Origin of the sequence: Tumebacillus sp. BK434 (assembly GCF_004340785.1) — a bacterium.
In the GTDB taxonomy this organism is placed as follows: domain Bacteria; phylum Bacillota; class Bacilli; order Tumebacillales; family Tumebacillaceae; genus Tumebacillus_A.
Genome location: NZ_SLXS01000003.1, coordinates 313,068 through 428,410 on the forward strand (window position 1 = coordinate 313,068; position 115,343 = coordinate 428,410).

The following is a 115,343-nucleotide window of genomic DNA, read 5'->3' on the forward strand; positions in this document are numbered from 1 at the left end:
GCTCGCGGATGATGCTCGCGGTGTGCGGAGCGATGTGATGGGCGGTGAGTGTGAGATCGAGGCGCTGGGATGCGTGGCTGAGCGCGACGACGTCGAGCTGCGTCGAGGCGCCTGCGCCGCTCAGCAAGCTTTTGATGTCGGCGCTGTGCTCCCCTTGTGAGCCTTCGACCAGCAGCCACTCCACTCGCGCGTCGCGTTCGACGCGGGCGCGGGCGAAGGTGCGGCGCGTCATGGCGGCATCGTGCTCGCCGATCGAGGCAAGGCGCACCCGGGCGCCTGCTTTGGCAAACACTTCGGTGATGCTGACCGAAAAGGCGGCTTCTTCAAGCTGTGACACGTCGCCGGTGAGCAAGGTGACGTCGCTGTTTTCTTCGGCGACGACCAGCACGCGCGGGTGCAGGGTGCCGCCCGCTTTGGTGCGGTTCCACCACGCTTGGAGCGGGACTTTCAGGCGGATGTTTTTCGGCACGTAGAGAAACAGGCCCGCGTTCCACACGGCGGTCTGCCAAGCGGCCCACTTGTGCTCGGACGGCGGGATCAGCGTGGCCAGATAAGGGCGCACCAGCTGCGGGTAGACGCGGATCGCCAGCGAGAGGTCGACCAGCAGCACGCCCGCTTTGGCGAGCTTGGCTTCGAGGTGGTGGACGACGATTCGTCCGTTGGCGTAGCACAGGCGGTTGCGCCCGTTTTTCAGGAACAGGGTCTCCGGCTCGGACAGGTCGGGGCAGGGCGCGGGCGCTTTGTCCGCGTGGAAAAAGCCGGCGGGTCTGCCTGGCGCCGCTTGGCGTTTCGGGGCCGGGTCGGGCAGTCCGGCATACTGGTTGAGCGCGGCGAGGCGCAGGTCGCGCATCCAGTCCGGTTCGAGCTTTTTGGCGTGCAGTTGCAGCACGCGCTGTTGTTCTGCCGATTCGGCGGTCATGTCCGCTCGCCCCCTTGGGGTTTCAGCCAGTCGTATCCTTTGGCCTCGAGTTCCCGGGCCAAGTCTCCGCCGCCGCTTTTGACGATCCGACCGCCGAGCATCACGTGGACATGGTCGGGCTCGATGTAGTCGAGCAGGCGCTGGTAGTGAGTGATGATCAGCACGCCCATCTCCGGCGCACGAAGAGCGTTCACCGCTTGGGCGACCACTTTCAGTGCGTCGATGTCCAGCCCCGAGTCGATTTCGTCGAGGATGGCGATGCGGGGCTTGAGCAGGGACAGCTGGAGGATTTCGTTGCGCTTTTTTTCGCCGCCGGAGAATCCTTCGTTGAGGTAGCGGTCGGCAAAGCGTCCGTCGATCCCGAGCGCCGCCATCTGCGCTTCGAGCTGCTTGCGAAACGGCAGCACCCCGACTTCTTGGCCGTCCGGCTGTCTGGCGTTGACGGCGGTGCGCAGGAAGTTCGCGTTCGACACCCCGGCGATCTCGCTCGGGTATTGCATGGCCAAAAACAGCCCGGCCCTTGCCCGCTCATCGACGCTCATGCCGAGCAGGTCCTGCCCGTCCAGCGTGACGCTCCCAGCGGTCACCGCATAGCGCGGGTGTCCCATCAAGGCCAGCGACAACGTGCTTTTCCCCGTCCCGTTCGGGCCCATGATGGCGTGGACTTCCCCGCCTTTGATGTCGAGCGACACGCCTTGGAGGATCGGCGTGCCCTCGACGCTGACTTGCAGATTCTGTATGTTCAATTCTGCTTGCGTCAACGTTCATCCCCTCCTTCAGGTGAATCCTGACCACAGAAGTCAACTTTCTATGATCAGCATATGTACCGCGCCTGAGGGTGCTACAGAAAATAAAAAACCCTCAGAGAGCAAGTCTCTGAGGGGGAACAAGATTACGATTGTATGGTGACTCTAAAAACCAAATTCGAGAAATCCACATCACCATATCCATTGCTGCAATGCAAGATTGTCTCGCAGTTACTGATTTGTTCGATGACAATTCCTGCATTGTTGACCCATGCGTTTGGCTCATTTTCGCCCGGATAACACCACACATTCCAGATCCGTAAGATACCGTCTTGTTTTTTGGGGTAACAAACAAATGGTATTTCATTAGGAGCAAAATTCGTCCAAAAAATGGGCCGCTTCGCTTTTCCTTCTGAAAATTCCACTTCCCCTTTTCTTGAATCAACTGAGACCTCGATTCCTTGTTCAAGCTCCGAATTGGCGCTTATCAACTCAAGTGTTACTTGTTGCCCCTTGGAGACCGATGCTGTAAACCCCATGGAAACCAATTTGCCTTCATGCTCGAATGGTTTGCCTTGCGTCTCGATGAACATCTCTGATAATGCTTTGGACATACACTAGGTCACTCCATATACAGGTTCATTCATTCGTCATTATTTCCACCGATTGCTCAGGAGCCGGCGCAAACACAGCAAGAAAACCCGGCGCGCCGCACGCCGGGTTTTCTGCTTCTCCCGCTCCTCTGTTTTTGCTTGGGTTTTACTGGATGACTTCGCCGTGCCATTCCAATTCGGTTGTTGCCTGCCCTGCTTCCGTTTGTACCGCCAGATTCGTACCGATGGTCTGCTTGGGCTCGGTTTCCTTGGCCACGACAAAATCTCCGGTGGCAAGGCCAAGCAGCATGGCGATGAGGAACAAGATCACTCCGGGCCTTCTCATCTCTGCGACACCTCTGTTTTTCCGATTCTCAAAATGTGTATTCATGTATCAAGACGCGTAGAAGCTGCAGAGGGTTTCTCGATTCATGAAAAAAGGACATGCCAGGCATGCCCTTTTTCTCACGATCCGTCGTGGAGCTGATTGAGTTTTTCTTTGATCTCTTCGGCGAGCAACTGCAGTTTACCGATGTCTTCGCTCTGCATTTCGTGAAAGCGCTGGTGGAATTCGGATGCCATCTCGACGTGGCCGGAGACGATCAGCTTCTCGAGGTTGCGCAGGATGTCTTCCACGGTGTTGGACTTGGTCTCGAACAGGATCTGCGCTTCGAGGATCTCTTCGCGGATCACCGACATCTCGTTGTCGAGATGAAAGGACGCCTCGGCTGCGGCGACGAGGCGCTGGCGGACATTATCCGGGATGTTGCCGCGGTATTTGTAGTTCAGGGAATGCTCGATCGTCGCCCAGAAGTTCATCGCCAAGGTGCGGATCTGGATCTCGGCGAGCAGCTCCAGTTCCCCTTCGGCCGTCTGCACGGGGTAGCTGACGATGAAATGGTAGGAGCGGTACCCGCTCGGCTTGCGGTTGGTCACGTAGTCGCGCTCTTCGACGACGACCATGTCTTTGCGGTTGCGCAGGTGCTCGGCGACGCGGTGCATATCTTCGACGAACTGGCACATGATGCGCAGACCTGCGATGTCCGGGACTTTTTCGACCTCTTCGAGCGGGATGTTGAGGAACTTCGCCTTCTCGATGATGCTGGACACTTTTTTGACGCGTCCGGTCACAAATTCGATCGGTGTATACTCTTCTTTGCGCTTCAGTTCGGAGCGCAAGGAGCGCAGTTTGACTTTGAGTTCTTCGACTGCCTGTTCATAGGGACTCAAAAACGTAACCCAATCACGTCCGTACACTCGGGACGCCCCCTTCACTTGCGACGTTTCAAAGCTAAGTTATGTGGAACCATCCTCGTTTCATGCAGAGAAATGATAGACAAGATTCGACTAGAAGCGCTCCTGGCCGTATTCTTTGATGAAGGACGGGGTATGTACGCGGGCATACTGGATGCGACCTTCTTCGCCCGTCTGCCAATGCAGGGTCACCGGGGTCCACACACCGCGGTCTTTGAAGACGGCGACAGTCTGGTGGTAGCCTTTTTTGGATGAGTTCGGGTTGAGGATGTCCGCCTCCAGCAGGCGCGCGCCGAGGATGTCAGCATTTTCGGCGGTGAGGACCGTTTCGTTTGGCATGTATTCGATCAAAATGGACTGAATGGCGGTGAGATATTCCGGGTAGTTCATGTGGTGAAGCCTCCTTCGGGTCAAGCTTTTCTACAAGAGATGATAGCACATTTGGAGTCCATTTTCGATGCAGGATTTCCCGGTTGCGCCTTGAAGTGATACCTATACCAAATCCTACGTAAAGAAAGAAGGCGTTCTGATGCTCGATCCGAGAATGACGAAGCTGGCCGAGACGTTGGTGAATTTCTCGACGAATGTTCAGCCGGGCGAAAATGTGCATATCGACGTGACGGAAATCGATATGGCATTGGTGAAGGAGATCGTGAAGGCGGTACATAAGGCCGGAGGCAACCCGTTTGTGACGGTGCGCCATAATGAGGTGCAGCGCCAGTTGCTGATGAACGCGACGGAGGAACAGCTGCGCGTGTGGGGCGAAAGCGAAGCGGCTCATTTGGAGAAGATGGACTGCTGGATCGGGATTCGCGGCGGGAATAACATTTCGCAGCTGTCCGATGTGCCGGCGGAGAAGATGGACATGTACAACAAGGTCTATCGCAGCCAGACCGGGCCGAAGATCATGGCCTCCCGCTGGGTGACGCTGCGCTATCCGACCGATGCGTTTGCGCAGTCGGCAAATATGAGCACCGAAGCGTTTGAGGAGTTTTATTTTAATGTCTGCACGCTGGACTATGCGAAGATGTCGAAGGCGATGGACGCGCTGAAGGAACTGATGGATCGGACGGACAAGGTGCGCCTGGTCGGGCCGGGGACCGATCTGTCGTTCTCGATGCAGGGCATTCCGTCGGTGAAGTGCGACGGGCATGTGAACATTCCGGACGGTGAGGTGTATTCGGCGCCGGTGCGCGATTCGGTGAATGGCGTGATTTCGTTTAATGCGGCGACGAATTATCAGGGCTTTACGTTTGAGAATGTGCGCTTTGTGTTCAAGGATGGCAAGATTGTGGAAGCGACTTCGAATGATAATGAGCGCATCAATAAGATTTTGGATTCGGATGAAGGCGCGCGTTATATCGGGGAGTTTTCGATTGCGTTCAACCCGTTTATCAAGCATCCGATGCTGGACACGCTGTTTGATGAGAAGATCGACGGGTCGTTCCATTTTACGCCGGGGCAGTGTTATGACAATGCGTTCAATGGCAATAAGTCGGTGATTCACTGGGATATCGTGAACATCCAGCGTCCTGAGTATGGCGGCGGGGAGATCTGGTTTGACGATGTGCTGATTCGGAAGGACGGACGGTTTGTGGTGGCCGAGTTGGAGGCTTTGAATCCGGAGAATTTGGTTTAGAGATTAGAAGGTAGGGCCCCTCCTGTGGAGGGGCTTTTTTTGTTGGCGGCCGGCGGGGCTGGGTGGTCGGGTCCGGGCGGGAGTTGGCTGCTCAGTTGTGTTTTTCTGTTGGCTCCTGTTGGAGGCTGGTTTTGCCTTTGCAGAGGAGGAGGTAACCGCAGTAGCGGCAGGGGCTCTCGTTGGGTGCTTGGGCGTAGTCCGCTTCGCGGTCATGGAGGGCGATGTGGTCCATGGCGGTGCGGACGGTGGTCTCGAGGTGATGCAGGTCGGCTGCGCCGACCGGCACAGGCGACTCTGCGCCCAGTGCTGTGAAGTACAGGACGGAACGCTCGACCGGCCAGCCGAGGAGTTTTTGCACGACCAGGGTGTAGAGCTGCAGCTGCGGCGTGTAGTGCCCGGTCGTTTTGGCGAGCGATTTTTGGGTGATGCGGTTGGTTTTGTAGTCGATGACGACGGCCGCGCCGTTTTGCTTGCGGATCACTTTGTCCAAGACGCCGGTCACTTCGTGCGGGCCGAAGGTGAGCCGGAACATCAGCTCGCTTCGGGTCTCCGCTGCGCTCTGTACTTCTTGGAACAGCGGGCTGCGCAGGTAGGCATTGACGTCAGCCTGCAAGGCCGGCAGATGCGGTTCGGCTTCCGGGCCGATGAGGCTCCACTCAGCGAGGGCCCGGCGAATGAGCGGTTCGGCTTCGGCCGGGTCTTCCAGCCACTCGAATACCCGGTGTACCAGCGAACCGCGCTCGGTCGCCGCCAGTTGCGTGCGTTCGCGCTCGTCGGGCGCGATGATTTCTTCCGGTTCGCTGTGCTCGTGTTTTAACTCTGGAAGTTTGAGTCCGTAGCGGTAGAAGTACTGTCGCGGGCAGGACAGATAGGTCAACAGCGCTGAGACGGACAGCAAGATCCCTTGCGAAGCATCCGGCTGCAAGGGTTGCGTCAACGGAAACGCATGGTGCAGCGGCGCGTGTTGTTCGGTACCTGCTTCCAACACCCCTGCCGCTGCGACTTCCCGCATGGCGGCCGTTGCTTCTCGAAGCGATTCTGCCGCACTGGTGCCAGCGACCGCGGGCGGTTCCACGCCACGCTCTGCACTTCCGCCTGCGTGAATGGCTGCCGACTCGCCATCCGGCAGGATCTCGGACGACCACTTCACCTCCGGCCATGCGGACTGAATGGCTCCGGCCATCCGGGACAGCTCGCCGTCGGCGATGACGGTGATGAGCCAGTCGAACCAGCGGCTGTTTTCCATCGTCATCGCTTTTTTCGGCGCTTCCCGGGTGCCGACGAGGAGCAGGTAATCGCGCGCCCGCGTCATCGCGACGTAGAGCTTGCGGCGCTCTTCTTCGACCGCTTTGCTGCGTTCGAGCGCTTTGAGCCGGGGCGCATATCCCATGTCGTTCCACGCTTCATGCTCGGTGAAGGTCGGCACCAGTCCGCAGTCCGGGTCATAGCGGAACTTGCCGTCGCTGCGCAGGTTGAATTCGCGCGCCAGATCGGGCAGGATCACCACCGGGAACTCCAAGCCTTTCGATTTGTGCAGCGTCATGATCTTGACGACATCGCTTTGCTCAGACTCGACCTGCGCATCCGCTTCATCGACGCTCTCGTCGACCATCAGTTTCAGGTATTGCAAAAACGGCAGCACCCCGGCGCGCTCCGGCGTCTGTTCGCAGGCGAGCTCCAGCAGTTTGCGCACGTTGCCGACTTTTTGGTTGCCGCCGAAGGTCAGCAGCAGCGCCTGCTCATAGCCGGTCTGCTCGAGCATCCGCGTCAGCAGGTCACCGGCCGGCAGGAACGCTTTTTCCGCCCGCCACATGGCCAGCAAGCGCTCCGCACGCAGCAGTTTCTCCTGATCGTCGCCGGCCAGCCGGTGCCAATTTGCGGAGTCGAAAAATTGCCCCTGCTGCAACCCGGCTTTGCCCAGCCAGTACAACGCTTCATCAGACACGCCGAACAGCGGTGAGCGCAGCGCCCCGATCAGCGCGGTCACGTCGCGCGGGTCGACGACAGCCTGCAAGAGCAGGACGAGATCCCAGACTTCCTGGCGGCGGAAGAAATGCCTCGAACCGATGATGTAGTAGGGAATCCTAAGCTCCTGCAGGGCGTATTCGTAGTACGACAGATGCGTCATCGCAGAAAAGAGCAACGTGACATCGCGGTACTGCACCGGGCGCAGTTCGCCGCCGTCTTGGACGAGCGCTTCCTGTCCGACCATCGCTTGGATGCGGCGGGCGATCGCTTGCGCTTCTTTCAGCTTGCTTTGCGCCGCATCTTCGGCGGCGGCGAGGTGCAGGATCTCCACCATCTCCCGGTCATGCGCGGGCGGGCGCGTCGCGACCATCGCTTCATAGTCGGCAGCACCGCTCGGCCCGCCCTCCTGCGGCGGCATCAGGCGCTGGAACAGCCGGTTGACGAAGCGGATCACCGGCTCCTGCGTCCGGAAGTTGTGCGACAGCGCCACATGTTCGCCGCCGCGCGCGCGGATCTGCTCCTGTGTGGCGAGAAACACTTCCACATCTGCGCCCCGAAAGCGGTAGATCGACTGCTTGGCATCGCCGACGACAAACAGTTTCAGCTCAGGGTTGTGCGCGGTCAACGCGTCGAGCAGCCCTTTTTGCACCGGGTTGGTGTCTTGGAACTCGTCGACCATCAGGAAGCGGTAACGCTCCGCCAATGCTTGGCCGACGCCCGGATGGTGCAGCAACTGCACGGCCCGGTTTTGCAGATCGGTAAAATCGAGCCCGCGCGCTTGCTTCTTGCGCGCAGTATACGCAGTATGCACCTGCTCCAGCACCGCACAGGCGTCCTGCACGATGGCTCCCAGTCCGTCCGGCACCAGTTGTCCCATGATGCGCCCGATGATCGCTTTCAGCTCGTTGACATCCGCTTTCAGCTCTTTGATCAGCACACCCCAGCCGTTGACAAGATCGGACAAAAGCTCGGCGATCTCCGCCTGGTAGCCCAGCCCGGCCGCTTGCCACGCAGACAATTTTTCCAGAAGCGCGGGGTAGGCTGCCTGCAGGTCTGCGCCGCGTTTGGCTGAGCCTTTGGAGGTGTCTTTTGAGGAGAGGTCGACGGTAGCAAGGCGCGCCAAACAAGCGGTCAGGAGCTGCACCTCATCGTCGAGACCGTCCGACAGCTCGTCCAGCTTGGCGAGCGACTGCGCGGACATCCCGCGAAAGTCTTCAGTCTGCTCGCGAACGCTTTGGTAAAAGCGGCTCAGGTGCTCAACCAGCGGCTCGTAGCCGTATTCGGACACCAGCCGGATCACGGCGCCGTCTGCAAGCGCCAGCCCGGCATCCAGCACGTCGCGCAGAGCATCGTCCAGCGCCATGCGGGCTTCGCTTTCTTCCAGCACGCGAAACTGCGGGTCGACGCCCGCTTCCATCGGGTACTGGCGCAACAGGTCGGAGCAGAAGCCGTGGATCGTCGTGATCGCCGCCCGCTCCACCTCTTCTTTGAGCTGGCCGATTCGGCGCTGCTGCTCCGGCTCCTCGCGCTGCCAGCGGTTGAGGCGCTCGCGGATGCGCGCTTTCATCTCCGCCGCCGCTTCTTGGGTGAAGGTGATCGCCACGATCTGATGCGGGCGGGCCGGAGTGCCCGGTTCGCGGCCGCGATCTTCCGCTTCCAGCTCCAGCGGCGGTGGAACGAGCGGTCGCCCGGCGAGCATCGCCGTGTAGCGTTCGGTCAGCACCCACGTCTTGCCCGCACCCGCACCGGCCGAGACGGACAGGTGTTTTTCCACTTCGCGGATCGCTTGCCACTGTTGTCTTGTCGGACGCGGATCACTCATCGCCCGTCACCCCTTCCCCTGAAACTGCTTCGCGTGATGCGCCTGCTGCGCGGCTCAAAGCCCGCAAGCGGTCGTAGCGGCAGATCTTTCGGTAGTCGCAGTGCTCGCACACCGCATCATCCCCCGGCAGCACCGCAAACACGCCGTCCGCCATCTGCTCCCGATAGCGTTCCAGCGTGCGCTCGGCGTGTGCCAGCAGGTCTTGCCAAGCGGCCTCGTCGAGCTTGGTCTTCTTCCGCCCCATGCCGAGGCCGTCCAGGAATTCCGCTTTGACCAGCGCGCTTGTCGTCCGGTCCGCTTTTTCGATCGAAACGTAGACCGCACCGACAGCCGTGCCGTCCGGGAACAGGACCTGTTCGACCGCTTTCACATAAACGGGCAGCAGAAAATCAAGCCCTTGCTCGATCGCTTTGGGCATCGGTTTGGTGTTTTTCGTCTTGTAATCGACCACCAGAAACGTGCCATCCTCGGTGGCATCGATCCGGTCGATCTGCCCGCGGAACTTCAGCTTGCCGACGGTGATCGGCTCGGCATGCGACTTCGGGTCCTGCCCATGCTTGGCCTGCATGCCAAACGTCCATTCCAGATATTTCGGCACCAGCGGGAGCCCCATGCTCTGCCACGCTTTGGCTTCAACTTCATACCAGTCTGTCACCCGGCGCAGCAGCCGCTCTTTTTCCAGCTCCTGCCGCACGCCGGTCTGCGTGTTGCGGGCCGCTTGCGCCTTTTGCCATTCCGCCTCAAAGATTCCCGGCAGCTGTCCGCGCAGCAGATCCACCAGCTCCGGCGTCATCCGATCCGCTTTCGTCACCTGCCGATACAGCCGGTCCAGCACGCGATTGTACAGATTCCCTTTTTCCAGCGAAGACAGCTCTTCCGCTTCCGTCTGCTCGCGGTCGAGCAGCAGAACGTGCGACAGGTAGAACTTGTAGCCGCATTCGCCATAGCGGTTGAACTGCGACACGCTGTACACCGCCTCTTCGGAAAAAAGCTGCCCCAGCGCCGCCCGAATGCCCGAGTCGCCGAGCACCCCGTCATAGCGGGAACTGCCCGTGTGTTCTGCCCGCTCCCGTTCGCTCAGCGCCTGCTCGATCACCTGCAGCCAAAAGCCGTGCTCGACCAGATCGGGAGACTGTGCAGCCATCAGTTGCGCCGCCGTCCAGTCTCTGGCTTCACGGCGATTGGACACGTCCCCGGCCGCAGCAGGAAACAGAGCCGAGCCGCCCAGATAAGCATCGGGCTCCAGCTCCGCCTGCACGCTCGGGCAGAGTTCCAGCAGCTCATCCAAAAAGCGTGACACCAGCTTCTGCTTCGACCCGCCGACATACGACAGCCAGACGCCTTCCCGGGCGGTGTGCAGGCCCATCAGGAAAAACAGCTTCTGCTGCTCGGCCTGCACGTGCGGCGAAAACGCTGGCACCTGCCGGGCGATCTCCACGCGCAGCTCTTCTTGCAGCAGCCACGGCGCTTTCGTCGGCGACGGCCAGACCCCTTCGTTCAAGCCGACAAAAAACACATGCGCAAACGACAGCCCGCGGGCCACCGACGGGTTCAGCACCTGCACCCCGCCCCGCTTGCCGCGCTCGACCACGATCTCTTCGCCTTGCAGATGCCGCTTCAGAACCTGCACGAACTCGGCCCGTGTATAGCAGCCATCCTGAGCCGCACTCGCCTGCCGTTCCCCCGGTTCCGACGCCGCGCGCCTGCCATCAGCTCCCAGCACCGCATCCAGCCGCTCCAAAGCGCGCAGCACCGACTCGATCTTCTCCCGCGCCTGCAAGTCGCGCTGCAGATGCTCCGTCTCATACCCGGCATGCTCCCGATAGCGCAGCACCAACCGGCGCTCCAGCTCCGCACCCGGCAGCACCGCACGCAGTGCAGCGGCATGATGCGACCCGGCCGCAGCCGCCGGGATCACGTTCACTTTCTCCGCCAGCCACTCGATCCACGCCCGAACAGCCTGCAAATCATCAGCTGCTGGCAAGCCCCGCGCTTCCTGCGCCGCGATCTCCGCCGTCAAGCGGGCTCGCCAGCGATCCAAGCCTTTCACCACGCCGAGCTGTTTCGCCACTGTCTGCAAAACGGCAGGCGACATCGTATGCTCCCCGAGCAGCCACTCCGCAGCCGCCAGCTGCAGCAGCGCGTCGCGATGCCACTCCGCATCCTCCAGCCCGTACAGTGTGAGCAGGTCCCGCACCCACGGCACCTGATCGGCCGGCAGCGTGAGCGAGACCCGCAGCGGGATGCCTTCACGCTGCAGCACCCGGTGTCCGACACTGCCGCCGGACAGCTCCCGGTTGCACAAGACGGCGATCTCCCCCAGCGGCACGCCGCTGTGATGAAGCTCTTTCACCCGCTTCGCCACCCACAGCCATTCTTTCTCTTCGGTGCGGGCTGCAAACGCCTTCACCGAAGGGGCTGACAGCACCGGCGACGGGTGCGGGGCAAACAGCCGGGCCTGCACAGCCAGCAAATCACTTTGCACGCCTTCGCCTTCCGCCGCCCCAGTTTCGAACCTCGCCTGCAGCGCATACCGCGCGGCCAGCTCTGCGATCGTCCGCTCCATCATCGCGGCCAGACTCTCCAGCCAGGCCCAGCGCTGCGCCTGATAGGGCACATACATCTGCACGTTCGGGATCGCAAACAGCGGCTCCAGCACTTTCATTTGATGCGGCAGGAAGTCGGTATACGAATCCACAAACAGCATCTCCACGCCCGGAAACACCGCCTCCAGTCCCTGTTCCTGCAGAATGCGGGCGGCTTCCAGATACGACTCCTCCGTATCCAGCAGCATCGTCTCTCCCGTATGCAGTTCCCGCTGATACGCAGCGTAGACGTCGGCCAGCACTGCCATCTTTTCCTCATGCATCGTGCCACGGGCGATCGCTCCCAGCTGATCCGGCCCAACACCTGAGCGCCGCAGTTCGGCGATGTGTTCGCGAAAAGCTGCCACCACGCCCGGCGAGTGAGCCCATTCGGCCAGCGGGGCCCCGTTCCACACCCGGTCGATCCCGCGCAGCACGTTCGCGACCAGCCGTTCCGCGCCCAGCGCATCGAGCCGCACATACGATTTGCCGCCAGCCTTCAGCACCCGCTCCACCACTTCAAACAGGGTGAGCACCTGCTCGCCGACCATCCCGCCAAGCCCGTCCAGCGCCAGTTCGCGCACCACAGCACCCAGGCCCCGCGTCGGCACCAAATACAGCCAAGACGCCCCGCGCCCCGCCGCCATCTCCGCCCGCACCGCACCGGCCCACGCCTTCCGATGCCCGCTGTGCATAGCTCCTGCCACAATCTCCCGTACAGCTGTCAATTCCCGTTCCCTCCTTACTCCTTCCCCAGACTTCGCTCTCTCCCCGGCAAAACCCTGTTGGCAAATAAAAGAGAGGCTCCCAGAGCCCCTCCCGCAAAGCCAAGCTATTCCACTCGCAAATACCCCACCATCGGCCCGTTGGCTTCGATCGTCGCATGCGTCAGACAGACCACACGGTACGTGCCTTCCTGTTCCGGGGTAAAGGTGACGCTGGATACTTTTCCTTTTTCCACGTTGCCTTTCACGCCCAGCCCCTCGATGACGAACGGGTGCGCCTTGCCTTTGAGCCCGTAAAAATGCAAGGTGACCGGCTTCCCTTTCTCCACCGTCAGAAATCCGGGGTCCCAGCGGTAGGCCTCAATCTCCTTGCCGTCTGCCAGTTTGGTCTTGATCTCGTTGGTCACGATCCAAAACTCCTGCTTTTGCTGCACGCCGGTGTCGGTCACATGCGACGAATCAAGATACGGCTGCGTCTCCGCCGCCACCACATCAGCCTGCCCGGTCAACAGCGCGGCCAGCATCGCAGCGCCGATCATCATTTTCTTCATCCAACGCCCTCCTCATCAAAACTGTCTGCTCCTACTATCCCACCACGCTCCCTCTCCAATTCCAAAAAATCCCCGCAAAACAAAAAAGACAGCTCCCACAGGAACTGTCTTCATGCATCCATCCCACTTACTTCGGCACGACCACTTCGTACGGATCGCCGAGCAGTTTGCCGTCACCGTCAAACACTTTCACCAAAAACGCCTTCCCGGCGTACTGCTTCAGCATGCTGTACGGCATGGACACCACTTGCACGCGGTCTTTCTCATGCTTCAGGCGCACCTGCAGCTCCGACCCCTTCATGGAAAAACTGTCGAGGCTGCCGTTAAACACATACAGCCCGGACTCTTTCTTCAGGTCCACTTTCTGGTCGGTCGAAATCACGTCGACCGTATCCAAAAACTCCGGCGTCCGGTCCGGGTAGGAGAAGACCAGCCCTTCGACCGGCAACTCCACATTTTGCACGTCAAACTTCACTTTGACGACCTGCCCGAGACTGTGGTCGGGCGTCACGCGGCGGCTTTTCAGATCGACGAGGTAATACCCGTCACCGGCCAGCACCCGGAGCTTCTCATTGGGCAGCGCATGCACCGCCTGCATCTCCTGTACGCCCAACACCCGCAGCGTCGAAGTCAACCAGCCCGAATCGCGCACATTCCCGGAATTTGCATCATAGAACAGCACCTGATGATCCTCCGTGCCTTCCGGTGTGAAGTTCACCGCCAAGAGGTTGCTGTCCGTCCACAAGATTTGCCCCGCCGTCCCTTTCGGCAACACGGCGAGCTGCTGCGGCTTCATGCCCACCGCCGCCTTGTAGATCACCGGTGCCGGCAGCGGGTCGACAAACACCAGCTGCGAAGTAAACGAAGGATCGGCAGCAAACAGCGTCCACTGCCCTTCCTCCGACCAGTCCGATTTTTTCAAAAACGTCTCGGCTTTTCCGCGCTGCGTCCGCGTGATCTCCACGCCGTCCGATCCGTCATACGCCACTTCGCCTTTGCGCTGAATGTTCGCGATCATCCAGCGGCCTTCCACTTCGCGCACCGTCACTTCATACGCTTCGCTGGACGCCTTCTCCACCGGAGAGCCCCACGACACGCGCACACTGTACTCGATCTTGTCATTGCCTTTTGACGCATTGTAGATCGTGAACCCGGTCATGTGCGGGTTCGACAGGTTCGGCGTGACCACCGGGCGTTCATGCTTCATGCCGACCGTCAGAAAATCTTTCGCGTCCTCCGTTCGCCGCTGCAAGAGCAGGTCGAAGTACGTGCTGACCACATCATACGGCGCCAGGCTCTGCAGGCTATGGTTGGATGTGGGCTGGGAGAGCGTCTGCCAGTCCGGCACCTTGATCAGACCGTCGTCGCGAAACGGTGCGGTGATGAGCAATCCGCACCAGACCGCCACCGCGATCGTCAGTGCAGCCCCTCCCCGCCGAAACCAGCGCGAGCGCTGTTCGACCCGGGTTCTCCGGTCATATTCCTGCAGAACGTTCTGCTTAAATTTCATCGCATCGGCCGGCTTGTCATGCTCCTCCGGCTGCAAGACTTTCAGTTCCTTTTTTAAGTGATCCCACTGTCGTTCCGTCATCGCATGCTCACCCCTTCCTCTGCTGCTTTTCGTGCCATCTGTTCAAACAGCGGGTCACCGCCAAGCATCTCCTGCAGTTTCTTGAGCGCCCGGTGCAGCTTGGTGCGCGTCTTCGCCGACGTCCAGCCAAATATCGCGGCGGTCTCCTCGGTCGAAAACTCATGGATCATCCGCAGCACCACCACATCCCGGTCATCCTTCTTGAGCTTCAGCAAAGCTTCGCGCAAGGCGTCTTCTTTGGCGCTCCGCTCCGCCCGCTCATATAAAGACAACTCATCGCTGGCGATATCGTGCACTTCAGTGAGTGAGAACAAATTCTTAAGCCGCTTTGTCCGATACCAGTCAGCAACCGCCCGACGGGCGATCGCCAAGATCCAAGTCTTCGGAGCGGCCAGGCCTTGGAAGCGGTCGGCTCCGACCAGAACGCGGACGAACACCTCCTGCGCGATGTCCTCGACGTCCTGCCGAGCGCGCACTTGGTATCCGATATATGCAAAAACGTCCCGGTGGTAGAGACGGTACCATTCATCAAAGTCGTGTTCCACCATCGAGCCTTCCCCTCTTCCCCCATTGAATTTCATTCTCATCTACAAATATAGTCGGGGGCGTCACATTTTTTGTTACATCTTCTGCGCGAAAATTAATCCAATTTGAGAAATTTTATTTTTCTGATAAACAAAAAGACTGCCTGGCTAACAGGCAGTCCTATCGGCGCTTCTCCAGCGCGACCAGCACGGGCGGGTCGTTGCGCTGGTTGAGGAAGCGGTAGAGCAGCACGTGCGCCCGCTCCAGTTCCACCTCTTCCGCCCAGCGCAGCACCGCTTGCGTCTCCGCTTTGCCCTGCTCGTGGCCTGCATAGAGCATGACGGTCATCACGCCGTCTGGCGCGAGCAGTTCCAGTCCAGCGTCCAGCGCAGCCAATGTCGATTCCGCCTCCGTCACCACCGCCGGATCACCGCCCGGGAGATAGCCCAAGTTGAAGGTCACCGCCCGGACGCGCCCGTGCCAGTCTGCGGGCACAGCGTTTTGCATCGCCGCATGGCTCACAAGCATCAGCTCCACCCGCTCCGCCACGCCAGCTTCCGCCAGCCGGGCCCGCGCTTTCTCCAACGCGGCTTCCTGCACGTCAAAACCGATCACCCGACCACTTTCACCGGCGCGCTCCGCCAAAAACAGCGTATCGCTGCCTTTGCCGACCGTAGCGTCGATGGCGAGGCCGCCCGGCTGCAACGCCTCCGCGACGAGCTCCCGCACTTGCCGAAGCATCGGACGTATGATCATCTGCCGACCTCCATCTGCCGTGCGGTTCCAGCCATCGCGCTTGCGTTACGCTTGCGGGACATAGTACTTGCCTTGCCACGAATCCCGTTTTTTCAGCTCCGCGTCGATCCCGTTCAGCACCGACCATTTGTCGAGGGACCAGAGCGGGCCGATCAGAGTATCGGGCGGGCCGTCACCGGTCAGGCGGTGGATGACCATGTCGGGCGGCAAGATCTCCAGCATGTCACAGACCAGCTTGATGTAGCGGTCCGGATCGAGGAACTCGACCAGCCCTTCCTCGTACTGTTTCACCATCGGCGTATACTTCAGCAGATGCAGCAGGTGGATCTTGATCCCCTGCACGCCCATCTGCGCCACTGCGCGGGCCGACTCCATCATCATCTCATCCGTCTCGCCGGGCAGCCCCAGGATGATGTGCGAGCAGACTTTGATGTCCTGTTTGCGCAAACGCTCCACCGCATCCAGATACACGCCGTAATCGTGCGCCCGGTTGATCAGCTCCGCCGTCTGCTCATGAATCGTCTGCAAGCCGAGCTCCAGCCACAAAAACGTCCGCTTGTTCAGCTCGCCCAAGTACTCGACCACATCGTCCGGCAGACAGTCCGGCCGCGTCGCCACCGACAGCCCGACCACGTCCTCCTGTTCGAGGATCGTCTCATAATACTCCCGAAGCGTCTCCACCGGAGCGTACGTATTCGTATACGCCTGGAAATAGCCGAGGTATTTTGCTTTCGGCCACTTGCGGTGCATCTTTTCCTTTACATCATGAAACTGTGTGACCAGATCGTCCTTGCGGTTGCCGGCAAAATCGCCCGACCCCCGCGCCGAGCAGAACGTGCAGCCGCCCGTCGTCACCGCCCCGTCGCGGTTCGGACAGGTAAAACCGGCGTCGAGCGGCACCTTGAACACCTTTTCGCCAAACACCGAACGCAAGTGATAATTCCACGTATGATATCGCTTATCGCCCCAGAGGAGCGGTTCCTGCTTTGTCAGTTGAGTCATCTTCAGACTCCTTTCTGCAAAAATCCACAGCATTCCACGCCTATTGTAACATTCTTCTCCGCTCCCGAAAAATCCGCTGTTTCCCGGCCCATTTCTCGGTACGATACTGCCCGTTAGGACATATGATACAACAGATTAGCGGGTCATAATGCAAGTCTGGGAAAAACGCACCAAGAAAAGCAGCAGGCCTTACACGTTGGCGAGTAAAAACGCCCCTCACCGAGTCTCCGGTGAAGGGCGTTTTTCGTTTGCATCCCTGTTCGGTTCCTTTAGACTGCCCAGCTCATCAGACGAAAGACGCCGGCGTCTTTGCGCAGGATGCGCTCCCCGACTTCGTAGCCGGACGAGAACGACAGCTCCGACAGCTGGCCGACGCCTTGCACCCAGTCGCCGGCAAAATACGCATTCGAGCAGGCGTGGAACTGCACCGGCATCAGCTGCTGGTCGTCCTCCACCTTGATCTCCTGCGCCGCCGCCCGCTCCGTATAGCGCTTCGCCGCCAGCTGTTCCCGCCAGCCCGGCAAATGCTTGTCGAACAGTCGCTCGATCGCTTCCTTGCGCATCGCCGCATGTTCGCGGTCGCCGACCTCTTCGCTCTTCAGATACGCGACCGCCTGGATCAACTGGCCGCCCTCCGGCGTGCACGGCGTGTAGGCGGAGATGTCGGTCATGAACACGCGGGCGTTTTTATCATAAATGTAGGTGTAGGGGGTGTCGATCCGCTTGGTCAACCCGATGTCATAGACCAGCACGTTGTTCGGTTTGTGCAGCAGATACGGCGCGATCGAGTTCTCTAAGAGCGTGCCTTCGAAGATCTTGCCGAGCTCCTTCGGCGGCACGGCGAACACGAACTCATCGCCTTCGATCACCCCGTCCGGCGTCTCGACGCCCGCCACGCGGCCCGCCTCAAACAGCACGCGCTCAATCTTCGCCTTGGTGATCACCTTCGAGCCGTTCTCGACGATCACGCGCTCCAGCTCCGACACGAGCGAACCCCAGCCCCCGGCGATGTAGGAGACCGCTTTCGAGGTGCGGAACAGGCGCTGGTAGTAGTTGAAGAACACCGTCGACGGAATGCGCTCCGGCTCTTGGGTGAAGAAATTGCTCGACGCCAGGGTCAGCATCAGGTCCTGCACCTGCTGATGCTTGCCCGAGCGCTTCAGCCATTCGCCGATCGACACGCCTTCCTCGCCGCGTTCCAGCAGGCAGACCGTCTTCACCACTTCGATGGCAAATTTCGCCTTGGTCGTCCCGTTCAGCAAGACCTTCGTCTTGTACAAGCCTTCCAGAGTCGCCGGCATCTCGGTCATCTCATCGCCGAGGTCATAGCGCGCTTTCTTCGGGTCAAAATCGACCCAGCCGATGTTCAGCTGCAGTTCCTTTTGCAGCTTGCGAATGTAGGACGAGTCCCGGCTGTAGATCGCATGCGCGCCAAAGTTGAAATCAAAGCCCTTCAGCGGAATCGTCACCGCGCGCCCGCCAAGCTTCGGCGCTTTCTCCAGCAGCGTCACATCCTGCCCCGCCTTCGCCAGCCTCGCCGCCACGCTCAAACCTGCCAAACCGCCGCCCACCACTACCGTCCGCTTTTTCATAATCAAATCCCCCTCTAAGTAGAGACCTAAACTATTTATATATCCATACTTTTAATGAACTCAGTCTAAAATTTACCTAGTACAATTATATTACAGGTCTACGCAAGAGGTGTCCAGCCCCAGAAATATTTTATATTCTTTACATTTTCAAGGAGGATGTGGCTTGCCTCTTTATAATCTGTTCGTCATTCCTAAATTTGGATGTGTTTACATCGATGAGCACTAACACAACTACTTACGAAGGAGTGTGGTTTCAATCAAGCGATTGTTGGTGAGCATCATGATCACATGTCTGGCAATTACCGCCGGCGGATGCAGCGAAGACGAATCACTCACGGGTCAATCCTTTGCTCCAGCTGCACAACCGGCCAAAGAGTATGTCCTCGAAAAAGCTCTGCTTTCCACGGTCGATGACGTGAGTCATACTCCTCCTGGCCCCGTCGTAACGCAGCTCACGGGAACGGACGAACAGGGCAGAGACAAGATCGTCTGGCTTCGCGGTGACAAGAGCGGGAAGATCGATGTCGTTGGCTCAGTTCTGCTGAAAGATGGAATCAGCCAAGAACAGGTTCTCGCACTGCTTCAAGAGAAAGGGCACGATCGGCACAGCGTCGATCAGATCTTCGTTGCCCCTCTTGATAACAGCGGAAAGCAAATCGTCTGGCGAGTCACCCTTCATGGTCCCGACCAGCACTCCTTTGTGTTTGACTTTAAAACGGGTGAACTGCTTCTCGAAAATGATCAAAAGATGCCTTCATGATCAGCTAAGGCTGCCCGGAATCTCGGCAGTCTTTTTTTCGTTGGTGTAAAATAGAACCAAACAAAAGAATTCATAAGGGGGAGAACCGATGTCCAGCCGCAGAGAGCGCAAAAAACAAGAGACGCGCAACAAAATTTTCACCAGCGCCATGAAACTGTTTCAAGAAGGCGGCTACGATGCCACGACGATCGACATGATCGCCGAGCACGCCGATGTGGCGCGCGGCACCGTCTTTTTGCATTTTCCTTCTAAAGAAGCGATCTTAGCCCACTGGGGGCAGGACAGCTTGGAGGAGATCACCGAGCGCCGCGAGGAGTGGGACCTGCCGGAGCTGTCGGCCGAAGAAAAGGTGATGCGCCTGTTCAAGATCGCGCTCACCGCCAACCAGGAGAGCTTCGACCTCGTCAAGATCTGGGTCAAGTCAACGCTGGCCAACCCCACCGCGATGATCCACGAGCGGCAGAGCCCGGTCGCACTGCGCAACCTGATGTCAGACATTCTGGAAACGGAGCAGGAGGAAGGGCGCCTCAAGCAGAACATCGACCCGATCATCGCCGGTGACATGCTGGAGAACATCTACCTGCACGCGATGCAGGACTGGGTGTTGTCGGAAGGCAACTGGCCGGTCGAAGAGATCTTGACGACGAAGATCCACTACCTGTTCAACGGGCTCAATCAATAAAATAGCCCGTGATGTATGAACCGCCTGCGGAGCGAGTATCCTAGTCTGGGGAAAGTAAGGCAGGTCACCAAATTTTGTCTTGGCTTTCCGACCTAATTAAGATAAGATATATGTATGTATAAAAACTCTTTCTACATAGGAGGTAATACCAAATGGCATACCAACTGCCGGCACTTCCGTACGCGAACGACGCTCTCGAACCGCATTTTGACGCACTGACCATGGAGATCCACCATGACCGTCACCATGCGACTTACGTAAACAACGTAAACGCAGCTCTCGAAGGACACGACGACCTGGCTTCCAAGTCGATCGAAGAGCTGATCTCCAACCTGGATGCAGTTCCGGAAAACATCCGCACCGCAGTCCGCAACAACGGCGGCGGCCATGCGAACCACTCCCTGTTCTGGGAAATCCTTTCCCCGAACGGCGGCGGCGCTCCGACCGGCGCAATCGCAGACGCGATCACCGAAGTGTTCGGTTCCTACGACAACTTCAAAGCGGAGTTCACCAAAGCTGCGACCACCCGTTTCGGCTCCGGCTGGGCTTGGCTGATCGTTGACGGCGGCAAAGTGGCAATCACCACTTCCGAATACCAAGACAGCCCGCTGATGCAAGGCAAGACTCCGGTCCTCGGCCTCGACGTTTGGGAGCACGCGTACTACCTGAAGTTCCAAAACAAGCGCCCGGACTACATCGCAGCGTTCTTCAACCTGATCAACTGGGATGAAGTCAACAAGCGCTTCGCAGCCGCGAAGTAAGAGCAGCGCCAGCAAAAACGCCTCTCCGCAATGGAGAGGCGTTTTTTTGATCTTCATTTCATCAATCCTGCCTTGACGACCTGCAGCAGCTCCTCCTGCTTCGCCGGATGACAGCCGATGATGTACGGCTCCTCCTGCATCCCTGCAAACTCCTCACCGTCAAAATCGATCACCAGGCCGCCGGCCTCTTTCAGCAGCAGCAGTCCGGCGTACAGGTCATCGCCTTCGGAGTTGTACAGCACCACGCCGTCGAGCTCGCCGCGGGCCATCAGGCACCAGACGAGAGTCGGTGCCCAGACGCGCAGCACGCGCTTGGCGACTGCGTCGAGGTGGTGTTTCAACCGCATCGCCCGGGGGTCTTTTTGCACGGCATGGCCTTGAATCCAGCCCACGGTCAGCCTGTTCCCCTGCTTCGGCTCCTTGATGCGCAGCGGCTGCCCGTTGCAGGTCGCGCCTTGACCGCGCTCGGCGATGTACAGCTTGTCCAGCACCGAGTCATAGATCACGCCCAGCACCGCTTCCTTGCGGTAAAAGAACGTGATCGCCACCGCATACACCGGCAGTCCGATCGCGTAGTTGTTCGTCCCGTCCAGCGGATCGACCAGCCACAAAAAGTCGCCTTCCACGCCCGACCAGCCCGTCTCTTCGCTGCGAATCCCATGATCGGGAAACGCCGCGCGGATCTTCTCCAGAATCACCGCCTCGGCCAGCCCGTCCACCTCGGTGACGAGATCGCCGTGCTCATCTTTCTCCTCCACCAGAAACGCTCCGTCAAACCGCTCCTTCGCCAGCTTCCCGGCCGCCACAGCCGCCTCCGCCGCCACTTCTTTCGCCCGCTGCACAATCGCTTGCATCGCGCTCGACCTCCTTTTCGTTTCCATATTTTAACCGAAAACTTCACCCCTCGTCCATGCGGCTCATCACATAAACTTTCATATTCCCGATTAAATAATCACCCAAAAACTTTTATAAAATCAAAAGAGGTTTCCTGTAGCTTTATGTCGAAATTTGACGACAAAGATTCACATGTCTGCAAGTACACTGACGATGCCGTCCTGGGGTGAGAGAAGTGAACGAAGTGAAAGATCTCATGCTCAATATGCTCATCATCCTCCTGCCGATCTTTGTCTACCAGACTTTCTGGATCGACAAAGCGAGCCTGCCGATGGTTTCTTCCCGCAACCGCTCCGCCATCTCTCTGCTGGCCGCCATTGCGGCTCTTTGCTGTATGATGTTTCCCGTGCACCCGTACCCTGGCTACGTCTTGGACCTGCGGCTCGTCCCGCTGTTGATCGGCATCCTCTACGGCGGCTTCCGCGCCGCGCTGATGATCATCGCCGGCGTCTATCTGTACAGTTGGCATCTCGGCGTGCCCGGCTTCCTCGTCATGGCCATGACCTATCCGCCGGCGATCATCACCGCCTTCCTGCTCGCCGCCCGCTTCCGCCTCTGGGAGCGCCGCCGCAAGCTCACCACCGCTTCCTTGCTCGCCTTCCTGGCCGCGCTGCTCGTCAACACGGTGGTGCTGCTGTTCTTAGATGAACCGCTGCTGACCAATCCGCATCTGCCCGTCTTTGCCGCATATGTCGTGCTGCACGGCTTCACGATGTGGATCTCCGTCTACCTGATCGAAAACATGCGGGAAAAAGCCGCCTTGCGCTTCGAGATCCAGCAGGCGGAAAAGATGCGCATCATGGGCCAGCTCGCCGCCTCGATCGCCCACGAAGTGCGCAATCCGATGACCGTCGTGCGCGGCTTCCTGCAACTGCTCCAATCGGACCAGATCCCGTCCGACAAGCGCCAGATGTTCCTCAAGCTCGGCATCGACGAACTCGACCGCTCCGAGTCGATCATCTCCAACTACCTGGCCTTTGCCCGCCCGCAAGTCTCGCGCATCGAAGCGGTCGACGCCGCGGAGCGGGTCGAACACGCCGCCGGGATCATCTCGTCATACGCCACCTTGCGCAACGTCGAGATCAACACCCGCACCACCCCCGGCCTGTTCATCGAAGCCGATCCCGAGCATCTCTCACAAGTGCTGATGAACTTGATCAAAAACGGCATCGAAGCGATGCAGCATGGCGGCGTGCTCACGATCATCGCTGTGCCGGATGATGCAGAGAACGCCCGGATCGAAGTCGCTGACACCGGCGTCGGCATGACGCCCGACGAGACGTCACGCCTTGGCAACCCGTTTTTCTCGACCAAACAAGACGGGACCGGGCTTGGCATCATGGTCACCTACCAGATCATCCAGAGCATGAACGGCAAGATCGAGGTCGAAAGCGCAAAAGGCGCCGGGACGCGATTTATCATCACGCTCCCCCGTAAATCTGACTTACTAGCAGGCAGGAAATAGACTTACTTTGTCGAAACAATTCGTTCATTCCGAGTGAGGTGAACTACGTTGGCCGGCATACAAGAAGTCTTGCTCAACCTGCTTTTTATTTTGCTGCCGATCTTTATTTACCAGAACTTCTGGGTCGATAAGATGGGCACCGCCATGCCGCAGCGCAACGGCATCGCCATCGGCTCGCTGTCCATTGCATCCCTTCTGCTTTGCATGACGTTCCCAGTTTCGGTCATCCCCGGCTTCGTGCTCGACTTGCGGCTCGTGCCGATGCTGATCGGCATCTTATACGGCGGCTGGCGCGTGGCCGTCTGCATCGCCATCGCCCTGTTCGGCTATCGCGTCCTGATCGGGCAGCTCGGGATTGGCTTTCTCTTGATGTCGATCTCCTTCCCGGTCGTGATGGCGATGGCCGTTCTGCTCGCCAAGCGCTATTTGAAAATTGGGCGCCGTCAGAAGCTGATCTTCGCGAATCTGCTCCTGCTCCTCTTGTTGATTCCGACCAACCTGATCATCATGTACAGCTCGCAGGCCACGCCGTGGGCGAGTCCCTACCTGCCGTTTCTGGCCTTCTTCACGCTGATCAACCTGCTCGCCGTCTGGCTGGCCGTCTACCTGATCGAAAACATCCGCGAGAAGGCGCACTTGCGCGTCGAAGTGCTGCGCAATGAGAAGCTGTACGTCTTAGGCGAGCTCGCCGCAGCGATCGCCCATGAGATCCGCAATCCGATGACCGTCGTGCGCGGCTTTCTGCAGCTCTTGCAGCAGCAGAGCGTCCCGCCTGACAAGCAGCTAATGTATTTGGAGCTGAGCATCGCCGAGCTCGACCGCTCCGAGTCGATCATCTCCAACTACCTCGCCTATGCCAAGCCGCAGATCGACAAGCACGAAGGCATCGACGTCAGCGAGCGCGTCCGCTCAGTGACCGGCGTCATCAGTTCCTACGCCACGCTGCGCAGCGTCACCGTCGAGAGCCGGATCGAGGACGGCCTGCAGATCACCGGCAACCCGGAGCAGTTCTCGCAAGTGCTGATGAACCTGTTCAAAAACGGCATCGAAGCGATGCCCCAAGGCGGCACGCTGCAGGTCCGCGCCTACATGCGGGCGCGCCAGATCTGCCTCGACATCATCGACAACGGTGTCGGCATGACCGCAGCCGAACTGGCCCGCCTCGGCAATCCCTACTACTCGACGAAAGAGAATGGCACGGGACTGGGCCTGATGGTCACCTACCAGATCATCCACTCGATGTACGGACATGTGCAAGTGACAAGCGAAAAGGGCAAAGGCACGCAGTTCACGCTGACCTTTCCCCAACTCGAAACAAACGCTCTTCCCGAGTGAGAATCGGGAAGAGCGTTTTTAATGTCTGCAGGTTACAGCAATAACAGCACGGCCAGATTGGCCGCCAGCAGCAGCGCCAGATACAGCCCGTCGCGGCGTCCGACCGTCAGCTGATGATAAAACGTGCGGTTCAGCGTGCCGTCGAAGCCGCGCGCTTCCAGCGCCACCGCGACGCGCTCCGCCTTGCGGATGCCTTGGGCGAGCAGCGGGATCGTGTAGCGCATCACGCCTTGAATCTTGCCGCGCAGCCCGGGCACGCGCGCCACGCCGCGCACGCGGTGCGCCGCTTTGATCTGCGCGTACTCCTCCTTGAACAAAGGCAGGAAGCGGAACCCGGCCAGCAGCGCATAGGCGAACTTTGGCGAGACTTTCAACTGCTGCATCAGGCTCATGATCAGCTTCGTCACGTCGGTCGTCGCCGTGAACAAGAAGCCGTAGCAGACGAACGCCATCATCCGCAGGCCGATGTTCAAGCCGTTGTACAAGCCTTCTTCGGTGATGCGAATCCACGCCCACTCCCACCAGACCGTCTCGCCTTTGCCGTACGCGGCGAGCACCCAGGTCGTGGTCAGGAACAAGAGCAGGAAGGGCGACACGCGGACCAGAAACGTTTTCAGCGAGATCTTGGCCAGCGTCAGTGTGATGAGCACCGGGATCGCCAGCAGGTACAAGGTGGTCAGCGGGTCGCGCGAGAAGACGAGCAGGATCATGCACACGAGGTGCAGCAGCAGTTTCACCGACGGGTTGACCTGCCCGACAAAGCTGTTCGTCTCATGCATAGACACTTCCCTCCTCGAAAGCGGCTTTGCGGCGCTGATACTCGTAGGCGAGCGGCTCGATCAGCGCGGCGCGGGCGAGCAGTTGGGGCTGTGCAAACAGCTCCTGCGGCGTCCCGTCAAACAGCAGACCGCGCTCGGCGAACACCAGCACGCGCGAGGCCGTTTCGGCGACCAGTTCCACGTCGTGCGTCGCCATCATCACCGTCGTGCCCGCTGCGTTGCGCTCACGGATGCGGTCGACCAGTTCCCGCGTCGTGGCGGCGTCCTGGCCAAACGTCGGCTCGTCGAGCAGCAGCAGCTCCTGATTCTTGAGCAGCATCCCGGCCACGCTCAAGCGGCGCTTCTGCCCTTGGGACAGCGTAAACGGGTTCTTCGCAGCCAGCGCTTCCAGATGGAAATCGGCCAACAGCTGCGTCGCTTCCCGCTCCACCTGCTCCTGCGGCCAGCGGGCCAGCTTCCCGCCAAACGCGACTTCCTCATAGACGGTGTCGGCGATAAACTGGTGCTCCGGATTCTGAAAGACGAATCCCACCGTGTCATACAGCGCTTCCGGCTTGTACTTCCCGAGTTCCTTGCCCTTCAGCAGCACCTGCCCGCCGCTCACCGGCAGCAGTCCGCCCACCGCTTTCAAAAACGTGCTCTTCCCGGCCCCGTTCGGCCCCATCACGGCGATCCACTCGCCGGGCTGCACGCTGACATTGACGTCTGACCAAACGTCCGCTCCGCCCCGGTAGCTCATCCGCAGGTCGCGGACTTCGAGGAGCGGTTCCGTTTTATCCATCTGCTGTGGAACAGGAGGGGACGCCTGCAGCCGCTGTGCCAGCTGATGTGCCGGGTCGCGCAGCAGCTCTTCCCACGTCACCGGCCACATGCGCGGCGTCCAGATGCCGTAGTCGCGGATCGCCTGCGCATGGTCGCGCAGCACGTCCTCCGGCCGGCCCTCCCCTTGCAGGGAGCCGTCCGGCGCAAAGAGCAGCACCCGATCGATCCACTCCATGACGCTTTCCAGCTTGTGTTCGATGACGACGAGTGTCTTCTCACCGCGCAGACGGGCGATGTCCTGCAGCACGAGCCGGGTGTTCTCCGGGTCGAGCTGCGCGGTCGGCTCGTCGAAGAACAGCACCTCCGGCTCCAGCGCGAGCAGGCAGGCCAGCGCCAAGCGCTGCTTCAAGCCGCCCGACAGCTCGGAGATCGGTTTCTGCAAAGGCAGGTCGAGCCGCACCTCCCGCATCAGCCGCTCGATCTCGCTTCTCATCTGCGCGGGTGGAACTTGGCGGTTTTCCAGCGAGAAGGCGATCTCGTCTTCCACCGTCAGCATGCAAAACTGCGCATCCGGGTCCTGAAACATCACCCCGACGCGGTCCGGGCGGTACACGTCCCCTTTCATCCACGCTTCGATCGAACGCGGAATGATGCCCGACAGCACCTGCGCCAGCGTGCTTTTGCCGCTGCCGCTCGGGCCGAGCAGCAGCACCGCTTCCTTCTTTGCAATGCTCACAGTCATCTCTTTCAATACGGGGGTCTCACGGTCAAAAAATTGCACAGACACCCTTTCACAGCCGAGAAAGGGTGTCTTTTTCACATCATTCATTTAAAAGGGCTTCTCCATCTTCTTGCGAATGATGGCATAGTTGTTCAAGGCCCCCGTTTTGGCCAGTGCATCCACGATGATCTTCGCCAGCAGACCGCCCAGGATCGCGCCGGAGACGGTGCGGATGATGATCTTCATCAGCATCGGTGCGGTCGACAGCTCGGCCAGACCGCCGGTCAGCGCATCATAGCCCAAGCTCGCCAGCGCCGCTGCTGCTGCACCAATCATTAGCGTGCTGACATGGAAGTTGCGGTAGCGGAACAGGGCAAAGACCAGCTCGGTCGCCGCGCCTTGCGCCACGCCGTAGAGCAGGGTGGACAGCCCGTACGGCCCGCCCATGATAAACTCGCCAGACGCCGCCGCCACTTCGGCGATGAACGCCACGCCCGGCTTCTGCACGATGTACGCAGCGAGCACACCGGCGATGAACCACGTGCCGTATACGATCTCGCCGAGACCCGGATAGATCCCGTCCATCACGCCGTAGAGCGGCGCCCATGCGATGTAGATGAACCCGCACAGCACCGCCAGAATGACAGTAATCATGATTTCTCTGAAATTGACGACATAACTATTCTTCATGTCCCATTTTCCTCCTCGAATAACCGCCGGCCGCATAAAAAAATCTTCTCCCGAAATCCGGCAGAAGATGTATACACAAGACAAAGATGTCTGATGCCGTCACTTCCTCACGCCGGTATTACCCAGGATCGAGTGAAAGGGTTAGCACGGATCATGCTTCTCAGCCAAAGTTGGCACCCCTAGCAACTGCGCGCTATTCTGTTTTGACTTTCCTCACCCATTGTAGACTCAGGACAATCCGTTTGTAAAGGACATTCTGTCACGCCCCGCTACAACTTGCTACATCGTAAGCACCGCCCCGTCCACCCGCTTGATCCCCCGCACGTTCCCGAGGTCCTCGGCGAGCTTCAAGCAGGCAAGATCCTTCTGCTTCGCCTCCACCATCACGTCGACCCGCTCCAGCCCCAGCGCCTTGCACCCTTTTAAAAACGCGAGCAGCCGCTCCGGGTCGATATAGTCGCTGTGCGCACGAAAGTCATGCTCATCCTTCGGCGACGACACATGCATCTTGAACGGCTGCCCTTTCCACGTCGCTGCGATGCGCGGCAAGAGCTCCAGCGGGGGCTGTGTGCCGGGGTTGCACCAGTCGTGGTGGATGTCGAGCATCATCGGCTGCCCGAGCGTCTCGCAGGCTGTGAGCGTCTCTTCCGCCGTGTAGGTCTTGTCGTCATTTTCAAACGTCAGCCGGTTGCGCACCCGCGCAGGCACTTTGGCAAAATTGTCGTAGAGCCGCTGCATGGCGCGCTCCTTGTCCCCGTAGACGCCGCCGATGTGGATGTTCACTTTGTTCGTTTCGTCCAGGCCCATCCCGTCGAGCAGCGCCGTGTGATAGTCGAGGTCGACCAAGGCGGCCGCCACGACGTTGTCAGCGCCGTTGAGCAACGTGAACTGGTTGGGGTGCATCGTGACGCGGATGTCCTCCTGCCGGGCGAACGCGCCGAGGCGTTTCAACTCCTCAGCGTACACTTCGCGCACGTCGATCCCGACCTCGGGATGGGTCGCCAGCGGCACGAGCGACGAACTCATCCGGTACAGCCGGATGCCGTGCGCGGCGTTGAAATACAAGATGCGCTGCGTCGCCTGCAGATTCTTGCGCCCGACTTCGATGGCGCGGGCGATCGCTTCCTCGCGCGGGTGCTGCTGGAACCGTTTGTAGGTAAACGTCGAGCTCGGCGTGTTCTGATAGATCGCCAGCGCGATCGAAACATAGCCGATTCTCACCTGCATCATGACCACCTCACAGGCTTAGTCTGCTCGTGTTTGCCGTTTTTCCTCCAAATAGCGCCGCAGCCAGTGTTCGGCGATCTTCGAGACGAACGCCTCTTCCCCGTCCACGTGCAGCACCGGGATCTTGTCCCAGTATTTTGTATAGATCTCCTCATCGGTCGTAATATCAAACTCCGCCACCTCGAGCGGATAGGTCTGCCCTACCCGCGCCAAGATCGGCTTCACTTTGTCGCACAGCGTACATCCGTCTTTTGTGAACAGCGTCAGTTGAAAAGGCTTCATGCAAGTCAGACTCCTCCCCACAATCTCAGGAATACTTTACCACACAAAAGCACACGCTACCAAGACAACGCTTCGGAAAGGACGTACGCATGAACATCCTGCTCATCGCCGCGACCATACTCATCCCGCTGCTGCTGTTTTTCCTGCGCGAGCGCAGTTATGCCTGGCTCTTCGACCTGCTCGGTGCGCTGGCCGTGCTGCTGTTTCTGATCACCTCGGGGCTCGCGGTGCTGGAGATCAAGCGGATGAACACAGAGTTCACCACGCACATCCACGAGATCTTCAACAACTTGCTCTTCCTCGCTTCCTCCGGCTACCTTGGCGTCTACGCCTTGTACCGCCTGCTGCTGACAACGGCACGGGCACGAAAAAACGGGCCTTCCCGCTGATCGGGACTGCCCGTTTTCTATGCCTCTGCCTGCCCGGACTGCCTGGACTGCCCGGTCGACACGTTCGTTTTGCGCAGCCGCTTCAGCGACAACAGCAGTGTGGCGCCTGCCGTCAGCAGCCCTCCGTACACGAAGATCTCGCGCACCGAAAAATAGGCCTCGACCACGCCGGCCAGCGCCATCGAGCCGACTGTGCCCGCCATGAAAACCGTGTTGTAAAAGCCGAGCACGCGCCCGATGTATGGCTGCTCCGCTTCGGTCTGGATCAGCGTCGCCGACGCGATCATCGCCATCACCGAGAACATCCCTGTCCCGACCAGCACCAGCCATTCCGTATAAAACGACTCGGTCGTCCCGAGCAAGGCGATCAGCAGCGCATCGACCAGAATCCCGAAGCGCACGATCAGCAGCAGGTCAACTTTTTTCACTTGTGTCAGCGTGACCGCACCGAGCGCCAGCCCCAGTCCGATCCCCGCTTCCAGCCAGCCGAACTGCGTGTCGGTCACGCCGATGATGTCTTTGGAAAAGACGACGAGCAGCACGTTGAACATTCCGGAGACGATCATCGCCGTAAACATCACCGCCGTCGCGTTCAACACGCGCGGGAGTTTCCACATATAGTGTGCACCAGCGGAGAACTCCGCCCAAAATTGCTTCTTCTTGGCGCCCGCCCCCCGCGCAGTCGCACTCTTCGCCGCCACCGCCAGCAGCGACAGCGTCGTCGCCGAAAACAAAAACGTCAGCGCATCGACCACAAATGCGGCCGTATACGACCAAAAGCCGATCACCATCCCGGCCAGAATCGGGCCTGCGATCGCCATCACCTGCATCGAGGTCTGAATCTTGGCGTTATACCCGAGCAGCTCTTGCTTCGGAAACAGCTGCGCGATCAGCGCGCTCTGCGAACTGGAGGACGCGAAGCCGACCACCGCCACCACAAAGGTCAGCGTATAAATCCAATACACATGCGGCAAAAACGGAATCGACAGCACGACGCCAGCCCGGATCAGCTCACATACGATCGCCAGCCGGCGCTTGTCCAGCCGGTCGATCCAGACGCCCAAAAACGGGCCGAGCAACAGCATGGGCAAGTACGAAGCGACCATCACCTGGCCCACGCTGAGCGCCGAGCCGGTCTTCGCATAGATCATCAGAGCAAGCGCCAAAAAATGAAACGTATCGCCCAGCTTGGAAACTGAGCGGCCGGTCAACATCAGCCAGAAGTTGCGTTGCAATCCAGTCATCTCTAAATGCCCCTAGTGCAAAATTTACTGCGTTCTTATAGTAGTATGTAAGACTGTAACAGCTCTGTCAACAAAATTTCCTCGACAAATGTTGCACAAAGCTGGGAGTTCGTAATATTATTTAGAGAAGAGAAAAAAGTTTCCCACAACCAACTTTGTTGAGCCCGTCTAACTAGAGCTGTCACCAACGGCAGCTCTTGGCAATAAGATGACAGTGCCATCTTTTTTTAGGCGCAAAAGTTTCCCTCGTGCAAAAGAGTTGGTTCCAGATAACTATACAGGAGATGAACGGATGGGAGGTTTTGTTCATGGAGATCATTCCATTGCCTGAGCTTCAGATCGGCGAACGGGCGCGAGTGGTGTCTTTGAACGCGGCAGGCCCGCAGCGGCGCCGCATGCTCGACCTCGGATTGGTTCCGCAGGCGGTCATCGAAGCCCTGCGCAAGAGCCCGGCCGGAGACCCGGTCGCCTATCGCATCCGCGGCGCGGTGATCGCGCTGCGCCGGGAAGAAGCGTCGCTCGTGATGGTCACGCGCATCTAATTTCGCATGTTGTGCAAAGGAGGGGATAAATATGTCGCAAACTTCATGTTGTCAAGGAACTCATGCCGCTTGTACGGAGCGGTTCGAGATCGAGCTGCAGAGTCCCGATGACCTCGTCATCGCGCTGGCCGGCAACCCCAACACAGGCAAGAGCACCGTATTTAACGCTTTGACCGGGATGAATCAGCACACCGGCAACTGGGCCGGCAAGACGGTCGGCAGCGCGATCGGCCGCTTCCGCCATCGGGAGCACAGCTTCACGCTGGTCGATCTGCCGGGCACCTACTCTCTTTTGTCCCAATCGGCAGACGAACAAGTCGCCCGTGACTTCATTTGCTTCGGCAACCCGCACGCAACGCTCGTAGTGACCGATGCGACCAATCTGGAGCGCAACTTGAACCTCGCGCTGCAAGTGATGGAGGTGACCGATCGTGTCGTGGTCGCGGTCAACCTGATGGACGAAGCGAAGCGCAAAGGCATCACCATCGACCTCGCCGGCCTGCAGGAGCAGCTCGGCGTCCCGGTGATCCCGCTGTCGGCCCGCAAAGGCGAAGGCTTGCCGGAACTGAAAGACATGCTGCTGAAAGTCGCTCTGGGCGAGGTGCAGCCCGCCCCGAAACTGCTCCCTTATTCGGAAGAAGTGGAACGGGCGGTGGCCGACTTGCTCCCGCAGGTCGAACCGCTGGTCGGCGGCGTGCTCCGCCCGCGCTGGGTGGCGCTCCGCCTGCTCGACGGCGATGAATCGGTGCTGGCCGCGCTTGAACAATACACGCTGGAGCCTCCGCGCCAGATCCGCTCCGGCGAGGTGGTGATACCGCAATGAACCAAGGACAATTCCAGCAGTTAAAAAATCTGATGCAAAACGTCCAGCAAGCGGACACCTCCGCTTTGCGCGACCAGATGGTCAGCGACATCTACGCCCGGACGGAAGCGATCGTCTCGCAGACGGTGACGCTGCCGGAGAACAAGACCCAGCTCGATTTTGACCGTCGGCTCGACAACGTGTTGACGTCGCGCTGGCTCGGCTATCCGATCATGCTGCTGATGCTCGGCACCGTGTTTTACGTGACGATCGCCGGAGCGAACGTCCCGTCCGGACTGTTGGCCGACTTCTTTTTCTGGATCGAGGGCTATCTGACCGCTGTGTTCACGTGGCTCGGCACCCCGGCTTGGGTGCATGGCGTGCTGATCGAAGGCCTGTACCGCGGCACCGCCTGGGTGGTGTCGGTGATGCTGCCGCCGATGGCGATCTTCTTCCCGGTGTTCGCGATCCTCGAGGACTTTGGCTATCTGCCACGGGTGGCGTTTAACCTCGACCGCTTTTTCAAAAAGGCGGGGGCACACGGCAAGCAGGCGTTGACGATGAGCATGGGCTTTGGCTGCAACGCGGCCGGGGTCACCGCCTGCCGGATCATCGAGTCGCCCCGCGAGCGGATCATCGCGATCATCACGAACAACTTCGTGCCGTGCAACGGGCGCTTTCCGACGCTGATCACCTTGGCCACCCTGTTCATGGGCGGCGCGGTCGGGCTGGCGTACGGCAGTCTGGTCGCGACAGGCGTGGTGGTCGGGCTGGTGTTGATCGGCATCTCGGCGACCTTGTCGGTGTCGTGGCTGCTGTCCAAGACGCTCTTGCGCGGCATCCCGTCCAATTTCACCTTGGAGCTGCCGCCGTACCGCAAACCGCAGTTCGGCCGCCTGATGATCCGCTCGGTGTACGACCGCACGATCTTCGTGCTGAAGCGTGCGGTCATCGTCGCCGCCCCGGCCGGGGTGGCGACGTGGATCCTCGCCAACATATTCGTGGGCGATCTGAGCATCCTGCAGCATGCCGCCCTGTTCCTCGACCCGTTTGCCCGGGCGATCGGGCTGGACGGCTACATCCTGATGGCGTTCATCCTCGGGCTGCCGGCGAACGAGATCGTGCTGCCGATCCTGATCATGAGCTATCTGTCTACCGGTGCGATGACCGAGATGGACTCGCTGGCGGAGCTGAAGAACCTGTTCCTCTCCTACGGCTGGACTTGGCTGACCGCGCTGTGCATGATGCTCTTCTCGCTCCTGCACTACCCGTGCGGCACCACGATGTGGACGATCGCCAAAGAGACGAAGAGCACGAAATGGACGCTGGTGGCGATCCTGCTGCCGACCGGCATCGCGCTTGGGGTCTGCTTCCTCGTGGCGCAGACCGTTCGCTTCTTCGGCTGGGTATAAGCAGACAACGGCAAGACCCTTTCCAGTGGCGGAAAGGGTCTTTTTGCGCCAGACGCCTTACACGCGGTCGCGCTTCTTCAGCAATTTTTGGATCCGTTTGAGCTGGATCAGCTCGCGCACCTGCGACTTGATCACTTTCAGGATCGTCTCGTCGCTCATCTGTGCCACCGTCTCCTCGCCGTGATGACGAACGGTCGCGGCACAGAGGTTCTGCAGAAAATCATAATAGTCCTGCGCCGTATAGTCGCCCGGCAGATGGACGGCCAGTTCGTCGGCGTATTGCCGGAGTTCAGCTTGTAATCGTTCCAATATTTTTCCCTTCCTTTATTTGCATATTTCCATGTAGAAATCTTCGTTTTGGAGTACAATGTAACTATGGTGAAGGAGGTTTTCACAGTGAACGCTGTTCAACATACATCGATTGCCGACGTTTTGACCAAGGCGGACGAGATCGCCAGCCTGCTCCGCTCGTCCGAAGAAATGAAACGCTTCCGCCAGGCGGAAGACAAGATCGCCCGCCACGGCGACGCCCAAGCGCTCCTGTTTGTCGTCAAGGCCAAGCGCAACCAGTACTCGCAGCTCTCCCTGCGCCACGGGTACGATCACCCGGCGGTGACCAAGGCCAAGCAGGAGTATGATGAGGTGCTTGACCGCATCGCGCAGATCCCGCTGATCGACGAACTGCAGACGGCACAGGAAGACTTGAACGATGTCATTCAAGGCATCCTGCATACGCTCGTGTCGTCCGTTCACAACATGCTGCCCGTCGAAAAAGGCGAAGAGCCCGGCGACGGGGCCAGCGGCGGCTGCGGCAGCTGCTCCTCGGGCGGCTGCGGACGCCACTGATCGGCAAAATGGGAAGAAAGCCAGCAGATCGCTCTGCTGGCTTTTTTATTGCGCGCGCGGGTACCAGGTGTCGGAGCCCCAGACCGACGCTTTCCACGGCAAGGTCTGCGGGGTGGCGAGATGCATGATCTCTTTCCAGAAGTCGAGCCGCTCCTGCTCGGTCATCGGCTGGAAGTTCTCCGCGATGGCAAGGTTTTTCTCCAACTGCTCCATCGACTCCATGCCGACGATCGACGTGGAGATCGGCAGGGACAGGGTGTAGCGCAGCGCCTGCTCATACCAGTTGCCGAGCTTGCCGAGCGCCAGCACCTTCATCCCGACGATCCCCATGCCCTTCTCGCGCGCCAACGGCACAAACTCATGCGCGAAAGAATAGATGTGGTGATCGAGCGCCGACAGGGCGACCAAAGCGCTGTCGAAGTCAAAGCGGCGGATCGCTTCGACCAGCACCTGCGGGTTGGTGTGGCCGGAGATGGAGAGCTTTTTGACGAGGCCCTGCTCCTGCGCTTCGAGCAGCGCTTTGATCGCGCCGTCTTCGGCAAAACAGCGGTCGAGCTGTTCGATCGTCACCATGTTGTGCAGCCGCCACTCGTCAACATGGTCGGTCTGCAGGCGCTCCAGGCTCGCTTCGAGCAGGCGCAGCGAGCCGTCGCGCGTGCGGTCGTGCGTTTTCGTGGCGATCTTCACCTCGTGGCGGCGGCCCTGCAGCGCGAGGCCGAGGCGGTGTTCCGACTGCCCTTCTGAGTAGCTGGGGGCGGTGTCAAAGTATGTAATGCCGCGGTCGATCGCGGTGTTGACGATCTGGATCGCTTCGTCTTCTGTGCAGTTATGTTCATCCACGATGCGCTGTGCGCCAAAGCTGAGCAGAGGTACCTGCCAGCCGGTACGGCCAAACGGTTGTTGGATCATCATCTATACATCCTTTCTGTTTCCGGCGGTAAGCTGCAAGAGAGCATTTCTCTACTTTATGCAGGATACCCTTTTTCTAAGCAAAAAAGCAGCCCTTTCCGCAAAATTCGAAAGGGCTGCTTGTTGCAAAGACCGCTTAGCCTTCCGGGATCAGTTCGCTGGCCAGCGGGGGCTGACCGCCGGCAAGACCGACCACGTACAGCGTGTAGGTCACGTCCGGGTCGAAGCGCATCTTCGGCAGGCGCAGCAGGACGTCCTTTTTGCCGGCCAGACGCAGTTCAAGGTCGCGGCGGCCGGGAGTGACTTGCAGGTACGGCGACTTTTCTTTGAAGGTCAGGTGGCTGATCAGCACTTTGCCTGAAGGCAGCGTGACGTCTACCGCCGGTGCGTTTGGCGAGAGATGGACGATCTTGACGCGGGAGAAACCGGGCCGCGCTTTCTTCGGCTCATCCTCGATCATGATCGGGCGGACGTCTTTAAACGAACCGCCGATCGCGACGGTGTAGGATTGGTTCGGCTTGGCGTTGAACGTGGTGTCGATCAGCGCGCCGACCTGTTTCCCATAGCGAAAGACCTGCACGCGATGCCGGCCCGGCGTCAGCGGGAAGTAGTCGCTGATGCCTTCAAAATCCACGTCTTCCGCCGCCTTTTTCCCGTCGATGTAGATGTCGACGCCCGGTGTGTCCGGCGAGGCATGGAAGAAACGAATGCGTGCGCCAGTCGCAGGCTGGCCGACCGGCTTCACGACCGGGATTGCTTCCGGCTCGACCAGCTCGGAGATCGGCAGCACCGCTGTGCCAGCGTCGGGCAGCAGGCCGATGTCGGTGATCACGCCTTCCTGCGGCACGTTCTCCACCGCTTCATACGCACTGTCTGTCATCAAGCCGACCGCTTGCCCCATCCCGTCCTGCTGTACGGGCACGCTGCCCGACAGCGGGAACGGGAAGGTCTCTCCGGGCGTGTAGGTGTGCGACGTCTCCGGCAGGACACCGGGCTGAAACGGTACGGTCGGCTGCACCTGCTGCCCCCATCCCGATGTCGCCTGCGGGCTCAGGTAGCCCGGTTGCACCGGCGTCTGGCCCGGCCCGGCTGCCGGCATCGGCATCGTTCCGCTCTGCCCGGCAAGCATATCGACATCGCCGGCCCCCATCCCGGCCGGCGCTCCCATCTGGTTGGCGAATTGGACGTTCATTTGCTTCAATACTTCATCAAGCATCCCTTTCAACTGATCCTGCGTGTTCTCACGCTCGACCAGCGAGTTGACATCCTGATGCTGCTCCTGAAGCAAACGGCACGCTTCCTGCATAAAGTCATACTGATTCTGCTGGCTCTCCTGCACCAAATCGACCAACTTCTCGACCTCGCGAGCCAATTGCTCAAACGCAACAAGTTGTCGTTCCTCTCTGTTCAAACCCCTAGACCTCCTCGGGAAGGTTGTTGTCGATTCTCCACGACTCCCATTCCAAGGTATTACAGGGTCTAGGCAATGGTTCATCAACTTTGCAATTTGGGCTTTTACAACAGCGGAGACAACAGCCGCGCCCCCGACTCCCGCAATTTATCCTTCAGCGGACGTTTCTTGTAGACCTCGCGATCCACCCGCACGCTGTCCTGCAGATCCTGCTGGAAATCCCGTTCCAGCCGCTCGGCGAACTCCTTGTTGTAGAGAAACGCACCGATCTCAAAGTTCAGCAGGAAACTGCGGATATCAAAATTTGCCGAGCCCAGCGACGCCACTTCGTCGTCGATGATCAGCACCTTCGTGTGCAAGATGCCCTTTTGGTACTGATAGATCTTCACCCCGGCTTCGAGCAGCTCCGAAAAATACGACCGCGACGCCCAGTAGGTGACCTGGTACTCCGACACCCCCTGCAAGAGCAGGCGCACATCCACACCGCTCAGCGCCGCCATCTTGAGCGCCATGATCAGGCTGTCATCCGGGATAAAATACGCGGTCTGCAGATAGATCCGCTTCTCGGCCGTCGCACAGGCCGTAAAGAACATCTGCCGGATCGAATCGAACTCCGCATCGGGGCCGCTCGGCACGATCTGCACCAGCATGTTCCCGACCGGCTCCGGCTGCGGATAATACTTGTCGGCGGTGATCTTTTGTCTCGTCACAAAATACCAGTCGTTCAGAAACGTCTTCTGCATCAATTGCACGCTGTCGCCGCGCACCAGGAGGTGCGTATCGCGCCAGAAGCCGAGTTTAGGGTCGCGCGACAGATACTCATCGCCGATGTTCATCCCGCCGAGCAGCCCGACCTGGCCGTCAACGACGACGATTTTGCGATGATTGCGGAAGTTCAGGCGGCTGCTCAGAAATGGAAAGCGCACCGGAAAAAACACCGCCACGTCGATTCCCGCATCGCGCATCTCCTGAAAAAACCGCTTTGACGTCTTGTGCGAGCCCAGACCGTCCACCATCACCCGCACCTCGACGCCTTGCCGCTTTTTGCGCAGCAAGAGCTGCTGCGTGTCCCGCCCGATCTGATCATCCCGAAAGATGTAGTACATCAGGTGGATGTGATCCTGCGCCTTTTCCAACTCTTCGAACAGCACCTGAAATTTCAATTTGCCGTCGGTCAGCACTTCGAAGCTGTTGTTGCTGGTCAGCGGCGACAGCGAGTTCTGCAGCGACAGGCGCACGAGCCGCTTTTTCTGCTCGACGCCGTAGCCGAACAGCACATGATCTTCGCTCAGTTGCCGGAGCTGCTTGTCCACGATCGACTCCAGCCTGCCGCCTGCCATGTGCTTGTGGCGAAACAGTTTCTCTTGGCGCGCATTGCGGCCCCCCGCCAGATAGATCAGGAAGCCGAGAATCGGAAGTAACGTGAGTACGATCAGCCAGGCCACCGTTTTCCCGGGGTTGCGGTTCTCCAGAATGATGACCGTCCCGATGAAAAGCACCTGCAAGAGCCCGATGCAAAGCAGAATCATCCAGAAGATCGTCTTCACCACCCTTGCGATTCGCTGTCCCTCTAGTATGTGCAAAAAAAGGCACCTCCATGTTAGGAGGTGCCTTTTTTAGCAGTACACGTCAATCCGCTGCCCGACCGCCGTATGGCTGCGCTGCTCCGTGGCAGAAGCAGCGACGATCGTCTCTTTAGTCTCATGCTGCACCACTCTCGAGCCATTGGACAGCGTCGTGTGAAACGCAAAATCATGTTGCACGTACTTGACAGGCTGCCGTTGCATCGACATCTGTTGATGTTGCGAAGAAGAACCCCCGATCCCCTCTACCACGACCACTACCTCCTTAGGTAAATTCATAATGTTATGAATATCTTAACATAGGAGGGGCAGTTTGAACCAGAGATAAGTTTCGACTTATTGCAACACGACCGGCTTCTGCGCCACGCCAAGCTCGCGCATACGGCTGTCGACCAGCGACTGCACCCGTCCGTCCAGCTCTTCATAATACTGATGCGCCGGCAGCGACAGCAGTTCCAGCGTGTCGTCGTACAGCGCCCAGATCAGCCAATCCAGCTGCTGCAGCACCTTGTCGCCTTCGAGCAGCCGGAAGCGCACCAGGCAATGGGCATCCGGAACATGCTCCGGCTCGCCTTCGATCGTGTCGGACAGCTCGACCGACACGGCGAGGCCTTCGCCTGCCAGCTCGGTGCTAAAGCCTGCCGCCACGTCCTGCGCGATCGCAAACACATGCTCCTCGGCCGCCCGAAGCGTTGCTTCCGGCACTTCGCCTTGCCGGATCACGTCATAGGCGTTCAACTTGGGGATGCCGAGCTGGTTCAGCGTCTTCTCGATCATTTCGCGGTGCGCCCCGTACAATTGCTCGACATGTCCGATCGGGCGCAGCGCGAGCATCACATGCCCGCGAAAGACAGAATAACCGAAACAGTCCTTCCAGTCGATGCGCGTCTGGAACGGCCCTTGCGTGAGCAGACCGACACGCGGTGCAAACATTGTCACGCCGTCGCGGTCGAACAGGACCGCTTCCTCGCGCCGCGTGCGGCTCTTGAAGTAGAACGGCCACAACACGCAGACGGTCACCAGCCCGATCAGCATCCCGGCGAACAACGCTTCGACATCGCTGATCTCGAGCAGTTTCTCCCGCGTGATCACCCGCACAGCGGAGATGACGAGCAGTGAGATCGCCAGCGGCACCATGTATTTGTAAAACGTCATCTTCTCCTCAGCCCCGGTCTGCACATCGACCCGCTGCAGCACTTCATGCTGCCGGCAGTGGCGGCGGATCAGATACGCCCGGACCGGCACGTTCAAGCCGTACAAAGCCATCCAGATGCCAAAGACGAGCCAAAATCCGGCCATCATGATACGACCACCTCTCTCGCCTTCTCCGCATCGCGCAGCGTCATCTTCAGCCACTCCTGCAGCCGGTCGACCAGTTCCTGCCCGCCGGTGCCGAGCAGATAGCCGACGCTGCCGGTCGAATGCCAGAGCGGGAACGATCCGCCGGCGACCTTTTCGGAGGAGTCGGCATCGACGAGGTTCAGTTGCAGCCACGAGCGCGCCTGCTCTTCGAACAGCCGGTCGCCCGGCATGTTGCGCATCACGCCAAACTCCGGACGCAGGTTCATGCTCCGCAGCTCCTCATGGAACAGGTCGAGCAGATCCCAGCCCAGATCGTTGATCTCATCTTCCAGCGCGTAAAACTTCTCTTCATCGACCTGCGCCACCCACAGGCGGTCGCTCAACTCCAGGCGCGGCACGCCAAGCTCGAACAGCACCGCTTTCACCCGCTCGTAGTCGAGCGCCCGATATTCGACCTGCAAGGCGATCCCGCCGTCCTGACCTGCAAACTGCAGGAAGCTCCCGTCGATCTTGTAGCCGGTGATGACGTCCCACGACGCGGACAGCAGCTCCGCCTTGTTCCACATCGGCCGGCCCAGATTTTCCGGGAACAGGTAGACGCCCTGCTCGCTCAGTACATACTGCTGCAGCTTCTGATACGGGCGGCTGCGATGATACTGGCAGGTCAACGCCCCGATATATACAAAACAGCCGATTACCAAAAGCGCGCTTTCCACCTGCAAGATCCAGAGCAGCACAAACGCAGCTGTCCACAGCACCGCACCCCAGTGGTTGGAGCCGATGCGGTAGCCGTGCAGCTCCGTGTTGACGTCGGAAGCATACACCACGCGCTCGCGTGCGCCGATCTGCCGCTTCTGCCTTCTGCGCTGGAGCGGCAGCCAGCCATAAGCTGCCGTGCCAGCCAGATAGCCCAGAACGCCTGCGATGAAAAGCGCCTTCCAGATTGCCACCCAATCGGTCATCTGTCAGACCACCTCTTTCAAGCATTGCAAATACTCAACATACTAGACTTTCAGTATAACAGAAGACAAATGATAACTGACCACCAAATTCCTGCCATTCTGCGCATAGAAAAGGCCGCCCGATGCCGGGCGGCCTTTTTCTGTGCTTATCCTGCCAGATTCTCTCCGATGTCCGCTTCCCGCTTGAACAGGCGGGCATAGACCCCTTCCTGCTGCAACAGCTCATCATGCGTGCCTTGCTCGACGACGCGGCCGTGCTCCAGCACGACGATGCGGTCTGCAGTCAGCACGGTGGACAGGCGGTGCGCGATGACCAGCACCGTCTGCTGACGGCGGCGCTTGGTGATCGCCGCATTGACCAGCACTTCGGTGATCGGGTCCAGCGCCGAGCTCGCTTCGTCGAGCACGAGGATCGGCGTGTCGGCGACCAGGGCGCGGGCCAGCGACAGGCGCTGTTTCTGCCCGCCGGACAACAGGTTGCCCCGCTCGCCGACCGGGGAGTTCAGCCCGTTTGGCAAGCTGTCGTAAAACTCCTGCAGCCCGCTGTCAGCGATCGCCTGCAGCAACACTTCGTCGCTGGCGCTTACGTTTCCGAGGCGCAAGTTGTCGGCCAGCGTCCCGTTGCGCAGCTGCACATCCTGCGACACCACGGCGACCTGTTTGCGCAGCCAGCGGGCGTCGAGGTCGGACAGCAGCTTGCCATCGAGGAAGATCTGCCCCGCGTCCGGCTCATACAGCCGCAAGAGCAGATCGACCACGGTCGACTTGCCCGAGCCGCTCGGTCCGACCAGCGCCACCGCTTCGCCGCGCGAGATCGCGAAGGACAGCTCCTGAATCACGCGGTCCGCTTTGCCCGGATAGCCAAATGCCACACCGTCGAGAACTACGTCACCTTTGACCTCATTAAAGGTCAGACCATTGCTGATTTCTGCCGGGGATGCCGGTTCGGACAGCAGGATCTCCGAGCGGTCGAGCGCAGGTCCGGTGCGGCGCACCGACAGCCAGTGGCGCAGCATGCGCTGCAATTGGTTCGCCGCGACGCCGACGAGGGTAGCGGCGGCGAGCATCTCGCCTTGGGTCAGTTTCTGGTCCCAGATCAGCCAAGCGGAGATCGCATAGACGGCACCCATCGCCACGCCGTTAAACGAGCCGATCACCACAAAAGACTGCATGCGCGCTTTCAGCTCGCGGTGGCTCTCGCGGATGAAGTCTTTGCGAATCGCCGCCACCGTCTCGATCTCCGACTCCGCCACGCCGAGCACGCGCGACAGGTGAATGCCGGTCACCGACTCGCGCAGCCGCTCCAGATAGCGCGACGCTTCCCGTCTGGCGTTTGCGGAGGCGGTCCGCGTCCGCGCCCCGACGAGATTGGAGCCGTAGTAGAAGATCACGCCCAGCACCAGTGAGGTCACCATCAGCAGCGGATCGATCCACGCCAGCACCGCCGAGTAGATCACCACGCCCTGCACCGACGCCATCAGCGACGACCCTTCCCAGGCGAGGAAGTTGTGCAGCGTATCCGGGTCATCCGACACGCGGGCGAGCAGTTCCCCGGACTGGTTGCGGTGGTAGAAGCTGAACGGCAGCACCTGCAGGTGGCGGAACAGGCGCAGCTTCTGCTGAATCGTCACCCCTTTGGCGACCGCGTGGCAGAAGTACTCGTCGATCACCATAAACACCAGGTCGAGCACCGCCGCCACGACGAGCAGAATCGCCAAGCCCCACAGCAGGCTGCTGTTCCCGGTATCGGGCAAAATCGAATCGACCAGCCACGTCATCGCCAGCGCCGGAATCAAATCGCCGCAGACCTGGCTCAGCGCGATGACCAGCGAATCCGCCCCGACCCACTTCAGGTAGGGCCGCAAAAACGCGAGCACGCGCTTGCCGTCGCTTGGTTTTTTCACCGTTGCCTGACTCATACGACCCCCTCCTTCTCCAGTTCGCTGTACTGCGCCGCATACAGGCGGCAGTACTGCCCTTGCATTTTCAACAGCTCTTCATGTGTGCCGCGCTCAGCGACGACGCCGTGGTCGAGCACGAGGATCTCATCGGCGTCGCGCACGGTGACGAGGCGGTGCGCGATCGTGATCGTCGTGCGCCCTGGCATCAGCTGTTCCAGCGCTTCCTGCACCCGCTCTTCCGTCTCGCCGTCGAGCGACGAGGTCGCTTCGTCGAAGATCAGCACCGGCGGTCGGCGCAAGATCGCCCTGGCCAGCGCCACGCGCTGACGCTGCCCGCCGGACAGCTTCAAGCCGCGCTCGCCGACGACCGTTTCGTAGCCATCTTCCAGACTGTCGAGAAACTCGCCGAGCCCCGATGCCGTCACCGCCGCGTCCAGTTCTGCCTGCGACGCATCCGGGCGCGCATAGAGCAGGTTGTGCCGCAAAGTGCTGTTCAACAGGAACGTCTCCTGCGACACGACGCCGACCTGCTGACGGAACGAGTTGCGGTCGTGCGTGTTCAGGTCCTTGCCGTCGACGCGCACCGTGCCCTGCTCCGGCGTGTACAGACCGAGCAGCAGTTGGATCAGCGTCGATTTCCCGCCGCCGGACGCGCCGACGATGCCGATGTGCTGCCCGGCTCGCACATGCAGCGAGACCCCGCGCAGCACCGGCTCTTCCGCGCCCGGATAGGTGAACCAGATGTCCTCCATCTCCAAGTCGCCTTGTACGGTGCCGACAGCCGGCAAGCCTTCCGCCTGCTCTTCCGGCAGATGAAAGTATTCAAAAATGCGCTGCAGCGCCGGAATCGCCTGCTGAATCATCAAAGCGTTTTCCGCCAAAGAGCGAATCGGCAAAAACATCGCCGGAATAAATCCGATGCAGGCGACCAGCGTCCCGATCGTGATCTCCTGTTGCCAGACGGCCATCCCGCCGATCAGCATCACCACGCCGGGCGACGCGACTTGCATCATGTTGCCGAGGCGCCAGTTCACTTTCGAGATCAGCGCGGCGTAGATCGCAAACTTCTTCCATGCGTCGAGCTTGACCGACTGCGTCTGTGTCTCGCGCTCCTCGGTGACAAACGTGCGCACGAGGCGGATCGACTCGATGCTCTCCTGCATGTGTGCATAGAGGTCGGCGAGCATGTTGCGCTGCACCTCGCTCAGCTTGCGCACCTTGCGCCCGAGCAGATAAGACGGGCCAAGGTAGATCACAAACACCGCGAGCATCACCACCGCCGCCGGCCAATAGATCGCGATGACCGCGATAAACGCGGCGATCGCCCCTAACAACTGCTGCAAAAAGCGCGGGATGACCGTCGAGTTCAGGTTCTGAATCGCTTCCACGTCATGGGTCAGGCGAAACAGAATGTCCCCGCGCGGCGTGGTGGCGAACATCGACATCGGTGCGCGATGCAGCTTGCGAAATGCGGTCAACTGCATGTCGGTGATGATGTCGAGACCGATTTTAACCTGCACAAACTCTTGCAAAGATTCAAACATTACTTTGCCTAAAAAGGCGAAAAAGACGGCTGCGACCAGCCAGCCGATCATATTTGTCAGCTGCAAAGGCAAGACCTGATCGACCAATTTGCCTAACAAAAGCGGTGGAACCGTCGCAAACGCGCCCCCTAACACCGCATACAAGAGCACTAGCAACATCCTGCCCTTATACGGTCCAAACAGCGCGATCGTCTGCCGAAATAAGCCCACTTCCAGTTCCCCCTTCAAAAAAGATTTCTCTCAAATATACTTCTGACCTGATGGGATTGGAAGCTCTTTTCCAAAAGTTCGATTATTCAGTTTTTATAGATGGATTAGAAAACGTTTACATTCAACATAAAAAAATCTCTCCCCATGCGGGGAGAGATCTTCGTCCAGGTGGTGCTACTTCTTTTGCGTAAAGGAGGCAGTGTAATAAAACATACCGCAGATCAACGCTACGAATACGAAAGCACCAGCAGCAAATCCGAGCAGAGCCATTACTGTTATACCTCCTTGTTATTTAACAAGTTCCATGATACGAGTACCGCACCAATTTGCGAACTCGCCAACGGACATCATGTCGGTGATCACCAGCGTCAGAACGCCGGCCATTACGGTGTACAGGAACACAGACAGTGCAGCCGGAACCAGACGGTTCAGCGCTTTGGTGTTGCGCTCGCTGTAGAACTTGCCGATCGCCATCATGAAGCCGATGCAGACGAGCGCCAGCGCGAATTGCAGGAAGTAGATCGACATGTGCGTCGTCCATGCATGCGCGCCCAGCCCGTGTACATACGACATCAGCCAGAGCTGCATCGCAGCATAGCCGGTGATCGCCAGGGTCGCCAACACCATCATGGCGTTGAACTTGCCCATCGCTTTCGTGCGGAAGAAGTTAGCCGCCAACAGGACCAGGAAACCTGCAACCAGCAGGAAGATGGTCGTAAACGCCGGAAGGTTCGCGTTTGCACCGAAGTCCACATTGAACTTATCCGGTGCCCAGCCGCGCAGGTACACGTTCGCAGCAACGAAAGTGCCGATGAAGAACGTGAATGCGATCAGGGACAGCCAAGTCGCAAATACGCCGTTGTCTTTAATGCCTGTGCCTTCGCGATGCGGCACCCAATCGGGAGCGTGATGTGCAGACATCTTCGTTCCTCCTTTTCTTCGAGATTACAGATACGGTTCTACGATCATCACGATGCTCAGCACCGTGAGATAGATCAGAGAATATACAAACGAAATGCGCGACCATTTGATCGTGTCTTTTGCAACAAAACCAGCGATCGACAGCCCCAACCAGCCGAAGCCGAGAATCAGCGAAGCGATCAGGTAGGTGTAGCCCATGTTCGGGATCAGGTACATCAGGAACGATACCGGCACCATCGCCGAAACATAGCGGATCATGTGACGCTTGGTCACATCGAAGCCTTTGACGACCGGAAGCAGCGGAATGCCCGCTTTCCCGTAATCTTCCGCACGGCGGATCGCCAGCGCCAGGAAGTGCGGCGGCTGCCAGAGGAACATCCACAGGAAGAGCATCCAAGCGCCAAAGTCCATCGTCCCGCTGAACGCGGTCCAGCCCATCACGATCGGCACGGCACCGGAGATGCCGCCCCAGACGGTGGATGTGGTGGACGAGCGCTTCAGCCACATCGTGTACATGACAACATATACGAACAGACCGATCAGACCCAGGAACGCCGTCAGTGCATTGACGAGGAACGTCAAGATCAGCGTGCCGACCAGCGCGAACCCCACGCCCAGCCAGAGAACGTGAGTAGCGTTCAGGCGACCGCTCGGCAACGCGCGCTTTTGCGTGCGCTCCATGTTTTTATCCAAGTCACGGTCGATATAGTTGTTCAAGCAAGTGCCGGCCATGATCACCAACGCTGTACCGATCAGCGTGTAGAAAATCAGGTCGCCTGCGGCTTGGCCGTCCGAAGCCAGCCAAAGGCCGGCAAAGACGGTCATCATGTTCGCAAGGGTGATCCCGATTTTTGTTACCGTCACAAAGTCACGCCAGGTGCCGGTCGGAGTTTCCGACAGCGGTCCCGGTTCCATGACCGGATTCGAGACGCGAGAAGCGGTCGAAGAAGATTGTACAGTCTGTTCCAAAGTAATACCCCTCCCAGCAAGATTCTAGAGATCTCTCTCTGTTACAGATGACCAGAAGGAGCCGGAACGACCAGGACCCACTCCCTGATCTTGAATGCCGAACAGGAAACGATGTGACGCTCGTACTGCTTGAGTGTCAGCAAGCGGGACCAACCGGCCGTGCTCCATCAGGAGTCATCATCGACAAGTGCGACTGAACGAAACGACAGTTGACCACCATGACTACTCCTTCCGCGAGTTGCCAGTATTCCACCGCTTGTGACCTCGAAATCGTTGCGACGATTATGCGGTTACACCGTCATCGTCGAGCGATTTGCCGTCTTTTTGCTCACCGAATTGGTACGGGTCGGCAGTAACGACCGGCATCGCTTCGAAGTTGAATTCGGTCGGCGGCGAAGAAGCATGCGTCCACTCGAGCGTTTGAGCGCCGAACGGGTTTTGCGAAGCTTTTTCACCCTTGAAGAGCGAGTAGGCAAGGTTAATGAACAGCAGGAGCGCAGCGACACCCATGAGGTAGGAACCAAGGGTTGCCAACTGGTTCAGCGTTGTCAGCTCAGGCTGGTAGAAGAATACGCGGCGCGGCATACCTGCCATACCGATGAAGTGCATCGGGAAGAAGGTCAGGTTGGTCGCGATGAAGTACAGCCAGAATCCGACTTGGCCAAATTTTTCATTGTACATGCGGCCGGTTACTTTCGGGAACCAGTAGAACATACCCGCAAGGATCGCCGTCATGGATCCACCTAAGATTACGTAGTGGAAGTGAGCGATAACAAAGTAGGTGTCGTGCAGGTGAAGGTCAACCGGAACCGCACCCAGCATGATACCGCCCAGACCGCCGATGGTGAACAGGCCGAGGAAGCCCAAGGACACGAACAGCATCGGGGTGGTGAACTTGATCTGGCCGCCCCAGAGGGTCGCGAGCCAGTTAAAGATCTTGATCGAGGTCGGCACCGCGATGATCATGGAGGTGATCATGAACGGGATACCTTCCGACATTTGCATACCTGCTACGAACATGTGGTGAGCCCATACCATGAAGCCAAGGAAACCGATCATGATCGAAGAGTAAGCGATCGCTTTATAACCGAAGATCGGCTTGCGAGCGAAGACCGGCAGGATCTCGGAAACGATACCCATCGCCGGGATGATCATAACGTATACAGCCGGGTGCGAGTAGAACCAGAACAGATGCTGATACATCATCGGGTCCCCGCCCTCAGCTACGTTATAGAAGACCGTGCCAAAGTGACGGTCGAGCAGCAGCGTGGTGACTGCGCCCGCCAGCGCCGGAGTACCGAACAGCTGGATGAAAGAAGTGACAAGGTTCGCCCACACGAAGAGCGGCATGCGGTTGAAGGTCATGCCTTCCGTGCGCATGTTCCAAGTGGTGACGATAAAGTTGATCGCTGCGAGGATCGAAGAGAGACCCAAAATGTGGACCGCCGTGACCCAGAAGTCCAGACCGGCACCTTGAGATTCGATCGAGTACGGCGGATACGCCGTCCAGCCTACATCCGGAACTGCTCCCACAAAGAAGGAAGCGAACAGAACCAGGCCGCCCAGCAGGAACAGCCAGTAGGACAGTGCGTTCATACGCGGGAACGCCATGTCGTGTGCACCGATCATAATCGGCACGAGATAGTTACCAAAAGCACCGGTGAGCATCGGAATGATCCACAGGAAGATCATGATGGTACCGTGCACGGTGAACGCTTGGTTAAATTGCTGCGGCTCGAGTACCTGAGTGTCAGGCATCGCGAGCTGCGTACGGATCAGGATCGCCGCCAGACCGCCAAAGAAGAAGAAGATAATCGAGGTGAGGGCGTACATAATCCCGATCTTCTTGTGGTCAACGGTTAGAATCCAATCGCGGAAGAAAGACTTGCGCTTTACATCTCCCGTCGCTGCCAACGTTTCCACCCCCATCGTAAGTCAGATAGTGTTACTTCAGAGATTTGATATACTCTACAACGTTCTTCATTGCATCCGGCTCCAATTGGAACGCCGGCATCATACCGGAGTTGAAACCTTCCGGAGTTTTTGCGTCCGGAGTCATGATCGCTTCTTCCAGGTATTTTTCGTCGACCGTGACTTCTTGGCCGTTTACGATTTGTTTTTTGCCGAAAAGACCTTTCCAGGTCGGACCTGCGGACTTGCCGCCGTCGATGGTGTGGCAAGAGGTGCAGCCGTTCGATTGAATGACGTATTGCGCATCAGTCTTCGGACGGGTCAGCTCTTTATCCACCCATGCGGTGAACTCGTCAGCCGGCATGATCTGCAGGTCTGCGAGCATGTTGGAGTGCTGGTTGCCGCAGTATTCCGCGCAGATGATGCGCTTTTCGTATTTGTTCTCCGCGTTGTTAAACGTTTCCGCTTTTACCCAGAAACGGGTCTCGCGGCCAGGCACCGCGTCTTGCTTGACGCGGAATTCCGGAATCCAGAACGAGTGGATGACGTCCTTGGAGTAGATCTTAAACAGGACGTTCTCGTTTTCCGGGATGCGAAGTTCGCCGTAAGTTTTTGCACCGTTCGGGTACTCAAACTCCCATGCCCACTTCATGCCCGTGACCTTAATTTCGTACACGTCGGTCGGCGGCTCTTGAATGGTATAGACCATACCACTCGAGTAGATACCGATACCGACCAGGATCAGCGCGGGAATCATTGTCCAGATGACTTCAGCCTTGGTATTGCCGTGAATCGCCAGACCTTGCTTATCCGGATGCTTTCTCTTGTACCGAATAAGGAAGATAACCAGGAGCGCTTCTACCAAGATGAACGCAACGAGGGAAATCCAGAAGATCATCCCAAACAGACCGTCGATGTCTTTCGCCGTCTGCGTTATGGCCTCTGGAAGATAAAAGTTACTCAGTCCCACTTGTCCTCCTCCTATCTGTGAAATTTCGATAAGTGCTGCGGAAGAAGCTGTGCATTCTCCCTGTTTTCACGCCAAAGACATGCCGTTCGACGTGTTCAGACAGCATTCTACTTCTCGATTATACTAGTTCTTCCCGCGTTCATGTTTTCTTTTTTATGTCCATTTTGGTCATTTTCTTGACAAAAATGTGACTGACCACACTGAATCTTCGTTTTTTGACGACACAGTGTGATTCTCAGAGGAGAAAAAGCCTTGCCCGCGCAGGAAAAACCAACCGTAAATCTACTGACAGAGAACGCAGATTCCACAGACTCGCCTCCCATTGTACACCAAAAAGACCCCTTGCAAACAAGGGGCCTTTTTTTGCTAGTCTTGGTCTCTTTTGCGCGGAGGCAGCGGACCTAAGTACTGGTACAGGTCACACTCGATGCGGCCGTTGAACAGCTTGCGTTTTTTATCGGCGCGTTTGCCGTAGAACTTCTCGAAGCTCTTGTTCGACGTCAGCATGAACACCGACCACGTGTCGAGTTGCTTGGCGACGACGCCGAGCTCCTGGTACATCGCTTCGACTTCACGGCGCTCGCCGAGGCGCTCGCCGTATGGCGGGTTGCCGATCATCACGCCGTATTGCGCTTCCGTCTTCAGCGCTTTGACAGGCAGGTTCTTCAGGCGGATCGCATCGGACACTTTCGCCTGCCGGATGTGGTAGTTGGCGAGCGACAGCACTTCCGGATCGATGTCCGAGCCGATGATCTCCAACGGCCGGTCCATCTGGGCAAGATCTTTCGCCTCTGCGCGCGCCTGGTCCCAGATCCGCTGCGGCACGACCGGCCAATTCGAGGCGGTGAAGTCGCGGAACAGGCCCGGCGCGATGTTGCGGCCGATCAGCGCCGCCTCGATCGGGATCGTGCCCGAACCGCAGAACGGGTCGATCAGCGGGCGGTCCGGCTTCCAGCGCGTCAGGTCGACGATCGCTGCGGCCAGCGTCTCTTTCAGCGGCGCCTGTGCGGTCAGCTGACGGTAGCCGCGCTTGTGCAGCCCGGCGCCCGAAGTGTCGAGCGTGATCGTCGCAATGTCTTTGTTTAAGGCGACCTGAATGCGGTAGAGCGGGCCGTTTTCATCGAACCATTCGATGCCGTACGCTTCTTTCATCTTCTCGACGACCGCTTTTTTGACGATGCTCTGGCAGGCCGGGACGGAGGAAAGCTGCGATTTTTGCGACTTGCCGTCCACCGGGAACTCGGCGTTTTTCGGGAGCCAATCCTGCCACGCCACCGCTTTGACGCCTTGGAACAGCTCTTCAAACGAGGTGGCTTTGAACTCGGCCATCTTGATCTGCACGCGGTCGGCGCTACGCAGCCAAATGTTGGCGCGGGCGATCGCCGACGCGTCGCCTTCCCACTCGACGCGGCCGTTTTCGGTGCGCACGTCGGTGTAGCCGAGGTTTTTCACTTCGCGGGCCACGATCGCTTCAAGTCCCATCGGAGCGGTGGCAATCAGGGTAAATTTTGACATATGTAATCCTCATCCGTTCTGAGAGTGTTGTGAATCAACGCAACCTGATGCAGGAACCTGACAAGCTGCAGGCAGGCGATGGATCGCTAGTCCATCTCGAAGAGCAGTTCCCCTTCTTTGTCATAAAAGCCTTCGCCATCCACCTGCAGGTGGCCGTCGGTCGCGTCGAGCAGATGCTCGAGCAGCTTCTCGGCGAGCTCCCAGCCCTGCTCGGTGATGTCGTCAGGGATCAGGCAGGCAAAAATCTGCTCGGTGCCCGACAAAATCTCGGCGACGGCCGCTTTGCCCGCGCCTTCGAGCGCTTGCAGGTTCTCTTGAAATTCGGCGATCTCTTCGGCCAGATCGCCGCTTTCCTCCCCGGACCGCGAGCGGTCGAGCATCAGGGACATCTTGTTCGGGTCGTACGCGAGGTGCAGCGTCTGCCAGTTCGGATCGGCAAAGCGCTCCTCTTCCTTGTCGGGGAAGGTCTCAAACGAAAAGCCTTCCTGCGCCAGGCTCTTGGTCAGTTCTTCGAGCCCGGGCGCTGTTTGCTGCTTGGTCATCACACGCAGAAAATGGGCCATTGGTGCTGCTCCTTACATCTAATAGTCGATAGTCTCTCTGCTAGTATTGCCCAATCCCAAGAAAAAGACCAGCCTGTCGGCTGGTCTTTTTGCGAAAACTTGCATCTAGCGGGCGAGCTGGACCCCGTTCTCGATCAATTCTTGGAGCCCTGCACCGGTCGCAGCCAGTTGCTCCAGATGCGCTGCGATCTGCGCTTCCCGCTCCGGCGCCAGCGCCTTCGGAGCGAGCAGTTCGAGGATCTCCACGCGCAGGAGCCAGTCGTTCGGGTAGGACTGGTCGAGGTCGCTCAAGACGCTCGCCGTCACATCGCGCACTTCGCTGTCTGCCGCCTGCGATTCGCGCAGGTCGCGGATCGTCTGGTAGAGGTCATACAGCTTCTGCTCTTCTGCCGTCACGTCATGGCGCTTGGTGTTCAGCGCCGACTTGCTGAACGTGGAAGCCGCCCAAGCTGCGCGGTCGGCCGCACCGGCATAGACGGAAGTGATCGCCGCGCCGACCGCCATGTCGAACGTGCCCCACTCCGCTTGGAACAGAACGGTGTCGCCATGGGTGACGGTGCAGTTGTCAAAGCCGATCAGCACGATCTTGCCAGCTTCGCGCTGCACGTATTTCACTTCGCCTGCCACTTGCACGCCCGAAGCAAAGACCAGCTCAGCGTGAGCGCCGACCTTCAGGCCTGCCTCATCCAGCTGTGCATCGGAGAAGTCTTCCAGCGGGGTTGCAAAACCCTGCACCCGGCCGATCGGCGAGCCGAATCCTTCGCCGTGGTATTCGAGGTCGTGGCCGTCGAGCATCTTGTTGTCCACCGACAGCATGGTCGGACCGGTCGTCTTCAGGTAGACCGCTTCACCCGCGCCATCGTATTCGAGATGCGTGAACGTGCCGCTCACCTGCAGGCCGGACGAGTAGACCGCGGTGGCGAGGTTGTCGGAGCGCACCGCTTTTTTCAGCGACGCCGTGCCGCCGACTTGGTAGGCCATCGTTTTGGCGAACGCTTTGACCGCTTCGGTCAGCTGCTCAAAGTTCTCGCAGACATACAGCTGCGGCTGCGGCTCGGTGATGTTGTAGTCTTTCGTCGAGCACGCTTCGAGGCTGAACGGCACCTTTTGCACGTGCGGACGGTACAGCGCACGGCTTTCCCCCATCGAGGAGAGCAGGCCGGCACCGTAGATCTTCGGGTCTTGAACCGAGCCGATCAGCCCGTATTCCACCGTCCACCAGTACAGCTTGGAGATGTCGCCCGCCTCGGACGACTCGGTGACGGCAGCTTCGGCCTGCGCCAGTTTATCCTCTGCCGCCTGCACCTGCTCCGCCGTCGCGCGCGGATCTTCCTTGACGATGGAGAGCAGGCGGATCGCTTCGTAGAGGTCGTGGTCTTCTTTGGAAGCGAGCGCCTTGGCGCCTATTTCGCCGAAGAACTGCAGGAATTCCGCATAGCCCGGATCATGCAGCATCGGCGCGTGACCGGCCGATTCATGGATGATGTCGGGCGCCGGGGTGTAGGCGATGTGATCGAGCGTGCGGATGTCGCCGGCGATCGGGAGCAGCCGATGCGCCTGAAAGTCAAAAAACGCAACCGGCGGAATAAAGCCGTCGATCGCCACAGCGCCCCAGCCCATCTTGCTCAGTTCAACGTTCATCTCTTCGATATTCGGAACCGACTCGGTGGACATGCCGGTTACGCGCAACCCGTCCTGATAGGAGCCATAGCCCTTCTCGGCGAGGAACGCGCAGTTTTGACGAAGCACATAGCGCCAAACAGCATGGTCGATCGGCGTATATTTTTCATAGGTTTGTTCCACGCAGAAGGGCTTGAGGTGCGGCGGAACCGATAGCAGTTTATGAGTAGTAACTGGATTGTTGCTCAATGTGAAGACCCCCTTCGAGATCAGTATACCTTTCTACTACTCTACCATACATGATGAATCGATTCGAAACAATATTCCGAACAAGAAATCTACATGAATTTGTAAAAAATCTGGCGGCGCGGATTGTTTTGAGAAAAAGCGGTTGTGGTATACTAACGGGGAAATCAAGGGTTCGTATGTACATATTGAAGGAGTTGTTTTGAAATGAGCCAAAACGAAGCATTGCTCACGCTGGAGGGCTGGTTTGCCCTGCACGATTTCCGCAAGATCGACTGGGAAGCCTGGAAGGCAGCTTCCGAAGAAGTTCGCCAGAAAGCGCTGGACGAGCTGCACGGTCTGATCAGCAAGTGGAACGACAACGAAGCGGCGCAGCAAGGCAGCACCGCCACGTACTCGATCGTCGGCCACAAGGCGGACATGGTGTTCATGTTCCTGCGTCCGTCGCTGGAAGAGCTGAACGAGATCGAGAATGAATTTAACAAAACGAGCTTCGCCGACTTCACCTACCAGGACTACTCCTATGTGTCGGTCGTCGAGCTTTCCAACTATGTGAACAACCCGGACGCCAACCCGTACGAAGACCCGCAAGTCCGCGCGCGCCTGTACCCGGCTCTGCCGAAGGCGAAGCACATCTGCTTCTACCCGATGAACAAAAAGCGCGAAGGCAACGACAACTGGTACATGCTGTCCATGGAGCAGCGCCGCGAAATGATGCGCGCCCACGGCATGATCGGCCGCAAATACGCGGGCAAGATCAAGCAGATCATCACCGGTTCTGTCGGCTTCGACGACTGGGAGTGGGGCGTGACCCTCTTCTCCGACGATTCGCTGCAGTTCAAGCACATCGTGTATGAAATGAGATTCGACGAAGTGTCCGCCCGCTTCGGCGAGTTCGGCAACTTCATGGTCGGTAACATTCTCGATGCGGAAGGCATCGAGAAGCTGTTGAAGCTGTAGGTAAACTGAAGAACCGCTTTGATGAACCCCTCATTGGATCGCCATGAGGGGTTTTTTCATATCCAGACACGACACAGCTGGCCTGCAATAGGAGCGACCTGGATCAATCCTCATGCGCGCAGAATACATAAGAAGATAGGAAATAAGCATGGTTCGTGGTCAAAAAATGGAGGTGGTGGTGGTGCCTGCGATCGTCGGAAGCTTCGTTATCAACAACAACTCATCGGGTGGGATCATAGAAGTTGGCGATACATTCTTGATTTCACCAAAAGCGACGTCAAAATTTTTTAACGGGGCAGGATCATACTTGGTTGGGAATGTCGCGATCACTGGAACGAGTGCCAACTCGACATTGGTCAATGATTCCGACGTTATTGACTCTAGTACGAATACTGGTGTTTAATTTCGCCGAAGAGTTCGACCGCTGCGGGAAGTTCGGCAACTACCTTGTCGGCAATATCTTGGATGCAGAAGGCTTCTGTAAGAGGTTGGGCGTGTCATCCCGAAGATCGCCAACTCGGTTTGAAGATACACAGGCCGTACGACTTGTTTGTTTCGGTCATGACCCTCGATGGTACGCCATTCGAGGTTTTTTTTATGACCATGCCTCTTTTAAAAGCTTCACGCCAAATTGGATTTCCTCGATCGATAAATTGCTGAACCCGATTTTAATAATTGGTTGATCGGTCCTGTTTTTCATGAAGAAACGTGAAGTAGGATAGACTCTGACCCCCTGAATGGACGCTTGTTCAATCAGCCATTCTTCGGAACGATCCAAGTGTACTTTGACTAATAAGTACAAACCAGACTGTTCACCAATTATCGATACATCTCGCTCGAAGTATCTTCTCAATTCAGAAACTAGGCACTGCATTTTTCGCTTATATACAAGACGCATGCGTTTAATATGGCGGTTCCATTCCCCTGCTTCCATAAATTTCGCCATTGCAAATTGGCTAAGTAGTGAAGTGGTACTTTCGAAATGTGCGAATTGATTTTTATAACGGTCGATCAGGGACTGCGGCAACACCATATAACTGAGACGAATTCCCGGAAGAAAGCACTTTGAGAAATTTCCCAGATAGATAACTCTCGTTGCATCGATAGAAGCGAGAGCGGGAAATGGTTGTTGGGTATAGCGAAATTCACTATCATAATCGTCTTCAATAATATATCCTTGCATCTTGTTTGCCCAATGGATCAGTGCATGCCTTTGTTGAATGGGCATGCTTACTCCGTATGGACTGTGATGGGACGGTGCCACGTAGATGAGCCGTGATTTCAGATGTTCTAAATGTGAAAAATCTGCGCCCGTCTCATACACCGGCAAAGTTTCAAGCGTAAAACTATTTAATTGAAACGCTTCCCGAGCCCCATCATAACCAGGGTCCTCCACAATCATGCCAGAAAAATCATGTTTCAGGACAAGACCGAGATACACGAGCAGTTGTTGGGTACTACTTCCGATAATGATTGCATGTGGATCTGTTCTCACCCCACGCGACTGGAGTAGATATTCTGAGATTTGTTCGCGCAGGCACAATTCACCAAAAGGTTCCCCGTACCGAAAGCTGTCCTTCCCCGTTAAGACTTGATTCGAAATCCTCCGCCATGTTTGTAAAGGGAAATGCGATTGATCGACGACGTCTGCGCGGAAATCAATGTGAACAGGTGATAGCGGCTCGATTGGCTCGTGATGAGAAGAGTTGCGACCCTCTTGAAAGCAAAGGGGCTCTACTTCATTCACAAAAAAACCCACTCGCCCTTCCCCACGAATATACCCTTCAGCAACCAGCTGCTCATAAGCCATTAATGTTGTATTGCGACTTACTTGGAGCGATTGTGCAAGATGGCGAATGGAGGGTAACGGCTCATCCACTTTTATGTCACCCTGTTCAATCAGCAATTTGAATTGCTCGTATATTTGTTTGTATTTAGGGGAGCTGTCCGTAAAAGCAAAGATAGTGGTTTTCATTTTCGTCTCCCTGACATGTGTTATTTTTCAATACTGTATCTTTTCTCATGTCAGATTGGATTATATCATACTGGGGAAGGATAGCTGCTGCATGTAAAAAATAGGATGGAGGAGGAGGTTTCAAATGTATATCCCAGAGCATTTCGTGATCAAAGAAGTAACGGCTGCCTACAATGTCATTCAGGAGAACAGTTTTGCAACGTTGTTTTCCATGCATAATGGAGTACCCTTCGCTACACATTTACCTTTGACGTTGAATAAGGACAAGACCCATTTGTACGGTCATTTTGCCCGTCCGAACCCACAGTGGAAGGATATTCAAAATCAGCAGGTCCTAACCGTTTTCCACGGTCCTCATTGTTACATCTCTCCCTCCTGGTATGAGACCAATAAAGCTGTGCCAACGTGGAATTATGTGACCGTTCATGTTTACGGAAAAGTTGAGCTACTCGAGGACGAACAAGAGCTCGTGAGTTCCTTGAACGATATGGTCTTGAAGTATGAGGCTCCTGACACTTCTTACAGATTGCAGGATGTAGATGCTGAATATTTCAGTGGGTTGAGCAAAGGTGTTCAAGGATTCAAAATCAAGATCGAGAAGATTGAGGGGAAGGCAAAACTTAGTCAAAACCATTCCTCACACAGGCAAGAGCTCGTGATCAAACAGTTGGAACAGATACCTTTTACAGACGAGCAACAAATTGCCTCTTTGATGAAAGCCAACCTTGATCAGAACGTGTAACCTTGGTTTCCCACGGCAAGGAGGGGCCAGATAATTATAACGAAATGGAGAAATGATTGATGCCTAGATTTATCGTCGAAGATGATTTTTGGTCGTTATTCCCGCACGCAAAAATAGGCACCGTGATTTGCCAAGGGATTGATAATTCAATACGGGACGTTGAGAGCTACGAGGATCTCCTGCAGAAGGCACATCAAGAAGCGCATAAGTTTCTCAAACTGGAGGAATTCAGTAGTAATCCAGTCGTATTCGTTTGGCGAGAAGCTTTTCAGAAATTCAAGACAAAAAAAGGAGCAAGGTGTTCCATAGAAGCTTTATTAAAAAGAGTCAAAAATGGCAGCCATATTGGAACAATAAATCCGCTCGTTGACATCTATAATTCAATTTCATTGCGCTATGGGCTTCCGTGTGGTGGAGAAGATATCGACACTTTTGTAGGCGATCTTCGACTCACACAGGCAAATGGTGGCGAGTCGTTTCTTCCATTGGGGGATACTAGTAATTCTTCGCCATATGAAGGTGAAATTGTTTATAAAGACGATGCTGGTGCAATATGCAGATGTTGGAACTGGCGTGAAGCTCAAAGGACGATGCTAACAGAATATACGAAAAACGCATTCCTTTGTATTGAGTCAATAGATGAAATGCGGAGCGATGAATTTCTTATGGCGCTTGAAGAATTGTCTGACTTAGTGTCACGCAATCTTGGTGGTACCGTGAAGATTGAAGTGTTAGATATAAATCATAAGGAAATTACAATCTTTGGTTAGGTCTCACTTCTGACGCATCATGTTCGTAGACGGAAGAAACAAGCCTCCATTGGGAACTCCCATTGGAGGCTGTTCTCATTGACTCCCTGCTTCCCGACCCATTTCCAGATGCAGATGCAGATGCAAACGCAGCAAGCGCGAAAGATCATCCGGCGTGTCCACATCAAAAAAGCAGGCTGCATCGGCCACGTCCACCGTGCGCAGCGCCAGATGGGACGGCCGGCTGCGCAGCAGTTCGCGCGCGCCGGTATCCCCCTGCAATTTGAGGAGTTCCGGGAAGACAGCCGCTGCAAACAGCACGGGCGGCCGCACGATGCCTTGGAAACTTGCCGCGACGACCTTCGGTTTGCCCGGCTGTTCCGGCCAGCTCTCAAGCCAAGCGCTGTGCAGGCGGTCGATCAGCCCGACCGGAACGAGCGGCTGATCGGCCAGCAGCACCATCGCCCCTCGTGCCTCCACCGCCATTGCCGCCCGCAGCCCGCATCGCAGCGATTCCGCCTGCCCCTGATCCGCATCCGCACAGACCGCCTGCGTCCACTTCGCGCTCCAGGCTCCTTGCCGCAGCGCATCGTCCACCCAGTTCAGGTCATCGTCTGCCCGGGTCACCACAAAAATGTGATCGAGCGTCGAGCGCAGCGCGGCTGCCAATGCGAAGCTGCCAAGGTGCCGCTCGCCGACCGGCAGCGCGATCTTGTTCGTGTCACCGCCCATGCGGCGGCCGCTTCCCGCCGACAGATAGATCCCAACGACGCCGCCGCTCTTCATTTTCGCCTCCGGGTCTGAATCAATTCGGCCAAGATGCTGACCGCGATCTCTTCCGGCCCCTCTGCGCCGATCGGCAAGCCGACCGGTGAGCGCACGTCCTCAGGGATTTCTTCCCCCTTCAACAGCCGTGACGTCCGATGTCGCGGGCCGAGCACTCCGAGGTAGCCCGGCTTGTTCTGCAGGAGCAGGTGCAGGGCCTCCTGATCGCGCCGAAAATTGTGCGTCATGATCACCACCGCGTCCTCGGCAGACCAAGTCAGCGCTGCCAGTACTTCAGACAATGGCCCGACGAACAGCCGATCCGCCTGTGGAAAATGCACCCGGCTGCAAGCGTCTGCCCGCCAGTCGGCCACCGTCACCGCGTACCCCGCCTCCGCCGCAAACGCAGCCAAGGGCCGCGCGTCCTCCCCCGCGCCGACCAGCAGCAGGCGCGGCTTGGGCAGCATCACTTGCAGATAGCACTCGCCCTCTGCCCCCTCCAGCCTGCACAGGCCGCTCTTGCGGCTCTGTCCGATCTGCCGCCACGCCTCCTCCGCGACCCTCTCGATCCCTGCTCCCCAGTTGCCAAAAGCGTCTCCCGTCCGGGTCAGATAACAGGTGCGCGCCACCGACCCTTCCGCCGTCAGCTGTTTGACCAGCAGCACCGGCATTCCGCACTGCACCAGCGCCTGCATCTGCAGCCAATCGCGCCGCATCCGCTCATCGACCGGCTCGGCCAGCACATGAATCACCCCGTTGCAGCCTGCGCCCTGCCCCCAGGACAGATCGTCTTCCGAGCTCATGTCATAGACCAGCGTGCGCGCCTCGCCTTGTTCCCAGAGACGCGGGAATCGCGCTTCGAGGTCCGATTCCAGACATCCCGCGCTGATCACGCCGACGCCGCAGCAGCCCGGCAGCAGCAGCCGGCACGCTCCTTCTTTGCGGTATGCCGACCCTTCGACGCGGATCACCGTGGCCAACACGGCCTGTCGCGGCGCGCTTTGCAGCGCTGCTGCGATGAGATCCAGCTCCTTCATCGCCCACCTCCCTGCTGCGCTTGAGCCAGCGCCGCTTTCATCGCCCCGCGGATCTCCTGATAGCTCGTGCAGCGGCAGATGTTCGATTGCAGCCATTCCCGGATCACGTCTTCATCCGCGTCAGGGTGAATCTGGGCCAACGCATGGCACACGATCAGAAATCCCGGTGTGCAGAAGCCGCATTGAAAAGCAAAATGATGGACGAAAGCCTGCTGGATCGGCGTGCCCTGCAGCCCTTCGATCGTCGTAACCGATTGCCCGACCGCTTCGATCGCCAGCATCATGCAGGATTTGACCGGCCAGCCGTTGATCTGCACGGTGCAGGTGCCGCAGTCGCCATTTTCACAACCCGCCTTCGCCCCTGTCAGCTCCAGCTGTTCCCGCAGCGCCTGCAAGAGCGTGTCGGCCGAGCGGATGAACGCCCGGTGATGCTCGCCGTTGACCCGCAATTCCACTTCGCATTTGCCCGTCCCGTTGGAAATCATGCACTTCCTCCTTTCAAAGCGGCCCACGCGTCCTGCAAGGCGTTGTGCAGCACAAATGCCCGGTATTCGGCCGACCCGAGGATGTCGTCGAGGATCGGAGCCGGCCAGCGCCGGATCGCCTGTTCGATGCGCACGTCGAGCGGCAGGGAGGCGTTGTTGAGCACCGCTTCGATCTCCCGCGATCGAAACGGCTCCTCGCTGACGCCGCTGAACGCCACTCGGATCCACGGGCCGGTCTGCACGGCGGCGAGACGAACCAGCGGATAATCGATCTCTTCCAGCTTCGTCTTCTTGATCGTCACATACGGCAACTCCACATCGCGGCGCGGGGTGAGCAGCCGCACGAGAATTTCGCCGGGCAGCAGGTTCAGCGTGCCGTTGAACAGCTGGAAGAGCGGAGCTTGGCGCGTGCCGGACGGTCCGGTCAGCACTGCGTGCGTGTCGGTGAGCAAGAGCGGCAGCACCGCTTCCCGGTACACGAAGCGCCCGCAGATGTTGCCGCCGACGGTGATCTTGTTGCGGTTGCTGTGGTCGGCGATGTGTCGCACGGTGTCCCCGAGCAGCGGAAACGGACGCGCCTCAGCTAGCCGCGTCAAGGTGACGTTGGCCCCGATGACCAGCACCTCCCCGTAGAATTGACAGACGTTCAGTTCGGGAATCCCTTTCAGATCGATGACCGCGCCCGTGCGGAGCTGCCCGATCCGCGCCAGGGAGATGATCTCCGTGCCACCCGCATAATACATCGGCTGCTTGCCTGCCCCGGCCAGCTTTTGATACAGCTGAATCGCGTCTGCGATCGACTCCGGACGCCAATATTCAAAATCGAAGGAGATCACGGCACCAGCCCCCTCGTCTGACGCCAGATCCGTTCAGGCGTCAGCGGCAAGCGGTTCAGCTCCGTGCCGGCGGCGACCGAGAGCGCGTTTGCAAGCGCCGGGGCCATGCCGATCGTGCCATACTCCCCGAGCGCGCGCGCTCCGTACGGTCCGTCCAGATAGGGCGTCTCCACAAAATCGACCAGGTAGCGGGGCGTCTCGCCGAAGCGAATGATTTTGAAGTTGCGCAGCTGCGGATTCAGCACATGGCCCGCTTCGTCAAAATAAAACGTCTCCCGGCTCGCCCAGCTCAAGCCCATGTTCATCCCGCCCATGATCTGCCCCGTCGCCGTGCCCCAGTTGATCACTTTGCCTGCATCAAAAACAGAAGCTGCCCGCAGCAGCCTGTAGGTGCAGTCGCGCATGTGAAACTCCACTTCGACCGCTTGGGCGCCGACCGTCCATTGCGGGCCGGGGACGCCTTTTCCCGTCTCCGGGTCGAGGTGGGTCAGCAGCTCTGAAACATAGCGGCCGCGCCCGATGACCGGGCCGCCGATGCTGCTTCCGCTGGGAAACATATAGGCCTGGGCCACATCTTTGACGTACAGAAAAACCGCCGGATCGTCGCGCACAAACACCCGCTCCCAAGCGACTTCCAATTCGTCCGGCCGCCGCTGCAAGGGGATCGACGCGGTCTGCTTCAATTGGGCGATCGCATCGTCCGCCGCAGCGAGGATGGCGCGGCCGACCATCATCGTGCTGGTGCTCCCGACCGTTTTCCAATGCTCCGGCGAGACGGCCGTATCGACATCCATCTTGATGTGGATGCGATGCATCTCCATCTGCAAGCGTTGCGCCAGGATCTGGGTGAGAACGGTGCGATTGCCTTGACCCAGTTCCACCGACCCGACGCTGAGGTTGGCCGTGCCGTCGTGGTTGAACGTCACAATCGCCCCGGACCCGGACGTCAGCGGCGCACTGGACGTCTTCCAGACACAGGCCATGCCTTTGGCGAGCACACGGTGTTCATCCAGCCGCCGCACTTGCCCTTCCTCCCACCCGATCAGCCGCTGCAACTTGTCAAGACACGCCGGCAGATCGCCGAGGTTGCTGCTGTTCAGCGGCGCTTGCGTCGGCGTCGTATCGCCCGGCTGGATCGCATTCCGGCGCCGCAGTTCCAGCGGATCGATCCCCAGCCGCCTCGCCAGCAAGTCGACGGTGCGCTCCATGCAGAAATGCGCTTCCGGATGGCCAAAGCCCCGAAACGACGTGGCATACGGATGATTGGTGTAGACGCAGAGGGCATCGCACCACACATGGTCGATGCGATAGGGTCCCGTGCAGTTGATCGCGCCCGCGATGGTAACAAAAGCACCTTGATCGGTGTAACCACCGGTGTCATAGAGCAGGGTATACTCGGCGGCCGTCAGTTTGCCGTCGCGGGTCGCCCCCAGCTTGACCCGCGCTTCCAGCCCGATGTGGCTGGCCGATGAGATCAGGTCCTGCTCGCGGGAGTTGGCGAGTTTGACCGGCCGGCCGCCGCATGCCCGGGAAGCGTGGTAGGCGATGTACTCCAACTGGATCGCCCCCTTCCCGCCGAACCCGCCGCCGACAAATGGCGCATGCACCACGATGTCCGACTCGTCGATCTGAAAAAAGCGATTGAATTGCTGTTTGATCGTGAACGGATTTTGCGTGGAGGCGTGAATGACCACCGTTCCGCCCGGCGGGGCCTCCACGATCACACAGCGCGGCTCCATCGCGCCATGATCGGCCGTGTGAAACGAGTAGCTGCCTTCGACGATCACTTCGCTCTCCGCCCACCCTGCCGCCATGTCGCCTTTGCGAATCTTGACGTGATTGCCGATGTTGGTGCGCGGAATCGGATGCACCGACTCCACATGCTCATACTCGTGCAGACGCTCATGGAGCAGCGGCGCATTCGGACGCAGCGCCTCGCTCGGGGAGTTGACGACCGGCAGCAGCTCATAGCTCACCCGCACCAGTTCGGCCGCCCGCTTGGCCAGCGCTTTCGTTTCGGCGACGGCCACCGCGACCGGCTCCCCGTGATAGCGGACTTTCTCAACGGCGAGATACGGGCGGTCGGAGAGGGCCTCCCCGAGCGGTTGCGGATACATATCCCCCGTCAGAATCGCCCGCACACCGTCGAGGGCGGCCGCATCCGTTGTGTCGATCCCAACGATCCGCGCATGGGCATGCGGACTGGTCAACAGCCAGGCATGCAGCAGTTTCGGCCTTCGCAAATCATCTGTGTATTTCGCAGCTCCTGTCACTTTGGCAAGAGATTCTTTACGGGGGATGCTCTTCCCGACGATCTCCATCCTCCAGCAGCTCCCTCCTTGATTTCCTGATACCTCCATTCGTAGTTGGTTATATGTAAGCACCGCATTGTCCCATGCGTGTGCTCCAAACGGCCGACCGGTCAAGCTTGTTCTTGTTGCGCTTCCGGAGCTGGCTCCTGCCGTGTGAAAAAGAACAAGAATGTCGCCAAAAACGCGGCCGACACAAAGATCGTCCCTTTTTTCGGCACGATCGGCGGTACTTTGTTCAATGCCATCGCTGATCACTCCTCTCAATGCTGTTGCATCCGCGAATCGCTCAGCTGTTTTGCAGTGAGCGCAGCGCATGCCTTTTCAAATCATTGACAAACTGCCTGGTCTGCGGAACATAGGCCACCCGCTTCGACTCCCCAAAAAGCGGCCCGCTCAGCACGATCGTGTAGCCCCCTTGCGTCAGCAGCGTTCCCGTCACATTGATCTGATCGAGGATCAACAACAGGGCAGCCGCTACCGAAATCAAGTCGAGTCCTGTATTTGAAGCCGGCACCTCCGGCACTCCCTGCGCCCTCAAACCGCCGGTGATCGGACCGGCAAACGACAGCGAGAAACCTCCCCCTTTAAAAAAGAAGACACCGCTGATGTTGATCTGACCGGACAGCAACAGCACGACGGTGATCACGTCGATCGAGCGGTAGATCAGCTGCACGTTGCGAGTGCGGATGCCGGTGCCTCTTTTTCTCATGCGTTTCACCTCTCTTCTTCTAGAATATTCAAGTTGCCAGAATTGGTTTGTGTTCCCGCCTGATCGAAAAAAGCCGCGCTTGGCCAGCGCGGCTTTTTTTGACATAATAATCTACTTCGTCAACTCCAAAAACTCTTCCAAATCGCCCGTCATGATCGCCACCGCATCCAGCCAGAACGCTTGCTGCGTCAGATCGACGCCGAGATGCTTGTGAGCGAGCTCTTCGACCGACATGCGGCCGGTATCGCGGAGCAGGGCGATGTACTTCGCCTCGAACGCGGCCCCTTCCCGCTGCGCCATCGCGTAGATGCCGGCGGAGAACAGGGAGCCAAACGCATAGGGATAGTTGTAAAACGGCGTGACCGTGTCGTAATAATGCCCGTGCCAGATCCACATCCACGGCGAACATTCATCCATCGCGCCGTGATACGCGGTCTGCTGCGCCTGCAGCATCAGCTCGGCCATGCGCTCCGCGCTGACCAGCCCGTGCGCCCGCTCCGCATAGAGGCTGCGGTCGAACAGGTACGCCTGATAGGTGAACATGCAGTAGAGCACCGCATTGTCGAGCTTGCTTGCGAGCAGCGCGATCCGCTCCTCGCGGTCTTCCACCTTTTGCAGCAGAGCGTCCATCACCAGCCGCTCCGCAAACGTCGACGCCGTCTCGGCCGTGCTCTTCGAATAGAGCTGGGCGAAGCGCGGCAAGTCCTTCAGCATCGAATAATGGAACGCGTGGCCGAGCTCATGGGCGATCAGGGTCGACACCGATGACAGGTTGCCGCTGAACGTACCGAGGATCCGCGACTCCCCCGTCACCGGGAACGAGGCGCAGAAGCCGACCGGCGCTTTTTGCGGCGACTTCTGGCAGTCCATCCAGCCTTCTTCAAAGGCGCGGCGCGCCAAGTCCTGCATTTGGCCGGACACGGTGCCAAACTGCTCCAGAATGATCTCCGCACACTCTTCCCACGTCACCTGCTTCGAGCTTTTCGCTACCGCCGGCGCATAGATGTCGACAAAATGCAGCTCGTCCACGCCCTGCAGCCGTTTTCTGCGCTCCAGATAGCGGGCCACGCGAGGCAGTCCCTGCTCCACCGCGCTCCACATCGAGTTCAGCGTCGCTTCGCTCATCCCGTTTTGCAGCAGCGATTCTTGCAGCGGCGACTCCCAGCCCCGCGCTTTGTACGTCTGCAGCCGGAAGCCGATGATCGAGTTCAAGGCGGCCGCACACAGCTCGGCCTCGCCTTTCAGCGCTTCCACCGCCTGCTGATAAGCGGAGCGGCGAATGTCAGCATCCGGTTTTTGATACAGGCCGTAGATCGTCGACATGGAGTGCTCCTCCACCTTGCCGTCCAGCTCGATGTTCATCCGCACCCGGCCGATCACCTTTTCAAAAAAGCGCTCCCACGCCTCGTAACCATCTACCGCCAGCGCGCTGATCAGCGTCTCCTGCTCCGTCGGCAGCATCACTTGCACCTTGCGTCTGCGCTCCTGCAGAGCGAACTCCACTTCACGCACGCCTTCCTGCGCCACCAAGCGCTCCCACATTGTATCGCCGGTCTGTGCCAGCAGCGCGTCAAAGCGGATCATCGCCGCCTTCAGCCGCGCCCCGAGCGCCGCGACGCGTCCGGCGACCAGCGGGGCGCCTTCGTCCGACGTGTCCCAGGACGAGATGCAGATGCTGAACTCCGACACCTCTTCCAGACGGCCGTTCAGATCGCCGGCCTGCCCGATCAGCTCCGCCCAAGCGCGAAGCTCCGCTTCCGACTGCGGCGCCTGCGCCGCGCCGACTTTTGCTTCGAACTGCTGAATGTCCGCATCCAATTGCGCAAAGAACGCCGCCAGTTCCTCGGAGCGGCTGCCCCCTTGAAAGATCACGTCCAGATTCCACGTTTTCGGTAAGCTCTTTTGTGTCGTCATGTCCCGTCTCCTTTTCTGGCTTGACTTGTCTCTTTTTCCAATAGTACACAATTTTCTTGCAATCGAAAAGACACCCCGCTGGGCATCTGCTCATATGTTGTCTTGAAACGGAAGGAGGAGACAAGACTTGCACGACTACCAACACGCCGCCTTGTTTGAACATCGCTTCTGGCTGCAGGTGCTCGGCGACCATGCCCGCTTTTTCCAACTCGCCACGTCAGCGAAAGAAATGCAGGACGTGCAGCAGATCAACAGGTTTATCGTCCTGTTCGACCAGCTGATGGAAACGGCGCGCTGCGATCTGTCCCGCGCCGAGCTGATGACGCTCAACCACCAGGCCGCCGAGCTGGTCAAACAGTTCCGCGCCTTTAAACTGCACGTGCAGCGCCGCCAGCTGACCGGGGAGATCGCCGTCAATCTGCCGCCGACGTTCATCAACCACATGGTCAACGAACTCGACGAATACACCCGCATCCTGAACAGCCTGCTCCAAGGCAATCTGCCGCCTGTCTATCATCCTGTGCACCACCACCTGCTCTGGCTCGCCGACGCCACCGGGCATGCGGACGGCCTTGCCGCTTTTACCGACATGAGCGAAAAGATGGTGATCGCGAAAGCAAAATCGTTCTCCAAACACTTCACCGACCTCTACCTGAAAGCGGTCGAGATGGCCGGTTTCCTGCGCACCGGGCTGCAAGACTTCCCGCCCCTCGCCCGCTTCAACCGCGAGGCGGAGCTGGAGATGCTGCTGTTCCAAGAGTTCCTGACCGAGCTGGAAGAGCTGGAGCTCGACCACTCGCTGCTCAGCATCCTCTCCCCGCTGATGCCCGACCACATGTTCCGGGAAGAATGCTACTACCTGACCAAGTTGTCTCAAGTCGCAGGCGTCAAAAAGCCGGCCTGCGACCCGACCCAGCCCCGTGTAACGGGGTAGTGGAACTGTCTCTATCTTGAATGAGTCCCTTACATGTCACATGTAGGGGCTTTTTGACGTTACGAACGAATGACAATATTAAAGTTCGCCATAGAACTCTTTCCATTTAACAATTATCTCCTTTTTTGGAATCGAAATATGGTATACTATTTCCATTGTTAAAATTCATAAGAGGAATGGAGTGTTTATTGACAATGAAAAAGACAGCAACGACTCTCGCACTCGCTGTAGCGATGACGCTGGCAGTTCCGGCAGTCACGCAGGCGGCGTATCTGACGCCGGGGACGCAGGGCCTCGATGATCTGTGGCTCACCTATGTCGGATGGTCGCCGAGCACATCGGGTGCAAAATATGCCAACCAGCAGTATTGGACGACAACAGACTTTGAAGGCGTTCTGACCCATCTGACCAGCAGCGGGACGGCGGACGACTTCATGTTCACCGACTATCTGTTCCTCGGTCTCGCTGTCAAGGACAGCGCCGGCAACCTGAAAACGCTGACCAACGCTTCGAACAACACGGCTCAAGGTACGACGATCTCCAATGCGGCCGACTGGGATACGTACCTCGACGAACTGTTCGCCGCTTCCAAGAACATCAACGCCCTCTATACGGAGGCTGCTTACAACAAGCGTGGACTCGCCGTCACGCCTGACGTCTGGATCGGCATTCCGTATCCGCACCCGGCTGTGATCGGCAGCGACACGAACCGCATCGCGAACTCCAAGGCATGGATCGACAAATTCATCACGCGCTGGAACAACGGCAACTATTCGAGCCGTTTGAACCTGCGCGGCTTCTATTGGATCTGCGAGAGCGAGTATTACAACGGCGGGTCTGCCGGCAATGACGACGGCAACGTGATGACGGCGGTCAACTCCTACGTGCACAGCAAATCTGTCGGCGGCAAATACATGAAATCGCTGTGGATTCCGTATCAAGGGGCCAACAACTGGACGCTGTGGAGTTCGTTCGGGTTTGACGCCGCGATCTTGCAGCCGCATTATTATTTCGATGCCGCCACCTCGCTGGACAAAGGCGCGTATGATGCGACCACAAACGGCGCAGGCGTCGAGATGGAACTGGGCTACAACATCACCTCCGACTCCACCGCGCGCTCCCGCTTCATCCAGTATTTGAACAAAGGCGCGACGGGCAACACCGGTACCTACTCCTATGGCCCGTACATGACGCAGGCGGCGATCGGCTGGTATCCGGGAGGCTGGGTCTGGACTCGCGATGCGGCCGGCAATCCGCTGACGAAGTCGGATGCGATCCACAACCTGTACAACAGTGGAGACAACCTGTACAACAACATCTACAAATTCGTCAAAGGCAGCTATATCTCCGGCACCGCCTACTAAGTCCCATAAAAATTAAGATATCAATACAGCAAAAAGGCACTCGACCTGCGAGTGCCTTCTCTCTGTTTCTTGAACGAACTAGATCTGCGTATTCAGCTGCTGCAGCAACTCACCGGCTTTCCCGTGAATCACCAGCTCAAAATGTTCATCCTGCGCCGTCGGCTCGTAGTTGAGAATCGCCACCCGGCCTTGTGTCATATGCGGCAGCTGCGCCACCGGGTAGACCTGCAGGCTCGTGCCGATCACCAGCACCAGTTCGGCGCTGCGAATGTCGGCCAGTGCCCGCTGCCACGGCTCTTGGGGCAGCATCTCCCCGAACAACACCACGTCCGGGCGCAAACGGCCTTTGCAGGTCTGACAAGACTGCCCGGCCAAAAAGGCATCCAGCTCCGTCCGCTGCTCGCAGGTGCTGCAGCGGACCGTGCGGATCGAGCCGTGCAGTTCACAGACCTGCTTGCTGCCCGCCTGCTGGTGGAACCCGTCCACGTTTTGCGTCGCAATGCTGTGCAAAAAGCCACGCTGCTCCCACTCCGCCAAGATCTGATGCCCCCGGTGCGGTTTGCAGCCGCGCAAACCGCCGATCCGCGCCGCATAGAACGATTGAAACAGCTCGTAGTTCTCCTCCAGCGCCTCCACCGTCGCGACGGTCGCCGGATCGATGTTGTTCCACCACCCGCTCTTGGAACGAAAGTCGGGAATCCCGCTCTCCGTCGACATCCCCGCACCGGTCAGCGCGACCGTCCGGCTCGACTCCTTGATCCACCGGGCGAGCGTCTGCAACTCCGCCATCGCTTACCGCCCATCCCACTCGGAGGCGAGCATCGAGTACACGATGTGATCCAGCCAGCGGTCATACATCCACTCGTGCTGGCGCAGCACGCCTTCTTTGACAAACCCGAGCCGCTCCGGCACGCCTTGGCTTCGCAGGTTGCCGGTGGCGACGCGGATTTCCACGCGGTTCAGCTTGTACTCGGAAAACGCCTGTTCGACCAGCGCTTGAGTCGCAGCCGTCATCAGACCGAGACCGGTGAACTCTTTGCCCAGCCAGTAGCCGAGCGAAGTCCAGCGGTTGCTCCAGTTGATCATGTGGTTCCCGATCACGCCGGCGAACTGCCCTTTGTAAAAAATGCCGTAGTGCGTGCCGCCGTTTTTCGCCAGCTGTTCGCGGGCCATCTTGATAAACGCCAGCGAATCGGCCGGCGACTTGTTCATGTCCACAAAAGGCAGCCATTCGCGCAGATGCTCGCGGTTGCTGTCGATCAGGCGATAGACTTCCTCAGCGTGATGCTCTTCCAGCAGTCGCAGTTCCGCGCCTGCAAACAGTTCTACTTTCAACATCTCGTTCACCCTCTCGATCGTAGCAAATTTCCAATCATTGTAGCACAGATCGCCCAAATATTGTGCGCGGTAGATACTTGTCCGTTTCTTCCAATCCCCCGTACGCATCGTATGTAACAAGGAAACCCGAAGGGGGTGACGTTGCTATGTACGGCTGTTTCGGTCCATTCACCCGTTGGGCGGTCGTTTTCTTGATCATCTTCGTGCTGTTCATCCTGCTCACTCCGCTCTACTAATTCGTTCCACGCAGAAAAGGGATTGGCTCCGCAGTGGAGCCAATCCCTTTTCTCTTTGCACAGGCCGGAGGGTCTTCATATCGATCTTGATGCATCAGGAAACCCTTTCCAATCAGCTTGTAGTATACTACTGTCACCAAGACAGGAAACGGATGTGACAACATGCACCTGCGGATGGTGTTTGGCCAAAGCAAAATCGTGATGTTCCAGCTCGCCCCGCAGACGGCGGATGAACTGCACGCGCATGAAGCGGCGTATCAGATCTCGATCCCGATCAAAGGCACCGCCTCCCTGCTCCACAACAGCAAGGCGCGGGACCTCGACGCCGGTCAGCGGCTGGTCGTCTCGCCGGGAGATTTGCATCAGCACCGGACGGACGACAGCCCGGCACGCCTGTTGCTGATCACCTTGCAACAAGAGCTCGTGCAGCAGGCGGCCGAAGCGCATCTGCAAAAGCCGTGCCCGCCGATCGAATTTGCCCCGTGGGGCGATGCGGCGCAAGACCGCTTGCGGCGGCTGGTCGAGCACCAGCTGCGCAGCGCCCTGACCGCACCGGACGCGGTGGAGTTCGAGGCGGAGCTGGCCGCGCTTCTGCTCACAGCCCAGCCCGGCTCGCACACTGCACTCTGGCAGCGGCAGACCCCGCCGCTCGATCACCCGGCCCTGCTGCGCGCGGTCACGCTGATCCATGACGACCTGGCGGGCGACTTGACGCTCGACCGCTTGAGCCTCGCATCGGGCCTGAGCAAATACCACTTCGCCCGCCTGTTTCGCGAGCTGCTCGGCCAGACTCCGAGCCGCTACATCCGTCAGGCCCGCCTCGACCGCGCGGAACGGCTGCTGCGCCAGACCCGGGACGACATCACAAGTATCGCCTTCGCCGCCGGGTTCGGCAGTCTGAGCGCCTTCGAGCAAGCGTTCAAAAAGCGCTATGGGCGGACGGCCGCCGAATACCGCAAGCAAATGTGAGCGCCTCCGCCGCCTCCTTCTACGCTCCGAGCAACCAGGCGGCCACCAGGCCCAGCCCGGCACCCGTCAAGATGTCGGACGGATAATGCAGCCCGAGATACACCCGCGACAACGCCACCAGTGCGGCCAGTCCATACCACACGCCGGCAAACGCGGGCAGTGCCCCTGACAGCACTGCCGCCGTGCAAAACGCCGCTGTGGAGTGGCCGGACGGGAACGAAGCGTCCTGCAGCAGATGCCGCCCGGTCCGCACATTTTCCAACACCCGATACGGCCGCGGGCGCGGCAAGACCTTTTTGCAGACCGCCACCACCGCGTGGCTGCAAAGCAAGCTCAGCGCCAGATGCACGCCCGTCTCCCGCCACAGCCCCTCGCCGCTGAGCAGCAGCGCAAGCGACAGCCCCACCGACCAGACCGCTCCGCCCAAATGCGTCACCAGCGGCATCACCCGGCCGGCTACCCCGTTTCGCCACCCGTTGACCCAGAAAAACGTTGCCCGATCTCCGCTTCGCACCCACACCGTCATCCATTTCATCGCAGCTTCTCCCCTCCTGTCGCTTCTCCTTTCATCCTATCATCTTAGCGAGCAAATGTTAGCCGTATATAAAGGAATGGTGGTAAGATAATGAGAAAACTTCTGCCAAAAAGGAATGATCGATGATGGAACACCTGCTCAACCCGCGCGTACGGGACATTCAGATGTCGGGGATTCGCAAATTCGCCATGATCGCCGCCGAATACACAGACGCGATCTCGCTGACCCTCGGCCAGCCCGACTTCCCGACCCCCGAGCACATCAAGACAGCGGGCCAGACCGCCATCGCCAACAACCATACCTCCTATACGCCCAACGCCGGGCTGCCCGCGCTGCGCCAGGCGGCCAGCGCGTTTTTGCATACAAAATACGGCCTGTCCTACTCGCCGGACACGGAGATCATCGTCACCAACGGCGCTTCGGAAGCGCTCGACATCGCCTTGCGCACGATCTTGGCGGAAGGCTCGGAAGTGCTGCTCCCAGGCCCGATCTACCCCGGTTATGAACCGCTGATCACGCTGTGCGGTGCCCAACCGGTCTATCTCGACACGACAGAGACCGGCTTCCGCGTCACCGGCGACATGGTGCGCCAGGCGCTGACCGACCGGACGCGCTGCCTGATCCTGCCCAGCCCCTCCAACCCGACCGGCGTGGTGCAGGACGCGGCCAGCCTGCAGGAGATCGCCGATGCGCTCCACGGCCGCGACGTGTTTGTCATCTCCGACGAGATCTACAGCGAACTGCTCTATGAAAGCGAACACGCCTCGATCGCTTCGCTCCCGCAGATGCGTGAGAAAACGATCGTCATCAACGGCCTGTCCAAGTCGCATTCGATGACCGGCTGGCGGATCGGCTTCACCTTCGCGCCGGAGTACATCACCCGGCAGATGGTCAAAGTCCACCAGTACAACGCCGCCTGCGCCTCGTCGGTCTCTCAGCACGCCGCCATGGAAGCGCTGACCCACGGCCTCGACGACGCCGCGCCGATGCGCGAAGAATACCGCAAGCGCCGCGATTTTGTCTGCGCGCGCCTCGCGGAGATGGGCTTCGATGTGGTCGTGCCGGGCGGGGCGTTCTACATCTTCCCGTCGATCAAAAAATTCGGCCTGTCCTCCTTCGACTTCGCCACACGCCTGCTCGAACAAGCGCGCGTCGCCGTCGTGCCGGGCGAAGCGTTTTCACCGCTCGGCGAAGGATTTATCCGCATCTCTTACGCCTCCTCGATGGAACAGCTGCAGGAAGCGATGGAGCGGTTAGGCAAGTTTATGAAAACGCTCTAGCCAAAAGAAGCGCAGCACAGAAATTTGTGCTTCGCTTTTGATCGTTTGCAGCTTGCGCTGCCAGATTGAGCAAAAAAGGGCTTGCGAAGTGATTCGCAGGCCCTTTCCCGTTGCTGGTATTAAAACGCAAACATGCACATCAACCGCTCACTGGTGCGGAACAGGCGGGTCAGCGTCTCCACTTGCGCCTCGTCGGACAGCTTGGTCAGGCCAAGCTTGTGCAGGCGGTCGAACGTGGTGGTGCCGGCGAGCAGGCTGGAGAAGTTGGAGACTTCCAGCGTCAACTCGACATCGGCAGAACTGTCGCCACCTTTGATCACCTGCGGGCGCCCTTCGCGGAAGTCGATCACGCAGGCGGCCGTATTGTCCGGGAGGAAATTGTCTTCCAAGGTCAGCTTCAGCTTCAGCGTCTCGCCGTTGAAGTTGTGACCCTGCAGGTCGGTGAACAGCTTTGGCAAATCGACGACGCGCACCATCATGCCGCAGCCGGTGACGCTGGTCTCAAGGAAGATCGAATCGAACACGTCGTGCATATTGGTCGACGTGGTGCTGAGCATATAATGGATGCTTTCGTCCTGCGTGGCGATGTTGACCTTGTGGAACTGGTCGCCTTGGGTGTGCAGGAAGGTCAGCATCTCCTGCAGCGCTTCGCCCGTCTCATAGACGATGTGCGGGATGTACAGCTGATTGACCAGCATGTGGTCTTTGATGAAGCGCATCAGCATGTACCCTTTCAGCTCACCGTCTTTGCGGAAGCCGATCACGCGAGCGGTGTCCGCCTTGAAAAAGCCTTCGAGGTGGTGCTTAGCCAGCGGGGTCAGCCCGTTGCGGGTCAAAGCGTAGCGGTTGTAGCAGGCGATGACATCTTCGAGGTGATCGGCCGAGAGGATCTCGAGGTTCGCCTTGCTGCCGAAGTTCGGGATCGACGCCGCCTCCATGCTGAAGCGGCGCTGCTCGACACCGGAGCCAAAGCCCATCTGCTTATAGAAGGACATGCGGAACGGGAACAGCGTCACAAAGCCGATCCCCTGCTCGCGGAAATGGTGCAGCGAGAAGGTCATGATCTCTTTGGCGATCTTTTCTTTTTTGTAGAGCAGATCCACCGCCACCAGAGCAACGCCGCCGGTCGGCACCATGCCCTGGCCGCGCAGGTTCATCTCAAATTGGAGCAGGCACATCCCGCCCACCATCTTGTCATCGCGGTAGACGCCGTAAAAGGCGCGCTCCGGGAAGCTGAACATCCGGTTCATCGTCGCCACAGCCTGCTCTTCTGTCCCGCCAAAACCCGGGTAGGCGTTGCGGTACAGCTTGGCAAAAGATGCGGTGTCTTCGAGGCCTAACTTTCTGATCTCAAGCATGCTTATGACTCCTTCAATTTTTAATCTTATTATAAACGAAGGAGCCTAAATTTGGATATGCCTTCTTCGATCTTGACAGGAGATCAGGCCGGCAGTATGCTTTGACCATATGGTCAATGACCACGTGGTCAATCTGAGAGGAGCGATGATTCATGCTGATCAACGCACATGGCCTCAGCAAGAAATATCCGATGGGCGAGTCTGTCTTCTATGCGCTGCAAGGCGTGAACTTGGCCGTGGACCAAGGCGAGATCGTGACGATCCTCGGACCGTCCGGCTCCGGCAAATCCACCCTGCTCAACGTCATCGGCGGGATCGAACGCCCCGACGGCGGGCAGTTGTTCGTCGACGGGCAGAAGATCTCGGCGCACAGCGATGCACAGCTGACGATGTACCGCCGCGAGAAGATCGGATTCGTCTTTCAATTTTATAATTTGATCGCCAACCTGACCGTGCAGGAGAACATCGAAGCGACGACCCACATCGCGAAAGCTCCTCTGCCGGTCGACGAAGTGCTGCGCGCGGTCGGCATGTACGACAAGCGCAATAAGTTCCCTTCCGAGCTGTCCGGCGGCGAGCAGCAGCGCGTCTCGATCGCCCGCGCCGTCGCCAAGAACCCCGGTCTGCTGCTCTGCGACGAGCCGACCGGCGCGCTCGATTTTGCGACGTCGAAAGAGATCTTGAAACTGCTGGAGAACATCAACCAAACGTACAACACCACCATCCTGATCATCACGCACAACCCGGCCTTGCAGGCGATGTCCGACCGCATCCTGCGCCTGCGCAGCGGCGAGATCGTGGAAGACGTCGCCAACCCGCACAAACTCCCGGCCGAACAGGTGGAATGGTGATGGTGCTCAACAAACGGATCTGGCGCATCATCAGGCAAAACAAGGCGCAATACGTTTCCGCGATGGTGCTGGTCGTGCTTTCCTGCCTGCTGTTCACCCTGCTGTCGGTGATGGCGGCCAACCTGCAGGACAATGCGGAGCGGTTCGTCCGGGACTACAAGCTGGAAGATGTAAAGACGGTCGTGCAACTGCCGATTGCCAACGTCCCAGACGTGGAAAAAGCGTTCGGCGTGCAGATCGAGCCGCGCTATGAGCTCGATGTGGAATGGAAGCCGGAGGTGACCTTGCGCCTGTTCGATGCCAGCGAGAAAGTGAACGTCCCCGCACTGGTCGCAGGGTCGCCGCTGCAAGCGAACGACGACATCCTGCTCTCCCCCTCGTTTGCACAGGCGCAGGGCGTGCAGGTCGGATCGGTGATCACGCTCGGCGGAGATACGTATACGGTGCGCGGGCTGATGGCGGTGCCCGACTATATCTATGCCTTGAAGAGCGAATCGGACATCATGATGGACCCGCAGTCGTTTGGCGTGGCGGTGATCACGAAGGAGAAGATGCAGGAGCTTGGCACGGGCACTCTCTACTACAACATCAAAGGGAATTCTCCCGAGCTGAAAGCGTACCTGGAGCAGCACCACAAGCTCTTGCTCTGGAAGCCGATCACCGAGAACCCGCGCTATCAGCTGGCCGACAGCAAGATTCGGCAGACGGCCGATCTCGCTGCCAAGGTGCCGACGGCGATGCTGTTCCTGACCTGCCTGCTCCTGGCGACGGCGATGTGGCGGCTGGTGAAGATGGAGTTTACACAGATCGGCACCTTGTATGCGCTGGGGTACAAAAAAGGCGAGATTCTGCGCCACTACCTGTGCTTTCCCCTGCTGATCGGACTCTGCGGCGGCGTGACGGGGACGCTGCTCGGTCTCTTGGTTCTGCCGCCGCTCCTCGACTATGTCGGGCTGTACTTCAACGTGCCGATGCTGAAGACAGACTGGAATCTGCAAGATCTGGTGCTCTCAGTCTTCCTTCCGCTCCTGTTTCTGCTGCCGGCGACGGCGATCGTCGTCTGGCGCGCGCTGCGCCTGAAGCCGGTCGTGCTGATGCGCGGCCACATGAAGACGGTCAAAGCGGGCCGCCTGATGCGCGCCGTCAACCTTTCGCAGCTGAGCTTCACGGCGAAGTTTAAAGTGCGCGAACTGATGCGCAACACGCCGAAATCGCTGTTGATGCTGGTTGGCGTGATGATGGCTTCCGTGTTCCTGCTGTTCGGCTTCGCGGCGCACAGCTCGATCAACTCGATCGTAGAAGACAGTTTTGGAGATACTTTTACCTATCAGTACAACACGATGTTCAACAAGCTGCAGACGGAAAACAGGTACGGCGGCGAAGTCTATAACGTGCTGCCTGTGGCGCTGACCGGGGATGCGGATGTGAAATTCTCGCTGTACGGGGTGCAGCCTGACGGACAGCTGCTGTCGCTGAAAGATGCGGACGGCAGGGAGATCGCCCTGGCCGGCAAGACGGTGATCACCCGCGCGCTGGCCGAGTCGACCGGGCTCGGGATAGGCGATACGCTTACGGTGCGCAATCTGCTGAAAGAGGAGCAGACGTACGAACTGCAGATCGATGCGGTCGCCGAAGTGTACACCGGCAATGCGGTCTATCTGCCGCTGGCGGCGCTAAACGAGCTGCTGAAACTGCCGGCGACGAGCTATCTCGGGGTGTATTCGCTGCAGCCGCTGCAGGCCGCACCGTCACAAGTGCTGCGCGTGGAGAACCGCGCCGATGTGCAGCGCGCGCTCGATTCGGCCTTGGAGCCGATGCGGTACACGCTGCTGCTGACCGGCACGTTTGCGTTTGTGATCGCCCTGATCGTGATCTATGTGATCACCTCGCTGATCATCGAAGAGAACAAAAGCAACATCTCGATGCTGAAAGTGCTCGGGTACACGCCAAAAGAGATCAACGGGCTGGTGCTGAACGCCGGGCAGCTGCCGGTGGTGCTCGGTTACCTGCTGGGCATTCCCGCGACGATCAGCTCGCTGCAGTCGCTGTTGAACTCCTCGCTGCAAGGCATCGACATGGCGATCCCGATCCAGATCGACCCGCTGCATCTGCTGTTCGGCTTTGTGATCATCTACGGCACCTACGAGATGTCGAAGCTGTTATCCAAGAAGAAAGTGCTGTCCGTCTCGATGGCGGAGAGCTTGAAAATGCAACGCGACTAGAGGTGAGAGGTTGAGTACGGTGTTTGACAATCTCCCCGAAGAGAAACGGCAGAAAGTGCTGTCCGCCGCCCTCGATGAGTTTGCCGAGCAGGGCTATGCGTCCGCCTCGACCAACCGCATCGTGGAGAAGGCGGAGATCTCCAAGGGGCTCCTGTTCCATTATTTTCGCAATAAAAAGGGCTTGTATGCGTACCTGCTCCGCCACTGCATGAAAGTGCTCGGGCAGGAGTATGAAGATGTATTGCCGACCACGTCCTCCGATGTGTTCGAGCGAATCAAGCAGTTGACGGTGATGAAGATCCATCAGATGAAGCATTATCCGCAAGAGTACGACCTGCTCTTGAAGCTGGCCCGGGAGACCGATCCGGAGCTGATGGCCGAATACGCGCAGTTGACCGCCGAATTGAAAGGCCATTTTCTCGGCAAATTTTTTGCCGGACTCGACCATACGCTGTTTCGCCCGGGCGTGGATGTGCAGAAAGCGCTGGAGATCATTATGTGCACGACTGAGCACTACGGGAACAAATACGTGGCGGAGAATACGGATGCCGACGGCAGGCTGCATCTCGACGCCGATAAAATTGGCTTGGAACTGGATGAATATGCGAGTCTGTTGAAGAACGGACTCTACACGTAAGCAAAAAAGCAGGCGCCCTGGAAAAATCGGCGACTGCTTTTTTGCTGAAACCTTGACAACGAGAATCATTATCAACTATGCTGGGTGTAATGAGAAATACCGAAACCTCTTTTCCTTGAAAGGAGTTAGGATAGAGCATGAACGAGTTACACCAGCAATTGAAAGTCTTGGAGCGTTTGCGCGAGGAAGGGATGCGCCTGCCGTTCCAATTTGCAGAAGAAGCAGACCGGGCGGAAGGCGTCGCGATCGGGCGGCTGCTGAGAGATCCGGCACTGTTGCACGAGCTGATGCACAAGGTCGCGCAACAGATGCAATCTGACAACCTGGTCGCCGCCGCTTCCCTGTTCCAGAAGCGTCTGGCCAGCGTGTTGCTCGCGTCGGTGCTGACACCGCTCTCGACGGTGGGCTTGGGATTGATCGTCGATGCGGATACGACGGAGATCGTGCTGGTCGACAACATGCCTGCGAGCGTCATCTTGGGCGGCAAACAGCAGTTGCTACTGGTGAACCGTCTGCCGCAAGATGTGCAGAACCTCGGCGGTCATGTGCATGACGACTTGGCGGCGGTGCAGCATGTGCTGAAGGCGGTGTTCGACAACACGCTGGGACCGTTGATCTACCAGATCGCCTCGGAGTTCAACCTGTCCCCGAAGGTGATGTGGGGCAATGTCGGGAACTTCGTCGGCTATCTGTACGGCGAGCTGTGCGAGCACGCGATTTACAAGCATGGCGCAGCGGCAGATAAAGAACTGGTGTTCAACTCGGTCGGCTTTACCGCGCCGCCGCTGGCAGAAACGTTCCGCGAGGAGTGGTTCGAAGAGATCACCCCCGCCCGCAAGATCCGCGTGCGCAACTCCTGCTGCCTGTGGAACCAATTCCCCGGCAACAAGTCCTGCACGACCTGCCCGCTGGTGTGCAGCGCAGAGCGTGCGGAGCTGCTGACCGCCTATCATGCCTAACAGAACAGAGCAAGCCTTGGCTTCTTCGGAAGCCAAGGCTTTTTTTACGTATAGTAGATCAACTCGGGATATTCCAAATCGCTGAAATCGTGCGCCGAAATCGCCCAGCCATACGCCCCGGCGTACGGAAACAAGAGGAGATCGCCCGCACGTAGCCGTTCGATCTGTACCTGATGCGCCAGAATGTCTTTTGGCATGTGCATTTTTCCGGCCACGGTCACCGCTTGATGCTGCACCTCAGGACGCTCGAACGGGTACGGCCATCTTTCGACCGGGACGACGGTCATCGGGTGCGTATGCTTCCAGGCGCCGGGGAGCAGGAAATGGTGCAGGCCGCCTTCGACGACCGCATACCACTGGCCGTGGTTGTGGCGGATCTCCAGGACTTCTGTGGCGTAATAGCCACAGGAGGCGACCGCATATCGCCCGCACTCGAACAGCACAGTCACACCCTCGCCTGCCGCTTGGAGCTGGTCAGGGAGCGCGGCGGCGAACGTTTCAAAATCGAACTGGGCGGCAAGGTCCGCATAGTTGACGCCGACACCGCCGCCTGCGTTGATGTAGCGGAGTTCGAACCCGTATTCATCCGCCCAGCTGCGGGCTTTTCTGGCATAGTGCCCGACCATCTTCAAGTGCTGCTCGACATCGAGGTTGTTGGAGAGCGAATGGAAATGGAAGCCTTGCAAACGAACATGCGCACAGCGCAGCGCCTGCCGGATCGCCGCGCCGATCACCTGTTCATCGATGCCAAACTGCGTCGGCACCCCAGCCATCTGCAACGTGCCGCTCGGCAGCGGACCGCGCAGATTCACGCGGAGCAAGATGTCCATCACCGCGCCTTTGCGCCCGGCGATCTCTTCCAGACGGGCCAGCTCATGCAGGCTCTCCACATGGAGCAGCGTCACGCGCTGGTCGATCGCCCCTTCCAGCTCTTCGTCCGCTTTGCCCGGACCGCCAAAGATAATCGGGGCCTCAAGGCTCACCGCCCGGACTCTGTGAACTTCCCCGATCGAAGCCACTTCAAATCCATGCACGTGCGGAGCCAGCGCTTCCAGCATCGCATGCTCAGAGTTGGCTTTGATCGCATAGAAATACCGGCACTGCGGCGGCAGCGCTTGCACGAAGCGCTGCACATGCCGGGTCAGTGCGGTCAGGTCGTAAAAATATGCTTTGAGCGGCTTGCCGCCCAGGTCTTTTTTCAATTCGGCGATCTGCTCCAGGACGCTCATCATCGCCCCTCCCCTGTACGGAACAGCGCGAGCGGGTTCGGCACCGCATGCACGCGCACGCCGCCTTCTGCGAACAGCCGGCGCTTGGTCAGCTGCTCGACTTCGATCGTGCCGGAGAACAGATCAAACGTGGCAAACCGCTCCGCCAGCTCCGGGAACTTGCGCTGATACGCATAGATCACACCGGCCGCCAGCTCCCAGAAGCGCGTTTCGGACAGCCCGTACTGCTCCTCCAGGAACAACGCCAGCTCGCCCATGTTGATGAAGAAAAACGCATCGTGGAAAAAGTCTTTGATCTCCGCCGGATCTTCTTTTTCGATAAAAGAGTTGCGGTTCAACCGCGGATGGTTCGCCGGCGGATACTGGATCTGCGGGCGGCAGTTCGGGTCGGCCAGATGGGCGCGGGAGTAGCGCAGCCCGTCATGGAAATCTTTCAGCGCCACGCGCGTCGGCAGGCCGTTTTCATGCAGCAGGATCATGTTTTGCGCGTGGGACTCCATCGCCACACCGTGCGCGTACAGCAGGTGAATCAACGGTGTGATCGCGACCTGCAACACCGCCTGCAGCCAGCTTTCCAAGCCATGGCGCTCCACCCACGGAGCGATCAAAGGCTGCCCGTCGGTGCGCAGATGGCACAGCGCGTTAAACGGCACCGCCGCTTCGCCCGCCGCGAGCTGCCCGTGCAGGCTTTCGCGCCAGATCGCGCCGAGCACCCCGTACACTTTTGCTTCCAAGAGCGGGTGCAGGCCTTGGTGGTGGTAGGAGACGCCCATCACTTCTTTGAGCAGCACGACGCGCAGCTCATCGCGCAAGTAGGCATCCCCACGATGCAGCTCGCCCAGCCACTCGGACAGCGTCGCCGCGTTCAGGATCGTATGCTGTGCCAAGATGCGTCCCGTGGAGGTATTGGTCATCGACAGCGGGCATTTCACATACGCCCGCTCCGGCACCGAAGCGTTGGACAACGTGCGAATCGACATCTGCGGGCGGTACTCGTCACGCCCCTCGCCGAGCAGGACGATGCTCTGCTTGCGGAACTGGTCGAGGAAGCCGCCCGCCACCACTTCCCGCCACTGCCACGGATGCACCGGCACGAAGACGTACTGCGCCGGATCGAGCCCTTTTTCGCGCAGAATGTCTTGGAAGCGGTCGTATTCGTCGCCGAGCTCTTCGCGCAGGAAGTCTTCCGCTTCGAACGACGAAAGATGCGACCACTTCGCTTCGGCGCGCAAGATCGCCAGCCAGATCAGCTTCAGACCCGGCTTGAACTCCGGCCCGAAGTCGAGATGGTCCTGCAGGTCGAAGCCGATGCGCGATTTGTAGCACGGGTGGTAGGGGTGGCCTTCCATCACGTCCGCTTCCAGCTCGTCGTAAGGGGTCGCTGCGCTGACCGGAGCGGGCTGTGCAAAACGGTGCTCTTGCGCGGCCGCATCTTTCAGCCACGTCTCTGAGATCTCTTCGAGGAACGTGGACAGCTTGTCGTCATCCGCACCGAGCAGTTCAGCCGTCTCCAGCAGGAAGGCGGACAGCGAGTCCGCCTCGCGCTCCGCCCCGTTCGCCTGGCGCAGCACCGGGTCGCGCGTCAGGCGAATGCGCCCGAACGACAGGGCGCGGCGTCCCGTGCAAACATAGGTCACGTCGTCGCCCGCCGCGTCTCTGCCGTGGAAGCGATACGTCTCCGTCCCGTCCGCGTGCTGCTCCGTCTCCGGATGCACGATGCCTTCGTAGATCAGCGATTCGATCAACTGGCGGAATATTCGTCTGCGCACTTCTGTCCATTGTGCAGATTCCAAAGCGCTTGCTAACAGGCTTGTGTTCATCACCGTCACCTCAACCATTTTTTATCGTTTGAAGACCCCGCCGCCGTAGCGCACCGAAGACACTTTCGGCAGGTGGCCAGCGAATTTCACCACCAAGGCGCCCAAGATCAGCACAGAGCCGAGCGCGAGGAACACGTACGGCGCGCTGAGAAAACCGCCGAGCGTCGAGCCAAGCAGCGCACCGCCGACCTGTCCGGCGACGAGGATCGACGAGGCGCTGCCCATCCGGACGCCGCGGTTGGCGGCGGTGGAGCTTTTCGAGATTTCGAAGGACACGGACTGCAGGAGCGCAGAAAAAGCAAACCCTTGCAGCAGACGCAAGGCAAACAGCCATCCCACAGTTTCCGGCACCGCCTGCAGAATGACGGCGAGTCCGCAGAGCAGCGCCGCCCAGGCAAAATTGCGCTCGACAGGGAATCGGTCGTTGCGCCGTCCCCACCACGCCGCGCCAAACAGAGCGGCACCCCACATCACCGCCTGCAGCATCCCGACCGTGGCGGCCGCGCGGTCCGGATCGCCTCCGGTCAAGTTCTGCACATGCGGCGCGAAGACGTTGATCAGCCCGTAGGCGGCGATGTTGGCGCACAGTCCGCCGATGAGAAACGCGGTCAGGCGGCGCGACCGCAGGAAGGACTGCAAAGTGCGGAACACGCCGGACGCTTCCGGCACCGCTTCCGTTTCGGACGCTGCCGGCGTCCGTTTTTCATGAAGCAGGAAGATCGCGGCGACCGCCATCAGCGCGACGAGCACGCCCAGTCCTTGCAAAAGCGGCCGGAAGCCGAAAAAACTGACCATCAGGCCGCCGGCCAACGGGCCGATCAGCGAGCCGGCGGAGACGGCGCTCTCCAGTTTGCCAAACACGCGGCCGCGCTGATCTTCCGGCGCTTGCGATCCGGCGAAGGCGGCCCCTGCGTCGACGACGCCGCCGAACGCGCCTTGGAACAAGCGGTAGAGGAAGAACTCAAACGGGCTCCTCGCGATCGACATCAAGAGCAGGGTCAGCGCCAGACCGAACAAGGCGCGGACGACCATCAGCTTGCGGCCGTATTGATCGCCGAGCTTGCCCCAGAGCGGGGCGGTCAGCGTGTACGACACCGCAGGCGCGGCGAGGGCGAGGCCGCTCCAGATCAAGACCTGCTTGGTGTCGCCCGCGCCGATCTCGTTCAGGTAGAACGGCAGCAGCGGCGCCAGCACGGTCAGCGAGGCGACCGAGAAAAAGTGCGCGCTCCACAGCACGCGGAAGTTCCAGAGCCAGCTGTTCATTGCGCAGCCACCAGTTGCCGGAACGGATTGACCGCCTGGCCGATGCCTGCAGGCATGCTTCCCCCGGCCGGGCCGTCCTGCTGGAGCAAGGGCGTGATCAGGAGCTTGGTCGGCCACTCCGCCGTTTCGAAGAGCTGGCGGTGGATCACAGTGCGCTGCGCCGCGGTGAACGGCACGTCGGAAAGCGCAGACTCCAATTTTTCACGCAGCTCCTGCCAGAGCTCTTCCTCGGCGAGGCCGTAGGTGCGGACAAGCGCATCGAGAATGGCGTAGAGGTTGACTTGGATGCAGAGCGTCTGCAGGTAGTAGACCAGCTCTTCCGGCGTTTGGTTGTAGAGCGAATTCGGTCGGTTCGGCTTGACGATGTAGCCCGGGTCTTGCAGCCCGGCCGCTTCCAGCCATGGCAGATGCAGGCGCACCGTGTCATGGTCGCGCAACAGCAGGCCCTGCACCCGGTCGTCTTTTAACACAAGCACGACATTTTGCCCGTGCAACTCCGGCAGCATGCCGAGACGGAGCAGGCGCAGCGCGGTGTGCAAGAACGTCTCGCAAACTTCGCCAAACAGGTTGCGGACAGCAGCAGGCGTCACCATTTCGCCGCGCCGGGCCAGCCAGGCGTTGAACAGATGATCGTCCGCGTTCGGCAGTCCGTACACGCAGAGCGCAGACATCGGAAGCAGCTGCTCCTCCGCCGGGAAGCGGCGGATCAGCGCCGACACGTGCCGCGGACGGTCTTCAAACAGATCGCTGCCCGGCACAAAATACGCCCACCAGATCCCTTCGTCACACAGCTGCAACGTGCGCTCCAGCACCTCATCCGTCCGGATCGCGTCGGCCAGCACCTGCTGCCCCCGCTCCCCGTTCAGCATGTACAGCGCCGGCAAAAAGCGCATCGCCCCAAGCGACGTGATGCCGATCGGCACCTTCACATGATCCAGACGGTCTGCCACCGGCACCAGCGACCGCACAGACGAAGTCGCCGTAAACGCCCCGCCGGCAAACTCCAAAGGCACAAACACGCCCGCCCCCAGCTCAGGCAAAAATTCTTTGAGCACCACCCGCTCCAACTGCCACGGATGCACGGGCAGCGCGATGTATGTGGCACGAGATAACCCCGCTTTCTCGAAAACGGTCCAGAGCTGCGCGCGCTCGTCAGCAGACAAAATGAGTTCCGCAGGCTCTGCCGGACTTGCCACATCGGCATGCAATCGACGCAAATCGTCCACTTCCGAAAGCGTAAACTTGGCAGCCGCCTTTCCTGCCTTCCCCCCCGCCAGCACCACATCTCTACGCACCGCCAACCAGCGCAGCACCACTTCCCCGCCGTACTCGGCGCAGTACTTGCGGTACTCCTCCGCCTCAAATCCGCCCTTCACCCGGGCGATCGGATGAAACGGCCGGTCGCGATACGCCGCATACCGCTCGGCCGCAGCGAACGAAGCGAACGGATCAACATCCGTCCCGCCCCGCTCCAGCACGGCCTCCAGCGACAGCCGCGTATGTAGCAACGAGGTCTCCACATCCCGTGCAAACACCTCCAAGCCCGGCAAGCGTTCCCCCATTGCCTCGGCCAGCTCTCCCACGCGGCGCAACAGCTGCAGCGGAGTCAGCCGTGCACTGACACCCGCGCCGTACTCCCCCGCCTGCACCTCCACCACGTCGGCCGACCGGCCTATATAACGCGTCGTGAACCCCGGACGCACCGGCAGCAGCAAGTAGCGCCGCTCCCCCTCCAAGTCCACGCGCACAAACAATTCCTCATCCAGCATGACTTCCACCGCCGTCTCGGCCATCCCGCAGACGTTCTCAGCCAGCAGAGCGCCGATCAGATCGAGCAGCACCTGCTCTTCTGCCATGCGTTCGATCTCGAGCCTGCCTCCTGCCGCAACGCCGGTCGCTCGATTTTTCATCCTCATGTCCCCTTTCACTTCCGGGCTCCATTTATCAAAGAGAATCATTCTCATTTGCATGGTACTTGAACATCAAAAGATTGTCAATGATAACAATTCTCAGTAACAAATATATTGACATGAGAATCGTTATCATTCAATATATGTTGGTGTGATAATGATTCTCATTCCCACGACAAAAAGGAAGGTGTCCCCGTTGACCGCATCCTCCGTACTTACGCCGGAGCGCAACCGCCCGGCCCTGAACTCGATCGCCGACTGCATCGGCCATACGCCGCTCGTGCAGCTCAGCCGGCTGTTTCCCGGCCGTGACATATATGCCAAGTTGGAGCTGATGAACCCCGGCGGCAGCATGAAAGACCGCCCCGCCCGCCACATCATCGAAAAAGGCTTGGCCGACGGCATTTTGAACCAAGACACGCATCTGATCGAAAGCACCTCCGGCAACCTCGGCATCGCGCTGGCGATGGTCTCGCGCTTGTATGGCTTGCGCTTCACCGCTGTCGTCGATCCGAAGATCACCAAGACCAACCTGAACATCATCCGCCAATACGGCGCGAACGTCGACATGGTCAGCGTCCCCGATGCGGCCGGCGGCTACCTGCAGACGCGGATCAACCGCGTGCAGGAGCTGATCCAGACCGTGCCCGGCGCGTACTGGATCAACCAATACGCCAACGAGTTAAACTGGCAGGCCCACTACCACGGCGCAGGAACGGAGATCGCCGACAGCCTCGACCAGCTCGACTATCTGTTCGCCCCGGTCTCCACCACCGGCTCGATCCTCGGCATCTCCCGCCGCCTGCGCGAAAAGTTCCCGCTGTTGCAAGTGATCGCCGTCGACGCCGTCGGTTCGGTCATCTTCGGCGCCAAGCCTGGCCCGCGCGAACTGCCCGGCATCGGCGCGTCACGCGTGCCGGAAATTTTCTCCCCGGCGGAGCTCCAACAGGTCGTGCATGTCGATGACCTCGCATCGGTCGCCGGGTGCAACACCTTGCTCGAACAGGAAGGCATCTTCGCGGGCGGCTCGTCCGGCTCGGTGATCGCCGCCCTGCAACAGCTCCTGCCCGAGCTGCCGGAGAGTGCCCGCATCGCCGTCATCCTGCCCGACCGCGGCGACCGCTACCTCGACACCGTGTATGACGCCGACTGGGTCAAGACCCTGCGCCGCAGCTAGTCTGTCCACCTAAAATCCTATGACTTCCAACCCTGAGAGGAGAACCCAAACATGAACAACCCGTCCATTCTCTACCTGAGCAAACAAGACATCATTTCCGTCGGCGGCGGCAGCTCCGACCTGTACGTCAAAGCGCTGACCAACGCGCTCGAACTGCACGCCCAAAAAGACATCGTCCAGCCGCTCAAGCCCTACCTGCGCGTCGATGAACAAAACGGCCACATCGCCGACCGCATCATCGCCATGCCGGCCTACGTCGGCGGCGCAGCGCCAGTGTCCGGCATCAAGTGGATCGGCTCGAAAGCTGACAATCCGCAAAAGCGCGGCATGGAGCGCGCTTCCGCTCTGATCGTGCTGAACGATCCGGAGACCAACTACCCGATCGCCGTCATGGAAGGCTCGCTGATCTCCGGCATGCGCACGGCGGCCGTCACCGTGTTGGCCGCGAAATACCTCGCCCGCCCCGGCTTCACCACCGTCGCCTGCATGGGCTCGGGCATCATTGCGCGGATGCAGCTGCAATCCCTGCTCGAACAGTTCCCGTCGATCACCACGATCCACCTGTTCGACCTCAACCCGGACGCGGCGACCCGCCTGGCGAACGAACTGACCGCGAAACACAGCGGCCTGCAAGTCATCGTCGCCCCGGATGCGGAGAGCGCCGTCCGCCAAGGCGACCTCGTCGTCACCTGCACTGTCACCGACAAGCCGTACATCCCGTTCTCCTGGCTGAAAAGAGGGGCGTTCGTCTCCAACATCTCGATCATGGACGTGGAAAAAGAAGTCTTCCTGAAGGCGGACAAAGTCGTCGTCGACGATTGGGATCAGTGCAACCGCGAGAAAAAAGTGATCAACCAGCTCGTGCTCGAAGGCACTTTCTCCCGCGAAAAACTGCACGCCGAGCTCGGCGAGATCCTGACCGGCGCGCGACCGGGCCGTGAAAACGAAGACGAGATCATCCTGCTCAACCCGATGGGCCTCGCGATCGAAGACATCGCGTCCGCGCACGAAGTGTACCAGCGCGCCGTCCGTGAAAACGCAGGCACCCGCCTGAACTTGTACTAGGAGGCATCCCTATGGCGATTACCATTCCTCAGGCCCGTTCGGCAGCCACTGCTGCTGCTGCCGAACGCCTCCTGAACACCTTCTTTCGCGAGACGGGCCAACCGGCCCCCATCCTCGCGGCAGACGACCGGCGTTTGCTTGTCCTGCCCGCGCCAATCCTAGAAGAGCTGCAGGCTCAGGGACATCCGTTCTGCCTCGAACTGCCTGCGACCCGCACGCGCATCTACGGCGCGGTCACCTATGCCTCCCTGTTCGGACATCACCGCTACGGTCATCGCTTCTGGCGGCAAACGGAAGACGCCACGCTGCAAGCAGCGGACGGTGCGCAGTTGGCCGAACCCCTGCTGACAGAAGTCGGCCAGCGCGACGCGGACTCCGAGTCGCGCAGCCGCCGCGTCGCCGATCTCGTGGCACAAGTGCAAAACTCGATTGAAAAAACGACCCGGTTCGTCGAGCACCACGCCGAGCATGGCGCGAAGCTCTGGGAGCTGACCGGCGGTGAGCGCACGAAACGCGCCGAAAGCGGGCTCGTGTTCGGCCACCCGTTCCATCCGACGCCGAAGAGCTCGGAAGGTTTTTCCGCGGCAGATCTGGAGCTGTATGCGCCGGAGCTGCACGCGTCGTTTACGCTCTGCTACTTCGCCGCCGCACCGGAACTGGTGCAGGAAGCGTGGGTGGAAGGCACAGGGATCGACCCGTTCCCGCCCGCGCTGCTGGCAGAAGCGCAGCAGAAGCTCGCCACTGACCGTCAGCAGTACCAACTGCTGCCCTGTCATCCGTGGCAGGCGAAACACCTTTTGACCTGGCCGGAAGTGCAGGAGCTGATCCAAAGCGGCCAGCTCGTCTACCTTGGACCGCTCGGCGTGCCGGTGCACCCGACCTCCTCGGTGCGCACCGTCTGGTCACCGGAACTGGCCGCGTACCTGAAACTCCCGCTCAACGTCCGCATCACCAACTTCATCCGCGTCAACCCGCTCGACCAGCTGGAACGCACGCTCGATGCGGCGACCTATACGGAGAGCCTGCGTCCCCTGCCCTACGAAGGGTTGACCATTCTCGCCGAGGCGGGCTATCGGACGCTCGTCGCCGACCAACTGCCGGAAGCGGCACGCCTGAAGCTGATCGAAAGCTTTGCCGTGATCTTCCGCCAGAATCCGGTTCTTGCCGAACACGCCGACGACGAGACACCGGTGGTGGTCGCTTCCTTGCTGGAAACGCGCCCCGGCGAAGCGACTGCTCCCTTGTACCGTTTTGTCGAGCAGGCCGCCCAAGCGCGCGGTGCGGCGCTCGATGCCGATTTTGTCAAAGCGTGGCTGCAGCAGTACGTCGCGATCTCCCTGCTCCCGCTGCTCGACCTGTTTTTCCGCCACGGCTACAGCGCCGAAGCGCATGTCCAGAACTCGATGGTCACGCTCGATCACGGCTGGCCGGCCCGTTTTTACGTCCGCGATCTGGAAGGCGTCTCCGTCTCCCGCGCGGTGGCAGGCGATGTGCTCGCCACGGGCAGCGTGGCGCTGTACGATGACGAGCAGGCTTGGCACCGCTTCAAGTACTACATCCTCGTCAACCACACCGGGCACTTGCTCCATGCTTTGGCGCATGATACGGGCGTTTCCGAGCAAGAGCTGTGGGACGTGGTGGGCGCGGCGATTCAGGGCCATGAAGGGTTCGCCTCGGAGCGCGCCCGGCGCGGCGTGCGCGACCTGTTCACCACACCGCATTTTGCAGCCAAAGCGAACTTGATCTCCCGCTTCCAAGAACGCGGCGAAACGCCGCACTACGTCGAGATTCCCAATCCTCTTTTTCAAAAACGCGAGGTGACACAATGAGCCAGTCCCAACAATCCCTGATCCTGGCCCTGCGGTCGGAGCACTACGTCCAGGTCAGACGCCGCATCTTCCGCCAGCTCGTCCAAGGTTTGATCTATGAGGGCCTGTTGCTGCCTGTGGAACAGGAAGGCCAGTTCCTCATCGAAAGCGATGGCGCGACCTATACTTGCACCGGCAAGCGCACGCACACGTTTGGCCGCATCGAACTGACGAAAGAGCCGCTCCTGCGTCATGCGCAGGCAGCCGATGCGGACACCGCCGCTGCTGCCGTCGAAGCCGAATCGCTGACCCAGTTCATGCTCGACCTGCAAGACCAGCTCGGTGCCGACCCGGACCGTCTGGCCGCGTTTTGCCGGGAGCTGGAGCAGACGCTGTTGAACGACACGTTGGCCCAGCATCACCGCCACGAGCAGGGCCTGCGCTTCGAAGGCCGCCCCTATGACGAGCTGGAATCCTACGTGATGGACGGCCACCCGTACCATCCGAGCTACAAGTCCCGGATGGGATTTGACGCAGAAGACCAGTACCAGTACGGTCCGGAGACCCGCCCCGACGTGCGCCCGATCTGGCTGGCCGTACATACATCTGAGACGCGATTGGCCGCTTCGCAGCGCCTCGACGTGGCGCAATTTTGGAATTCAGAGTTAGGCGCTGCACAGGTGGCACGCTTCCACGACACCATCTGCGCGCAAGGCTTCGATCCGGCCGACTACCACTTCGTGCCCGCCCATCCGTGGCAGTGGCAGCATCGCATCCAGCCGGCGTTTCACGACAAGTTGCGCAGAGGCAAGCTGCTCCTGCTCGGCGCGTCCGAAGACGTCTACCACCCGCAGCAGTCGATCCGCACGCTGAGCAACGCGACCGCACCGGGGCGCGCCTATCTCAAACTCTCGATGAGCATCGTCAACACCTCGACCGGCCGCGTCCTCGCGCCGCACACCGTGCAAAACGCGCCGCACGTGACCGACTGGCTGAAGGGCATCGCCGAGCACGACCCGTTCCTGCGCGATGAATCCCGCCTGATCCTGCTCGGCGAAGTGCTCGGCGTCACCTACAACCCGGAGCCGTTGTCCGACCTCGTGCAAAGCGTCACCTACGGCATCCTCGGCTGCATCTGGCGGGAGAGCCTGCACGCTTACCTCGCGCCCGGCGAAGCGGCCGTGCCCTACAACGGCCTGACCGCCCTCGACCTCGACGGCACACCGCTGATCACGCCGTGGATCGAACAATACGGCATCACAAACTGGCTGACCGACCTGTTCCAAAAAACGGTGCTGCCCGTGCTGCACCTGCTCTACGCGCACGGCCTCGCTTTGGAAACGCATGCGCAAAACATGATCTTGGTGCATGACAACGGCCGCCCCGTCCGCGTCGCCTTGAAAGACTTCCACGACGGCGTCCGCTTCTCGCCCGCGCATGTCGCCGACCCTGACGCGATCCCGGCCCTGCTCGCCACGCCGGAAACGCATCAGCGCGTCAACCGCAACTCCTTCCTCGAGACGGACGATCTGATCCACGTGCGCGACTTCATGCATGATGCCTTTTTCTTCATCAACCTCGGCGAACTGGCGCTGCTGCTCGACCGCCATTTCGGGTACGAAGAAGCGAAGTTCTGGATGCTCTTGCGCGGTGTGATCGAAGCGTATCAGGCCCGTTTTCCGGAGCTGAACGAGCGGTTCCAACTGTTCGACCTGTTCGCGGAGACCTCCTATGTCGAGCAGTTGACCAAGCGCCGCCTCTACCCCGAGACGGAGATTCGCATTCAAGAAGTCCCCAATCCGTTATCCTTGTCGTTTCTGAACAGAGAGGAAGTGAAGGCACATGCTGCGACCGAATGAGTTGAAGCAGAAACTGAAGGCGGGAGATCCCGCGTTCGGCCTGTTCTGCTCCGTGCCGCATCCGGTGATGGTCGAGCTGATCGCGCTGGCCGACTATGATTTTGTCATCCTCGACACCGAACATGTGCTGGTCAACCCGGAAACGCTGGAGAACATGATCCGCGCCGCCGAAGCGCTGCACATCACGCCGCTGGTGCGGGTCGCCGACCCCAGCAAAGAAACGATCCTCCGCGCCCTCGACGGCGGGGCCATGGGCATCGTCGTCCCCCACGTCGAGACCAAAGAGCAAGCCGCAGCGATCGTCCGCGCCGCCCGCTACTACCCAGAAGGCATGCGCAGTTTAAACGGAGGCCGTCCCGGCGCGTTTGGCAAAAGCAGCCTCGTCGACTACATGAAACGGGCGAACGAAGAGATCCTCGTCATCCCGATGATCGAAAGCAGCACGGGCGTGGCGAACATTGACGACATCCTTTCGGTGGACGGCATCGACATGATCCTCGAAGGATCGGCCGACCTCTCCCAGTCCTACGGCCTGCCTTGGCAAATCCGTAGCGAAACTGTGCAGACCGCGCTGCGCCATGTACAAAAACGCACCCAGGCCAAAGGCGTGCCTTACTGCGCCATCCCGCGGTCTGCAGAAGATCTCGAACCCTTGTATCTCAGCGGCGTCCGCGCCTTTGTGCTTGGCGATGAGCGGGGCATCGCGTTTCGCGCACTAAACGCGCACCGGAAAACGTTTCACAACCTGATCCCCACGGAGGTACCCATCCCATGAACCGTATTGCGGACTACATCCAAACTGCCAAGCAAGCGAGCAGCAAGCCGTTCTGTGCCTTCCTCTATGACCTCGACCACCTGCGCGCGCATGTCAAAGCGCGCGTGGAGTCGATGCCTGCCAACACGCGCTACTTCTATGCCATCAAAGCCAACTCCGAGCTCCCGATCCTCCGCGCCCTCGCCCCGATCGTCCACGGCTTCGAAGTCGCTTCGATCGGCGAAGTGCAGAAAGTGCGCTCCGTTTCCCAAGACACCCCGATCATCTTCGGCGGTCCGGGCAAATCGGACGAAGAGCTGCTCGGCGCCCTGGAGCACCACGTCTCCCTGATCCATGTCGAGAGTCAGCACGAGCTGCGCCGCCTGAACGAACTCTGCGCCAAGCAGGGCACCGTGATGCCGATCCTGCTCCGCGTCAACCTGCGCGGCCCGCTGCCGACCGCGACCTTGGCGATGGGCGGGCGCCCGACCCAGTTTGGCATCGATGAGCTGCAGATTTCAGAAGCGATCGAACTCGCCAAGCGCCTGCCGCACGTCAAGCTCGAAGGCTTCCACCTGCATTCCCTCTCCAACAACCTGAACGCCGCCGAACACGTCAAACTGGTGCAGTATTACATCGAGCGCGTCACAGGCTGGGCGGCCGAACACGACCTCACGCTTTCCTACCTGAACGCCGGCGGCGGCATCGGCGTCAACTATGCGGATCTGGAAGCGCAGTTTGACTGGGAGCATTTCGTGGGCGACCTGCAGCCGATGCTGGAAGCGCACCTGCCGGAAGGGATGACCGTGCTCTTCGAATGCGGCCGCTACAACACCGCGTCCTGCGGCTACTATGCGGTCGAAGTGCTCGACATCAAAGAAAACCACGGCAAGACCTACGCCATCATCCGCGGCGGCACCCAGCACTTCCGCCTGCCCGTCTCCTGGCAGCACAGCCATCCGTTCGTCGTCGTGCCGAGCGAGCGCTGGGAGTATGGATTTGAACGCAAAGGTGTATCGGATCAGCAATTGACCGTCGTCGGCCAGCTCTGCACACCGAAAGACGTCCTGGCGACCGATGTGACCGTGCCGAACCTGCGGATCGGGGATGTCCTCCTGTTCCTGTATGCAGGCGCATACGGCTGGTCGATCTCGCACCACGACTTCCTGAGCCACCCGCACCCGGATCACATGTACCTCGGAGGTGACGATCATGTATGATGCGATCTCGCAGTTGAAAGTGGTCGACATCGATCAGCTCTGCCTGCATGAGACCCACGAGTGCGTAAGGCTGGATAAAACCTGCCAAGCCATCCTCGTCGAAGGCGTCCTGCGCAACCCGCCGCTCGCCGCGAAGATGAAAGACGGCCGCTACCTCATCCTCGACGGCGCCCACCGCACCTGCTCCCTGCAGAAGTTGGGCTGCCTGCGCAGCGTCGTGCAGGTGGTGCATGACGACTACTTCCAATTGGAGAGCTGGCATCATATCGTCCCGACCGGAGCCTGGGTGGATCAGTTGCTGGAAGACCCGTTGCTCAGAATTGAATGTGCACCATTGCAGATTGCCGCACCTGCCGCACCTGCCGCTTCGCTGGCGAGCGGGTCTGCAGCGTTCTCCGCAGTCCAACCGGTGGCGACCTTGGTCGTTGCCACAGGCACCGAGCATTTCATCTACCCGGCGACAGACGTTGACGATCCCTCAGCCCGCCTGAACGCATGGCATCAAATCGTCACCTCCTACTGCCGCGACCACTCCGTCCAACGGATCGCCGCAGGTGAAGTCGCAGTGCCTTCCCACGGCCAAGTCCTCCTGCGCTACCCGGCGACCACAGTCGAAGAACTCGACGCCCTCGTCACCGCCAACCAAGTCATGCCGGCCGGCGTCACCCGCTGCATCGTCCAAGGCCGCCTGCTCAACCTCCGCGTCCCGCTGGACCTCCTCACCGCGCCCGATTTTCAAGCGGATGTGTGGGCAGGGCTGTGTGATCGGTGGAAGCAGTCGCTGCGATTGTATTCGGAAGCGGTGTATTTGTGTGAGGTATGAGGTGAATCGAAAAAAGACCTTTGCATAGGTAGCAAAGGTCTTTTGTTTTTTTCCAAGAATGTTCTGTTATCTAGATGTTGAAATGGCCTATTAGTAAATCGCGTATCTCCATTGTAGAAAAATTTCTCGAAAACTATAAAGGAGCGCAACCTTGTGGTCGATCTGAAGATACTGATGGGTTCTTACCTCATGTTCGTCCTTATACGGCTAATTTTTCAACGTGGACCTATTGATGTACAAGCCTTGTGTAACAAACCCACCCACCCTATTTTACTAGAGCAGATGGGTTTGACCTAGAATGAAGTATTCGAGGAAGACATGGGTCCAATATCACGGTCACCAGCCAAGGCAGCGGACTGCGCCAGGAACGATCCTGCAGAAATCAGTAAAGCGACTGCAACAACAAATCCGATTAGTCGTTTCATAATATCCCCTCCTTCCCGTCACTAAGTACTCGCAGAAGATACACACACCTCTTCTGAAGATCATACGCCTTACCTGTGTCCGCTAATGCTTCATATGCTTCGGCAGCAATTTGCAAGGAATCAACTTGGTCAACCAATAAGCCAATTGTATCAAAAACTGACGCCGATTTTAAAGCGTAGTCAACGCACTTTTTAAAATCTTGAAGCTTTAAATGATAACGGGCACACGCCTGAAAACATTCCGCACCCTCGTCAGTGCCATGAAGATTGTGAGTAATCACAAACTCCTCCGCCTGTTGTAGCTCTCTTTCTGCCATCTCATAGTTCTCCAGATCAAGCTGAATGGCGGACTTTTTGGTAAGCACACGAACCAGATCCGAAATGCTGCCTTGCTCTTTAAAAGCTACCGCACATTTTTCTAATTGACTCAACGCCCGTTGGGGATCTTCCAATGCAGTCACGGTAGAAGCCATGGTGTGCTGAATGATGTGATATTGGTGCATTAAGTTGAGTGCAAAAAAGATATTCATAGCGGTTGAGAACGAATCAACCGCACCGGCGTAATCTTTCAAGTTTTTATAGGAGATTCCTTGCGCATACACGGTCATCGCCAGCTTATTCATATCCCCAATGCCTTGAAAATACTTATAAGTCCTTTCCAAGAAAAACAACGACTCTTGGGAATGACCTATTTTCCTCAAGGTGATCCCAACGTTGTACGAAATCTTTGCAGCTAGCAGATCAAACAATGTGAACCGGCTCGTATAGTCATACGCCTTACGGTAGTTGTAGTTGGCATGCGTATAATTCTGCAAGCCGTAATACACATTCCCAATTGTATAACGGATCAGCGCCAACATCCGCGCATCGTCATAATTGACCGCTTCCAACTCATCCGAAAGGGGGATGAGCAATCCCAGTGTTTCTTCATACCGCTTTTGCTGATACCAGCATTCTCCAAGCTCCACGGTAAGTTCAATCGACTCTGCTTGTGATAAATCATTTCTGGCTCTCAGTTGGTGCAAGAGCGGCTCAGCTTGATTAGGCTCCTTGATTTCAAGATACACCTTGACCAGTTTATGCTGGCATGCCATCGCCATCTGACCAACATCATCTTCTACTAACTCGTGCAATGGAATTTGTAATTTACGGGCAATATGCCGCAATAATTCTACAGAAGCTGTATTCCTGTTGCGTTCGAGTTGACTAATCATCGATATTGTCACAAAACCGTCAGCGAGCTCACTTTGTGACATGCCCTTCTCCAGCCTAAGTCTCTTTATCTTTTCGCCAATTGTTTCGACCGTAATGAGTTCCACGAAACGCCCCCCTTTATCAGTCACTAAAGTAATTATATCCCAATCACAATAAAAAGGACAGTTGAATTACAATGTTTTCTCCAAATGAATAACATCTGTTAATAAGCACAAAAAGGTACCGATATATCGGCACCTCTTTTACTATCGGGAGTAAACTGTGTATCCACGACTTGAAGACTTTATCCGATAAGGAAGAAACACGATTCTCATCACTCGGTCGCGACCTAGCGTATTCTTAACGTCGCTATACGAGTTGATGCTTTCAAATGTTGCTGTAGCTCCCATATCATCTAAGTATTGCACCATGACTACGGAACTGGTTGTGCTTCGTTCGCCTAAAACTACACTGAACGTATGCCGAAGCTCATCTTGCATTTCTTGTTCCACAACTTGAACAAAACTTCCCCGCTTGCCCAGGTAGTTGATATGAAGCAGAATGCTCTTCAAGGTAGACAACTTGTCTCCTTCTAGCCCATCCACACAGATCGCAATACACAGATCTCCCTCAAACGAGACAAACTCCCGATAACCGACCGAAGAGATAAAGGGTAGCCCTTCTGGGTCCTTGGTTTTTGGCTCACTCAAAACTTTGATGAAACTGTTATTGACGACAGCATGTGCGGGAGGCTCAAAACGGATCTCCAGGTCGCGTACCCATGGAAAAATATCAGCTCCGTCCAGTCCCATGCGAAAGGATGCATCCAAAATTGCCATCTTCACGCTGTACATGCTCGGGACAAGATTCGTTTTTCCTCCAGAACTCGTCGCCATCGAGGATCGGAGGGAAAACAGTGCGGTATGACGATAGGTTGTCAGCAACCACATTGGAGTTATCTCACCTGCTCAATCAAGTCAGCCATGATTTTCGTGAACTCAGATTGGGAGTGGAACACATGCGTTTGAATGGTGTTCGGATACAGACGATTCAGGTTGTTAGAAACACCCTCGATTTCTGCTTGGTATTTCGCATTCAACGGGCTAATCGTCGGCGCAGGCACGGTAGAGCCTGATACCGCTACTACGCCCTCAAAGTTCAAAATGTGCGGAAATTGAGTGCTGCGGTGAGCACCAAGCGGTTTGATGAAGGTCAGCATCACGCTCTCGAGCAATGCCTGAACGCGCTCTTGGCGCTCAGTTTCGGAAATCTCGTATTCACGTGTGAAATCGTTAAAACCCACTCGATTCAATTCTGCGTTCATCACGAGCGCGTATTTCCCTGAGCTCGCCGGCCGATAGAAAATATTTTGGCCCAAGTTGGCTCCACTGTCGTCACCAGACCCCTCTTTGCGATCTTTGTCAAACTTCACGTGAAAGTACGTTTCTGTACGAGTGACTTCCGGGAGGCCGATCAGCCAGCCAAATTCAACCGTCGATTTTCTCGGAGCGGAGTTTTTGTTCGCGGTGATCAAAACGCCTTCAAGATCGTCCATCGCACAGTGGTTCAGCAGTTTCCTCAAGACATCAGCTGTCGGAGCCTTACTTCCTAAAGATTCTATAAATTCGTGGTCAGCGTTGATACGGTTGGAGCTCAGCGTCTTGCATCCTTCACAGAGCGCCAAGTCTTTATCAACTGCCAGACCATGCAAATGCTCCGCTTGGATATGCTTCAACATATCGCCGGATACCGCGTTGACAACGGTCGGCTCCCCTTCGCCATCCAAAATGTGCACCATACGAGTCTGCAGGTGATTTCCTTCCGCACCTTCATTGTTCAGCGAGTGCATGTCCAAGGTCAAAAGACCGGAAATTGAAAAAGATTGGAACGGAATGCTCATTAGATTTCCTCCTCAAGTGACTGCTCGTCATTTTGTTGTTTCGTATCGTCTTTTGCCGATGCAAAGGCAATCAGCAGCATTGCAATCGTCTCGGTCTGTTTCGGATACTTGTCAAAAAGGGAGAACAGCTCCTCCAACTCCTGAAGCGTGACATTGGCTCTGCGTCGTCCAGCCCCCTCTTTAATCCGTTCAGCCCGACGTGCATTTTCCGCGTTGTATTCGTTGACGAACCTTGCCACACGCTCAATCAACTGCTCACGGAATTTCGCCTTCTGCTTGATTTCTTGAAAGAGTCCATAGTGGATGTCAAAACTTTGATTGCCTCTGGACTTATGAAACTGCTCTGTCACAGTAGCCTTGCGCATCGCTTCGGCTACACTTTTGAATCCAGCATTTCTGATAACTTCTGCGATCGGCAACTTGCTGTTTTCTTGAGATTTCAAAAACAACGCCTCCAAATCCGAATAGGTAAACGTCCGAGCTGGTTTGCCCTTTTCTCGTTTTTTCATCAGTAAAATACCATTGCCGCCAAGAAACTGTAGAAATGCACGCCAATCACTTGCCGACAAAAAATCTCGATACGCCCCAAGCAGGTCCGCTTCTTCGCTTTTGTCCTCGTCCCAAAGTTGCAACACTTTGCGATGGTCATCGGTGATGCGTTTCCAAAGATCGTAATCAGCCTGTGTCTTCACAGTGAACCAGTCAGGTACACCAATGCTGGAAATGTTTGTGACAGCTCGCCCGGAACCGAGTGACTTGAAATAGGTAGTCTGGATCGAGGAGATCAGATCTCTTGGACTCTTGTTCAAAACCAGTCTTAAACGTACTCCGCTCTCTTTTTCTGCATGTTGGAGGAGGAAACCGACTTGGTCGAGGACTGCAAAAATGTCTGACTTGCGGGAAGTCCAAGCAAGTGTCCCTTTTTCCTTATTCATGGCTTGATATGTCCGAAACGTTATTTCTTTAGGAACAGGTACCGACATTTTGATATCCTTGTTCATGGAATAACCCATGAGTGCAATATCGCTCGCAATGTAACGTAGCCACTCTTCAAACCAATCCAAAAAATCATTTGGCAACGACTTTCTGGATGTGCTCAGTGCCTTTGTTTGATTGATTCCTTTCCCAGCAATCGGATTGAAGACTTGCAGCGGAGAAGTGCTAGGTGCAAAGGGCGTCGTACCCTGAAGATCAGTTCCTGTTCCCAACGCCATTAATCGTTGGATCAAAGTCGTGCGAAATGCTTCCGGGTCTGCATTTTCAATCTCGCGATATAGCTTGTTCCTTGCACCAAATCCTTGAAGAAGGTTGATCTTCTGGAAAGTAGGAAACCGTGGTTCTGGACCCCGCGGTCGAGTTTCATCATCACTCAAAATCCCAGACTTTGCTTTGGCATTTTTCTTCTTGTACTCCCGCTCTTCATCGGCAAGTCTTTTTTGCTCCGCATAAAGAATGGCATTTGGTGGTATGTCACCATCCTCATCGCTCAAATGAGCATAGCGAAACTGCGGACGTGCCTGCAATTTCTGATAGTCCAGATTGGACAGATCGACCGGGTCTGATGTTATCAGAAATGAATCGCTTTTTTCCGAGACGAAAACCTCTTGCTCCCCGTCCAACAAAAAGTCGATCATTTTCGCTAGCCCAACCGCAGCTAACGTGTCAGCATACGTGCCGGTTCGCTTATACAGAGTCCACTGTGATACGAGCTCCATTCTGATCCTCCTTTCCCTCGTGCAACAGACGCTGGGACAATTGGTCATTAAGACGCACTCTTCGCACCAAGTACCAGTACAACGCGAGAACGTCAGGTTTGATTAACCTGTTTTTGTAGCTGCTCAGATCTTCAGCTTCATGATTCAGTTGCACCCCTCCATCAAATAACCCAGAAAGACTTTTCCCTACTATTTCTTCCGCCCGCTTGGCAATTGAGAATTCTTTATAATTCTCACTAAATGCGTTGTGGTGTCTCATGATTGCGAGAACCATTGCAAAGTATGCGTGCTCCTGTGCTTGACCATCAAACCTCAAGGCAGTCTCATCGAAAATGGGAAGGCTCATCAGCGCCCCTTCGACTGCATGATTCCCTCGCTCATACATTTTCTTTTTCGATTCCTTCCGGTCCGCTGGATTGAGACCGTCGTAATCGGTGTGTGCCAGCAGGTCCGATTCGTCTTTGTTCCTATACTGAACTTGCCATTTCCTAACAGCAATCTGATACTTTTTTGTGAGTTTGCCCACATCATGCAAAGCACCGACCAATTCCGCAACGTAAGCGATTAAAAGCTGACCATCCTGTCCCCGAAGCTGCTTACTCAACTTGTCGTTCGCGACTCGAAACATATGCAATTGCTCTTCATGTTGAAAGAGGGAGCGAATTCGCTCTACGTGCTCCAAGTACGTCTCTCGCACATAACGAAAAGGTTGATTGGCCCTCGCGTGATCTGTTTTTTGCTCTTTAGACATGAGGCACTTACGATTACCGGAAAAAGGAGGCAGCAACAAACCAACATCCTTTTGATAGTTCACAATCTGCGGAGAGAGACAGACCAGTGAACATCCCCTAATGTCACGTTCTGATCGAATTGGTGCCCAGGTGACTTCCAGCCCCTTAGATTGGCTCTTCTCAAAGATCGGATACCAGCCGATATCGTATTCTTTAACCTTCTCCAGCTCCTGCTTGATCAACTTGTAGAGCCTGAAGGTTGAAATCGAAACACGCTCCGGTTTGTTTTCCAATCGTAAACTCTCAGGTGCGTTATGTACCAATACACTCACATTGTCTATGAGACGTACAAGCTCTTGGACATTACCCTCCCCAGAAACCAAAGACTGTTCAATCACATCAGCTCTGGCAGGCAAATCAAGAAAGGCTTCGTTTAGTTCCTTAACATCCAAGGTTCCGTGTACGTATTCAACGATGGACTGCTCAAACTCAGGAGTCATCTGACTGGGGACGTTGCTGATTAGAAATTCCTCAGTTAAGCACAACCGCTCAACATCGTATGGAGATGGTAATCGCTCCCCCTCCGCATCTACCAACGAGAAAACATGTATTTTCCCGATTTCTTCTTCATAGCGCGCGCAACGTCCAGCACGCTGCAAAAGTGCGTTGGCCGGGCAAAGATCCGTTATCAGAACATCAGCCGAGATGTCTAGACCAACTTCTACAACCTGAGTCGCCACCAAGATAGCAGGGGCTTTCGCTTTTTTATAAAATCTCTCATGAACCCATTTCTCCGTGTCCTGTCGATCTTTCTCAAACATCCTTGAGTGAAGGCATCTGACAGGAAGGTGCATGCCCTCATCAACAAGGCGAGATTGCAGTTCTAGGTAGAGCTGCTGCGCCCTGTCAACTGTATTGATGACAACAAGAGTTTTATCCCCGCGACTCTTTAGGATCGCATCAACACTTAGGGGCTCCTCATGCCACTGAAGACTTCGTGTCCTATTGAGTTGATTCATGTTACTCAGCCGTATTGGTGTCGTGTTCAAATGCAGGGAGATGCGATCAACGATCTCGGATGGGGCTGTTGCAGTCATCACAAAAAATTGGGTGAAGTGCTTCAACCGTTTCATCATCTCCAAAAACGTTAGCAAAGCTTCCTGATAAGACAAGAGATGGAATTCATCGATGATCACTTGCGCACCAATGAGTGCACCCGGCGGTATATTTGACGCCGGGGCAGAAGTTCCGAATGCAAGACCTACATAGGCACTCAAGAGTTGATCGATCGTCGTAAAAACGATGTCCCCTTGAAAATAGGGGTCATCAGGTTGGTTCCCCATTTGAAGAGTGACGTCCAACCCCAATTTTTCTTTAACGATCTCTTCTGTCGATTGATGTAGCGAGGAGGCGAGAGCACGGAGCGGCAAGGCATAGATTACGCGATCTGCAACCGGCTTTCCGATTTTCTTTGAATACAGGAACGGCGCCAAAGCAGCGTAGGTCTTGCCTGCGCCTGTTGGCGCAACAAGCACCATGTTTTTGTCCAACAGGACTTGCTCGGCTACTTGTACTTGGTATGGATATGGTTTATTGCCAAACGTTTCTTGAAAAAATTCCTGAAATCCAATGTCCATTCTCATGACCCAATTCGAATTCTGCCAAGATCAAAGACCGTATTTTTGCCAATGTGAGTCAACTCTGCAACTTGTAGCCAAGGCAAAAACTCTTTCCAGTCGCCTTCATACTGCGCCCATCCCATAATGCCGCCGAGCTTCATTTTGGCATCTTGCCGTGCGGAAAACCGGTCATAATCGACCCATTTAGTCTCCTGTCGAACGAGTTTAATCTGTTCTGCTTTTTGCAATAATTCTTGGAAGTTTTCGGAACTGGTATCAAGTCCGTGGTGGTAGTGAAGCAGCCCGGTTATGCGGCGCAGTACATTGCGGAAGATGATATGAAATTGCGGGTCACTCGTATAGCGGCCTTGCCATTTCATTCGAAGTGGAGTCTCAAAGAAAAGTATTAGACGAGAGTAGTCTGAGTTGGCGCTATCAAGATCGGTGATTACGTCTGCACCAGTAGAGATTATTGGATTGTGTGTTTGTTCTCCTCCCTCCATGTAAACCATTCTGTCCATTTCCCGCCTCACGCCTTCCGATGCCACGTGATTCAGGCGGTAGGGTTTTCGGCCCTTGCCAATACCTGAGTTGCCTAACTCCCGAAAAGTCGAAACGAACAATGGAGCGTAGTCGATCCCCTTGCCGAACAAGCGCAAGCGCAGTGTCAGTACTTCCCCAGGCTCGTAATAGGTCTGCCGATCCACAGGTACTTCCAGCAAGTAAGGACGCGGAATCTGCTCGTATCGACCCATGAATCCCCCTGTTTCTTCTTCTGGAGCTGTCTCAAAAATATAGCCGTATGCGCATACAGAACTCGCTTGGCATTTTACGCAAGCTTCATCAGCTCTCATACAAGCAAGCTTCTTGAAAACATGCCCGAATCCACCACGAAAGGTCGATGCCTTCCATGGAGGCAATTCGACCCCTTGTTTGCCAGCCTGCAGTGTAAAGCGGTACGTTGCGAACTGTAAGTTTTTAAGCATTGTGTCCTCCGTCCCCAATAGTGGGTCTCAGTTTTTGAATACAATCTTAATATCGTACTAAGAGTTATATTTTACATTCTTGAACGAAAAAACAATACCTTCTACAAAAGTCAATAAAGTGAATTTTATGATCGCAGAGTACTACCGAATGCTGCAGATCATCAGACCGGTTTTAGCGAACCACACGCGCGAAGCTCATGTCTACATCCTGCGAATCGGCTTGGTCGAGGACAGCTTCGATAAACGGCGCTTTGAGCTGCAAGGTGAAGATGAAGCTTTTCAAATACTCGATGAAAACGGAATTCTGCTCTTGGAAACTCTCGAAAGGTTGCGACATGCTTTTCTCGAGGTGTTCAGATTTAGCAAAAAAGTCGACAGTATTTTTGCTGAGCTCATTCAACCAGTGGAACAATTCAGTCCATGTCGAATGAAGTTCTGCATCTTCAAGTTGGGCATGTGTTTCGATGATGCGTTTTAAGATGCCAAGCAGCCGATCAAAGACCGCGCGGTCTAGTGCGCCACGGTCGGTGTGTTCTGTGTTTTCCCATCCTAGTAAGGTGCGCTCGATTGCGACTGTCAGCGGTGTCAGCTGGTAGTGGAAGTTTTTTGTTTGATTTCGGCAATGCTTTTGAAGTTTCGATTGACTTGCCGCTCGATCAAGTTGCCCCACTTAACAAGCATCCGGAGATCCTGTTCGACTTCTTCTTTGGTGTACTTTATCTCCGGGTACGCACTTTTCACGTGCTCGTAAATCTCTCTTTTAAACACCTGATAGCGGTAGATCTCGTGCTGTTCGAACAAGTACCTGATGATCGGCCGGTATCGGTCCGAGTTGTCCTGCGCGAGATATTTCGCTTCCGTGATCTGATCCACTAACGCCCTCACGGCATGCACCAACTTTCGATTTATAACGTTGATGAGTACATGATGGACGAATAATTTTTAAATTATACACTTATTGGATGTTTTGTAAGCCTTCATTTGAATTGAAATCAAAAGATTAGGTGCTAACATAAAAGAGACAAGCCTCGTGAATCGGCTTGTCTCTCTCGGGTAGGGACTTTTGTTGTTATGTGGTGTTTATGTACGAAGAGTCGGTGAGTTTTTACGGGTCATTCATATTTGTTCCACTATAGCTCGGGGGTCACGATGTTAGTAGAGAATACGGGCGTTTTCCTTTTGCAGATCGTCGATTTCAGTCCCCTACAACTTGGGTCTCACGATGTTACTTTATTACCAAGCCGCTAAACAAGACGATGGATTGTGCTTTCAGTCCCCTTCAACACGGGTCTCACGATGTTACCGACCTTGATGGCCGGACAAAAATACTGTTCTGGCGCGGGTTCCGCAAACTTTGCAACGGGCTTTAGATGCTACATTTTTCGAGGATTCATTTTCTGTAGAAAAAGTGGCTCGATCCTCGAAACTCTAAGTCATATCCTTATGTTCCCCAGTTTTAGAATACAATATCCGCTCTTAGGATACAATGAATGGTTAGCCTATAATATAAAAAGATATATCCTGAAGGAAGGGCAGCGATTAGGAAATAAAAGGAGCGAATGATTTGAAAGCATTGCTTACAGATACTTACCTGATGCCAAACGCGATGATTTCGGAGATCGCATATGGCATGATGAATCATAATTATTTGGTTCAAACACAGGATGATACATACGTGTTGAAAGCCTACTCAGCTCACCTCTATCCCCCCGACCGTGTACGTCGAGTCTGTTCGGTGCAAAAGATGTTGCGCCAATCGGGTCTGCCGGTTCCTGACGTGATCGCGACCGCTGCCGGGGAGTTGGTGGCGGAATCGAAACCGGGCTGCTGCTATGTGCTAAGCCGTTTCGTGCTTGGGCAGCATCCTCAGCGTTTGCATATTCGCGCAGCCGCTGCATTTTCTATGGGGCACACGCTAGGGCGCTTGCATCATGTTCTTGAACGAATGGATCGTGTCACAGATTACGCAGTGATGGATTGGGAGACCGCGATGGATCGGACGGAACAATTGCTCCGGCTTGCGGAACCGCATCGCCACGCTACCGGCGTGGATGAAATAGCATATCAGGTGTTACAGAGTCAGCTTGCAGCAATTGAACGTCTCGCTGTGCTGCGTGCTGGATTGCCGAAATTGCCAGCACAGTGGGTGCATGGCGATTATCAGGAGACCAACTTGCTATTTGATAAAGACGATCAAATCACCGCCGTGATTGATTTTGACAACCTGCGCTGCGTTCCGAGGGGATTGGAGCTCATGCGCACGATGCACCTTTGTTTTTATAACCGACGGGAACTGCTGCCTGAGGCATACGACTTTTTTGCCGGATATGCAGCCACTGCGAATGGCTTAACCACTGACGAAGTCGAAGCGCTCGTTCCTTACTGGACCTACCAAGAACAGATTACCGATTGGCCGATGCGCACCCGCTACGAACAGCCGGACAAATATGATCCTCGCTGGGATCGGTTCATCCAAATCAGCAATGATTTTTGGGAGACTCATCGCGGTCCTGTTACTGAACGATTTCTCAAAATCCTGCGCACAAGCAATAACAAGTGAGTTAGCGCAATGCCCCTTTATTACGAACGAAAAACCTCGCCAGAAACGGCGAGGTAGTTTTTTGTTGTGATTCTTCTCCTACTACAGATGTTAGTGGCTGTCCGTATGGTTATTTCTTTCCCATTTTCTCAGGTCATTCGAACAGTCTCAGTCCCATTCAACTCGGGTCTCACGATGTTACTGGACGACAACCCGAAGCTCCCTTTCAAGGAATTCGCCTTTCAGTCCCCTTCTACTCGGGTCTCACGATGTTACAGCGCAATGATGTAATCCGTCATTACGAAGTGCGAATCTTTCAGTCCCCTTCTACTCGGGTCTCACGATGTTACTCAGGAGGGGAACGCAGATGCATGTAGAAATCATTCACTTTCAGTCCCCTTCTACTCGGGTCTCACGATGTTACGACCGAATGCGGCAGCGCGTCTGTGCCGCCCAAGTCTCTTTCAGTCCCCTTCTACTCGGGTCTCACGATGTTACGATCTCCAATTGCCACAAGACCGCGAAAAGCTCGCGACTTTCAGTCCCCTTCTACTCGGGTCTCACGATGTTACCGACCTCGATGGTCGAACAAAAACACAATACTGGAGCGGGTTCCGAAGACATTAGAGCGGGCTTGGGCAACTGCGTTTTTCGAGGATTCATTTTCTGTAGAAAAAGTGGCTCGATCCTCGAAAACCTTGTGCCTATCCTTATATTTCCCAGCTATAGAATACAGTATCCAATCTTGGGTTACAATGAATGGTTGGTCTGAAGAAAAAGGAAATCAAGTTCTTTTACGAGTCAACGGCTCTTTCTTCCTAATTTAATACAAGTGCTATTTCAGTAGGTAGTTGCCGAAGTCATCCAGCAGCAGGTTCGCTGCTGTGATATCGCTGCCGTTCAATCATTCTTGTTCGTTATTTTGCTTACCCGTTGCCGGTGTCACAGATGAAGTAGAAGATGAGTACCATCGACAAGTCAAACACTGTTGGTAACAGATTGCTTATGGCTGTTTGCCGCACGCGCAGAGAATATCTTCTTGGGTCATCAGGCTCGGCAAAAAGCCATTTGTCAGTTGCGATGACACTCTGATTCCCCAACCGGGAAATTAAGCGGCTACAACCTGATCTCCTGTATCCTAGGGGAACTTCTTATTTAAAAGAAAAGAATATCAATCAAACAAGCAAATATGCTAAAGAAAAGTATCTCAAGTATAGACTTCAGGAAAAGGTTTTTATCACGTTGCTTTGCAGAGAAGTTTCTAATAATCACAAAAGCAATATAGCCTAAAATAAGGATTTTCATATCAATCGGGCACCCCTCTATTACTGTCCAGGTGGTGACTTTACCCTTTGATCGGGTCGACAAAGTAAATCTTGCATGCTTATACCAAGTGTAATCAGCACCCGTTGTACTATTCTTGATAGTTGCATGGTAATGGTAATCCATACTTGTTCAAAGGGAGCACCACCAACCAATACCCTGATTTGTACTGAGTTAGTCATGATCACTGTATGTCCCACTGCCGCCAACACAAACACTTTCTTGAACGTCCAGAGAGATGAAGTTCGGTGCATATTTCGTTTTTGAAAACTTTTGTCCAATAATTCAATTTTGTTGGTTTCTAATCCTTCATTGTCCTCGGCCATAAGTGGAAAATTCCCTCACGCTGCTCAAAGAAACGCCCCAGTCGTTAGAGAGGCTCAGGATTACCTGAAATTCTTGACACCCTGCCTTTCCATATTCTATATTATAACCAACGGTTACTAACCATTGGTTATAAAGAGGTGAGTCGATTGCCAAGAAGCAAAAAAGAGCTTCGTGCTGAGGAAACGAAACAGGCGATTATCCTCGCCTCCGGTCAATTGTTTGCCAAGCGGGGTTTTGAAAAGGTTACAATGCGGGAGATCGCCAAAGAGGCAGGTTGCTCGCATACTGCAATTTATTTGTACTTTAAGGACAAAGAGGCGCTCTTGCATCAGTTGGCGATGGGGCCGCTGCAGGCGTTGTTAGAGCGGTTTGAGGAGATTTTGCAGGAAAAGAGCCTGCCGCCTGCAGAACGGCTGCGGACGTTTACGCGGGAGTTTATCCGCTTTAACCTGACACAGCGGAGTCTGTACAACATTCTCTTTATGACACGGGCGTCGCGGGTGGATGTGGAGGAGCAGGAACTGGCCGTTCAGCGGCTGCGAAACCGGCTGTTTGATTGTTTGCGCAGCGCGATCAAGATGTGCTTGCCGGGTCAGGTGGCGGAGGAACGGATTCTGGCCTATGCGCGGATCTATTTTTATACGCTCCATGGCATCGTGGGAACGTATCTGGGATCTGACGAAACGGATGACATGTTACTCGAGCGGTTGGGCTCAACGTTTGAACTTGCGGTGGACGTGATGCTGGCCGGGTTTCAACAAACGCTGGAAAGGGAGTGGAAGGCGAATGAAAATTGAACAGGTCTCGGATCACATCTGGTGCTTAAAATCATGGCTGGTGATCCTCACGGTGCGGGTCTGGGTCGTGGTCGAGAAGGATGGGGTCACGCTGGTCGATGCCGGGATGCCCTTCATGGCGAAAGGAATTCTCAAGTTTCTGCAGGAGTTGAACGCAGGTCCGCTGAAGCGCATTGTGCTGACGCATGGTCATGGCGATCATGTCGGGGCGGTGCAGGCGATTCTGAAACAGCACGCAGTGCCAGTCTCTGCACACGCCATTGAAATGCCCTACTTGGAAGGCGAACTTCCGTATCCGCGCCGTAAAAAAGCGGAAGCCGGGTTGCCGAAGGGGCTGGTGCAGACGCTTTCGCAGGACGAGGAGAGCTTGCAGGCAGTCGGCAGTTTACAGCCGTATCTGACTCCGGGGCACTCGCCGGGTCATGTGGTGTACTTTCACGAACAAGACGGTGTGCTGTTGGCCGGTGATCTTTTCACTTCGAAGCACGGTCTGCTCAAACGCCCGATGCCGATGTTCACGGCAGACATGGCCGAAGCGGTGCGTAGCAGTGCGATCCTCAAGGAGCTGCAGCCCAAGCGCTTAGAAATTTGCCATAGCCGGCCGGTGATGAACCCTGCAGAACAAGTGGATCGCTATCTGAGGGAAAACGCGGGCAGCAAGTGAGGAAATGTACTGCAAACCTTTCGACCTGAACAAAAAGCCCTTGCACGCGGCAAGGGCTTTTTCTTCCTATATAAAGAAGTGCTATTTCAGCAGGTAGTTGCCGAGGTCATCCAGCAGCAGGTTCGCTGCTTTGATACCGCCAGCGGTGTTCCAAATTGCGTCGTCAACTTTGTATGCTTTGCCTGCTTTGACAACTTTGAGGTTCTTGAAGAGGCTGTCGTTCAGCCATTCTTGCTCGGTTTTGTTCGCTTCGCCGTTGCCGGTGTCGTAGGTGAAGTAGAAGAGGATGTCGCCTTCCATTTCCGGAATGCGCTCTTTGCCGACTTCTGCTGCGAAATCTTCTACGTTCTGCTTTTCCGGGCGCGCCAGGCCGAGCTCTTTGAAGATCATGCCGGAGAAGGTGTTGTTGTAGTAGATGCGGGTCTTGCCAGCCATGAATCGAACCATCGAAACTTCGGTCTTCAGCTTGTCGCCAGCTTTTTCTTTGAACTCAGCAACGCGTGCATCCCATGCCGCCAGTGCCTTGTCGCCTTCTGCTTTCTTGTTCAGCGCTTCTGCGTACAGGGTGAAGTTCTTTCTCCAGTTGCCGCGCAGATCTTCCGACATGACGGTCGGCGCGATCGCTTTCAGCTGTTCGTAGACTTTCTCTTGGCGCATCTTGTTGCCGATGATCAGGTCCGGCTTCAAGGCTGCGATCGCTTCCAGGTTCGGCTGGGACTCGTCGCCGACCACTTGCACGCCTTCCATCTCCGACTTGATGTGCGCATACCACGGGTCGCCCGTCCAGGACTTGACAGCGCCGACCGGTTTGACACCCATCGCCAGCAGGGCTTCGGTGCCTTCGTTGGTCAGGACGACCACTTTCTCCGGCGTGCCTTTGATCTCAGTTTCGCCCATCGCGTGTTTCACAGTGTATGTAACTTCTTGTTTCGCAGGCTCTCCAGCCGGCTTTTGTTCCTCCGTCTTGGAGCCGCAGCCCGACAGGATGAGCATAGAAGATAAAAGTACGGTGAACATGGTGAAGCCGGACTTTTTCAGCCGGTTCATTTTCGAAAACATTGTGTTTCCCCCTCGTTGAAAATGATTCTCATTTACAGCCATATCCTACCCTGCCGCCGCGTATCTTGTCAATAGGTGAATTTGACAAATGATAATGAGTCTCAAATTCATTGACAGGAACTTCGCCTTTTCCTACACTTAGTACGTATCGTCGTTTTGACATCGAGACATTCATCAATTCTCAGGAAGAAGGACTCTTACTTATGTTTGTACTGCTGCCGAAACCTTTGGGCAAAGTCGCAGGACTGATCGGGCTGATCGCTTTGATCATCTGTCTAATGTTCATCTCCATCGTCTTTGGCGTGATGGACACCTCGTGGCAGACTGCGGTCGACGCTTATACGAATTTTTCCGGTACCAATGAACAGATCGTCATCAAGGAGGTCCGCGTGCCGCGCGCTTTGATCGCCGTCGCCGTCGGGGCTTCGCTTGGGATGGTCGGGGTGCTGATGCAGACGTTAACGCGCAACCCGCTGGCCGACCCGGGCATCTTTGGGATCAACGCGGGCGCGTCGTTTTTTATTGTACTGGCAATTACGTTTTTCTCGGTCAACTCGCTGTCGCAGTTCGCTTGGATCGCATTCTTGGGCGCGGCGGTCAGCGGGATCGTCGTCTATGTGCTCGGCGCGCTTGGCCGCGACGGGTTGACGCCGCTGAAACTGACGCTGGCCGGGGCGGCGATGACGGCGCTGTTCTCGTCGATGATGCACGGGATGCTCGTCGTCAATGAACGCGCTTTAGAGGAAGTGCTGTTCTGGCTGGCCGGTTCGGTCGCCGGACGCAAGCTGGAATTCCTGACCTCCGTCCTGCCGTACCTCGGCGTCGGCTGGATCGGCACGCTGCTCATCTCCGGGCAGCTCAACACGCTGATGATGGGCGACGACGTGGCGAAAGGGCTCGGGCAGCGCACCGCGCTCCTGAAAGGCGTCACCGGCCTCTTGATCATCCTGCTGGCCGGCGCTTCGGTGGCGGTCGCGGGGCCGATTGGATTTGTCGGGCTGGTCATTCCGCACATCGCACGGTTCATGGTCGGCATCGATCTGCGCTGGGCGCTCGTGTACAGCGCGGCGCTCGGGGCGGTGCTGGTGCTCGCCGCCGACGTCGCGGCGCGCTGGATCGTCATGCCGGATGAACTGCCGCTCGGCGTGATGACAGCGCTGATCGGCGTGCCGTTCTTCGTCTATGTGGCACGAAAGGGGCTGACCCGGAAATGAAGAAATATATGCACTTCCGTCTGAACACCCCGCCGCTGTCGTTCCTCGTCGACCGCAAGGCGCTCGTGTTGTCGATCGTGCTCGTCGTGCTGGTGCTCGCCACCGTCATCCTCTCCACCGGGCTTGGCGCGATGTACATCGCACCGCTCGATGTGGTGAAAGCGCTGTTTGGCGTCGGCGACCCTGGCGCGCAGCTGGTCGTGCTCAATCTGCGCCTGCCGCGCATTCTCGTCGCGCTGCTCGTCGGCATCGCGCTCGGCGTGGCCGGGGCGATCATGCAGAGCCTGATCCGCAACCCGCTCGCTTCGCCCGACATCGTCGGCATCACCGGCGGCGCTTCGGTGGCGGCGGTGGCGTTTATCACGCTTTTTGAAGGGGTCAGCGTGCATTTCATTCCGTTCGCCGCGTTTGTCGGGGCGGCGCTGGTCACCCTTTTGATCTATGTCTTGGCTTGGAAAAACGGGGTCACGCCGCTGCGGCTCGTGCTGGTCGGCGTCGGCATCGGGTCGGCGATGACCGCGTTGACCACCCTGCTCATCGTCGCCGCCCCGATTCAGTTGACCTCGAAAGCGATGATCTGGCTGGCCGGCACGGTGTACGGCTCTTCGTGGCAAAACGTGCTGACCATCCTGCCCTGGGTCTTGGTCTTCGTTCCTCTGGCGATCGTCTTCGCCCGCAGCATCAACGTGCAGCAGCTCGGCGATGAAGTGGCGACCGGCGTCGGCAACCCGGTGCACAAGCACCGCTTCCTGCTCCTGATGTTCACCGTGGCGCTGGCCGGTTCGGCGGTGGCGGTGGGCGGCGCGATCGGCTTCGTCGGGCTGCTGGCCCCGCACATCGCACGCAAGCTGGTCGGCTCGGCGCTCGGCGCGCTGATCCCGACGGCCGGGCTGTTCGGCGGCTTGATCGTGCTGCTCGCCGACCTGATCGGACGCCTGGCGTTTGAACCGCTCGATGTCCCGGTCGGGATCTTCACGGCGGCGATCGGAGCTCCGTTCTTTATCTTCCTGTTATATAAGCATCGCAATCAATAGATGAGATTGGAGAGATTCTCATGGAGGCGTTGAAAACGCACAACCTCACCTTGTCCTACGGCGAGGCCACCATCATCGACAGCTTGAACCTGGCGATCCCCAAAGGCAAGATCACCGTCTTCATCGGAAGCAACGGCTGCGGCAAATCGACTCTGCTCCGCTCGCTGGCCCGCCTGCTGAAGCCGGTCTCCGGCGCGGTGCTGCTCGACGGCACCGCCGTCGCCAAACTGCCGACGAAAGAGGTCGCCAAGCGCCTCGCCATCCTGCCGCAGGGCCCGGTCGCGCCGGAAGGGCTGACCGTCCTGCAACTGGTCAAACAAGGGCGCTACCCGTACCAAAACTGGCTCCAGCAGTGGTCGGAAGAAGACGAGAAGATGGTGCGCGGCGCGCTGGAAGCGACCGGCATGGCGCCGTTTGCAGAACGGGCGGTCGACTCGCTGTCCGGCGGCCAGCGCCAGCGCGCCTGGATCGCGATGACGCTCGCCCAAGGCACGAGCACGATTCTGCTCGATGAGCCGACGACCTACCTCGACCTGACTCATCAGATCGAAGTGCTCGACATCCTGTTTGACCTCAACCGCCACGAACAGCGCACCGTCGTCATGGTGCTGCACGATCTCAACCTCGCCTGCCGCTATGCGGACCACATCGTCGCGCTGTCCGATAAACAGATCTACGCGCAAGGCAAGCCGGAAGAGATCATCACCACCGAGCTGGTCAAAGACGTGTTCCACATGGACTGCCAGATCATCGCCGATCCGGTGTTCGGCACTCCGATGCTGGTGCCGTTTGGCAAAGGCCGGCACCTGCACATCGAGCAAGCGGTCGCCATCGGTTAACTGGCACCATCTGTTGGTATAGTTTTCCTCCGCCCTCCCGACACTAAGAGGTGATCTTATCGTGTCGGGAGGTTTTTTATGGACGGAAAAATCGTGCTGGGCGCCTTGATGCCCCATCCGCCGCTGATCATCCCCGAGATCGGCGGCGAGGAGACGGAACAAGTGCGCGCCACAGCAGCCGCGATGCGGCAGGCGGCGGAAGACTTGGTGCGGGTGAACCCCGATGTGGTGATCGTCATCTCGCCGCACGGGCCGATGTTCGAAGACGCGGTGACGGTGATGGGCGGCGCTGTGTTGCACGGCGATCTGGGCGAGTTTCAGTCGGACAGAACGTTTTCCTATGTCAGTGATGTGGAATTGGCCAATGAGATCGTGAAAGAGGCGGCGGAGCGTGAGGTGTCGCTGTACCTGATGGATGAGCGCTTGAAACAGGAGTTTGGCATCGCGAGCGAAGTCGACTACGGGGCTGGCGTCCCGCTCTCTTTTTTCGAGCAAGCGGGCTATCGCGGACCGATCGTGCTGCTCTGCCCCGGCGGGGTCAGCGCGGAGATGCTGTATCAGGCCGGGCTCTGTGTGCAGACGGCGGTGCGGAAGCTGGGGCGTCGCGCGGTGGTGCTGGCGAGCGGCGACAATTCGCATGCGCTGGCGAACGACGCTCCGCTGGGGTTTCGCGAGGAAGGGGTGGCGTTTGATGCGGTTTTGCAGGAATGTTTGCAGGCAAGCGACTTAGCGCGGCTGCTCACACTTGATGAGACGATGCTGGATGCGGCGGCGGAAGACACGGTCGGGTCGCTGACTTTGCTCTGCGGCGCGTTCGACCGCGTGCCGCTCCTCACGGAGCTGCTCTCCTATGAAGGGCCGTTTGGCGTCGGCTACACGGTGGCCATGATGTCGCCGAACAGCGGCGATGCCGCTTCCCTGCTCCCCCATATTTTGGAGACGCGGGCGGCGCGGCTGGAGGCGATCCGTGCCGCGGAGACGCCGTTTGTGCGGTTGGCGCGGGCGGCGCTGGAGACGTATGTGCAGGAGGAACAGATGATCGCGCCGCCTGCCTTGATGCCTGCGGAGATGAAGCGCGCCGGGGGCTGCTTCGTGTCGATCAAGCAGCAGGGCCGGCTGCGCGGCTGCATCGGCACGGTCGACGCGGTGACCGGGTCGCTCGCCGAAGAGATCATCCGCAACGCGATCGCAGCGGGCACGGCCGACGACCGTTTTTTCCCTGTCGAGGAAGAGGAGCTGGACGGGCTGATCTACAACGTCGACGTGCTGGAGCCGGCCGAGCCGGTCACCGACCTCAGCGAGCTGAACCCGCGAGTCTATGGCTTGATCGTGGTCCAAGGCGACCGCAGCGCCGTGCTGCTCCCCGCTCTCGACGGCGTGTACACAGTTGATGAGCAGGTAAGATACGCCAAGGAAAAAGCGGGCATCGCGCAGGACGAAACGGGCGTGGAGCTGTTTCGCTTCCAAGTCACCCGATATCTATAAAAAAGGCAGTCAGCCACTCACGTGAGTGCTGACTGCTCAAACCACTGCAGCTGTTCGCGCAGGTTGACCACCTCGCCAACGAGGATGATCGATGGATTTTGCACGTTGTGCCGGCGGGCGATGTCGGTGATCGTCGCCAAGGTGCCCTGCACGGTCACCTGCTGCTCCATCGTGCCCCAGTGAATGATCGCGACGGGCGTCTCAGCCGCCCGGCCGTGCGCGATGAGCTGTTCGCAGATCAAGGGCAGATTCTTCACCCCGAGGTAGAACGCCAGCGTGTCGACCGCTGTGGCGATCTTGTCCCAGCGGATGCTCGACTGCTCTTTGCCCGGGCATTCGTGGCCGGTGACGATGGCGAAGGAGGACGCGACGTGCCGCTGCGTGACCGGGATGCCCGCATACGCAGGTGCGGCGATCCCGGCGGTGATGCCCGGCACCACTTCATACGGGATGCCGTGCTCACGCAACGCCAGCGCCTCTTCCCCCCCGCGGCCGAAGACGAACGGGTCGCCGCCTTTGAGCCGCGTGACCACTTTGCCGGACAACGCCTGCGCGACGAGCAGCGCGTTGATCTCCTCCTGCGGCAGCGAGTGCCGGTCGGGCAGTTTGCCGACGTAGAGCAGCTCCGCCCCTTCTTTTGCCTCCTTGAGCAGCTTCGGGTTGGCCAGGCGGTCGTAGAGAATCACGTCCGCTTCCCGGATGCATTCGAGGCCCCTCACGGTGATCAGTTTCGGGTCGCCGGGACCCGCGCCCACCAGATAAACTTTCATGTCAGCAACCCCCTAGAATATCAGCCAGTTCATCAAGAGTAAAAATGCCAGATACAGTGCCGTCGACCGATACAGCAGGGAGATCGTCTGCAAAATGTGACCGGGTGCGATCGGCTCCACCGGGTCGCCGAGATAGGCACGAAACGACTTCACGCCGTGGTATTGGTTCTCCCCGCCTAGGCGGATGCCGAGCGCCCCGGCCACCGCCGCTTCCGCCCAGCCGCTGTTCGGGCTCGGGTGCTTTTTGGCGTCGCGCCGGGCGAGCCGCCATGCGTCCCGGCCTTTTTTTCCGGCGGCGAGGACGAGGAACGGAACGGTCAGGCGGGCCGGGATGAAGTTGGCGAGATCATCCAAACGGGCCGACGCCCAGCCGAGGTGGAGGTATTTATCGTTTTTGTAGCCGACCATCGAGTCGAGCGTGTTGACGGCGCGGTAGGCCAAAGCGAGCGGCGCGCCGCCGAGCAGTGCGAAGAACAAAGGAGCCGTGACGGCGTCGACGATGTTTTCTGCGACCGTTTCGATGCCGCCGCGGGCGATCTCCGAGGAATCGAGGTGCCCGGTATCACGCCCGACGATCCACGAGAGGCGTTGGCGGGCGAGAGCGAGATCGCCTCCCTGCAATGCCTTATAAACGCCGCGCCCGGCATCGGCGAGCCCTTTGACGGCGATGGTCGTGGAGATCAGCCAGATCTCCAGCGCGAGCCCGAGCCACGGGTGCAGCGCGTAGAGCTCTTTCAGCAACCAGTAGCTCAGCGCATACACGCCGCCCACGAGGAGCAGCGGGAACAAGATGCCTTTCAGACGCTCTGCCCATTTGCTGCGCCTGCGTTTGGCGAGCAGGCGGTCGAGGGCGGAGATCCCTTTGCCCATCCAGACCACCGGATGCGGCAGCCGGGGCGGGTCGCCGACGAGCAGGTCGATCAGGTAGGCGAAGGCGAGAGTCATGGATGCGTCCTCCTTTCGGCAGTGCGAGAGACGTTCGTCAAACAGATCCGGTAGCGCATCAGATCTGCTCCCGCTGTGTCCTCTGATGCTGCAAAGAGCGAGTCAGGGAGTGATAGACGGTATCCGCGATAGCTCCCCCAAGCTCCGTCGCGACCCCGGCGTACTGGTGGATGCCGCTGTACTCCGGGTCCTGCGTGGCGGCGACGATCACCGCGTCGGTCGTTGTGCCGGTCGCGCTGCGCCCGCTGCCGTCGTGAATGGTGATGCCGCTGTCCTGCAGCGCGGCCGTCTTCGCTTCGGTGATCGTGATCACGGCGTTGATCAGCGCCGCTTCGGTCATCCGCCCGTCGATGGCGACGATGATGTTGATCGTGCCTGCGACATAACCGGGGTACGTCTTGCGGGTGACACCGGCGCGGGCGGCGTTGCCGACACCGGCGGTGACGAAGGTGCGCAGGCGGAATTGGTCGCCCATTGCGAATCCTTCGACCACCTGATCGACGTCGGCTGCCGTCATCATCCCGGCCGTCTCGCCGATCGGCAGGCCGAGGTCGTGCACGCGCTGCTCCAGATCCTGCCACGGGTCATCGGAGCTGTAGCCGTGCGGGACTTGCGCGTTGACGAGGTAATTTTTCTGCTGGCAGCCGCCGCCGAACAGAGACGAGCTGACGATGTGCAAGGGGCGGTCGGCGCTGACGATCAGCGCGCCGCCCTGCAGGTGATGGCGAATCTCGCTCACGTCCGGTTCACCCCGTTCCAGCTGCCGAGGATCTGGTAGAGGCGATCCATGTCGAGATGCTGGCGGAGATGGACGGCGAGCTTGTGGTAGCTCTGCTCGCGGCGCTCCGCTTCGCTCGTCACCTCGTCACCGCAGGGAGGCAGCCCTTTCTCGGCGCGGATGCCGTTCAGGAACTGGCGCGTGAAGGCGCGGTTTTGGAACAGTCCGTGCAGGTAGGTGCCAAAGACGGTACCGTCTGCGGAGCGCGCGCCGTCTTGTTCGCCCGATGCGAACTGCAGGAACGGCTCCGCTCCGTGGCGCTCGGTGCGGCCGAGGTGGATCTCGTAGCCTTCGACTTCATGCCCGGCGAACGGGCCGAGCAGTTGACCCCGGTTGCGGATCGTGCGCTTGTCGGCGTAGAACGTGGTCGAGGCGGCGAGCAGGCCGAGCCCGTCCAGCGTGGCACAGGTCGACTCGACGCTTTCCGGGTCGTGCAGCTGCTCGCCGAGCATCTGAAACCCGCCGCAGATGCCGGCGACCCGCGTGCCTTTCGCATGTGCGGCGCG

The 115,343-nt window shown here is 58.0% G+C and carries 103 protein-coding genes, 1 pseudogene, 1 CRISPR repeat array and 1 riboswitch (2 of these 106 cut by a window edge); of the genes and pseudogenes, 37 read left to right on the forward strand and 67 right to left on the reverse strand.

The window, feature by feature from the left end; all coding sequences use genetic code 11:
* The 6 genes from EV586_RS09815 to EV586_RS09840 all read right to left on the reverse strand — a co-directional run.
* Positions 1-919, reverse strand: partial view of a SufB/SufD family protein gene (locus EV586_RS09815; RefSeq protein ID WP_132944920.1) — the 5' portion only. The gene continues 344 nt to the left of window position 1, outside the view; the window shows 919 of its 1,263 coding nt (coding positions 1-919); its start codon is at positions 917-919; the stop codon falls past the left edge of the window.
* The gene (sufC, locus tag EV586_RS09820) at positions 916-1,680 is read right to left on the reverse strand and encodes a Fe-S cluster assembly ATPase SufC (protein WP_207893882.1); all 765 of its coding nucleotides are present in this window, start codon (positions 1,678-1,680) and stop codon (positions 916-918) included. Before sufC ends, EV586_RS09815 begins: the two co-directional genes overlap by 4 nt.
* 131 nt (positions 1,681-1,811) lie before the next feature.
* Positions 1,812-2,279, reverse strand: coding sequence for a hypothetical protein (locus EV586_RS09825; RefSeq protein ID WP_132944921.1), 468 nt, complete (start codon positions 2,277-2,279; stop codon positions 1,812-1,814).
* A 145-nt stretch (positions 2,280-2,424) separates the two neighbouring features.
* The gene (locus EV586_RS09830; RefSeq protein ID WP_132944922.1) at positions 2,425-2,604 is read right to left on the reverse strand and encodes a hypothetical protein; all 180 of its coding nucleotides are present in this window, start codon (positions 2,602-2,604) and stop codon (positions 2,425-2,427) included.
* Positions 2,605-2,723: 119 nt separating this feature from the next.
* The gene (locus EV586_RS09835) at positions 2,724-3,515 is read right to left on the reverse strand and encodes a GTP pyrophosphokinase (protein ID WP_132944923.1); all 792 of its coding nucleotides are present in this window, start codon (positions 3,513-3,515) and stop codon (positions 2,724-2,726) included.
* 90 nt (positions 3,516-3,605) lie between these two features.
* A complete protein-coding gene (locus EV586_RS09840) occupies positions 3,606-3,902 on the reverse strand; it encodes a hypothetical protein (protein WP_132944924.1) in 297 nt (98 codons plus the stop codon).
* Between the two features lie 139 nt (positions 3,903-4,041).
* Here EV586_RS09840 and EV586_RS09845 point away from each other — a divergent pair, with 139 nt between their 5' ends.
* Positions 4,042-5,151, forward strand: coding sequence for an aminopeptidase (locus tag EV586_RS09845; RefSeq protein ID WP_132944925.1), 1,110 nt, complete (start codon positions 4,042-4,044; stop codon positions 5,149-5,151).
* Between the two features lie 91 nt (positions 5,152-5,242).
* Here the strand turns inward: EV586_RS09845 and EV586_RS09850 are convergent, their stop codons facing one another.
* From EV586_RS09850 to EV586_RS09885, 8 genes are all read right to left on the reverse strand, one after another.
* A complete protein-coding gene (locus tag EV586_RS09850) occupies positions 5,243-8,941 on the reverse strand; it encodes a UvrD-helicase domain-containing protein (RefSeq protein WP_132944926.1) in 3,699 nt (1,232 codons plus the stop codon).
* Positions 8,934-12,254 (reverse strand): PD-(D/E)XK nuclease family protein, encoded by a 3,321-nt coding sequence (locus EV586_RS09855; protein ID WP_132944927.1) that lies wholly within the window; start codon positions 12,252-12,254, stop codon positions 8,934-8,936. Before EV586_RS09855 ends, EV586_RS09850 begins: the two co-directional genes overlap by 8 nt.
* Before the next feature lie 104 nt (positions 12,255-12,358).
* Entirely contained in the window at positions 12,359-12,802 is a 444-nt protein-coding gene (locus tag EV586_RS09860) for a cupredoxin domain-containing protein (protein WP_132944928.1), read from the reverse strand.
* A gap of 127 nt (positions 12,803-12,929) precedes the next feature.
* Positions 12,930-14,393: a hypothetical protein gene (locus EV586_RS09865; RefSeq protein WP_132944929.1), complete on the reverse strand. Its 1,464-nt coding sequence runs from the start codon at positions 14,391-14,393 to the stop codon at positions 12,930-12,932.
* Entirely contained in the window at positions 14,390-14,941 is a 552-nt protein-coding gene (locus EV586_RS09870) for an RNA polymerase sigma factor (protein ID WP_165898503.1), read from the reverse strand. Before EV586_RS09870 ends, EV586_RS09865 begins: the two co-directional genes overlap by 4 nt.
* Positions 14,942-15,098: 157 nt before the next feature.
* Positions 15,099-15,674 (reverse strand): tRNA 5-(aminomethyl)-2-thiouridylate-methyltransferase MnmM, encoded by a 576-nt coding sequence (gene mnmM, locus EV586_RS09875; protein ID WP_132944931.1) that lies wholly within the window; start codon positions 15,672-15,674, stop codon positions 15,099-15,101.
* A gap of 45 nt (positions 15,675-15,719) precedes the next feature.
* Positions 15,720-16,676, reverse strand: coding sequence for a tRNA modification radical SAM protein MnmL/YtqA (mnmL, locus tag EV586_RS09880; protein ID WP_132944932.1), 957 nt, complete (start codon positions 16,674-16,676; stop codon positions 15,720-15,722).
* A gap of 269 nt (positions 16,677-16,945) precedes the next feature.
* Positions 16,946-18,268: a phytoene desaturase family protein gene (locus tag EV586_RS09885; protein WP_132944933.1), complete on the reverse strand. Its 1,323-nt coding sequence runs from the start codon at positions 18,266-18,268 to the stop codon at positions 16,946-16,948.
* A gap of 271 nt (positions 18,269-18,539) precedes the next feature.
* Here EV586_RS09885 and EV586_RS09890 point away from each other — a divergent pair, with 271 nt between their 5' ends.
* The 3 genes from EV586_RS09890 to EV586_RS09900 all read left to right on the forward strand — a co-directional run bounded on the left by EV586_RS09890 (position 18,540) and on the right by EV586_RS09900 (position 20,471).
* The gene (locus tag EV586_RS09890; RefSeq protein ID WP_132944934.1) at positions 18,540-19,028 is read left to right on the forward strand and encodes a hypothetical protein; all 489 of its coding nucleotides are present in this window, start codon (positions 18,540-18,542) and stop codon (positions 19,026-19,028) included.
* Positions 19,029-19,116: 88 nt separating this feature from the next.
* Positions 19,117-19,710: a TetR/AcrR family transcriptional regulator gene (locus EV586_RS09895; RefSeq protein WP_132944935.1), complete on the forward strand. Its 594-nt coding sequence runs from the start codon at positions 19,117-19,119 to the stop codon at positions 19,708-19,710.
* 152 nt (positions 19,711-19,862) lie between these two features.
* The gene (locus EV586_RS09900; protein ID WP_132944936.1) at positions 19,863-20,471 is read left to right on the forward strand and encodes a superoxide dismutase; all 609 of its coding nucleotides are present in this window, start codon (positions 19,863-19,865) and stop codon (positions 20,469-20,471) included.
* A 53-nt stretch (positions 20,472-20,524) separates the two neighbouring features.
* Here EV586_RS09900 and EV586_RS09905 read toward each other — a convergent pair whose 3' ends face one another.
* Positions 20,525-21,325: an inositol monophosphatase family protein gene (locus EV586_RS09905; protein WP_132944937.1), complete on the reverse strand. Its 801-nt coding sequence runs from the start codon at positions 21,323-21,325 to the stop codon at positions 20,525-20,527.
* A 215-nt stretch (positions 21,326-21,540) separates the two neighbouring features.
* Between EV586_RS09905 and EV586_RS09910 the strand changes: the two genes are divergently transcribed.
* Both EV586_RS09910 and EV586_RS09915 read left to right on the forward strand, forming a co-directional pair.
* Positions 21,541-22,830, forward strand: a complete 1,290-nt coding sequence (locus tag EV586_RS09910) for an ATP-binding protein (protein WP_132944938.1) — start codon at positions 21,541-21,543, stop codon at positions 22,828-22,830.
* Positions 22,831-22,878: 48 nt separating this feature from the next.
* Complete coding sequence (locus tag EV586_RS09915; protein ID WP_132944939.1) at positions 22,879-24,165, forward strand: ATP-binding protein; 1,287 nt, start codon at positions 22,879-22,881, stop codon at positions 24,163-24,165.
* Between the two features lie 32 nt (positions 24,166-24,197).
* On the opposite strand, the gene EV586_RS09920 is transcribed toward EV586_RS09915, so the two are convergent.
* The 5 genes from EV586_RS09920 to EV586_RS09940 all read right to left on the reverse strand — a co-directional run bounded on the left by EV586_RS09920 (position 24,198) and on the right by EV586_RS09940 (position 28,626).
* The gene (locus tag EV586_RS09920; protein ID WP_132944940.1) at positions 24,198-24,944 is read right to left on the reverse strand and encodes an energy-coupling factor transporter transmembrane component T family protein; all 747 of its coding nucleotides are present in this window, start codon (positions 24,942-24,944) and stop codon (positions 24,198-24,200) included.
* Entirely contained in the window at positions 24,937-26,535 is a 1,599-nt protein-coding gene (locus EV586_RS09925; protein ID WP_132944941.1) for an ABC transporter ATP-binding protein, read from the reverse strand. The genes EV586_RS09920 and EV586_RS09925 overlap by 8 nt, the downstream gene beginning before the upstream one ends.
* Positions 26,536-27,117, reverse strand: coding sequence for an ECF transporter S component (locus tag EV586_RS09930; RefSeq protein ID WP_165898504.1), 582 nt, complete (start codon positions 27,115-27,117; stop codon positions 26,536-26,538).
* A gap of 87 nt (positions 27,118-27,204) precedes the next feature.
* Positions 27,205-27,308: riboswitch (TPP riboswitch) on the reverse strand.
* Positions 27,309-27,396: 88 nt separating this feature from the next.
* Positions 27,397-28,344, reverse strand: a complete 948-nt coding sequence (uvsE, locus tag EV586_RS09935; protein WP_132944943.1) for a UV DNA damage repair endonuclease UvsE — start codon at positions 28,342-28,344, stop codon at positions 27,397-27,399.
* 18 nt (positions 28,345-28,362) lie between these two features.
* Positions 28,363-28,626: a glutaredoxin family protein gene (locus EV586_RS09940; protein ID WP_207893883.1), complete on the reverse strand. Its 264-nt coding sequence runs from the start codon at positions 28,624-28,626 to the stop codon at positions 28,363-28,365.
* Between the two features lie 89 nt (positions 28,627-28,715).
* Between EV586_RS09940 and EV586_RS09945 the strand changes: the two genes are divergently transcribed.
* Positions 28,716-29,015: a transposase gene (locus EV586_RS09945; RefSeq protein WP_132944944.1), complete on the forward strand. Its 300-nt coding sequence runs from the start codon at positions 28,716-28,718 to the stop codon at positions 29,013-29,015.
* 17 nt (positions 29,016-29,032) lie between these two features.
* On the opposite strand, the gene EV586_RS09950 is transcribed toward EV586_RS09945, so the two are convergent.
* On the reverse strand, positions 29,033-30,259 hold the full coding sequence (locus EV586_RS09950; RefSeq protein WP_132944945.1) for an MFS transporter: 1,227 nt from the start codon (positions 30,257-30,259) through the stop codon (positions 29,033-29,035).
* Positions 30,260-30,567: 308 nt separating this feature from the next.
* On the opposite strand from EV586_RS09950, the gene EV586_RS09955 reads away from it, so the two are divergent.
* From EV586_RS09955 to EV586_RS09965, 3 genes are read left to right on the forward strand one after another with little or no spacing between them, the layout of a single operon-like run.
* Positions 30,568-30,801, forward strand: a complete 234-nt coding sequence (locus EV586_RS09955) for a FeoA family protein (protein WP_132944946.1) — start codon at positions 30,568-30,570, stop codon at positions 30,799-30,801.
* 31 nt (positions 30,802-30,832) lie between these two features.
* Entirely contained in the window at positions 30,833-31,624 is a 792-nt protein-coding gene (locus EV586_RS09960; RefSeq protein WP_132944947.1) for a FeoB small GTPase domain-containing protein, read from the forward strand.
* A 32-nt stretch (positions 31,625-31,656) separates the two neighbouring features.
* Entirely contained in the window at positions 31,657-33,015 is a 1,359-nt protein-coding gene (locus EV586_RS09965; protein ID WP_132945284.1) for a nucleoside recognition domain-containing protein, read from the forward strand.
* A gap of 57 nt (positions 33,016-33,072) precedes the next feature.
* Here the strand turns inward: EV586_RS09965 and EV586_RS09970 are convergent, their stop codons facing one another.
* Positions 33,073-33,324 (reverse strand): hypothetical protein, encoded by a 252-nt coding sequence (locus tag EV586_RS09970; protein WP_132944948.1) that lies wholly within the window; start codon positions 33,322-33,324, stop codon positions 33,073-33,075.
* An 87-nt stretch (positions 33,325-33,411) separates the two neighbouring features.
* On the opposite strand from EV586_RS09970, the gene EV586_RS09975 reads away from it, so the two are divergent.
* On the forward strand, positions 33,412-33,861 hold the full coding sequence (locus EV586_RS09975) for a YlbF/YmcA family competence regulator (RefSeq protein WP_165898508.1): 450 nt from the start codon (positions 33,412-33,414) through the stop codon (positions 33,859-33,861).
* A gap of 45 nt (positions 33,862-33,906) precedes the next feature.
* Here EV586_RS09975 and EV586_RS09980 read toward each other — a convergent pair whose 3' ends face one another.
* The 15 genes from EV586_RS09980 to EV586_RS10050 form a co-directional block, all read right to left on the reverse strand.
* The gene (locus tag EV586_RS09980) at positions 33,907-34,773 is read right to left on the reverse strand and encodes an aldo/keto reductase (protein WP_243652999.1); all 867 of its coding nucleotides are present in this window, start codon (positions 34,771-34,773) and stop codon (positions 33,907-33,909) included.
* A gap of 133 nt (positions 34,774-34,906) precedes the next feature.
* Positions 34,907-36,181 (reverse strand): DUF4397 domain-containing protein, encoded by a 1,275-nt coding sequence (locus tag EV586_RS09985; RefSeq protein ID WP_165898510.1) that lies wholly within the window; start codon positions 36,179-36,181, stop codon positions 34,907-34,909.
* A 104-nt stretch (positions 36,182-36,285) separates the two neighbouring features.
* The gene (cls, locus tag EV586_RS09990; protein ID WP_207893884.1) at positions 36,286-37,764 is read right to left on the reverse strand and encodes a cardiolipin synthase; all 1,479 of its coding nucleotides are present in this window, start codon (positions 37,762-37,764) and stop codon (positions 36,286-36,288) included.
* 33 nt (positions 37,765-37,797) lie between these two features.
* Entirely contained in the window at positions 37,798-38,016 is a 219-nt protein-coding gene (locus tag EV586_RS09995) for a hypothetical protein (protein WP_132944952.1), read from the reverse strand.
* Between the two features lie 84 nt (positions 38,017-38,100).
* Entirely contained in the window at positions 38,101-39,066 is a 966-nt protein-coding gene (locus EV586_RS10000; protein WP_132944953.1) for a hypothetical protein, read from the reverse strand.
* Positions 39,063-40,028 carry a hypothetical protein gene (locus EV586_RS10005; RefSeq protein WP_132944954.1) on the reverse strand — a complete coding sequence of 322 codons (966 nt, stop codon included), beginning with the start codon at positions 40,026-40,028 and terminating at the stop codon, positions 39,063-39,065. The genes EV586_RS10000 and EV586_RS10005 overlap by 4 nt, the downstream gene beginning before the upstream one ends.
* 146 nt (positions 40,029-40,174) lie before the next feature.
* Complete coding sequence (locus EV586_RS10010; RefSeq protein ID WP_132944955.1) at positions 40,175-41,947, reverse strand: ABC transporter ATP-binding protein; 1,773 nt, start codon at positions 41,945-41,947, stop codon at positions 40,175-40,177.
* Positions 41,944-43,683, reverse strand: a complete 1,740-nt coding sequence (locus EV586_RS10015) for an ABC transporter ATP-binding protein (RefSeq protein ID WP_243653000.1) — start codon at positions 43,681-43,683, stop codon at positions 41,944-41,946. The genes EV586_RS10010 and EV586_RS10015 overlap by 4 nt, the downstream gene beginning before the upstream one ends.
* A 288-nt stretch (positions 43,684-43,971) precedes the next feature.
* A complete protein-coding gene (locus tag EV586_RS10020) occupies positions 43,972-44,604 on the reverse strand; it encodes a hypothetical protein (protein ID WP_132944956.1) in 633 nt (210 codons plus the stop codon).
* Positions 44,605-44,628: 24 nt separating this feature from the next.
* A complete protein-coding gene (cyoE, locus tag EV586_RS10025; RefSeq protein ID WP_243653001.1) occupies positions 44,629-45,573 on the reverse strand; it encodes a heme o synthase in 945 nt (314 codons plus the stop codon).
* Between the two features lie 282 nt (positions 45,574-45,855).
* A complete protein-coding gene (ctaD, locus tag EV586_RS10030) occupies positions 45,856-47,487 on the reverse strand; it encodes a cytochrome c oxidase subunit I (RefSeq protein ID WP_243653002.1) in 1,632 nt (543 codons plus the stop codon).
* Positions 47,488-47,518: 31 nt separating this feature from the next.
* On the reverse strand, positions 47,519-48,454 hold the full coding sequence (coxB, locus tag EV586_RS10035) for a cytochrome c oxidase subunit II (RefSeq protein ID WP_132944959.1): 936 nt from the start codon (positions 48,452-48,454) through the stop codon (positions 47,519-47,521).
* 366 nt (positions 48,455-48,820) lie between these two features.
* On the reverse strand, positions 48,821-49,969 hold the full coding sequence (locus EV586_RS10040) for a THUMP domain-containing class I SAM-dependent RNA methyltransferase (RefSeq protein WP_132944960.1): 1,149 nt from the start codon (positions 49,967-49,969) through the stop codon (positions 48,821-48,823).
* Positions 49,970-50,055: 86 nt separating this feature from the next.
* The gene (locus tag EV586_RS10045; RefSeq protein ID WP_132944961.1) at positions 50,056-50,532 is read right to left on the reverse strand and encodes a hypothetical protein; all 477 of its coding nucleotides are present in this window, start codon (positions 50,530-50,532) and stop codon (positions 50,056-50,058) included.
* 105 nt (positions 50,533-50,637) lie between these two features.
* The gene (locus tag EV586_RS10050; protein WP_243653003.1) at positions 50,638-52,401 is read right to left on the reverse strand and encodes an aromatic amino acid hydroxylase; all 1,764 of its coding nucleotides are present in this window, start codon (positions 52,399-52,401) and stop codon (positions 50,638-50,640) included.
* Between the two features lie 204 nt (positions 52,402-52,605).
* Here EV586_RS10050 and hemQ point away from each other — a divergent pair, with 204 nt between their 5' ends.
* Together hemQ and EV586_RS10060 are read left to right on the forward strand one after the other, a co-directional pair.
* Complete coding sequence (gene hemQ / locus EV586_RS10055; RefSeq protein WP_132944962.1) at positions 52,606-53,358, forward strand: hydrogen peroxide-dependent heme synthase; 753 nt, start codon at positions 52,606-52,608, stop codon at positions 53,356-53,358.
* Between the two features lie 181 nt (positions 53,359-53,539).
* Entirely contained in the window at positions 53,540-53,761 is a 222-nt protein-coding gene (locus EV586_RS10060; RefSeq protein ID WP_132945288.1) for a spore germination protein, read from the forward strand.
* Between the two features lie 192 nt (positions 53,762-53,953).
* Here the strand turns inward: EV586_RS10060 and pdxR are convergent, their stop codons facing one another.
* A complete protein-coding gene (gene pdxR / locus EV586_RS10065) occupies positions 53,954-55,333 on the reverse strand; it encodes a MocR-like pyridoxine biosynthesis transcription factor PdxR (RefSeq protein WP_132944963.1) in 1,380 nt (459 codons plus the stop codon).
* 124 nt (positions 55,334-55,457) lie between these two features.
* Between pdxR and EV586_RS10070 the strand changes: the two genes are divergently transcribed.
* Positions 55,458-56,075, forward strand: a complete 618-nt coding sequence (locus EV586_RS10070; protein WP_132944964.1) for an FMN-binding negative transcriptional regulator — start codon at positions 55,458-55,460, stop codon at positions 56,073-56,075.
* A 59-nt stretch (positions 56,076-56,134) separates the two neighbouring features.
* A complete protein-coding gene (locus tag EV586_RS10075) occupies positions 56,135-56,845 on the forward strand; it encodes a B3/B4 domain-containing protein (protein ID WP_132944965.1) in 711 nt (236 codons plus the stop codon).
* A gap of 75 nt (positions 56,846-56,920) precedes the next feature.
* Here EV586_RS10075 and EV586_RS10080 read toward each other — a convergent pair whose 3' ends face one another.
* The 8 genes from EV586_RS10080 to EV586_RS10110 form a co-directional block, all read right to left on the reverse strand.
* On the reverse strand, positions 56,921-57,610 hold the full coding sequence (locus EV586_RS10080; protein ID WP_132944966.1) for an NTP transferase domain-containing protein: 690 nt from the start codon (positions 57,608-57,610) through the stop codon (positions 56,921-56,923).
* Complete coding sequence (locus EV586_RS10085) at positions 57,607-58,626, reverse strand: XdhC family protein (protein WP_132944967.1); 1,020 nt, start codon at positions 58,624-58,626, stop codon at positions 57,607-57,609. The genes EV586_RS10080 and EV586_RS10085 overlap by 4 nt, the downstream gene beginning before the upstream one ends.
* Positions 58,623-59,111, reverse strand: coding sequence for a (2Fe-2S)-binding protein (locus EV586_RS10090; protein ID WP_132944968.1), 489 nt, complete (start codon positions 59,109-59,111; stop codon positions 58,623-58,625). The genes EV586_RS10085 and EV586_RS10090 overlap by 4 nt, the downstream gene beginning before the upstream one ends.
* Positions 59,108-59,947: an FAD binding domain-containing protein gene (locus tag EV586_RS10095; RefSeq protein WP_132944969.1), complete on the reverse strand. Its 840-nt coding sequence runs from the start codon at positions 59,945-59,947 to the stop codon at positions 59,108-59,110. Before EV586_RS10095 ends, EV586_RS10090 begins: the two co-directional genes overlap by 4 nt.
* Positions 59,944-62,268, reverse strand: coding sequence for a xanthine dehydrogenase family protein molybdopterin-binding subunit (locus EV586_RS10100; protein ID WP_132944970.1), 2,325 nt, complete (start codon positions 62,266-62,268; stop codon positions 59,944-59,946). Before EV586_RS10100 ends, EV586_RS10095 begins: the two co-directional genes overlap by 4 nt.
* 101 nt (positions 62,269-62,369) lie before the next feature.
* A complete protein-coding gene (locus EV586_RS21605; RefSeq protein WP_279388287.1) occupies positions 62,370-62,504 on the reverse strand; it encodes a hypothetical protein in 135 nt (44 codons plus the stop codon).
* A 41-nt stretch (positions 62,505-62,545) separates the two neighbouring features.
* Positions 62,546-62,968 (reverse strand): hypothetical protein, encoded by a 423-nt coding sequence (locus tag EV586_RS10105; protein WP_132944971.1) that lies wholly within the window; start codon positions 62,966-62,968, stop codon positions 62,546-62,548.
* 111 nt (positions 62,969-63,079) lie between these two features.
* Positions 63,080-64,882 (reverse strand): M3 family oligoendopeptidase, encoded by a 1,803-nt coding sequence (locus tag EV586_RS10110; protein ID WP_132944972.1) that lies wholly within the window; start codon positions 64,880-64,882, stop codon positions 63,080-63,082.
* A 127-nt stretch (positions 64,883-65,009) separates the two neighbouring features.
* Here EV586_RS10110 and EV586_RS10115 point away from each other — a divergent pair, with 127 nt between their 5' ends.
* Together EV586_RS10115 and EV586_RS10120 are read left to right on the forward strand one after the other, a co-directional pair.
* Entirely contained in the window at positions 65,010-65,816 is an 807-nt protein-coding gene (locus EV586_RS10115) for a DUF2935 domain-containing protein (RefSeq protein WP_132944973.1), read from the forward strand.
* A 194-nt stretch (positions 65,817-66,010) separates the two neighbouring features.
* A complete protein-coding gene (locus EV586_RS10120; RefSeq protein ID WP_165898511.1) occupies positions 66,011-67,180 on the forward strand; it encodes a DUF4855 domain-containing protein in 1,170 nt (389 codons plus the stop codon).
* A gap of 78 nt (positions 67,181-67,258) precedes the next feature.
* Here the strand turns inward: EV586_RS10120 and EV586_RS10125 are convergent, their stop codons facing one another.
* Together EV586_RS10125 and EV586_RS10130 are read right to left on the reverse strand one after the other, a co-directional pair.
* Positions 67,259-67,969 (reverse strand): SIR2 family NAD-dependent protein deacylase, encoded by a 711-nt coding sequence (locus tag EV586_RS10125; RefSeq protein WP_132944975.1) that lies wholly within the window; start codon positions 67,967-67,969, stop codon positions 67,259-67,261.
* Positions 67,970-67,972: 3 nt separating this feature from the next.
* Positions 67,973-68,518, reverse strand: a complete 546-nt coding sequence (locus EV586_RS10130) for a GNAT family N-acetyltransferase (protein ID WP_132944976.1) — start codon at positions 68,516-68,518, stop codon at positions 67,973-67,975.
* Positions 68,519-68,916: 398 nt separating this feature from the next.
* Between EV586_RS10130 and EV586_RS10135 the strand changes: the two genes are divergently transcribed.
* Positions 68,917-69,723 carry an AraC family transcriptional regulator gene (locus tag EV586_RS10135; protein WP_132944977.1) on the forward strand — a complete coding sequence of 269 codons (807 nt, stop codon included), beginning with the start codon at positions 68,917-68,919 and terminating at the stop codon, positions 69,721-69,723.
* A 19-nt stretch (positions 69,724-69,742) separates the two neighbouring features.
* Here EV586_RS10135 and EV586_RS10140 read toward each other — a convergent pair whose 3' ends face one another.
* Positions 69,743-70,258, reverse strand: a complete 516-nt coding sequence (locus tag EV586_RS10140; RefSeq protein ID WP_132944978.1) for a phosphatase PAP2 family protein — start codon at positions 70,256-70,258, stop codon at positions 69,743-69,745.
* A 125-nt stretch (positions 70,259-70,383) separates the two neighbouring features.
* On the opposite strand from EV586_RS10140, the gene EV586_RS10145 reads away from it, so the two are divergent.
* Positions 70,384-71,538 carry an aminotransferase A gene (locus EV586_RS10145; protein ID WP_132945289.1) on the forward strand — a complete coding sequence of 385 codons (1,155 nt, stop codon included), beginning with the start codon at positions 70,384-70,386 and terminating at the stop codon, positions 71,536-71,538.
* Positions 71,539-71,657: 119 nt separating this feature from the next.
* Here EV586_RS10145 and EV586_RS10150 read toward each other — a convergent pair whose 3' ends face one another.
* Complete coding sequence (locus EV586_RS10150; protein WP_132944979.1) at positions 71,658-72,896, reverse strand: GNAT family N-acetyltransferase; 1,239 nt, start codon at positions 72,894-72,896, stop codon at positions 71,658-71,660.
* 152 nt (positions 72,897-73,048) lie between these two features.
* Between EV586_RS10150 and EV586_RS10155 the strand changes: the two genes are divergently transcribed.
* From EV586_RS10155 to EV586_RS10170, 4 genes are all read left to right on the forward strand, one after another.
* Positions 73,049-73,747, forward strand: coding sequence for an ABC transporter ATP-binding protein (locus EV586_RS10155; protein ID WP_132944980.1), 699 nt, complete (start codon positions 73,049-73,051; stop codon positions 73,745-73,747).
* Entirely contained in the window at positions 73,747-75,969 is a 2,223-nt protein-coding gene (locus EV586_RS10160; RefSeq protein ID WP_165898512.1) for an ABC transporter permease, read from the forward strand. The genes EV586_RS10155 and EV586_RS10160 overlap by 1 nt, the downstream gene beginning before the upstream one ends.
* Before the next feature lie 19 nt (positions 75,970-75,988).
* Complete coding sequence (locus EV586_RS10165) at positions 75,989-76,606, forward strand: TetR/AcrR family transcriptional regulator (protein WP_165898513.1); 618 nt, start codon at positions 75,989-75,991, stop codon at positions 76,604-76,606.
* Between the two features lie 137 nt (positions 76,607-76,743).
* Entirely contained in the window at positions 76,744-77,565 is an 822-nt protein-coding gene (locus EV586_RS10170; RefSeq protein ID WP_132944983.1) for an IucA/IucC family C-terminal-domain containing protein, read from the forward strand.
* A gap of 44 nt (positions 77,566-77,609) precedes the next feature.
* Here the strand turns inward: EV586_RS10170 and EV586_RS10175 are convergent, their stop codons facing one another.
* The 4 genes from EV586_RS10175 to EV586_RS10190 are packed head-to-tail and all read right to left on the reverse strand — an operon-like array spanning position 77,610 to position 83,787.
* Positions 77,610-78,794 (reverse strand): type III PLP-dependent enzyme, encoded by a 1,185-nt coding sequence (locus EV586_RS10175; RefSeq protein WP_243653004.1) that lies wholly within the window; start codon positions 78,792-78,794, stop codon positions 77,610-77,612.
* Positions 78,794-80,614 (reverse strand): IucA/IucC family protein, encoded by a 1,821-nt coding sequence (locus tag EV586_RS10180; RefSeq protein ID WP_243653005.1) that lies wholly within the window; start codon positions 80,612-80,614, stop codon positions 78,794-78,796. Before EV586_RS10180 ends, EV586_RS10175 begins: the two co-directional genes overlap by 1 nt.
* Positions 80,615-80,635: 21 nt before the next feature.
* On the reverse strand, positions 80,636-81,877 hold the full coding sequence (locus EV586_RS10185; protein WP_132944986.1) for an MFS transporter: 1,242 nt from the start codon (positions 81,875-81,877) through the stop codon (positions 80,636-80,638).
* A complete protein-coding gene (locus EV586_RS10190) occupies positions 81,874-83,787 on the reverse strand; it encodes an IucA/IucC family protein (protein ID WP_165898514.1) in 1,914 nt (637 codons plus the stop codon). Before EV586_RS10190 ends, EV586_RS10185 begins: the two co-directional genes overlap by 4 nt.
* Positions 83,788-83,983: 196 nt before the next feature.
* Here EV586_RS10190 and sbnA point away from each other — a divergent pair, with 196 nt between their 5' ends.
* The 7 genes from sbnA to EV586_RS10225 are packed head-to-tail and all read left to right on the forward strand — an operon-like array spanning position 83,984 to position 92,493.
* Entirely contained in the window at positions 83,984-84,964 is a 981-nt protein-coding gene (sbnA, locus tag EV586_RS10195; RefSeq protein WP_243653006.1) for a 2,3-diaminopropionate biosynthesis protein SbnA, read from the forward strand.
* Between the two features lie 51 nt (positions 84,965-85,015).
* Entirely contained in the window at positions 85,016-86,029 is a 1,014-nt protein-coding gene (gene sbnB, locus EV586_RS10200) for a 2,3-diaminopropionate biosynthesis protein SbnB (RefSeq protein ID WP_132944989.1), read from the forward strand.
* A gap of 11 nt (positions 86,030-86,040) precedes the next feature.
* On the forward strand, positions 86,041-87,858 hold the full coding sequence (locus EV586_RS10205; protein WP_132944990.1) for an IucA/IucC family protein: 1,818 nt from the start codon (positions 86,041-86,043) through the stop codon (positions 87,856-87,858).
* Entirely contained in the window at positions 87,855-89,696 is a 1,842-nt protein-coding gene (locus tag EV586_RS10210; protein WP_132944991.1) for an IucA/IucC family protein, read from the forward strand. Before EV586_RS10205 ends, EV586_RS10210 begins: the two co-directional genes overlap by 4 nt.
* On the forward strand, positions 89,680-90,471 hold the full coding sequence (locus EV586_RS10215) for an HpcH/HpaI aldolase family protein (RefSeq protein WP_132944992.1): 792 nt from the start codon (positions 89,680-89,682) through the stop codon (positions 90,469-90,471). Before EV586_RS10210 ends, EV586_RS10215 begins: the two co-directional genes overlap by 17 nt.
* Positions 90,468-91,670: a type III PLP-dependent enzyme gene (locus EV586_RS10220; protein ID WP_132944993.1), complete on the forward strand. Its 1,203-nt coding sequence runs from the start codon at positions 90,468-90,470 to the stop codon at positions 91,668-91,670. Before EV586_RS10215 ends, EV586_RS10220 begins: the two co-directional genes overlap by 4 nt.
* Positions 91,663-92,493, forward strand: coding sequence for a ParB N-terminal domain-containing protein (locus tag EV586_RS10225; protein WP_132944994.1), 831 nt, complete (start codon positions 91,663-91,665; stop codon positions 92,491-92,493). The genes EV586_RS10220 and EV586_RS10225 overlap by 8 nt, the downstream gene beginning before the upstream one ends.
* A 421-nt stretch (positions 92,494-92,914) precedes the next feature.
* Here EV586_RS10225 and EV586_RS10230 read toward each other — a convergent pair whose 3' ends face one another.
* From EV586_RS10230 to EV586_RS10260, 7 genes and pseudogenes are all read right to left on the reverse strand, one after another.
* Positions 92,915-94,237: a helix-turn-helix domain-containing protein gene (locus EV586_RS10230; protein WP_132944995.1), complete on the reverse strand. Its 1,323-nt coding sequence runs from the start codon at positions 94,235-94,237 to the stop codon at positions 92,915-92,917.
* 141 nt (positions 94,238-94,378) lie between these two features.
* Entirely contained in the window at positions 94,379-95,062 is a 684-nt protein-coding gene (locus EV586_RS10235; protein WP_132944996.1) for a type I-A CRISPR-associated protein Cas5, read from the reverse strand.
* A gap of 5 nt (positions 95,063-95,067) precedes the next feature.
* Complete coding sequence (locus tag EV586_RS10240; protein ID WP_132944997.1) at positions 95,068-96,012, reverse strand: DevR family CRISPR-associated autoregulator; 945 nt, start codon at positions 96,010-96,012, stop codon at positions 95,068-95,070.
* Positions 96,012-97,727, reverse strand: coding sequence for a hypothetical protein (locus EV586_RS10245; protein ID WP_132944998.1), 1,716 nt, complete (start codon positions 97,725-97,727; stop codon positions 96,012-96,014). Before EV586_RS10245 ends, EV586_RS10240 begins: the two co-directional genes overlap by 1 nt.
* Positions 97,696-100,095, reverse strand: a complete 2,400-nt coding sequence (cas3, locus tag EV586_RS10250; protein ID WP_165898515.1) for a CRISPR-associated helicase Cas3' — start codon at positions 100,093-100,095, stop codon at positions 97,696-97,698. Before cas3 ends, EV586_RS10245 begins: the two co-directional genes overlap by 32 nt.
* Before the next feature lie 2 nt (positions 100,096-100,097).
* Positions 100,098-101,063 (reverse strand): CRISPR system precrRNA processing endoribonuclease RAMP protein Cas6, encoded by a 966-nt coding sequence (cas6, locus tag EV586_RS10255; RefSeq protein WP_132945000.1) that lies wholly within the window; start codon positions 101,061-101,063, stop codon positions 100,098-100,100.
* A gap of 172 nt (positions 101,064-101,235) precedes the next feature.
* Positions 101,236-101,957 (reverse strand): annotated as a pseudogene (locus EV586_RS10260) (DUF2397 family protein).
* A gap of 670 nt (positions 101,958-102,627) precedes the next feature.
* Here EV586_RS10260 and EV586_RS10270 point away from each other — a divergent pair.
* Complete coding sequence (locus EV586_RS10270; RefSeq protein ID WP_132945002.1) at positions 102,628-103,623, forward strand: phosphotransferase; 996 nt, start codon at positions 102,628-102,630, stop codon at positions 103,621-103,623.
* A gap of 144 nt (positions 103,624-103,767) precedes the next feature.
* Positions 103,768-104,174: direct repeats of the CRISPR family, unit length 37 nt; unit sequence CTTTCAGTCCCCTTCTACTCGGGTCTCACGATGTTAC.
* Positions 104,175-104,927: 753 nt separating this feature from the next.
* Here the strand turns inward: EV586_RS10270 and EV586_RS10275 are convergent.
* Positions 104,928-105,251: a hypothetical protein gene (locus EV586_RS10275; RefSeq protein WP_132945003.1), complete on the reverse strand. Its 324-nt coding sequence runs from the start codon at positions 105,249-105,251 to the stop codon at positions 104,928-104,930.
* A 147-nt stretch (positions 105,252-105,398) separates the two neighbouring features.
* Here EV586_RS10275 and EV586_RS10280 point away from each other — a divergent pair, with 147 nt between their 5' ends.
* Complete coding sequence (locus tag EV586_RS10280) at positions 105,399-106,049, forward strand: TetR/AcrR family transcriptional regulator (protein WP_132945004.1); 651 nt, start codon at positions 105,399-105,401, stop codon at positions 106,047-106,049.
* On the forward strand, positions 106,039-106,713 hold the full coding sequence (locus EV586_RS10285; RefSeq protein ID WP_132945005.1) for an MBL fold metallo-hydrolase: 675 nt from the start codon (positions 106,039-106,041) through the stop codon (positions 106,711-106,713). The genes EV586_RS10280 and EV586_RS10285 overlap by 11 nt, the downstream gene beginning before the upstream one ends.
* An 81-nt stretch (positions 106,714-106,794) precedes the next feature.
* Here EV586_RS10285 and EV586_RS10290 read toward each other — a convergent pair whose 3' ends face one another.
* Entirely contained in the window at positions 106,795-107,772 is a 978-nt protein-coding gene (locus EV586_RS10290) for an ABC transporter substrate-binding protein (RefSeq protein ID WP_132945006.1), read from the reverse strand.
* A gap of 203 nt (positions 107,773-107,975) precedes the next feature.
* Between EV586_RS10290 and EV586_RS10295 the strand changes: the two genes are divergently transcribed.
* The 4 genes from EV586_RS10295 to amrA all read left to right on the forward strand — a co-directional run bounded on the left by EV586_RS10295 (position 107,976) and on the right by amrA (position 112,344).
* Positions 107,976-108,986 carry a FecCD family ABC transporter permease gene (locus EV586_RS10295; protein ID WP_132945007.1) on the forward strand — a complete coding sequence of 337 codons (1,011 nt, stop codon included), beginning with the start codon at positions 107,976-107,978 and terminating at the stop codon, positions 108,984-108,986.
* On the forward strand, positions 108,983-110,020 hold the full coding sequence (locus tag EV586_RS10300; protein ID WP_132945008.1) for a FecCD family ABC transporter permease: 1,038 nt from the start codon (positions 108,983-108,985) through the stop codon (positions 110,018-110,020). Before EV586_RS10295 ends, EV586_RS10300 begins: the two co-directional genes overlap by 4 nt.
* A gap of 20 nt (positions 110,021-110,040) precedes the next feature.
* Positions 110,041-110,859 (forward strand): ABC transporter ATP-binding protein, encoded by an 819-nt coding sequence (locus EV586_RS10305; protein ID WP_132945009.1) that lies wholly within the window; start codon positions 110,041-110,043, stop codon positions 110,857-110,859.
* Positions 110,860-110,937: 78 nt separating this feature from the next.
* Entirely contained in the window at positions 110,938-112,344 is a 1,407-nt protein-coding gene (gene amrA / locus EV586_RS10310) for an AmmeMemoRadiSam system protein A (protein ID WP_132945010.1), read from the forward strand.
* 17 nt (positions 112,345-112,361) lie between these two features.
* On the opposite strand, the gene cobA is transcribed toward amrA, so the two are convergent.
* The 4 genes in view from cobA to EV586_RS10330 are tightly spaced (at most 58 nt apart) and all read right to left on the reverse strand, a layout consistent with a single transcriptional unit that may run on beyond the window.
* Positions 112,362-113,114, reverse strand: a complete 753-nt coding sequence (gene cobA, locus EV586_RS10315) for a uroporphyrinogen-III C-methyltransferase (RefSeq protein WP_132945011.1) — start codon at positions 113,112-113,114, stop codon at positions 112,362-112,364.
* A gap of 12 nt (positions 113,115-113,126) precedes the next feature.
* Complete coding sequence (cbiB, locus tag EV586_RS10320) at positions 113,127-114,059, reverse strand: adenosylcobinamide-phosphate synthase CbiB (protein WP_132945012.1); 933 nt, start codon at positions 114,057-114,059, stop codon at positions 113,127-113,129.
* Between the two features lie 58 nt (positions 114,060-114,117).
* Positions 114,118-114,798 (reverse strand): adenosylcobinamide amidohydrolase, encoded by a 681-nt coding sequence (locus tag EV586_RS10325; protein ID WP_165898517.1) that lies wholly within the window; start codon positions 114,796-114,798, stop codon positions 114,118-114,120.
* Positions 114,795-115,343: the final stretch of a cobyric acid synthase gene (locus tag EV586_RS10330; RefSeq protein ID WP_132945014.1), read on the reverse strand. The gene runs 960 nt beyond the window's last position; 549 of the gene's 1,509 nt are visible here — the last part of the coding sequence; its start codon lies beyond the right edge, outside the window — the gene reads right to left on this strand; its stop codon occupies positions 114,795-114,797. Before EV586_RS10330 ends, EV586_RS10325 begins: the two co-directional genes overlap by 4 nt.

What these genes read in the sequence shown, in the direction of transcription:
- EV586_RS10180 (WP_243653005.1), bottom strand. Translation starts at nt 80,614, where the DNA reads ATGAACACAAGCCTGTTAGCAAGCGCTTTGGAATCTGCACAATGGACA.
- EV586_RS10295 (WP_132945007.1), top strand. Translation starts at nt 107,976, where the DNA reads ATGTTTGTACTGCTGCCGAAACCTTTGGGCAAAGTCGCAGGACTGATC.
- EV586_RS10130 (WP_132944976.1), bottom strand. Translation starts at nt 68,518, where the DNA reads ATGTTGAAAGTAGAACTGTTTGCAGGCGCGGAACTGCGACTGCTGGAA.
- EV586_RS10010 (WP_132944955.1), bottom strand. Translation starts at nt 41,947, where the DNA reads ATGAGTCAGGCAACGGTGAAAAAACCAAGCGACGGCAAGCGCGTGCTC.
- EV586_RS10075 (WP_132944965.1), top strand. Translation starts at nt 56,135, where the DNA reads ATGCCTAGATTTATCGTCGAAGATGATTTTTGGTCGTTATTCCCGCAC.
- EV586_RS09870 (WP_165898503.1), bottom strand. Translation starts at nt 14,941, where the DNA reads ATGGTGGAACACGACTTTGATGAATGGTACCGTCTCTACCACCGGGAC.
- EV586_RS10140 (WP_132944978.1), bottom strand. Translation starts at nt 70,258, where the DNA reads ATGAAATGGATGACGGTGTGGGTGCGAAGCGGAGATCGGGCAACGTTT.
- EV586_RS10145 (WP_132945289.1), top strand. Translation starts at nt 70,384, where the DNA reads ATGGAACACCTGCTCAACCCGCGCGTACGGGACATTCAGATGTCGGGG.
- cbiB (WP_132945012.1), bottom strand. Translation starts at nt 114,059, where the DNA reads ATGACTCTCGCCTTCGCCTACCTGATCGACCTGCTCGTCGGCGACCCG.
- EV586_RS09930 (WP_165898504.1), bottom strand. Translation starts at nt 27,117, where the DNA reads ATGAAGAATAGTTATGTCGTCAATTTCAGAGAAATCATGATTACTGTC.
- amrA (WP_132945010.1), top strand. Translation starts at nt 110,938, where the DNA reads ATGGACGGAAAAATCGTGCTGGGCGCCTTGATGCCCCATCCGCCGCTG.
- EV586_RS09940 (WP_207893883.1), bottom strand. Translation starts at nt 28,626, where the DNA reads ATGAAGCCTTTTCAACTGACGCTGTTCACAAAAGACGGATGTACGCTG.
- EV586_RS10185 (WP_132944986.1), bottom strand. Translation starts at nt 81,877, where the DNA reads ATGAACAGCTGGCTCTGGAACTTCCGCGTGCTGTGGAGCGCGCACTTT.
- EV586_RS09925 (WP_132944941.1), bottom strand. Translation starts at nt 26,535, where the DNA reads ATGAATGATGTGAAAAAGACACCCTTTCTCGGCTGTGAAAGGGTGTCT.
- EV586_RS10150 (WP_132944979.1), bottom strand. Translation starts at nt 72,896, where the DNA reads ATGCTTGAGATCAGAAAGTTAGGCCTCGAAGACACCGCATCTTTTGCC.
- EV586_RS10170 (WP_132944983.1), top strand. Translation starts at nt 76,744, where the DNA reads ATGAACGAGTTACACCAGCAATTGAAAGTCTTGGAGCGTTTGCGCGAG.
- EV586_RS09945 (WP_132944944.1), top strand. Translation starts at nt 28,716, where the DNA reads ATGAACATCCTGCTCATCGCCGCGACCATACTCATCCCGCTGCTGCTG.
- EV586_RS09825 (WP_132944921.1), bottom strand. Translation starts at nt 2,279, where the DNA reads ATGTCCAAAGCATTATCAGAGATGTTCATCGAGACGCAAGGCAAACCA.
- EV586_RS09920 (WP_132944940.1), bottom strand. Translation starts at nt 24,944, where the DNA reads ATGCATGAGACGAACAGCTTTGTCGGGCAGGTCAACCCGTCGGTGAAA.
- EV586_RS10190 (WP_165898514.1), bottom strand. Translation starts at nt 83,787, where the DNA reads ATGAAAAATCGAGCGACCGGCGTTGCGGCAGGAGGCAGGCTCGAGATC.
- uvsE (WP_132944943.1), bottom strand. Translation starts at nt 28,344, where the DNA reads ATGCAGGTGAGAATCGGCTATGTTTCGATCGCGCTGGCGATCTATCAG.
- EV586_RS09965 (WP_132945284.1), top strand. Translation starts at nt 31,657, where the DNA reads ATGCAAAACGTCCAGCAAGCGGACACCTCCGCTTTGCGCGACCAGATG.
- pdxR (WP_132944963.1), bottom strand. Translation starts at nt 55,333, where the DNA reads ATGAAAACCACTATCTTTGCTTTTACGGACAGCTCCCCTAAATACAAA.
- EV586_RS10290 (WP_132945006.1), bottom strand. Translation starts at nt 107,772, where the DNA reads ATGTTTTCGAAAATGAACCGGCTGAAAAAGTCCGGCTTCACCATGTTC.
- EV586_RS10210 (WP_132944991.1), top strand. Translation starts at nt 87,855, where the DNA reads ATGAGCCAGTCCCAACAATCCCTGATCCTGGCCCTGCGGTCGGAGCAC.
- EV586_RS09955 (WP_132944946.1), top strand. Translation starts at nt 30,568, where the DNA reads ATGGAGATCATTCCATTGCCTGAGCTTCAGATCGGCGAACGGGCGCGA.
- cobA (WP_132945011.1), bottom strand. Translation starts at nt 113,114, where the DNA reads ATGAAAGTTTATCTGGTGGGCGCGGGTCCCGGCGACCCGAAACTGATC.
- EV586_RS10275 (WP_132945003.1), bottom strand. Translation starts at nt 105,251, where the DNA reads ATGGCCGAGGACAATGAAGGATTAGAAACCAACAAAATTGAATTATTG.
- EV586_RS10225 (WP_132944994.1), top strand. Translation starts at nt 91,663, where the DNA reads ATGTATGATGCGATCTCGCAGTTGAAAGTGGTCGACATCGATCAGCTC.
- EV586_RS09845 (WP_132944925.1), top strand. Translation starts at nt 4,042, where the DNA reads ATGCTCGATCCGAGAATGACGAAGCTGGCCGAGACGTTGGTGAATTTC.
- EV586_RS10235 (WP_132944996.1), bottom strand. Translation starts at nt 95,062, where the DNA reads ATGTGGTTGCTGACAACCTATCGTCATACCGCACTGTTTTCCCTCCGA.
- cas3 (WP_165898515.1), bottom strand. Translation starts at nt 100,095, where the DNA reads ATGGACATTGGATTTCAGGAATTTTTTCAAGAAACGTTTGGCAATAAA.
- EV586_RS10080 (WP_132944966.1), bottom strand. Translation starts at nt 57,610, where the DNA reads ATGAAGAGCGGCGGCGTCGTTGGGATCTATCTGTCGGCGGGAAGCGGC.
- EV586_RS10215 (WP_132944992.1), top strand. Translation starts at nt 89,680, where the DNA reads ATGCTGCGACCGAATGAGTTGAAGCAGAAACTGAAGGCGGGAGATCCC.
- EV586_RS21605 (WP_279388287.1), bottom strand. Translation starts at nt 62,504, where the DNA reads ATGGCATTGAACAAAGTACCGCCGATCGTGCCGAAAAAAGGGACGATC.
- EV586_RS10285 (WP_132945005.1), top strand. Translation starts at nt 106,039, where the DNA reads ATGAAAATTGAACAGGTCTCGGATCACATCTGGTGCTTAAAATCATGG.
- EV586_RS09905 (WP_132944937.1), bottom strand. Translation starts at nt 21,325, where the DNA reads ATGCAAGCGATTGTGCAGCGGGCGAAAGAAGTGGCGGCGGAGGCGGCT.
- hemQ (WP_132944962.1), top strand. Translation starts at nt 52,606, where the DNA reads ATGAGCCAAAACGAAGCATTGCTCACGCTGGAGGGCTGGTTTGCCCTG.
- EV586_RS09860 (WP_132944928.1), bottom strand. Translation starts at nt 12,802, where the DNA reads ATGAAGAAAATGATGATCGGCGCTGCGATGCTGGCCGCGCTGTTGACC.
- EV586_RS10110 (WP_132944972.1), bottom strand. Translation starts at nt 64,882, where the DNA reads ATGACGACACAAAAGAGCTTACCGAAAACGTGGAATCTGGACGTGATC.
- EV586_RS10240 (WP_132944997.1), bottom strand. Translation starts at nt 96,012, where the DNA reads ATGAGCATTCCGTTCCAATCTTTTTCAATTTCCGGTCTTTTGACCTTG.
- EV586_RS10135 (WP_132944977.1), top strand. Translation starts at nt 68,917, where the DNA reads ATGCACCTGCGGATGGTGTTTGGCCAAAGCAAAATCGTGATGTTCCAG.
- EV586_RS10105 (WP_132944971.1), bottom strand. Translation starts at nt 62,968, where the DNA reads ATGAGAAAAAGAGGCACCGGCATCCGCACTCGCAACGTGCAGCTGATC.
- mnmL (WP_132944932.1), bottom strand. Translation starts at nt 16,676, where the DNA reads ATGACTCAACTGACAAAGCAGGAACCGCTCCTCTGGGGCGATAAGCGA.
- EV586_RS09895 (WP_132944935.1), top strand. Translation starts at nt 19,117, where the DNA reads ATGTCCAGCCGCAGAGAGCGCAAAAAACAAGAGACGCGCAACAAAATT.
- EV586_RS10000 (WP_132944953.1), bottom strand. Translation starts at nt 39,066, where the DNA reads ATGATGGCCGGATTTTGGCTCGTCTTTGGCATCTGGATGGCTTTGTAC.
- EV586_RS10155 (WP_132944980.1), top strand. Translation starts at nt 73,049, where the DNA reads ATGCTGATCAACGCACATGGCCTCAGCAAGAAATATCCGATGGGCGAG.
- EV586_RS09865 (WP_132944929.1), bottom strand. Translation starts at nt 14,393, where the DNA reads ATGACGGAACGACAGTGGGATCACTTAAAAAAGGAACTGAAAGTCTTG.
- EV586_RS10205 (WP_132944990.1), top strand. Translation starts at nt 86,041, where the DNA reads ATGGCGATTACCATTCCTCAGGCCCGTTCGGCAGCCACTGCTGCTGCT.
- EV586_RS10175 (WP_243653004.1), bottom strand. Translation starts at nt 78,794, where the DNA reads ATGAGCGTCCTGGAGCAGATCGCCGAATTGAAAAAAGACCTGGGCGGC.
- sbnB (WP_132944989.1), top strand. Translation starts at nt 85,016, where the DNA reads ATGAACAACCCGTCCATTCTCTACCTGAGCAAACAAGACATCATTTCC.
- EV586_RS09950 (WP_132944945.1), bottom strand. Translation starts at nt 30,259, where the DNA reads ATGACTGGATTGCAACGCAACTTCTGGCTGATGTTGACCGGCCGCTCA.
- EV586_RS10305 (WP_132945009.1), top strand. Translation starts at nt 110,041, where the DNA reads ATGGAGGCGTTGAAAACGCACAACCTCACCTTGTCCTACGGCGAGGCC.
- EV586_RS10220 (WP_132944993.1), top strand. Translation starts at nt 90,468, where the DNA reads ATGAACCGTATTGCGGACTACATCCAAACTGCCAAGCAAGCGAGCAGC.
- EV586_RS10300 (WP_132945008.1), top strand. Translation starts at nt 108,983, where the DNA reads ATGAAGAAATATATGCACTTCCGTCTGAACACCCCGCCGCTGTCGTTC.
- EV586_RS10045 (WP_132944961.1), bottom strand. Translation starts at nt 50,532, where the DNA reads ATGGCCCATTTTCTGCGTGTGATGACCAAGCAGCAAACAGCGCCCGGG.
- EV586_RS09830 (WP_132944922.1), bottom strand. Translation starts at nt 2,604, where the DNA reads ATGAGAAGGCCCGGAGTGATCTTGTTCCTCATCGCCATGCTGCTTGGC.
- EV586_RS10070 (WP_132944964.1), top strand. Translation starts at nt 55,458, where the DNA reads ATGTATATCCCAGAGCATTTCGTGATCAAAGAAGTAACGGCTGCCTAC.
- mnmM (WP_132944931.1), bottom strand. Translation starts at nt 15,674, where the DNA reads ATGATCATACGTCCGATGCTTCGGCAAGTGCGGGAGCTCGTCGCGGAG.
- EV586_RS09840 (WP_132944924.1), bottom strand. Translation starts at nt 3,902, where the DNA reads ATGAACTACCCGGAATATCTCACCGCCATTCAGTCCATTTTGATCGAA.
- cas6 (WP_132945000.1), bottom strand. Translation starts at nt 101,063, where the DNA reads ATGCTTAAAAACTTACAGTTCGCAACGTACCGCTTTACACTGCAGGCT.
- EV586_RS10125 (WP_132944975.1), bottom strand. Translation starts at nt 67,969, where the DNA reads ATGGCGGAGTTGCAGACGCTCGCCCGGTGGATCAAGGAGTCGAGCCGG.
- EV586_RS09850 (WP_132944926.1), bottom strand. Translation starts at nt 8,941, where the DNA reads ATGAGTGATCCGCGTCCGACAAGACAACAGTGGCAAGCGATCCGCGAA.
- EV586_RS10040 (WP_132944960.1), bottom strand. Translation starts at nt 49,969, where the DNA reads ATGTCAAAATTTACCCTGATTGCCACCGCTCCGATGGGACTTGAAGCG.
- EV586_RS10020 (WP_132944956.1), bottom strand. Translation starts at nt 44,604, where the DNA reads ATGTCTGCACATCACGCTCCCGATTGGGTGCCGCATCGCGAAGGCACA.
- EV586_RS10120 (WP_165898511.1), top strand. Translation starts at nt 66,011, where the DNA reads ATGAAAAAGACAGCAACGACTCTCGCACTCGCTGTAGCGATGACGCTG.
- EV586_RS10245 (WP_132944998.1), bottom strand. Translation starts at nt 97,727, where the DNA reads ATGGAGCTCGTATCACAGTGGACTCTGTATAAGCGAACCGGCACGTAT.
- EV586_RS10160 (WP_165898512.1), top strand. Translation starts at nt 73,747, where the DNA reads ATGGTGCTCAACAAACGGATCTGGCGCATCATCAGGCAAAACAAGGCG.
- EV586_RS10085 (WP_132944967.1), bottom strand. Translation starts at nt 58,626, where the DNA reads ATGAAGGAGCTGGATCTCATCGCAGCAGCGCTGCAAAGCGCGCCGCGA.
- EV586_RS09980 (WP_243652999.1), bottom strand. Translation starts at nt 34,773, where the DNA reads ATGATGATCCAACAACCGTTTGGCCGTACCGGCTGGCAGGTACCTCTG.
- EV586_RS10005 (WP_132944954.1), bottom strand. Translation starts at nt 40,028, where the DNA reads ATGACCGATTGGGTGGCAATCTGGAAGGCGCTTTTCATCGCAGGCGTT.
- EV586_RS09885 (WP_132944933.1), bottom strand. Translation starts at nt 18,268, where the DNA reads ATGAAAAAGCGGACGGTAGTGGTGGGCGGCGGTTTGGCAGGTTTGAGC.
- EV586_RS10090 (WP_132944968.1), bottom strand. Translation starts at nt 59,111, where the DNA reads ATGATTTCCAACGGGACGGGCAAATGCGAAGTGGAATTGCGGGTCAAC.
- EV586_RS10100 (WP_132944970.1), bottom strand. Translation starts at nt 62,268, where the DNA reads ATGGAGATCGTCGGGAAGAGCATCCCCCGTAAAGAATCTCTTGCCAAA.
- EV586_RS09960 (WP_132944947.1), top strand. Translation starts at nt 30,833, where the DNA reads ATGTCGCAAACTTCATGTTGTCAAGGAACTCATGCCGCTTGTACGGAG.
- EV586_RS09900 (WP_132944936.1), top strand. Translation starts at nt 19,863, where the DNA reads ATGGCATACCAACTGCCGGCACTTCCGTACGCGAACGACGCTCTCGAA.